This window comes from Pseudoscardovia suis, assembly GCF_002797875.1.
GTDB lineage: Bacteria > Actinomycetota > Actinomycetes > Actinomycetales > Bifidobacteriaceae > Pseudoscardovia > Pseudoscardovia suis.
In genome coordinates this window covers 1-94,372 of sequence record NZ_PGFC01000006.1, presented here as the reverse complement: position 1 = coordinate 94,372, position 94,372 = coordinate 1, and the positions used below count along the sequence as shown (strand labels likewise).

Below are 94,372 nucleotides of genomic sequence, written 5' to 3'. Positions count from 1 at the left end.
GTGGAGCCGCGGGGGATTGAACGCCGAGGCGTTGACCGTCGGAAGCGTTGCGAACACTGGGATTCACGTCCTCGTGCCGTCCGCCGTGCCCACATCGTGCCCACAATCCCGCGCGATGCGATCGCCGAGCCGCCCCATGAGCGCGTCGAGGTCGTCGTCGAACAGGTCGGCGTACGTGTCGAGCGTCATCGCCGCGCTCGCGTGCCCGAGCTGCCTTTGCACCGCCTTGACGCTCGCGCCGCTCGCCACCATGATGCTCGCGGCCGTGTGCCTCAGGTCATGGATGGTGAGCGGCGAATCTATGCCCGCCCGTTTCTTCGCCCAGTGGAACCAGGACGACGTGCTGTTGGGGCCGTGCGTGCGACGCAGGCGCGTGCCATCCGCGTTCGAGAACAGCGGGGCGCCCGGCGCCTTCCCCTCGCACGCCCCGCGCATCACGGCGTCCAACACCTGCGGGTAGGCGACCTGCCGGTGTTCCCATGTCTTCGGTTCGGACTCCACGAGCTCGCCTTCCACCTCGGTCATGCTCCTCGACACCGACAGCCGCCGCCTGGCGGTGTCGAGGTCACGCACGTCGAGGGCGACGAGCTCGCCCCACCGCAGGCCGGTCAGGCCCAGCGTGAGCACGATGCCGCGCCGCCAGCCCGACGCATCCGCCAGCGCGAACAACTGCACGGCGTCGAGGTAATGGTGCTGCTTCCTCGTGCGCCTGGGCAGTTCCACGCCATCGCATGGGTCGCGTGGCACGAGTCCGTCGCGCACCGCCTGCCGGCAGATCCCGGCGAGGATGCCGTACGCGCGGAGCGTGACGCTCGCGCTCCGCGTCTTGGCGAGGCGGCTGACCCATTCCTGCACCGCCTGCCGCCGCACGCCGCGCACGGCGACGCCGCCCCATTCCTTTTCCACGTGCGCCGCCCATGCCGTGTGCAGCGTCGCCACGTAGCTGGGTTTGCACCGCGTCTCCTTCGCGGCGATCCACATGGGCCACAGGCTTCCTATTGTGTGCCGCCCGGCTTGTGGGTCGACGTATGTGCCGTGCGCGATGCTCATGGTGTTCTCGGCGGCCCAGCGTTCCGCGTCGACCTTGCGGGGGAAGCCTCGCTTGTCGGTCTGCGACCCGTCGGGCTTGCGGTAGCGGACGCGCCACCTGCGCCCGTGTTTGGTGTCGTATGGCGTTATCGTCGTCATGCGGTATCCTTTGCCTTGATGATGCCGGGCTTCGCCTGGTAGGGAGCCCCCGTGGCCGTGATGGCCGCGGGGGCTTTTCTTATTCCTTGGGGTTCTTGCGTGGCCTTCCGCCAACGCCTCGTCCGGGGCACGCCACGCCGAAGACGACAGGCTCAATACAGCCGCATCTCCACACCACCGCCTAATATCGGCACCATGCTGCTCATGGTCGACTCGACAAGGCTGCGCGAGATGCTCACGCGCCACGCACCGGACATCGGACACGGCACCATAAGGAACGCGGCGCTCGCGGCCATCGAGGGCGCCTTCCTCATACCCTCGGCGGCAGCCATCGGCAACAAGCCCGCCAGATTGCTGTTCCTTGCGCTCGCCATAGCCGCCACCGCAAACGGAATCATCGAGACGGCCAGGGCGGTGCGTCGCCGCACGACGGCCGAAACGCTCTACAAGGAGATAACCGACATGGACAGGACAAGCAAGCGAAGCTCCCTCGTGGCCGTCACCGACGGCACGGGACGCTACCTCGCATACCGCGACGACGGCTGGGGTTGCTGGTTCCTGCCGAACCACGCGACGGCAGACGACGAGGACACCAACGTCGCCCTCATCCGCCGCCACTTGCACGACACGTTCGGCATCGGGCCGGACGGGTACGACCTGAGGCGCGTCACGAGCCGCTCCAGCGAGAAGCGCAGCACGGAGCACGGCGGGGAGCCGCGCCACTACGAGTACACCCTCTACGAGGCGCGCATGCGCCGGGGCGCCGCAATCCCGCAGGGGTCCCTCCCGTCCGGCGTGGTGTGCCGGTGGATGACCATGCGCGACATGCGCTCCGACAAGCGGACGGGGGAGACGAACAAGGACGTCCTCGACCTCCTGCGCGACAGCCTCTGATCTCACGCCCGCACCGTCCTATCACGGTCGTGCAGGATGCGCCGGAAGTCGTCCAACACCTGGAGGGTGACGCCGAGCTCGCACGCGATCCGCCAGGCGCACCCGTCCCAGACCTGCTCCGCCGCCGCGTAGTCGATGGGGCTGATGAGCGCGAGCGCGGTCCTGCGCCTGGCGCGCGCCTCGCCCCTGCCGCCGCACGTGGTGTCCCCTTGTTCGGCGTGGCATAGTTCGTGGCATAGCGTGCAGCGGCGCTGCACGTCGTTGAGGCCGCTGTGGAGTATCACGCGGTTGTGCTTCCAGTCCCACACGCCGCAGTACCCGCACGGCAATGGCTGCTCCATCACATGCACGCCCAGGCGCCCGGCCCACGCGTCAAGGTCCGGCCCTGGCACGGGGCGCGGATCGGACGTGGGGCCAGTCAAGCCGCGAGCTCCTGCGGCGCGCGGTCGGCGAGCTGGGACCATGGGATGACGTCGACGCCGTACGCGTCGAACGCCGACAACGCCGCGGCGGGAAGCGTGCCATCACGGTCGTCGCCGATGACGACGAGCCTCGACTCCTCCCGTTCCGGCGCCCTGCTCGTGTCGTCCCATCCGAACATGATCCGCTCGACCGTCGCCTTGGTGAGCGAATTCGGAGCCTGGCAGAACCGCGTGGGGTGCCTCGCGCTCCGTTGGAACACGAAGTCGAAGCTGTGCTCGTAGCTGGAAAGCCCGCGGACGCCGACGTTCTGCGTGTAGAAGACGTTGCATTCGTCGAGCCTCGCCGCGACGTCCTCCGCGAAGTACTCGCTCACCCGGCGCTGCGCGGATTCGGCCACGCCGCCGATCGCGGCGAGTGCCTGCACGTACCGGTTCATGGCGTCGCCGCGGTCGCCGTCCGAGTCCAGGACTATCTGCCCACCGTCGATGCGCGCGCCGTAGCGGCGGGCGATGGCCGCGGCCCGCATGCTGCGCGCGGGGGTCATGGTCACGCCGCGCAGGTCGAACAGTTCGAGCGTGTACCCGTCGTCGGTGAAGGTGGTCGTGCCGTCGGCGGCGCGTTTCGCATAGAAGCGGATCCCGTCGTTGGATTCGTCGAGGACCGGCACGGTTATCTCCGTCCAGTCGCCCAGGCGTACGGCGGATGACTGGCGGCGGAGCCAGTCGGCCCATTCGTCGGCGAGGCGGTCGCAGTCGTTTCGTGTGGTTGTCATAACAGGCTCTCCTGCATGTCGGGCTTCTTGATGACGTGGAATCTGTCGAGCAGTCTGATTGTATTCTCGGCGAATGATGGCGACGTGATGTCGCCGGCGGGCGTGGCGTAGGAGTCGCCGTATCCTTCGGTGTAGATGTGCCAGTGGGTGCCGGGGATGACGGTGCCGTCGGGGTTGGTGTGCGGTGTGCCGTTGACGCATAGGCGGAGCAGTGGGATGCCGCCGCGGTCGACGGCTATCGCCGCGACGTGCTGTTTCGCTGGGTTGCGTGCGCCGCGGTAGAGGGCTATGGAGAATCCCTCGCCGTCTTCCGCCTGGACGGTGAAGCGTGTCCTTTGCTGTCCTCCGGAGGGTAGCGTGACGCGGTCGTCGACCGCGTTCTTGATCTCCGTGACCAGCGCGTCGGCCTCCGCTTGCGTGAGCCCGTACTGTCGTGCCGTCATCGTCGGCTCCTTCCTTCTAGTCTCGTGGTGTTTCGGCTTCCGTGTCGCGGTTGGGGTCGGTGTTGGCGGCGAGCGTCATGATCTCGTCGGCGGTCAACGGCGCATCATCAGACGCCTGCTCATCGTCGAGCAGAGGCGTGTCAGCGAGAATACTGCGAAGAGTGTTCACGGGGTCAAGGCGGAACCCGTCGCAGATAGCCAGATACTCGGCAAGCGTCGGCGTTCCGTGCTGTGCGAGGCAGATGTCGCGCACGCGGACGTAGTTGATGCCTGTCCTGGCCTCTATGTCGCGGTAGGACAGGCCGCTCTCCTCTTTGCATTGCGTGAGGATGGCGGAGACGTCGTAGTCGACTTTTGTCCATGTTCTTGCTTTGACTGCCATAGGCCTATTTTGCATGTTAGAAAGTTGCGACACGCCGACGCCTCGTGCTAACTTGACGTTAGAAAGTTCTAACGTATACTGGAGCCATGACGTTAGAAAGACCTAACGGAGTGGCGGCACGTGCGGTCGCCGCTCTTGCACGAAGCGCACGCGCCGAGTCCGTTCCATTTTGGGAACAGGGCAAGGCGATCGGACGCGGGCGGCAGGCAGTCGGAGCGCGCTATCAGCGCGGAGACATGCAGCTGTCCGAATTCCTCACACTGGCCGAACGGCTGGGAGAGGACCCATCCCGCATCATCGCCCAGGCGATCGACGCGGAGAAAAACAAAAGCCCGCAGGATCCATCTGCGGGCAAAGAAACCAGAAAGGATAAAGAGAATGGTTTCCAACATCAATGATACCAGCCCGGTCGAAGCGCCGGTCGAAACATTCACGAGCACGGAGTTCGGCAGCATCCGCGCGCTCAGCGACGAGCAGGGGGAGCCGTTGTTCGTCGCGAGCGACATCGCCAAGACGCTCGGTTACGGTGACGCGACGCACATGACCCGCCGTCTTGATGACGACGAGAAGGGTCTCCGCCAAGTGGAGACCCTTGGCGGAGTCCAGCAGATGACCGTCATCACCGAAGCCGGCCTCTACTCCGCGATCCTCGGCAGCAAGGTCGAGGGCGCGCAACGCTTCAAGCGTTGGGTGACGCACGAGGTGCTTCCGTCGATTCGCAAGCATGGCGGTTACATGCTCGGCCAGGAGCGGATGACTCCGGAGCAGATGCTGGCCGCGTCGATGCGCTGGCTGGAGAGCAGGATCCGCGAGCAGGAGGAGACCATCGCGTCCCAGTCGGCCCAGTTGGAGGAGCAGAAGCCGAAGGTGCTGTTCGCCGACGCGGTGAGTGCGAGCGATGGCACGTGCCTGGTGGGCGAGCTGGCGAAGATGCTGCGGCAGAACGGCGTGCAGGTCGGGCAGAACCGTTTGTTCGCCCGCCTGCGGGAGGACGGGTACCTCGGCAAGTCGGGGCAGAACCGGAACGTTCCGACGCAGAAGGCGATGGAACGCGGCCTGTTCCGCATCAAGGAGACGGCTGTCACCCACAGCGACGGTCACGTCACCATCAGCAGGACGGCGAAGGTGACCGGCGCGGGGCAACGGTTCTTCATCGACCTTTACGGCGCGAAGCCGTTGGACGGATTGGAGGCGCGTGATGAGGCGCGTTGAGAAGGTGCCGGCCGATCTGGTCGACACGCGTGAGGCGGCGGAGCTGACCGGGTTTTCGGTGCGGACTTTGTGCAAATGGCGGTGCGTGCGGACGGATGGCCCGCGGTTCTGGAAGCTTGGCAGGCGCGTGCGGTACTCGCGTCGCGAGCTTTCGGAATGGATGGATTCGCATGCGGTGCATGCGGTGAGCGGCGGGATTCACGTCGGGAAGGAGTCGAGATGAGTCTCAAGGCGAAGGTGATGGTGCACGTCGTGCTGCTTGTCATGGCGTTGGCCATGCAGGTGCTGGGCGTGACGTTGCTCGCGACAGGCTACACGGGCGGGCATGACACGGTCGCGTTCTGCACGTGGTTCGTGCTGACGATGATCGAGCCGATCGTGTTCGTCCTGGCGTTGGAAGTGCCTGACGCCGGGGGCGGCGGTGCCGGCCGTGGGATGCACGTGATGGAAGGGGGCGGCAGGTGATGCGTAATCAGGATCTGGACGCGGTGTGCGCCGCGGTGAGGGCGATGGGCCAGTGGGGCGAGGTCGTCGGCTGGGAGCTCGCCCGCAGGTGGCTGCTCGAACATGGGTTCGATGCGGCTGGGCACGAACTCCCGGCGGCGGGCGACCCGCATGCGACGGGGCACACCCCGTGGCTGGCGCATCACATGGCCCACGCCGCGATCCACGGCATCGGCTGTGTGGGTGGTCTCGTCGCCCGTGACGTGCGCGCCGACGTCCCGGCGGCCTACCAAGGGCTCTTGCCCATCTGCCGGCAGGCGTTGACGTGCGCTGCGATCGTCACGCCGGCCGACGACATCATCACGAGCGAGGCGACCAACCTCGCCGGCATGTGGCCGAGGCTCGCATGGACGGGAGGCGACGACGATGACGACGATTCAGAGGAGTGACGAGACGCGGATGCTGGCGCTGACGGTCGCCTGCCTGGCCGGCACGGTCGCGGACATCGCCCGCACGACCTCATGCATTCCGGGAAACCCGGACACCATCGCCGCCCTTGGCAGGGCCGAGCGCGCATGCCTGGCTTTGGAAGAGCAGGTCAGGGCGATGGACCTGATGTCACTGGATGACGCATCGGGGAAGGAGCTGGCATGAAGCCCAGGCGTTGCAAGTATTGCGGCGTGCTGCTCTACCGGTGGTCGCCGAACTGCGGCGGCATCTGCGGCAGCCCCGAATGCCGCCGGAAGTGGGACGCCGACGACCAGGGACGCTCATGGATGCGCCACGCGTTGGAGTCAATCCGTGACGAAAAGCGCGACCGCATGGAGCGGGGGCGCCAGGCGCAGGAGACGATTGACGCGTTCCGCGCCGACATCGAAGCCATGCGCGCAGGGCAGGGGCATGGCGGAGGCGGCGTGCCCGGCGGCATCGCGGGAGACGACCGGCGCCAGGAGTGGGCGCGGCGCCTCCGCGAATGGCGCGAGAAGAGACCAGCGCCGACGCCATGGCACTGCCCGGTCTGCGGAATGAAGACGAAGCCCGGTCGGACATGGTGCTCGGACCCATGCGCGAACGAAGCCGCCCATTGGGAGGCGGTCGCCGCATGGCTCGCCGGCACAGGGCCCGACCCGACAAAACAAACCAAACAGGAAGGAGCCAGATGATGGCGGGAGAAGACGACGGCATGCAGGACAGGCTCGACATGACGCCTGACTGGCAGCTCAAGCGCGAGATCGGCTTGCTCAAGCTGCTCGCCAAGCGCATCGACATGGAGCTCAAGCCGCGCATCCACGCGTGGGAGGCGCGCCCCGACCACGGGCAGGGCATGACGGAGGACATCAGCGGAGCCGGTGGCGGGACGGTCGGCACGATCGCCATCGGACGCGACCAGCCCGACAGGCTCGAGGTGACCGACCCCGTGGCTTTCGGCGGGTGGCTCGCCGCGCACCAGGTGACGATGCTCGGCGGCATGCCTGCCGCGGTCAAGCGGTGGGTGCCCGAAAGCGAGGCAATGTCGCAGGACTTCCTCGCGCGTCTCGTGCGCAACGCGGGCGGCGAGCTGCCGCCCGGCGTGGAAGTGCGGCGCGGACGTGCGGCGACAGTCACCGTGAGACTCGAACGCGGCGTGGTGACCCGGGCATGGACGGCGCAGGGCATCCGCGACGCGGTGCGGCTCATCATGCCGCCTGCCGACCCCGCCGGCACGGCACACGACAACGACCATGACACCAACGAAGGAGATGTTGAGCAATGACGCAGGAAATCGAGAAGCGCCCCGACGGGCGTGAGATGAGCAAGCAGGAGCTCGACGAGATCGAGCTGCGAACCGACATGCAGATGGCGAAGGCGCTGAGCCACAGCGCGATGTTCGCGAAGCGATTCAACGGCAACCCGGCCGACGTGCTCGGCGCGGTCATGCTCGGCAAGAGCATGGGCATCGAGCCTATCAGCGCGCTCACGAGCATCAACGTCATCAACGGCACGCCGACCGCCAGCGCGATGCTCATCGCGGCGCTCATCCGCCGCGCAGGCCATCGCATCGACTACCAGCGCGACGAGAAGCGCCTGGTCGTGTCGTGCACGATCACGCGCGCGGACGACGGGAGCAGCGTGACGGAGACGTGGAGCATGGACCGTGCCAAGCGCATGGGGCTCGCCGGGCGCGGCATGTGGGCTAAGGATCCGATGACGATGCTCAGCTGGCGTGCGTTGACGAGCGCGGCGCGCCTGGCGGTGCCGGACGTGGTGCTCGGCTTGGCTTACACGCCGGAGGAAATCCAATCATCGGCGCAGCATGTCACGGCGCGCGTCGTGCCGGACGCTCCGCCCACGCATGCCCCTCAGAGCGACTTGAACGCCCCTCTGGGCGTCGAACCCGACGACCCCGGGCAAGTGGACGGGTTCGGCATGGACGACGCGCAGGACGCCGCCATGGACCCTATGGAAGCCAGGGCGTGGGTTCACGGGAGCATGGCGCGCGCCGGCGTGAGGAGCGCCGCACAGGCGATGCTCGTCTTGAAGGACCTCACCGGTCGTGACGGGCTCGCCGACACTGACGGGCTCACCGACGGGGAGGCGCTCAGCCTCGCCGCCGACGGAGCGCACACCGAGCAGGCAATCGCCAATGCCGTGCGCAGCCTGCACAGGCAGGAGCCCCGGGACGCGACCCCGCAGGCTGACGCGACCGACGCGACGCCCACAGACACGAAGGAGGGGACCGATGAGTGACGGACCGCGTCTGACGGTCACGGGAAGGCTCGCACGCGACCCCGAGCTCAAGCGGGCAGGGCAGGCGACCGTCTGCAATTTCACCGTCGCGTACACGCCGCGCCGATATGACAGGCAGCGGGGCGAATGGGTCGACGGCACGACCCTGTGGCTCGAATGCCAGGCATGGGACCGTGGCAAGCGCACGCTCGCCACGAACGTCGCCGGGAGCCTGCGGAAGGGACAGCCTGTCATCGCGACGGGAACCATCGCCGAGAACGACTGGACGGACCGTGACGGCAACAACCGGCATAGCCTGCGCCTCGAGGTTGACGCCATCGGACTCGACCTGTCCTGGCGTCCGGCGTCCCCTTCCCAGGGCAACTGGTCGGCTCAGGCTCAGGCTCAGGGATTCGCTGATGGCGCCACGTCGCAGGGAGCGCGGGTGTTCGGCGGCTTCGGAGGCGACAAGGCGACGGGAGGCGACCCATGGGGCGACGCGGAATTCTGACGCTCCGCCCGTGGGAGGCGTCGCATGGATGCGAATGGTGCGGGTTGTGCGGCGCGTGGATGCCACGCCACACGCACAGCCCGCAGGACACGCCGCCGCTCATGCGCGCGGCATGGAGACGGAGGCACTGATGAGCAGGCAGAAGCAGAAGGGCACGGCATTCGAGACGGCCGTCACCCGATGGCTGCAATGGGCTCTCGACGACAAGACGATCCACCGTGAATCGCTCCACGGGTCCAGGGACCGGGGTGACATCGGCGGCGTCATCATCGACGGCGAGCCCGTCACCATCGAGGCGAAGTCGCATCGGCGCATGGAGCTCGCCGAATGGATGCGCGAGGCGGAGACCGAGGCAGGCAATGCCGACGGCATCCTCCCCGTCGTCGTCCACAAGCGCAGCGGCGTCGGCATCCAGTCACGCGAGGGCGTCGGCTCGCAGTGGGTGACCATGACCCTCGAGACGTTCGCCCGCATCCTCAACCACTGCGTCGAGCTCGGGCCGGAAGACGGTGGGTGCGATGACGGTGTGTGACGCGCGCTGCCATTGGTGCGGCCGCCAGCTCACCGCCGCCACGGCTGGCAAGGTGCGCGGCGCATGCAGCCAGGGCGCATGCCAGGCGCGGCAGCGTGACCGCGACCGCAGGTGGCTCGCCTCGCACGCCGAGGAGCGTGCCGCATGGGACCGTCACATCCGCGAGATCCTCCAGGTGCGACCGGGGGAGCCACGCGGATGGACGCGGAGCGACCCATACATCCCGGCGATCACTCCCAGCGAGGCGATCATCGCGATCGCCACCAGCTGGAGGGAGATCCGACAATGGCGAGCCATGTGAGGGTCTGCCGTTATTGCGGCAGGCGGTTCGTGTCGCCTGGGACGACGGGCTGCTGCTGCGGGCGGCGCGCATGCCTGCGCGCCCGCAGGGAGGAGCGCACCGCCGCGCAACGTGAAAAGAGGCACATGGCGGGCGACACCGCGTGCGCCGATGGCGTGAGCACCATCGAGTCACGGTGGTGCGCCGAATGGGCGTGCAATGGCGATGGCATGCCCATCGTGAGGCGCATGCGCGCCGCATGACCAGGGAAGGAGAAGGCGATGGGAACGAGGGTCTGCGAGTTCTGCGGGAGATCGTACATGTTCCACGCGAACGGTGATTCCCCGGTGTGCTGCGGCCGCGGGGAATGCGTGGGCTTGCAGCGCGACCGCGACCGGGAGAAGGCGCGGTTGAAGAAAAGGCGGCAGCGTGAGAAGGCGCGCGCCAAGACGGCGCAGGCCGATGGGCTGACGCCTGCCGACGTCGCGTGGATCATGCGCAGCATGCGCCGCCAGATCACGCGCATGCGCGCCGAATGACAAGCGAATGAAAGGTGGTGGGGACGATGAGCACGAGGGCTGCACTGTGGGCGATCCGGTTCAGCGGATGCGCGAACCCTGGCATGCGGTGCGTGCTGATCTATCTCGCGCTTCGTGCCGATTCGGACGGCCTGTCATGGCCGAGCGTCTCGACCGTGGCGGCGGAGCTCGGCATGAGCGAGCGGAACGTGCAGCGCCTGCTGCGCAGGCTCGAAGACGGTGGGTTCATCGCCTATGTCGGGTCCGCCGCTGATTTTGGCAAGGCGAGGCCTGACAGGGCGCCGGCTGTCTGGAGGCTCGACGTGCCGGATGAGTTCCTCCGCGGGGACCTCAAGAAGACCGTCCGTGAGTATGAGTGCGCCCGCAAAGCGTTGCGGATGCTTGCGCCGGCGGGTGAGCGGGGTGACAAATCGGGCACCCCGCTTCCACGGGGTGACAAATCGGGTACTCACGGGGTGACAAATCGGGCGCCACGGGGTGACAAATCGGGTACTCACGGGGTGACAACCATGTCACCCAATAGAAACAAGGAAAAAGACAAGGAAAAAGACAAGGAAAAAGACAACCCCCTAAAGCCCCCCACGGGGGGAGGCGCATCAAAGCCAGGGAAGGAAGGAGACCGGATGTACACCATGAACGGCAGCGAACAGGTCGTGACCATGCCAGACGGGAGCAGCTACAGCCTGCGCCCAGGCAAATGCACGCGCGACCAGGTCACCGCGCACCTCGACGGCACCATCACGGCGCAGGCGTGCCCCGTCTGCCACGCATCCGTGGCAAACCGGCTCACCCACGCAGCACACAAGGAGACACGATGACCACCACCACACACTGCCCCGCATGCCTCACACCAACCAACCACCCAGGACTCTGCCGGCACTGCCAAGGCGAATGGAGGAACGCACTCCACGCCATCCCACTCGCCATACAAGCCCTCCAACTCAAAGCCTGGCGGCAGACACACACCAGCCACGATGCCGGCAGGAGCACGCACGCGACCACACCCCAGCCAATCGACTGGACCGCCCAAGACCAAATGCAGGAGATCACCAGCCTGCTCAACTGGATCGCCACCCTCCACGACCAGAAGCTCGCCACCGAAACACACTGGCCACGCCTCCTCAACACGATCCTCGCCAACCTGCCCCACATCAGCCAGACCGACCAAGCAGCAACAGCCATGCGCACCACCATCAACACAATCGCCAGGACATGGCGCATGACCGACCCCACGGAAGACACCCACGCCATCGGCGAATGCCCCCAATGCCACCAACCCCTCTTCGCACAAGACAGCGAGACGGTCATCACATGCCCCACATGCCACAGCCAATGGGACACGCAATGGCTCAAAACACGGCGCGCCACCCGCATCGCCCAGACCCTCCAAGCAAACACCATCCAAGGCACGCCCAGCCAGATAGCCCGATGGACCACCGCCACCACAGGCATCCGCACCACCGGTCACCAGGTCAGCGACTGGATCCGACGCGGCAAACTCACCGCACAACGCACACCCGACGGCACCCAATGGCAGACCAGCATGCAAGCCATCCTCGACGCCATCCAAGACCGGAGGACAACACATGACACCGTCGGAGACCTGCCCAAGCACCACGCCACACGCGACACGCAAACCACTTGACACAAACCGATTGCGCCTCTAAGCTGACTAACATAAGCCAGTACCGTAAGGGCTGGCTTTTCGCATACCCTAGGCAGCCAACAACGCCAGGGGAGCGCGGGGCCCGCACAAGGAAGCGACGCCACCGCCGGCGGCACCACCCTGGACACGCCACCGCCAGCGGGCATGACAACCACCCCCACCACCATGCACGGCGAACCCGGCCCGACACCGGAGGCCCCACCATGACACGACAATCCAAGAGCAACCCCCGCCGTCGCAACGGCAGCCGCCGCACACGCCTGCGCAAACGAGTCCTCGCAGCCTACGACACCTGCTGGCTCTGCGGACGGCCAGTCGACAAGACGCTTCCGCCCGGCCACCCATGGAGCGGCGAAGTCGACGAGGTCATCCCCGTCAGCCGCGGCGGCGACCCACTCGACTGGTCCAACGTCCGGCTCGCACACAGGATCTGCAACGAACGCAGAGGAAACAAGACACCACAAGCAATGCAAGGCATGCAAGGCAACCGCACGGCTTGGCGCGCAAGCGAGAGAGCCAACAAGCCGAGCGCCTGGTAGCCCAGGCAGGGGGTGGGCGGGTGACCCCCGGGCGGGCGGCACAGCCCCCCCGGGCAAAGGGCCGATACCCCTCCCAAAGGAACGGGACGGAACCACGGAAGGACCGAACGGAACGGAGCTAGTGATGAAATGCGTAATATGCGGATCCGGATTCCGCCCGCGCGGCGGCGGCAAGCCGCAGAAGTACTGCTCGGTGAAATGCCGCAACAAAGCGAAGGTCAAGGCACGCAAGGCCAGGAAGAACGGCACGATGCCTCAGCCCGCTGAGGCTCCGAAGCCCGCGAACATAACCAGGCGCGCGCCAGAAGCCGCGAAGCCCGAGACCGCGAAGCCAGCGCCGAAGAAGGCGAAGGAACGCCCGGATCTGAGCCGTGACGAATTCAGACGCATGATGGACGAGAGCCTCGAGGACGTGCTGCGCCGCAACCGCGACCGCCTCTCCAAGGCTTTGGATGACCCTGATACGCCGGCGAATGCACTGGCGGCTATCAGCCGTCAGCTGATCGCGGTCGTGGAACGTCTCGACCGGCTCGAGGGCGGCGACCCGCTCCTCGACGCGGGAGACGGTCTGGACTCGCGAGACTTGACACAGGAGGCGGACGATGGAGCGGGAAAGGCGGTTGTCTGAGGTCGCCGCGGTCTTGGAATGGCCGGAGGCCGAGGCCGTCAGAAGCGACTTCGACCGCATCAGGATAGTCGCCTCCCGCATGGGCATCGACTACGACCTCTGGCAGCAAGGCCTCCTCTGGATTCTTTTCAGCCGTGACAGCGGAGGCCGCTACTGCTGCGGGCAGGGCGGCCTCACCGTCAGCTCATGTCGTCAGATCGGGAAGACGTTCACCCTCGGCACCGCGTTCTTCGTCAAGTGCATGCTCTCGCCAGGGCTGAAGGTCATCTGGACCGCGCACCACACACGCACGAGCGACGAGACCTTCGCCGACATGTGCTCCCTGGCGCAGATGCCTGCGGTCGCCCGCCACATCGACCACATCAGGCGCGCGAACGGCCAGCAGGAGCTGGTGTTCGCGAACGGCTCGCGCATCATGTTCGGCGCCCGCGAGAACGGCTTCGGACGCGGCCTCCATGGCGCTGACGTGGAGGTGTTCGATGAAAGCCAGATCCTCACGGACAGGGCTTTGTCGAACATGATTCCGGTCATGAACACCGCGAGCGACCCGCTGGCCGTGTTCCTGGGGAACCCGCCCAAGCCGGGCGACCCGTCTGACGTGTTCGCGATGAAACGTCGGCAGGCGCTCGCAGGCAACGTGACAGGCATGGCCTACATCGAGCTTGCCGCGCCTCGTGATTGCGACAGCGACGACCGCGACGCATGGGCGAAAGCGAACCCAAGCTACCCAGCCAGGACTGGCGAGGACAGCATCATCCGCATGAGGCAGCTGCTGCCGGAGGATGATTTCCGCCGCGAGGCTCTCGGCATCTGGGATGAGACCGGGGCGGCCGGCGTCATCGGCCGGGACACGTGGGATGCGACCAGCGTCCCCGCACGGCGTGACGGCGGCACCGTCAGCTTCGGCATCGACATGCCTCCCGACCGCAGCGAGATCAGCATCGGCGCATGCATGCGCTACCCCGACGGGACGGCGCACGTGGAACTCGCCGAATGCCGCTCGACGCACGAGCATGGCAGCATGTGGGCGGTCGACTGGCTGGCCGAACGCTGGCCGCGCACGGCCGCGGTCGTCATCGACACGCAAAGCCCGGCGCTCAGCCTCCTGCCGGACCTGCGCGCAAGGCACGTCAAGGTCACCGTGACCGGCGCGCGCGAACTCGGGCAGGCGACAGGCCGCATGCTCGACATGCTCGCCGCCCGCACCGTCACCCACCTGCCGGACACCGAGCAGCCGGCGCTCGCCGATGCGGCGCTCGCCGTGACATTGCGTCCGGTCGGGCATGGCGGCATGACCGCATGGCAACGGTCGGGGATTGACGTGGACATCAGCCCGCTCGTCGCGGTGACGCTTGCGTTGCACGGGGCTTTCACTTCGACACGTCACCCTGGGCGCCGGCAGTCCGTCGGCTGATCGTTGGCCGCCAGGCTTACAGGAGGAGCATTTTGGTTTATTCGCTTGAATGGAAGGCCGACGAGGGGCGTGACTGGCTTGCCGCGCCGCTGACGGTCGGCAACGTGCACGCCGCGGACCGTGCCGACGCGTTCGGCGATGAGGAGCTCCACTGGCTGCAGGTCCTCTCCCGCGTCTGGCATGAGCATTACGCGCGCAACGCATTGCGCACGATGTATTACGACGGGAAGGAGATGCTGCACGACATCGCGGGGTCCATCCCCGAGTCGATGCGCGCCAACGCTTCCTGTCCGGTGGACTGGCCGCGCAAGGCGGTCAGCAGCCTCGCAGACAAGAGCGTGCTCGCAGGATTCAACATCGACCCCAACGTCGACGACCCCGGCGTCGTCGAACTGGCGGACCGTGTCGGTCTCGTCCCCATGATGGGGCAGGCCATCACCTCCGCCTACAAGCATTCGTGCGCTTTCCTGACGGTGTATCCGGATGCGGAGACGCGTGACGTGCAGGTCGTCGCCCGCGCCGCGGATTGGAGCGCGGCGGTCTGGGACAGGCGCCGCAACCGCATACGCTGCGCGCTGACGGTCACCGAGAACGACAGGCTCGGCAGGGCGACCGCGATGACCTTGTGGCTTCCAGGCCGCGCCTGGGAGCTGACGGCAGACGGGACGGGGTGGAGCGCCGCATGCACGTGGCGCGACCCCGCATGCCCGGTCACGCCTGTCGTCCCGATCGCATTCGACAGGCAATTGGACCGTCCGTTCGGACGGTCGAGAATCAGCCGCACCCTCATGGCGCTCACGGACATGGGGTTCAGGACGATGACCGAGATGGACACCTCTGCCGCCTTCTACGCGTCGCCGCGCGTGTGGTTCCTTGGCCTGGACCCGGACGCGTTCCAGGGCAGCAAGTGGAGCCGCCTGATGACGAGCATCAACGCCGTATCGCGTGACGAGGACGGGCTTGTGCCGACTGTCCAGCAGCTCCAGCAGGCGAGCATGACGCCGTACAGTTCGATGCTCGAGACGATCGCGATGATGGTGTCCAGCGCGACGGATATCCCCGCCGAGGCGCTCGGCATCCGCCTGTCGAACCCGACGAGCGTGGAGGCCATCAACGCGGCGGAGCAGCGGTTGAGTCGCATCGCCGAACGGCAGAACCGCGAGTTCACCGGCCAGCTGATGCAATTGATGCGCGTCGCAATCTACATGCAAGGCGGCTACAAGCAGCTCGCGGACGTTGACCTGTCCGGAATCACCCCCGTGTGGGATCCGGTGAACGTCAGTTCGGATGCCGCGAAGGCGGACTGGCTGACGAAGGTCGGCAGCGTCGACGAGGCGGTCGCAAAGAGCGACGTGGGACGCCGCCACCTCGGACTTAGCGAGGCTGAGATCAAGAGCGTCAAGGCATGGGAGTCCAGGCAGCGCGCCCAGGACACGCTCGACGCGCTCCGCCAGTCGGTCAACCAGCCGGAACAAGGCCAGACGGGCACGGCGACGGCAGACGCCGGTACCGGCGGCACACAACAGTCTTCCGCCAAGCCCTCTGAAAACTGGGGGGCGTCTGAGTTGAAGACGGCGTTCGACGCGCTTGGTGTGGCGATCAGATCCGGAGTCAGCCCGCAGAGTGCGGCGGCAAAGCTCGGGCTTGACGGCATCGACTTCACCGGCATGATCCCCGTCAGCCTACGCGACGATAGCAAGTAAACGGAATGGTGGTGCGCGATGACGGACTGGTCGAATCTGAGCCTGTCCGCCAAGGAACGCAAGAGCCTCGAGACCATGCTCGACGCCTCGCGCAAGGACCACCAGCGGACGATGGACGCCCTCGACGAGTACGCCGACCTTGCCGTCAGCGACCTGTTCGACTTCGACGATCCCGACAAGTCGCTCGCGTTGACCGACCCGGACACCATCGTCGAAGCGGCCCGCAACATCGTCCAGGTCGCGCAGGAGGCTGCGGATGCCAGGTATGGCGCGCAGCGCCAGGCATGGCAGCAGGCGGCCGGCCGTGAATTCCCGGAGTACGCGCTGCCTGACCTGGAGGACTGGACGCGCGTCATGTGGGACGTGCAGAAAGGCTTCTCCAACACCGACTACAACGGCCTGACATATGGGCAGGTGATGGCCGGGAAGGCGCGCAGCGGCGTCACCATCATGGACCTGCTGCCGAAGACCGCCGGCATGGGCATCGACGACATGCAGCAGGCTTACGCGGATTTCTTCCGCAGCCTCGCCGCGCATGCGGCGCAGCGCCGGCAGATGGCGGACATCGCGGGAGACCCGACCAAGCCCCGTTGGGCGCGCGTGCCCCGCGGCCGCGTGACCTGTGCGTTCTGCACGATGCTCGCCGGCCGCGGGTTCGTCTACACAAGCGAGGATGCCGCCGGCGGCGGACTCGGCAACACGTACCACAACCATTGCGATTGCGAGCCGGTGCCCACATGGGGCGAGGCGAAGCTCTCCGGGTATGATCCCGACAAGCTGAACGCGATCTACCTGCAGGCGAAGGCAGGGCTTCCAGCCGGCGCATCGTACAGGGACGCGCTCTCGCGCATGCGAGAGGCTGGCGGCGTGTCCGACTCCTTGGTCGGCAGTGCGATTGCGCGTGACACGCACGGCGTGTTCCGCAGTCAGTTGGGCGATGCGTCGCTGAAGTCATGCCTGGATGGTACGAACCCGCGTTTCGACGAAGGACCCGAGTGGCGGAACAACTGCCAGCGGTGCGTCGTCGCGTACCGCATGCGCCGCCTCGGCTACGCAGTCCATGCGACGGCATGCGAAGTGACGGCAAACGGCGCTCTTTCATCGACCGACTGGGGAGTGAGGCATTGGCGCGAGGCGTTCAAGGGCGTGCGGGAGATACCGTGCGCCGGACGCGACGAGGCGGAGGCTACGGCGAAGTCATGGGGCGATGGCGGGTGCGGCGTCGTCTACGTCGACTGGGGCAATGGGCGTGGCCATGCGTTCATCGCTGAGAACATCAAGGGCGTGGTGCATTTCATGGACCCGCAGACCGGCGACTACAACGTGGGATGGTACTTCGCTGATGCCATGCCGGGGAGAACGACTATCATGAGGATAGACGGCAAGGAGCCGGACATCCCAATTATCCGCAGGCTGTGCGAGGAGGCGACATAAATGATCACATACGAGCAGGCGTGCGACATCGTCGCGGCTGCATTCCCAGGCGCGGTGTTCTCCGCCGCCTACGAATATCCAGGTGGATGGTTTTTCAACGTCGAGCCCAGCGGGTGGACGGAAGACCAACCGGTGAACCCGTTCGGCGTGTCAGCAATCATTCACAAGGACGACGGCGAGTGGAAGTATTTCGATGTCGGCAATCCCGAGTTTCATGAAGCGCTCAGTACTCGCAAGCCGGTTGCGCTCCCGGAGAAGTACGCGGCCCTGATTCGCCCGAAGGGCGATGCCGGCCGGACAGTCTAGCCGTCTCATATTCTTCTTATGTATTCCAGCCGCCTTCTGGCGGCTTTTCTATTACCTGCCCCGCAGATTCTGCGGGGTTTTTGCATATCCGAAGGAGGACACCGATGGGTGTTGTCGATGTTGTGGACGGGGCCGTGCGCTGGTATGCGCGCTCCGCGCTGGGAGTGGAGTATGGCGATGGGGTCGCCGTGCTGGTGAAGTCGTACACGTACCTTCTGGGCGCGTGGTCGTGCTTCGCCATCACGGACGACCCGGCGGACGACCGCCTGTACGAGGTCACGAGAGCCGCGTCCGGCGGCGTGCACGTCAGGCATTACGATGCGGCCCCCGACCGCGTGTACGAGCCGGATGGAGGAAAGACGTCTGAAAGGAAGGTGGGGGTCATGTCGGATGACATTCCCGGGTATCTGAAGCGCATGGTCGACGAGTACAGGGAGCTCACGGGCAGGATGGAGCGTCTCGCGAAGTACAGGGAGTCGCATTACAGCGAACTGGAAAAGTCCGGAGAGGGTGGCCTCCTGTCCGACCAGGCGTATGCGATGCGCGAGTACGCGGATGTGCTGAGGAAGCGCCTCCGCTTCCATTTGGGCGACCGTGCCGCGGAGATCGTCGCCGATAGCCGCGGGGAATCCTGAAGCACCGTGCCACGCCCGTGTGGCGGGGTGTCTTGGCTGTCGTGGAGTGCGCGCGTGGTTGCCCATGGCCCCGCGTCCCGGTGCAAATCCGGGGACGGCCCGATGGCGTGCGGCGGCTGAGCGTGCGGCGGCGCATGTATGGGAGTTGTCGGACAGGGAGCGGCAGCTCGTCGCCAGCATGCCACAGCACGTTACGGCGGCAGAGCTCGGATATAGTTGATGCATTCATTGACAATCGGGGGCGTTAGATGAGTAACGAGAATCTTCCTCCATACGGCGAGCGTATTGATGCATTCACTGGTGATGACCCGGCGCCGGCTTCTTGGCTTGAGCTTGACGATAGGGATGAATTCGCTTGGGGGGAGTCTGGAGGTCACTGCGCTCTCGTATGGCGTGCGACCGGTCGCCCGGTGATATTCCCCGGTGGTCTGCTCTCCTATCAGATTCCGATGGCATCGATACCTTACCCGACGGATCGCAGGTTCGACTCTGCTGAGCCGCTGACCGTGGCTGAGCACTATCGTTGCATCCTCAATCATGGGAATTTTGACAAAACATTCACCAAGATGACTCCGCCAACGGAATCCCAGAGCTGATTCCCGGTCGTGCTCCACTGCCATGATTGGCGCGCGGCTTGCTGTTTTTGTTGGTTGCTGTGTAAATTAGTGTTAAAAAAACACTAGGCAAGGAGTCGGGATGGTTTACAGTGACACGAAGATCAGGGACTTGATTCAAAGCGGTGTCATCCTGTCGGCGGACCCGGATGGGGTCGGCCCGGTTTCCTATGACCTTAGGACTCGCGGGTTCTATCGTTCCGAGGACGAGGACGGTGTGGCTTCGGTCACGCTCCAGCCGGGCGAATCTGTGTTCGTCGGCAGCGTCGAGACGCTGGCCTTGCCCGGTAACGTCTGTGCGACGGTCACGTTGAGGAATTCGCGCATCAGACAGGGTTTGCAACTCGCGGCTCCCGTGTACTTCCCCGGGCATTCCACTCGCGTCTTCTTCCGCTTGACGAACGTCAGCGCCGACGCGATAGAGCTTACGAAGGATGATTCGTTCGCACAGGTGATGTTCAGCCCGGTCGAGGGGGAGGTGGAGCACCCTTATTCCGGTTCCTTCTCCGGCGAGATGGATTACCGTGGCATGGGTGACTATGAGCGGCGGTATTCCAAGCAGATGAGGGAGCTTGATGCGAAGGTGGACGACATCAAGGCGATGGAGTCACGCATCTACGGCAACGTCATGACCATTATGGCGGTCATCGCGGCCGTGTTCACTCTGGTGAACGTGAACATCGGGTTGGCTTCCGCCGACCTGTCGAAGATCGTGCTGGTGAACGCGGTGACTGTCGCCAGTTTCTCCGCGCTCGCCGGTCTCCTCGCCTTGGTGACGAAACCCAAGGGAAGGCTGGCCTATGTGGTCCCGTGGGTTGTCTCCGCCGTGCTGTACGTGGTCGCGGTCATCCTAGCGGTCATCTGAGCCAGCGTTCTTTCGCATGCCGCCTTCGGGCGGCTTTTCTTTTACCGACCCCAGCGGATTCTGCTGGGGTCTCGTGTTTTTGGCCGGGGCCAGTGCCCTACACGCGGGATCCTTCTCCATACACCGCATCCGCGCGCCATGGTGCGATTCCATGGCCGGCCACGAAAACCGGTGCCGCACGGCTACCGGACAGACGCCCGCACGGGCCAACAAAACAACAGGAAGGGGCATCGGAATGCCTGACAACACCAGCAGCACGCCTCAGAACGAACCCACGCAGGAACCCACGCAGGGTGCCGCACAACAGCAACAGCAACAGCCATCTCAGGCACCTGCTGACCCGGTGGAACCGCACGGCGACCCGGACACGACGATCGACTGGAAGGCGCAGGCCCGCAAGTGGGAGAAACTCGCCAAAGCCAACCATGAGAAGGCCGAACAGGCCGACCAGCTGCGTGAGAAAGCCGAGAAGGCCGACCAACTGCAAGCACAGCTGGACAAGCTGAACGCCGCGCAGGCATGGGAGAAGACCATCGGCAAGGTCAGCGGCGAGACCGGCATCCCCGTCGACGTGCTCAACATCGTCAAAGCGGACAGCGAGGACAAGCTCGCCGAAGCAGCGAAGACACTCCAGGCGTTCGCACAGACGGGAGCGCGTCGCACGGGCATGGGCGACCAGTCCCGCGAGCCTGCCGCACCGCAACCGTCGGGCGCAGCCGCCTTCCTGGCGAAAGTCAACCAGCATGCCGGGCATTAAACCCCGGCGAACCAACAAGTAAGGAGCCATCATGGCAACAACCGTGACCACGGGCGCATTGTCCCTGCCCGCGAACCTCGCGCAGGGACTCATCGACAAGGTCGAGACGGGTTCCGCCGTCGCCGCCCTGTCCGCCAGCAAGCCGCTTCTCTTCGGCAACACGCAGGTCGTGACCTTCACGAAGCATCCGCGCGCCGAATTCGTCGAGGAGGGCGCCGCCAAGGCGCCGGCGGACGTGGAGTTCGGCACCGTCACCGCAGTGCCGCACAAGGCGCAGGTCACCGTCCGATTCGACGAGGAAGTCCTCTGGGCCGACGAGGACCGCAAGGTCGGCGTCTTCCAGGCGATCGCCGACGCGGGCGCGACCGCCTTGAGCCGCGCACTCGACCTCGGCGTCTTCCACCGCATCAACCCCAGCACCGGCGCGGTCATGACCGGGTGGACGAACTACCTGACCGCCACCACGAAGACCGTGACCGACACGGGTGACGCGGACGCGGACATCGAGAAGGCCATCGGCCTCGTCCTCAACGACGGCGAAGGCTACGACGTGAACGGCATCGCCCTGAGCAAGCCCGAAGCCTTCGCGCTCGCCACGACGCGAGACAAGCAAGGCCACCCGCTCTACCCGGAATTGGGCTACGGCACCGCGATCACCGCGTTCAAGGGCACCAAGGCGAGCGTCACCACGACCGTGAACGCGCCGGAGGCTGCGACGGCGACCGGCGTGGAAGCCATCGTCGGCGATTATGCGGGCGGCATCTACTGGGGCATCCAGAAGAACCTGCCGCTCGAGCTCATCTCCTACGGCGACCCCGACGGCCTGGGCGATTTGAAGCGCCACAATCAGGTCGCCTACCGACTGGAGATGCTGTACGCGTGGTACGTGGATCCGGCTCGCTTCGCCATCGTGAAGGCCGCCGACGCAGCCTCCGCCGGCAAGTGACAGGCGGCAGGCGATGAGCGACCAGACAGCGTTCGCCGCCGTCGATGACGTCGCCGCCAGATGGCGCACCCTCACCACCGAGGAGACCACGCGCGCCGCGAGCCTGCTCGCGGACGCGAGCGACATCATCCGCACCCAGCCCGGAAGCCGCTGGAAGTCATGCAGCGCACAGACCCTCACGCGCATCACGTGCGCGATGGTCATCCGCTGCATGGACGCCGGCACAGGCATGAGCGGCGTCACCCAGAGCACGCAAAGCGTCGGGCCCGTCAGCGAAAGCATGACATGGGGCTCGGCGGACGGAGGCGGAGCGGGAAGCCTGTGGCTCACACGCGCCGAGAAGCAGGCGCTCGGCATCGGCGTGCAGACGGCATTCACGATCCCGATGGGCGGCGTGGAATGATCACCGGCGAACCGATCACCATCAGCACCCGCACCACGCTCGACGCGCTCCTGCCGACAGGCGAGCACCAGACCCGCACGACCGTGGAAGCCACGACAGGCATCCTCACCGACAGCGGGCAGAGCACGCCCAGCGACGCGGAACGCCCAACAGGCACGCACCTGACACGCACGCTGTACATCAGCCGCTCATGGGAGGCGCGCAGCCTCAAAGGCGCGACAATAACCACAGGCGACGGCACCGCATGGCACGTGGTCGGCGACCCCAAGCCCACCACAGGCGGCGGCATGACACCCACCGGATTCCACCCGATGGCCGTCACCATCACACGCGAGGAGGACTGACATGGGCAAAAGCCACGTGAAACTCAACTACGCCGGATTCCAAGCGATCCGCCAGAGCGGGGAGACCCGCCAGGCGGTCACCGAAGCCGCCGAGCAGATCGCGGACCGCGCCAACCGTCTCAAGAAACGCGAAGCCGCGCACTACGCGGGCGTGCCCGCCATGCAGACCAAGCAGGGCGTCGTCGCTCTCGCCACGACCGGCCACTACGAGCCGGGGAGCGTGGACGCGATGTTCGACAACCAGGAGAACGACACGCTCCTCAAGGCCGCCGTCGGGGGCACGCAGTGAAGCTCATCGAAGTGGAATGCTGCGAATGGCTCAACGCCGACAAGGCCATCGCCTGGACATGCCCAGCCGCGTGCGTCGAACCGCATGCCGGCACGGCCGACGGTTTCACCACCGTGAGCCGTGCCGGTGGTTCGCTCGAACCCTGGCGTGACACGGCGACCCTCACCGTGAAGGTGACAGCGCCCACGCTGCAGGACGCGGGCAACTGGATGATGGGGCTCGTGCTGCCGCGTCTCGAGGAGATGTGGGGCGAGCCTGACATCGCGCGCGTGGAAGTCCTCAGCGTCTACCCGAACCCTGACCCGGGGCCGCCTCAACGACCCCGGTACCAGGCGAACATGCAGGTCGTGCGCGCCCGCGCATGACCCGCAGGAATTCTCAGAATCTGAAGCGACCAAGGAGGAAACATGGCTGACACTTCAGGAAAGACCGTCAACAAGGCGAACGTGTCGCTAGGACGCAGCAAGGCCACCGGCCTGCTGTGGTGGGCGCCGTCCGGCACCGAGCTGCCGACAGACGCGACCACCGCGCTGCCGGACGCGTACCGCACGCCCGGCTACACGTCGGAGGACGGCGTCACGAACAGCGTCGACACGGACACGACGAGCGTGAACGACATGAACGGCACGCAGGTGCTCAACGAGATCACGAGCTACAGCGAGACGTTCCAGCTGTCGCTCCTCGAGACGAACGCCGACGCGATGAAGCTGCGCTACGGCACCGACGCGGTGACCGGCACGGATGCGCTCAAGATCCGCCACAAGATGCCCAAGGGCGAGAGCCTCGTGCTCGTTCTCGAACTGCTTCTCACCGGCAACCGAGTCAAGCGCATCGTCATCCCGGACGCCGTCCTCACCGAGATCGGCGACACCCAGTATGACAGCGGCGACGCGATCGTCTACGACCTGACGTTCACCGCGAACCCGTCGCCGCTCATCGACGGCGACACGAGCCGCGAGTACATCGCGACCGCATCCACGACATCCACGAAGCCCTCCGAGTCCTGACACAGGACGGGCGGACGCTCGCCGCGCACCCAGCCTCACGAGGGGCGCGGCACCACTTATCCAAAGGGGAAGCAATGACAGCAAGGAAGCAGACTGAAGACCACAAGCCCAAGGTGCAGCCGCCGGACAAGCCCCGGCACATGAACGTCATGGGCTTGGAGCTCGACGTGGACGTGTCACGATTCGACGACCTCGAGTTCGTCGAATCCCTGTGGAACCTCCAGCACGCGAACGAGGGCGGCGACCCGTTCGCCATCGTCCCGTTCCTGCGTGACCTGACCGGGCTCAGCGTCCATGAGATCAGCCAGGCGCTCAAGGACCCGCAGACCGGGCGCACGAGCATGGAGACCGTCGAGAAGTTCGTCGAACAGGTGCTCCAGGAGGCCGCCCCAAAATCCTGACGCTCATGGGCATGCTCGACGCATGCCCTGACGCTTTGCGCGCCGACATGCAACGCTTCTACGGGCTCGACCTCGACGAGCTCGGGCACGGGCTGCGCATCCGGCGCGCCGCCGACCTAGCCGCGAACCTGCCCGAGCAGGCGCTCGTGTGGCGGCGCATCGACCCGCGCGCAGAATGGGACGTGCAGACTCTCCTGCTCGCCCAGATAGCAGACGCGACAGGCTTCACGGCGTGGAGCAAGACCAAGGAAGCCAGCCACAGGGGAGCGAAATGGCGCGGCCGCATCCCACGCCCCTGGGAAAGGCACGAACGGGTGGACGCGGGGCGCGTCGCGATCAGCACGAGCGAGATCGACGACATCCTCAGTCGCCCGCGCACATGACCTAGGAGGCAATCATGGCAATCACAGTCGCGACCGCTTACGTGCAGGTCGTGCCATCCCTCTCCGGAGTTGGCAAGGCCATCGCCAACGCGTTCGACTCCGCAGCCGAGAACGCCGGCAAGAGCGCCGGCGGAAAAGCCGGAAGCGGCATGCTCTCCGGCCTGTCCGCCAAGGCTGGCGCGATTGCCGGAGCCGTGCAGAGCGTCGTCGGCAAGGCCGTCAGCGCCGTCAGCAGCAGCATCGGCAGCGCAATCAGCCGCGCCGACCAGATGAACAACTTCCCCAAGGTCATGAAGAACCTCGGGTACTCCGCCGAGGACGCGGGCGCAAGCATCCGCAAGATCAGCAGCGCGCTCGACGGCCTGCCAACAACGTCCAGCGCGATGGCGGGCATGGTGCAGCAGCTCGCGCCGCTCACGAAAAGCCTCGACGAGGCGACGAACATCTCGCTCGCGTTCAACGACGCGATGCTCGCGGGCGGCGCGAGCACCGCCGAGCAGGAGAACGCGCTCACACAGTACACGCAGATGCTCGCCGCCGGGAAGGTCGACATGGCCGCCTGGCGCAGCGTGCAGGCGGCCATGCCCGGCCAGCTCAACCAGATCGCCGAAGCCATGCTCGGAGCAGGGAAGAACGGCAACGACCTGTACGACGCGATGAAAGCCGGCACGGTCAGCTTCGACGACTTCAACCAGGCGGTGATGCGCCTGGACAAGCAGGGGCTCGGCCAGTACGCGAGCTTCGCCGACCAGGCGAAGGCCGCCACGCAGGGCATCGGCACTGCCGTGGAGAACGTGCGCAACCGCGTCGCGAAGGCCATGCAGAAGGTCATCGAGGCGATCGGCACGGACAGGATCGCCGGCGCCATCAACGGCATCAGCTCCAAGTTCGGGCCCATGGGCGACGCTGCGGCGAAAGCCGTGACCGTCGCACGCAAGGCGTTCGACAAAATGGGCGCCGCCGTCACGGATCTCGCCGGCAAGGTCAAACAGACGGCAGGCTTCCAGGCGTTCGCGAACGCCGTCACGAACCTGCGTGACGCGCTCGGCGACGCATGGGGCATGCTCAGGAAGACGGCATCCGGCGTCATGGACAGCGTGACCGCGATGACAGGAAGCCAGACCGTCGTCACAGCGTTCGCCAACGCTTTCCGCTTCCTCTCCGACAAGGTGGCGGACGTGGCGAACGGCATCCGCCTCGCAGTGCAGGCGATAAGCCTGAGCCTCGAGGGGCTGAGCGGCGGCACCGCCGTGGACGACCTGGCGAGCGTTTTCGACCAGCTGCGCATCACCGTCAACACCGTGAAGCAGGCCGTCATGGACTTCCTGTCCGGCGTCGCATCCTCCGGCATGTGGCAGGCTATAGGACAGGTCGCCAGGACCGTCGCACAGGCGTTCGACGACATCACGTGGAAGGTGTGGAGCGCCCTGGACGCGCTCAACACACAGCCAGGCTTCGACTGGGCTGGACTCGGCAAGCAGATCGGCGACGCGTTCGGCTCGGCGATAGACGCCGTGAACAGCGTCGCCAAGGCGTTCGCCGACATGGCGAGCCGCAACCTCCAGCCATTGGCGGACGCTATCGGCAACATCGCCAACGCCATCGCAGGCATGAGCGTGGACGCGCTCGGCAGGCTCGCCGACGCGCTCACACGCCTCTCCGACTGGGTGGACGCTCACAGCCAGGGCGTGGCGGACGCGATAACCGCCGTCGGCCTCGCGTTCATCAGCTGGAAGGGCCTCGACATGACCATCGGCGCGGTCACAACCGCGCTCAACGCATTCAGCATGGTGTGCAACGGGCTGAGCGGCGGGCTCATGGCCGTCATGGGCATGGGCAACGCGATCAAGGGCTTGGGCGACGCGATCAAGGGCGCGGGCATCGCCACCGCGCTCGGCGGCGCCATCGGCAGCGTGAAGGACCTCGGCGCGGCAATCAGCCTCATCCCCGAAGCGCTCGGCGAAGCCGGCGCCGTCATCGGGCCCAAGCTCGCGACCATCGGCGGCGCGATCGGCGGAGCGTTCAGCTCGCTCGCCCCGATCCTGTCGAACCCGGTCACATGGATCGTCGTCGCCATCGCCGCAGTCATCGCCGCCGGCGTGTGGTTCTTCACGAAGACCGAGACCGGCAGGAAAGCGTGGCAGAGCTTCTGCAACGCCGTCAGCACGGCGTGGAACGGCATGCTCACAGGCATCAAGACCCTGTGGGACAACGTGAGCGGCGCCGTGTCGTCCGCGTGGAACACGTTCACGACGACGCTCGGCACAGCGTGGAACGCGCTCTGCAATGCGGTCACGACCGCATGGAACACTGTCTGGGGAGTGCTCGAACCGATCTTCGCGGCCATCGGCCACGCCCTCTACTGGATCGGCATCGTCGTCGCAGCCGGCCTCGTCACCGCATGGCATGTCATGTGCGACGTCGTCACGACCGTCTGGGACACGATCACCAACGCGGTGAGCGCAGGCGTGCAAGCCGTTTCCGACTGGTTCCACAGCTGGTTCGACCCGCTCGTCACCTGGTGGCAAGGCGTGTGGCAGGGCATCAGCGGCTGGTTCTCCGACCGTTGGAACGACATCACGGGCATCGCACAGACAGTCACCACTAACGTGAGCAACGCCATCCACAGCGTGTTCGACGCGATATCCGGCTGGTGGTCGGGCGTGTGGGACGGGATATCCAACACGTTCTCCACCATCTGGAACGCGATCAAAAGCACGGCGGACAACGTTCTCAACGCGATCAGCAACACGTTCCACAGCATCTTCGACCCCATCGCCAACTGGTGGGGCAACGTGTGGGACGGCGTGAAGAACGCCGCCACGAACGCAGTCCAGCACGTCGCCGACACCCTCAGCGGCGTTAAGGACAAGGTGCTCGGGGCGTTCAAGGGCGCGGGCGACTGGCTGCGCGACGTCGGCGGGCAGATCATCGAAGGCCTCAAACGCGGCATCACGGACAAGTTCGACAGCCTGAAGAACACCGTCTCCGACACGTGCGGCAAGATCCAGGACTGGGCGGAGGGCGTGCTCGGCATCAACAGCCCGAGTCGTGTCATGCGCCGCGAGGTCGGCAGGTACGTCACGCTCGGCCTCGCCCTGGGCATCACCGACGAAGCCAGGAGCGTGCGCAAGGCCACGGAAAGCGTGCTCGGCCAGATCACCGCCGTGCAAGCCCCGGCGATCGGCATGCCCACGGCAGGCGGCATCGGCAGCGCCACGCCGACGCTCGCCACGGCCACCGCCGGCGCCGGCGGCATCACGCTCAACTACCAGAACTACGCCACGCCCGGACTGTCGGCGGAACAACAGCTGACAGACGCGGCGCAGCGCAGCAAGGCGATCCTGCTCGGGATCTAAGGAGGCAGCATGAGAAGAGACGGGAACGTGAGCGTCACGCTCTCCAGCCAGAGCGCCGGCGACTCGCTCGACCTCACGGCCGGCGACCATGTGGCGGGCTCCGGGGCGACGCTCATCGAAGGTTCCACGGGTTTCCTCGGCATTCCGCGCAGCGTGCGTTTCCAGGAAGGCGCGGGCGACGGCGGCAGGCTCATCAACAGCCGCGCCAAGACGCGCCCGCTCCTCCTCAAGCTCGCCATATGGGGCGACCTCGACAGGCAGCGTGAGACGCTCAGCCGTCTGCGCGCGATCGTCACGGCAGGCGACTGCGAGGTGCAGGCCGTGGTCGGCTCGTCCCGCTGGCGGCTGAACACGGTCTATGAGAGCGGGCTGGAGGGCGAGCTGTCGGCGGGCGTGGAGAACCACCGGTTCACGCTCGTGGATCTCGCGCTCACGGCACCCCAACCGTGGTGGGAGGGCGCGCGGAACGTCAGCACGCTCACCGTCAGGGACGAGCCCGTCGCGTTCCTCTCCGACCTCGCCGGACTGCATGTCGCGAGCGGCAGCGCGATCGGCGAGCACACGGTGCGCAGCCAGACGGACGCGCCCACGCCCATCGACGTGCGCATCACAGGACCTGCGGCGACGGCAAGCGTGACTGTCAACGGCAGGGGGTTCAGCCTGGGCAAGGCGCTCACGGCCGGGCAGGTGCTCACGGTCACCCAGCCCGACGGCAGGATGCCGCAGGTCACGCTCGACGGCGTGAGCTCCTGGGGTGCGCTTGCGCCCGCGCCACGCTTCCCGTCCGTCAACCCTGGCGACAACAGGATCGTGGCCACGCTGACCGGCGGAGTGAAAGGCACCGTTGCCGCGTCAGCTCTCATCCTCGCAACGAACCTGGTCACCGACCCGGCGCTCAGGAAGAGCGCGGCGGCGGTCACCGTGGACGACGCGACCGCATGGACCGTGGCGACCGGCACGAGCCACGGAACCGCGTCCTGCACCATGGCCGCCACGGACGCGCAGCACCCGCGCTGCGCATGGTGGACCGTCGCGAAACCGTCAAACGGCTGGCCGCAGCAGACGCTCACCGCCAGCATCGGCGGCATCAACACGCTCACAGACGGGACTGACTCGTGCACGCCCACAGGCGGCGCGCTCGTCGTGGAACAGCTCGACGCGGACGGAGGCCTGCTCATGACAGGGCAGGCAGACCAAGCCGGGACGCGCACGAGCCTCGCGTTCGACGTGCAGGACGGGTGCGAGACGATCCGCATCGGCTGGTACGGCTCGCAGCCGCAGAACGTCGGGTTCGCCGCGCTGCTCGCGATCACCCCGAAGCCGGCGATCGTCGACGAGGTGATCGAGGACGCCAACGACCCGCTCGGCAAGGACCCCGGCTACTTCGACGGCGGCACGCTGTACGCCTCGTGGCTAGGCACTGCGAACGCGTCGCAAAGCGTGCTGCACGGCACGGAGGAGACCGGCGGCACGAAGGTCACTCTCTCGTGGAGGCCGAGAAGGGAGCAAGTGCGATGACATGGCAGGCGGCCGACTATGCGTGCGAGATCCGCGACAGGACGCTCACGCGCGTCGGGGCTCTCGGCGTGCAGGACATGACCGGGCTCACGATCACCGAGGAAGCCTACGACGCTGGATCATGGTCATTGAAACTGCCCGCGTCGAGCGACGCGGCGAGCCTGCTCTCCCAGCCCGGCGCGGGCATCGTCGTCACCCAGCCCGACGGGCGTGTGTTCAGCGGGCCGGTCACGCAAGCCGAATGGGACGCGGGGAGCGACGACGAGCTCGGCGAACACTGGACGTTCACCGGCGCGAGCGACGCGATCCTGCTCAGCCGGTGCGTGACGCTCCCCGACCCGTCCCAGGACATCGCGAAACAGACCGTGGAGAAGACGACGTGGAGCGGGGCGCGCGACTCGCTCATGCTCAAGGCGCTGCGATCCCTCCAATGGCAGGGGTGGGGGAGCGTCACACTCCCCACGGTCAAAGGCACGGGAAGCGCGGCGACCCTCACAGCCGACTGGCAGACAGTGCTCGAATCCTTGCAAAGCCTCGCGAACCGGCAGTGGAGGTTCTCCGTCACCGACACGGGAGGCAGGCTCGCGGCGTCCATCGGGCAGGGCAGCGACCTGAGCGGAAGCCTCATGCTCGACACGCAGACGGGATCGCTAAAGAGCCTCACGGCCGCGAGCAAAGCGCCCGCATGCACGCGAGTCATCATCAAGACCACAAGCACAACAGGCAGCACGAGCACGACAAGCTGGCAGACAATAATCCCCGACCGCGGGAAGACCCTCGAACAGACGTGGGGCGCCGTCACGAAAGTCGTGCAGCTCGAGGACGGCGAGACAGCCGCAAGCCGCGCCACGCAGGAAGTCGCCCAAGCCTGGAGCGACATGACGAGCGCCAGCGGTTCAGTCGCATCCGACGCGATCATCGGCGGCGCCACGCCAGGCGACACTGTCGGAGTCATGGCGGCAGGCGAATGGACCACGGGAGTGGTCACCAGCATCAGCACGGGCTTCGCCGACGGCGTGGTGCAGACCGCATCGCTCGGCGACTGGACCGCATCTGACAGCCGTCTCATCATGGCCAGGCGGATCAAAGCCCAAAACGACAGGATAGCCAGGATCGAAAGGAGATTCTGATGGCGGAGACATCATACCCGTTCCCCGACCAAGCGATCACGCTCGCGCAGTTCCGCGCATGGGCGCGGCAGGCTTTCGGCAGCCGCGTGCACACGGGGCTGAATGTGACCGCGAGCGGCCAGACCGTGAGCATCAGCGCCGGCACCGCGACGGTTGACGGCGTGTGCTACACGCTCGACGGCACGCTCAACCTCAGAGTGAGCGCGAACACCGGCAGCGCGCGCCGCGTGTACGCCGTCCTCGAACTCACCGGCACGGCAATAACCGCGAAACTCGTCTACGGTCCCGGCGGCGGCGGAGCGAAGACCGGCTGGACGCAGGAGCAGACCGGCACATGGCAGATGCCGCTAGCATGGGTCATGCAGGCCGCAGGCGCGGCCAACGTCACCGGCAGCGTCACCAGCGTCGCCCAACGCCAGGCGGCCGGGGGATACAGTCACACGGCCATGAATGAAACCTCATGGGGAATCAAACGCGGAGGCGTCACCCCGTTCGGCGATTGGACGGAGATTCAGGCCGGCGAGCGCGGTCTCGTCCTCGTCTGGATCAACACAAACGTCTACGTTGGCACTGACAACATCGCGGCCTCAATCGGAGTGACGACCGACGGGAAGACGTTCCACAGCAACAGCGAAACGAGACACGAGATGCGGTTGTGGGGCACCACAGCATTCCGCGTCACTTCCAACCTGTCCGACCTCGCTGTCATCCAAAGCTCCCCAGGCGCGGCCGTCAGATTCAAGCCGGCCATTTTTGTCGAAGACACCAGCAACGGCGACGTGACGATTTCAGGAATCACCATGAATGCGATCGGACTCTAAGGAGGAGAGCATGGGAAGCACGACCATCATCTGGACTGGCGACAACGCCAACAAGCCCGGTACCATCAACAACCTCTTCGGGATCGACGAAACCACGGCGCAGGCGCTCGTCAGGAACCTCGAGACCGGAGGCATGGCAGGCGCCCGCGTCGACGACACGGGGCATCTGCTCATCACATTCACCGACGGAGCCACGCACGACCTGGGCAGCGTCGTCGGACCGCAAGGAGAACGCGGCGAAGGCGGACTCCAAGGCCCCAGCACCCAGGCGCCGAAGGTGACGGAAGTGAAGCTCGCCCACGGCTCGTGGGACGGCAGGAAACAGACCGTCACCAGCACGGAGCTCAAAGGGCATCTCACAGCCGTCATGCCGCCGCAGGCACCGGAGGAGGCGACCGCATGCGCGCTCGCAGGCCTGTGGTGCGACGTGGACGAGTCCACCGGCACGCTCACCGCCACATGCTCCAACGACGCGCCGACCGTGGACGTGACGGTCGGCTGCTGGCATTGGGACAACGACCCAGGCCAGATAGCGTTCACGCTCACCGCGGGCGGCTGGACGGACATGACGCAGGCCGCGCACGTCGGCGGCATCGACTGGCGCGACAACTGGGTCAGTCCCGCCGACGCGCCAAGCTCAGCCGCGTGGGCGCTCGCAGGCATCCGCTTCACCCACACGGGCTGCAACGAACTGACCGCCACATGCGCAGTCACGCCCACGCAGGACATCAACTGCGTGGCTACCGTCTGGTAACAAGGAGGAGGAATCATGACGACGATCAACATGGCATGGCCAACTGGCGCGCTCGCGGGCGGCCTGTGCACTGTGACGACGGACAAGGCGCGCGGCGACGATTTCCCCGCGAACATCGACACCGTGATGTGCGAGTACGACGGGCGCATCACCGACATCCCGTTCCGCAGGCTGTACCACCGGGTGACGCGCGTCCGCTGCCGCACGCTTGGTGCCAAAGCACTGGATTCGCTCGACTCGGAATCGCTCGACATCAAGGCGGACGTGATCGAGGACGACGTGTTCGGGTCACACGGTGTGAACGACCTGCAGGCTGTCACGCTCTCCGGGCTCAACGGAGACCTCGCATCGGTGGGCGGCTCGAACTTCCTGTACGGTTGCACGGGCTTGACGAGCCTGACGCTTCCCGCGTCGCTCGCATCGGTGGGCGGCTCGAACTTCCTGGCCGGTTGCACGGGCTTGACGAGCCTGACGCTTCCCGCGTCGCTCGCATCGGTGGGCGGCTCGAACTTCCTGGCCGGTTGCACGGGCTTGACGAGCCTGACGCTTCCCGCGTCGCTCGCATCGGTGGGCGGCTCGAACTTCCTGGCCGGTTGCACGGGCTTGACGAGCCTGACGCTTCCCGCGTCGCTCGCATCGGTGGGCGGCTCGAACTTCCTGTACGGTTGCACGGGCTTGACGAGCCTGACGCTTCCCGCGTCGCTCGCATCGGTGGGCGGCTCGGGCTTCCTGTACGGTTGCACGGGCTTGACGAGCCTGGACGTGCAGGACGGCTTCGGCAGCAAAAACCTGAACACCACATGGCTGCTCGACGATGTCAAGACGATCTCCACGCTCACGCTCCGCCTGACATCCGGCATGTGGATGGCATCCACATGGACGTCGCATCTCGCGACCGGCGCGACCGTCAACGTGCCCGCCACGCTCCTCGACGCCTACAAGGCCGACACCACGTGGGCCAAGTTCAACCTCCAGGCGATCGGCGCGTGATGCTATTCCGCGACGTTGACTACCTGACGCGCCTGCTGAGCATCGTCGGCGGCATCCTGAGCATCACGGTCGCGATGCTCACCGTGAGCCCCAATGTCAGGGGCAGGCTCGCCCGCTGGCTGCTGAGCTCGCTCGACCCCGCCGACCTTCCGCAGGCCGCTCCCATGCGCCACATCTCGGAGCGTCTCGACAGCGTCGAACAGGCTCTCAACCAACTGCAGCGGGACACCGTGAAGAACACGCTCATGCACCTGATGCGCGAGGACGACGGCGACGACCACACGCAGGAGGTCGCGTACGAGCTCGCGAAGCTCAAGGCTCTGGGTGGCGACTGCTGGGTCGTGGACGCCGCCCAGCGGTATCTCATCGACCATACGACCGGCGCGCATCCGCGCCGGGGCAAGGAGGAACAATGACACCAATCACCAAGAGCCGCATCCAGGCCGGCATCACACAGGCGGCGACAATGCTGCTCACCGTGCTCGCATGGATCGCGGCGCAGGGCTCGAACCCGATGCCGGGACTCGTGCCGGAGCGGACGTGGCAGGCGGTCACTCTCGTCGCCGCGCTCGCCATCGGAATCTGGAACGGGTGGAAGAACCAGAACTGGACTGGCGCGGCCGTGGCGGCGCAGAGCCTGCTCGACCAGATCAAGTCGGGCGACCAGACGCAGGACGAGGCGGCCGTGTCCACGCCTGGAGTGGACGCGTCGGGCGACGCGACCCCCTTGTCCACGGATGTCACTCCATCGATGACAGGGGAGACACTGCCGACAGGCGCGGCATCCACGGGAGACGTATCCACGGGGGCGACGGCATGAGCGTCATCACCGAGAGAATCGTCAACCAGGGACACGGACCGCTCACGCCGCAATACCTGGCGGTGCATTCCACCGCCAACCCTGGGGCTACGGCGCTCAACCACGTGCAACTGTGGAGCCGCGGATACGACTACGCCGTGCACATGGTCTCGGATTGGACGAGCTGTTACCACACGGTCCAATGGGACCGTCTCTGCTGGCAGGTCGGCAACGGCAACTCAACGTGCGAGGGCATCGAGATCTGCGAAGCCACGACGCGGGCGGATTTCGACAGGGGCATCGCGATTGCTGCCAGTGCGTGTGCGGAACGTCTCCGCGCCCACGGGTGGGGTGTCGACCGGATGCACCCACACCAGTGGTTCAGCGCGACGTTCGGCGGGTCCGACCACACCGACCCCTACCCGTATTTCGCACGCTGGGGTTACACGTGGGAGGCTTTCGCCGCCCGCGTACAAAATGAACTCGACGGTACAGCCGCCGTGCAGACATCCTCCGACATGGAGGGGAAGGAGCCACTCATGTGGTGCATCATCTGGATCGAAGACGACCACGCGGGATTCGCCAAGGGCACGGGCTGCCTCTGGTCGCCCGGAACGGGGGTTCTCCCGCTGCCCGCGTTGGACTGTGTCAACGCGCTGAACGCCATCAGCCAGCACTATACGGGCAAGGACCTGCCGGTGTTCCATAGCTCGAGCAAGGCGCCGTGGGTCGTGCGTTTCGAACAGCTCAGCCGCGAGAGCACTTTCGCTCGACGCGACCATGACACGGACGCCATCCTCGCCGCCATCGCCGGCAACGCCGGCAACGCCGGCAAGTAGGGTCCAGCCTTTGATGGATTGAGTGGATTTTAGCCCCCGGAGCCTTGTGCCCCGGGGGCTTTTTTCTTATGCCCTGGCGCCATGCCCGTGCCCACACCGTGCCCACATTTTTCCGAAAACATTGGGGAAAATGGGAAACATCGGGGGTAGTCGGGTAATGCCCGAAACCGTTGCAATCGCAACGAAAAAGCCCCGCAGACATGATGCCTGCGGGGCTTTGATGATAGTGGAGCCGCGGGGGATTGAACCCCGGTCCGATGACCGTACCCTCAGTCTTCTACGCGCGTAGTCCGCTGGCCAGTCGGCAGTTTTTCTGCCCCCATCATTGTCGCGGACAACCGATGGCGAGCATATCCACAGTAAAAGTCCCCTCGTCACCCTGCGGCCCGGTGGCGAAAGCAAGTCTTCTTAACGACGTCCAGCATCCTCCCGAAGACATGGAGGAGTGGGCGGAGCCGCGGCTCGCTGGTTAATTCCTGGCGCTAAGCTCAGGCAGCGAGAGCGAACTCAGTGCGATTAGATTTAGCACTTATTCTTTGCGGGAGGACGTTAACGAGTGGACCCCCGCGTTCTCGGCGCGCTTCCCTGCGACGAACAGACCACCGTCGAAACCGATCGGCCCCGGTGACCGTCCCATCGATGGAAACCGATGCAACGTTCAGTTATCAAAAGACCCGCGGACCGATGGAATCACAACGGAGTGCAATCCATAGCCGCGAGCCTTCAGTATAACGCATTGTGTGCGTTCAGCGCGCCGTCGCGCGGCGCATTGCGCTGTGGGCGGATTAGTACCGATTGGCGCCAATCAATGCCGATTGACACCGGACTGTGCAGATCCGCGGTCCATGCAAATTCGCTCAGATTCACACCGATCCGTGCCAAACCGCCCCAATCCGCGCCAAATCCGCTATGCGTTCTTCTTCGCAGCGATCTGCTTGCGCACAACGCCCACAATGAGCGCAAGCACCAGCGTGGCGACGATATCGATGAGCGTGTAGCCCACGGGGGTGTCCACGCTGGTCATGAGCACGCGATACAGGGCGAACCCGGCGACCCACACGACGATGTTCGGCCAGTCGACGGCGCCCTTTGTGCGGTCGGTGCGCATGAAGTAGTAGTCGGCAATCATCACCGCCACCATCGGGGCGAACACGGATCCGATGAAATACAGGAAGTCCGTGATGTCATCCATGTTCCAGATCATGGCGCCGACGGTGCCGATGAGCACGGCGATGAACGCCATCGTGCGTCCAGAGATCTTCGTGAAGATTGACTGCGCCGAGATGCCCGCCGACCAGGCGTCGAGGAACGTGGTGGTGACGGTCGAGAAGATGACGATGAGCAGGCCGAGGAATCCCATGCCGGCGCCCACCATGATCTGCGCGATGTCAGGCGTGGTGTTGTCGGCGCTGCTGGCGTAGATGGCGGCGCCCATGCCGATGATGAACATCCAGATGCTCACGACACCATACACGAGGGTGCTGGCGACCGTGGCGCCCAGCGGCTTATCCGCCTCGCGAGTGTAGTCGCTGACGACAGGCAGCCAGCTCAAGGGCATGGACACGGCGAGTTCCACCGCCATGCCGAATGTGAACGTGTCATCCACGGGCACGGTGGCGGTGGTGCCGGAGAAGAAGATGACCTTGCACATCACGATTGTGAGGATGAACAGCAAGATCATGGCGACGGTGTTGAGTTTGCCGAGGTTCTCGACTCCGATGAAGATCCACAGCGCGATGAGCACGCCGATCACCAGCGCCCACACCCAGCGGGCTCCGGGGAACGCCGCGGAGGCGGAGACCGAGCCGTCGTAAATCATGATGGCGGTCCAGCCGACGAGCTGGATGACATTGAGCACGGCGAACAGCAGGCCGCCGATGTGCCCGAAGCTCATCTTGACCGTTTCCATGGAGCTTCTGCGCGTGCGCGCGCCGATGAAGCCGGCGAGGAAGAACAACGCGCAGCCGATGACATGGCCGAGCACAATCGCTTCGATGCCGCGGGCGAAGCCGAGCGGGGCGAAGCTCATGCCGGTGAGGATCTCTGCGACGGATACACCTGCGCCGAACCAGATGAGAGAATTGTCAAAAATGGATGTGCGCTTGGCGCTGGCCTTGTCGCCGGTGCCGGAAGTGGCGCTGCCGGACTGGGCAGGCGTGACTGAACCTTCAGCCATGATGCTCCTTCTTCTTCTTGTTGATACTCAGCTGATGGTGATGCTGATTCCGATTCGTGACGAATCGTCGGATGATGGTCGAATGCGTGCGCCGGATGCTGGCGATAGACCTTCTTATGCCGTGTCGGCGCGCCGACACATCCTGCCCTATGCATCGGCGCGCTGGTGACGGAGGCGTATCGCTGCCATCGGCGACGCTTGACGGCTTCACTGTAACCGCGCTCGCCGCCGAAGGTCAAGGGGTGACGCCGATCGTGGTCAGCCGTTGGCTGCGACCGGCACCACCCTTGACCGCAATTGTGCTCAGCGGTTGGTGCCGATCGTGCTCAGCGGGTGGCGCCGTCGGCGGCGCACTGTGCCATCCACGCCTCCACGTCGTCGACGGTCTTGGGAATGCTCTTCGACAGCCATTCGGGCCCGTCCTCGGTCATGAGCACGTCATCCTCCACGCGGATGCCGATGCCTCGGAACTGCGGCGGCACCAGCAGGTCGTTGTCCTTGAAATACAAGCCGGGCTCGATGGTGAAAACCATGCCCGGGGCGAGCTTGGCGCCTTGGTAATGCTCGAACCGCGCCTGCGAGCAATCGTGCACGTCGAGGCCAAGGTGATGCGCCACGCCGCATGCATGCCAGCGACGGTGCTGCTGGCCTTCGGGGCTCAGGGCTTCCTCGACGCTCACCGGAAGGATGCCCCAGTCATGGAGCGCCTGCGCCAGCACGCGCATGCACGCGTCGTGGATGTCGGAATACGTGCGCCCTGGCTGGGCTGCTTCGAAGCCTGCCTGCTGTGCGTCGAGCACCACTTGGTAGAGCTCCTTTTGGAATGGCGTGAAATGCCCGCTTGTGGGGAAGGTGCGGGTGATGTCCGCCGTGTACAGGCTGTCGGTCTCCACGCCTGCGTCGATGAGCAGAAGCCCGCCTGACTCGATGGTGCCGGTGTTGCGCATCCAATGCAGCGTGGCGGCATGCCCGCCGTATGCCACGATGGTGCCGTAACCCTCGTCGTTGCCTTCCTCGCGGGCGTTCGCGTTGAATGCGCCTTCGAGGATGCGTTCGCTGCGCGGCTTGCCCAGAGCGCCGGGCAACGCAGCAAGCATGCGGTCGAATCCGTCCTTCGTCGCGGCGATGGCGTTGCGCAGCTGTCGCACTTCGTAGGCGTCCTTGATCATGCGGTGTTCGGATGTCTTCTCATAAAGGTCGGCGTCCGCCGCGTCGTTGGCCTTGCGGTCGGGGAAGCCATTGCCTTCGCGGATTTTCTCGACCGTCGCCGTCACTTGGGCGTCGGCATTGGCGACGACGCGCAACTGCACGCTGCCCGGGCCCACGTCCTTGGCGAGGTGATCCGCCAGGGTCGCCACGTCAGCGGTGGGTATGCCGGTCATCGTGTGCATCTGTTCCAGTCCAGGGCGTGCCCCCACCCAGTATTCGCCGTATGCGGCGCTCAGGTAATAGTCCTGCGTGGTCTGGTCGGCGCGCGGATGCAGGAACAGCAGCGGCGTGTGTGTGATGCCTTGCTTGGCTTCGTCGCTGGTGGGGTCGACCGGGTCGAGCACGAGCACGGCGCCCGGCTCCAGGTCCTCGCCCAGGCCGGTGTAGTAGGCGAATGCGCTGTCCGGGCGGAAGGCGTAGTCGCAATCGTCGTTGCGCACCTTGGCGGTGCCGGCGGGGATCACGAGGCGCTCCCCGGGGAACTTCGCGCCCAGCTCACGCAGGCGTCGGGGAGTGTAGGCGCTGGATTCCAAGGGTTCGACGGTGGAATCCTCGGCGCCCCAGCCGGTGAGCATGAAATCCTTGAATGCCGCGGAACGGGGGCGCAGCGTGCGGTTGTGGCGGCGCTCCGGGTCCGGCTTGCTGTCTGCGGCGTTCTGTGTGGCGGCGTCCTGTGCAGAGGTGTCTTGTTGTGACATATCAGTCCTTTCGCTGAATCGTGCGCACGGCTGTTCGCGTGCGCATGGCTGTTCGCGTGCGCATGGCTCTGGTGCCTCATGATATCCGTTGATGTTCGCATCCATGGTTGCGCGCAGGGCGCACAAACGGGTGGAAATCGCGCGAAGCGCCTAGTATGGAAAGGTCTGTGACCGCGGCAGCGGCGCATGCCTCATCCGCATGCCTAATCAAGGAGAGTGACGCCTTACATGTCTTTCGAGCATCCGAACCGTGGCAATAAGAAACTCGTCGACGTCTATCGCGACATCATGAAACGCGCGCCCGAGCATGATTTCGATCCTTCCCTCGATCGCATGCGCGCGATACTCGACCTGCTGGGCCACCCCGAGCAGTCATTCCGCGTCATCCACATCACCGGCACGAACGGCAAAGGCAGCACGGCGCGCATGGCGGAGGCGCTGTGCCGCGCCTATGGCCTGCGCACCGGCCTGTACACGTCGCCGCACCTTGAATCCGTCACCGAACGCATCGCCATCGACGGCCAGCAGCTGAGCGAGGATGATTTCATCGACATCTATGACCAAGTCAAGGATTTCATCGCATTGGTGGACGCCGACAGTGTCAAGCACGGCGGCCCTCGCATGAGCTTCTTCGAAGTGCTCACGACGATGGCGATCTGGGCGTTCGCCGACGCCCCGGTGGACGTGGCCATCGTCGAGGTCGGCATGGGCGGGCGATGGGACGCCACGAACGTGCTGGACGCCGACGCCGCCATTATCGGTCCGGTCGACATGGACCACATGCAATGGCTGGGCGACACCGTTGAGAAGATCGCAGGCGAGAAGTCGGGAATCATCAAGCAGGGCAGCACTGCCATCATCGGCCGCCAGCCCCATGAGGAGCAGGTCATGCCGATTCTGCTCGACCAAGCGAAGAACGTGGGCGCCGCTGCGGTGATCCGTGACGGCGAGGAGATGGAAGTCGTTTCCCGCACGCCGGCTGTCGGCGGTCAGGTCGCCACGCTGCGCACGCCCAACGGCACGTACGAGGATGTGCCGATCGCCATGTTCGGCGAGCACCAGGCACACAATGCGCTCGCCGCGCTTGCTGCTGCGGAAGTCGTTGTGCCGGTCGCCGGCGCGCTCAACGGTGACATTGTCGCCAAGGCGCTTTCCGGTGTGAGGGTGCCCGGGCGCATCGAGACGATCCGCACATCGCCGACGATCATCCTCGACGGCGGCCATAACGTGCAGGCGGTGACTGCCTTGCGCGCAGCCATCGAAGAAAACTACAACTTCCAGCAGCTGGTGGGTGTTGTCTCGATGATGGCCGACAAGGAGGTCGAGGATGTGCTGGGCGTCATGGAACCGGTGCTGTCGGAGATCATCGTCACCCAGAATTCCTGGGCTCCGCGAGTCATGAAGGCCGAGGACCTCGAGAAGATCGCCGACCGTGTGTTTGGCTCCGACCGTGTGACGCGCATCGATGACCTGCCGGACGCCATTCAGGCCGCCGTCGACAAGGTGGACGCCGCGGACGAAACGGGTGTCGGCTACGGGCGCGGCGTGCTCATCTTCGGCAGTTTCGTGACGGCTGGCGACGCCCGCCGCCTGCTCAAGGAGACGCCGAACAAGGATCTGCTCAAGCCCAAGTCGGAACGCGTCAAGTAGGCGCATGGACAGCACATCCAGCAAGCAAACCCAGAAGTGGGAAGAATGTACGTCAAGGAACTGACCATCCGCGGGTTCAAGTCATTCGCGAACCCCACCACGCTTCGCTTCGAACCGGGCATCACGGCAATCGTGGGGCCCAACGGCTCAGGCAAATCCAACATCGTGGATGCGCTCGCCTGGGTCATGGGCGAGCAAGGCGCCAAGAGCCTGCGCGGCACGTCGATGGAGGACGTCATCTTCGCCGGCACCAGCACCCGTCCGCCGCTCGGCCGCGCCCAAGTGAGCCTCACGATTGACAATTCCGACGGCACGCTGGGCATCGAGTATTCCGAAGTCACCATCAGCCGCACGATTTACCGCAACGGTGGCTCCGAATACGCAATAAACGGTTCGCCGGTGCGTTTGCTTGACGTTCAGGAACTGCTCAGCGACACAGGTCTGGGATCGCACATGCATGTCGTCGTGGGGCAGGGGCGGCTGGATTCCATTCTGCGTGCCACGCCGGAAGACAACCGTGCGTTCATCGAGGAAGCCGCAGGAATCCTCAAGCATCGCAAACGCAAGGAACGCGCTTTGCGCAAATTGCGCAACACACAGGACAACCTTGACCGTCTGGATGACCTCACCAAGGAAATCCACCGCCAGCTGGGTCCGCTGCGCAGGCAGGCGCGCGTATCGCGCCGCGCGGATGCGATACATGTGGCGTTGCGTGACGCCCAGAGCCGCCTGTATGCCGATGATGCCGCAAGGCTCACCGCCCAGCGCGCCGATGTGAGAGGCAAGCTGGAGGAAGCCCGCGCGCGACTTGATGCCCAGCAGAAGCAATTGTCGGATGTGCGTGTGCGCATCGAGCAGCTGGAGCAGGCGTCGAGCGCTTCCAGCCCCAAGCTGCGCGAACTGTCGCAGCGCTGGCATGATCTGGCGCAGCTGGGCGATCGTTTCGACTCATTGGAACGTTTGGCTGAGGAACGAGCGGCGGGATTCGAATCCCGCGTGCAGCAGCCCGGGGGAGAGGACCCTGACTTGCTGGAGGCTCGCGCCCGTGAGCTTGATGAGCAGCATGCGCAGCGTGAAGCGGATGTGCAGACGCTCAAGCTCCGACTGGAAAATGCCACGGAGCGGCGTGCGGACGCCGAGAAGCAACTGGCGCAAGTGCGTCAGACGCTCACGCAGCTGCGTCGCGCAGCCCAGCAGCGAGAAGCCCAGCTCGCTGCATTGCGCGAACGCGCCGCTCGTGAAGAGACCCTTGCCCAGGCATCCGCCCAGCGTGGAGCCGACGCCGAGCAGCAGCGCAATGGCTTTGCCGCGCAGCTGAAGCAGGCGCAGGAACGCGTGGATGCGTTGCAACAACAGTCCTCCGACGTGCAGACGGATGACACTGCGGCGCAGCTCGATCGCGCCCGTCAGGTGGCGCAGGATGCTCGCGCCGCCAGGGATGCCGCGGCGGCGGAGCAACGCCGGCTGGATGGCGATGTCATCGGCATGCAGGCACAGGCGGACGCTTTGGCGGATGCGTTGGCACACAGCGGTGCAGCGGACCATGCCGGCACTGGTGGTGCGGGTGCCACCGCTGGCAACAGTGGAGCGTCTCCTGCCCGTGATGATGTGCGGACGCTGGGGACGCTGGCAGACTTTGTGGTGGTCGACGATGGCTGGGAGGATGCCATCGCCCGAGCCGTCGGGGATTTTGCTAAGTCGTGCATTGTGCCCACGATGGATGATGCATCCGTGCTGCTGGGGCAGGCCATTCAAGATCAAGGCGGGCGCAATCGCCTTGGCATGGTCGCCGCACTTGTGGCTGGCGCGGCGGATCTCCCGACATCACATGCCATGAGCGACGATGCAGCCGATGTGCAGGCGTTCCAGTCGCAGCCCATTGCCGGCACCCGTCCCGCTTTCACCGCCGTGCATCCCAATGCCCATGCCGCGGATGCACGCACGGCGCAGGCGGTGGTGCAGTCCGTGCGATACTTGCTGCGCGGCACGCTCCTCGTCGAGGACGAAGCCGTCGCAATGGCGGCATGGACGGTCGCGGTGCAGGCGGCGGACGCCGCATCCGATGATGCCGGCGCGCAGAATGACGGCAATCCGTGGATTCGTCTCGTCACGCGCGATGGCAGGGTGATGACACGCGTGGGTGGCTACGCTGGTTCCTCGGCACCTTCCGACCTGGCGCTCACCGCCCGCAGGGACAAGGCGATCGCCCGCAGGGATGAGCTGATCGCCGAACGCGACGCGGCGTCGGCTCGCCTCGCGCAGGCGCAGGAACGCTACGATGCCGCGCGCCAAGCGGAGGATGCCGCCAAGGCGGCGGCGACCGAACGTCGCATCAAAGCGCAGGAGGCTGCCCGCAGCCTCGACGCAGCGCGCAATTCACGCGACAGCCTTGCCCGTCGCATCGCCGACCTTGCCCAGCGTATCGAACGCTTCGCAGAGGAATTCACGCAGCATCAGCAGACGTTGGATGCATTGAAAGCGGATATCGCGGTGATCGAAGCAGCCGGCAATGCGCACGCGGTGACGAACAATACGTCGGAAACTGGTGCGGCGAAAGACAACACGGCAGATGCCTCGGATCTGGCGGTGCGGGAAACCGAGCTCGAGAAGGCGCTCGCCGATCATCGTGACACGGAGGTCGCCGCGCGCATGGCGTGGAGCGAAGCCGACCGGCAATGCCAGTCGCTGCAACGCCAGGCGCAGATGCTTCGAGACAGCGCCGTCCAAGCGCGCACCCGACGTGAACGCATAGCCCAGCGCAACGAACGCCTGGCAGCCAATGCGCAGCAGGCGCGGGGAATCGCGGCGCTCGCTAGGCAGGCGGCGCATCGTATCGCCACCCATGCCGCCGCCGCGCAGAAGGAACGCGACGAACTGCAGGCCGCGTCCAGCAAGCATGATTCCCAGATTGCCGCGCTGCGCGCCACACGCAACAATCTGGAGCCCGAGGTGTCGCGGTTGCGCGACGCCGAGCATGACCTTGACATCATGCGGGAACGCCTCGCTTCGGAATACGGTGCGATGGAGCAAAAAATCGCCGACGACCTGGGGCTTGACATGGCGTCCGTCATCAGGGACTACGGGCCCCAAGTGCCCGTGCCCGTGCTGGACGACGACGGCCGTCCCATACCGCTCGATGACGGTGGCGAAGACAGCACTGAAAATGCTGGCAGCGCTGAAAATTCCGGCGGCGCGGGGGCACTTTCCGATGCTGAGGAGTCCGGCGATGGCTCGGCGCATCCGGATTTTTCCACCATGGCCGAGCTTGACCTTTCCGTGGTGAAAACCGTGCCATATGTGCGGCAGGAGCAGGAGAAGCGCCTTGCCAAGGCCAAGCGCGACCTGGAGGCGCTGGGCAAGGTGAATCCGCTTGCCGGTGAGGAATACGATGCGCTCGAGGCTCGCAGCGCCTACATCAACGAGCAGCGCGCCGACGTGATCCAGTCTCGCGACGACCTGCTGCACCTCATCAAGGATTTGGACACGACGATGACGGATGTGTTCGCTTCCGCTTTCGCCGATACCGCCGCCGCGTTCGAAAAAGTGTTCGCCATGCTGTTTCCCGGCGGCACTGGGCATCTGCGTTTGGAAGACCCCGATGACATGCTGTCGACGGGCGTGATCGTGGAGGCGAGCCCCTCGGGTAAGCGCGTCAAACAACTGTCGCTGCTTTCCGGCGGGGAGCGGTCGCTGACGGCGCTTGCGCTGCTGTTCGCCATCTTCACTGCCCGGCCCAGCCCGTTCTACATCATGGACGAGGTGGAGGCGGCGCTCGATGACGTGAACCTCACCCGTCTGCTCCATGCCATCGATGATTTGAGGACTCACGCGCAGCTCATCATCATCACGCACCAGCAGCGCACGATGAGCATTGCCGACGCGCTGTATGGCGTCACGATGCGCGCCGATGGCGTGACCGCCGTCGTGTCGAGCAAACTCGACCATACGAAGCCCGGCGGATTGGAACCCCACAGATTGGAATCCCACAGGTCGGAACACGGCACTTCTGCATAGGAGTGATGGCACCGCGTAGCATGAGGCGCAGGGAATCGCGGACGGGGAGCCTGCATCACACGAGCCTGCATCACACAGACATGACTGCGCCCCGCATCGGACAGCGGTGCGGGGCGCAGAAATCAGTCACTCAATCATTCGCATGGCTGTGCGCGTGCGATTTGGTCGGTCACTGTGCGAACACGCGGGCGATGACGCCGGTGTCGCTTTCATAAGGCACGTGCTTGTTGTGGTATTTGATCCACTTCTCACGGCCCTTGCCAATCGCCAAAATCACGTTGAGCCTGCCGTTCGTTTTGGCGTCCGCGCGGGCGCCCGCGATGGCGGACTCAATGGCACTGGTGCGGTCCTCGATTTCGTCGTGGATGAGATGGGTGTTCGTCACCCGTGAATCCATGTCGTCCATGATGGCTCGCATGGGTTCGGTGTCGGTGTCTTCGCTGGTGAGCACAAGGCGTGCAATGCGGTCTTGCGCTGCGGCGATGATGCCGCGACGGCGGTCGGCGGCCTTGTTGCCCGCCGAACCGGTGACAAGCGTGATGCGCGGGTTGCGCGAACCGTAACGCTCATAGATGAAGTCGAGAAGCGCGGTCACGCTGGCGAAATTATGCGCGTAATCCACATACGCGATCACATTGGGGTCCGTCGAATCCTGGAAGAGCTCCATGCGGCCGGAGATGCGCACGTCTTCCATCGCCTTGAGGGCGGGGGAATCCTTCGAAATCCCGGCAGCCTCGACAATCGCGATGGCGGCAGCGGCGTTTGCCACGTTGAAGTCACCCGGCATGCTCAGGTCGAAATGCGTGGAAGCCGTGGCGTTGTCAGTGCCGGTCGTGATGTAGTCGAATTCAGGCAAGCCCGGGTGCGTCAACGCCAGCGTCACATCCGCGTGCTGCGTGCGGGGGGTGTCGGTGTCGGCGTCAGCAGTGACTGCGAACGTGGTGCACGGTACCCCGCACGCCGCCGCATCCTGTGCCACCACGTCGCCATGGATCATGCCAGCGCCCAGCACAAGACGCCTCGCGTTGCGCACGATCTGCCGCTTGCACCAAAAATAGTCCTCGAACGTGGGATGTTCGATGGGGCTGACGTGATCGGGGGAGATGTTAAGGAACGCCGCCACGTCGAAGGTCAGGCCGAACACGCGCTTGACCTTGTATGCCTGGCTGGAAACCTCCATGACGAGGTATTCCATGCCGGCGTCCACGGCTTGCCTCATCATGCGGAACAAATCGAGGGACTCCGGCGTCGTCAGGTCGGATTCCTCATACGTGCGGCCGTCCGTGCAATTGTCAACGGACGAGAACAGTGCGCATTTCGTACCGGTGGCGGCATTGAGGATCGCCTGCGTGAAGTAAGCGGTCGTCGTCTTGCCTTTCGTACCGGTGATGCCAATGACGGTGAGGGCATCTTGCGGGCGCCCGTAATATTCCGCCGCCAGAAGAGCCATCGCCTCCTTGTCATCCGAGACGATCAGACCGATCGCCTGTGTGCGCGTGGTGTATGGCGTGGTAGACACGTAGGCGGCGAGCCCCGCCTCGTCGGCGCCCGCGAGGTACTCGGGGCGGAACCCACCTTTGCAAAACAGCAGGCCGTCGCGCGTAATGCGGCGCGAATCATATGTGATGGAACTGAACTCCACGTCCGGCACGGCTGCGGGATCGCACGTCCACAGGTCTGCGCTGTCCATCACTCGGCCTTCGACGTCCTCGGTCTGCTCCGCCGTGCGGTCCGGCACGATGACCTCGTGCAGCAGGTGCGCGGAACGTAGCACTTCAATGGCGTGCCTCAGACTCAGATGTGGTGCGGTGTTCATGAAAGACTCCTTGCTTGCTACTTGGTCTGGGATTCCTCGCCGTGGGTATTGGCATCAGCCGTGCCTTGCGGTTTGGCGTTTGCGTTGGCCTGCTGCGTTGCCTTGCCTTGCGGCTTGGCATTGTCTTGGGTCTTGGCATTGTCTTGGGTCTTGGCATTGTCTTGCGGCTTGGCGTTGCGTTCGGCCTTCGCCTCGTTCTTCTTCAAGGCTTCCTTCTCGGTTTTGCTGCCCTTGATCCTCTTGGCGAGACGAAGTAACGCGTAATACCCCTTGTGCAGCGGCACATCGCGTTCGGGGGCGACATGGGTGATTTCTTCGGTGAACTTCGTCTTGAATTCATTCAAGCCCAGCAGGCTGGGGGCGAAATCGGAGCCGATGCCCATCAGGTCATACTTGGCGAATCCTTGGCGGCCCAGCTCACATGCCTCGGAATACAGCAGTTTGTCGGTTACATGCATACGCATCGCGCCATTGCGCATGGCACCGTAATAACGCACGCAGGTGTCGCCGTTGGCGGTCACGATCGACCAGGCCTCCACCTTCTCGCCCAGACGCGCGGCGAACACACGGCAATGCTCCGGTCCGAGGATGCGAATCATGTCTTCGTAATCGCTCATCGGCGCAGGATTGAAACCGTCACGTTCCCCGGTCTCGCGCATCACGTCGTAGTATTCGGCGAACGATTTCATGGCGGATTCCGTCTCGTCCAGGCACGTGGCGGGGCATTCACGCAGCGACTTGCGCACGTCGCGCCTGCCGCGGCGCTTCATGCGGCTCAAGATCGCATCATCGCCGCCAGTGATGTCAATCACCACCGTCGAATCATAAGGAACGGTGGACAGCACGACGTTCGCCTGGGGGATCTCATGGGCGATGGCACAGCGCAGGAATTTCGCCGCACGGAAGTTGTGATGCACGTAATCCGCCAATGCGGCGATGACCTCCGTCTCTTCGCTTTCGCTGGGAGGCGTCACATACGCGGGGCCGTGTGCGGAACGCGCGAAGTGGAAGCCATGCGTGGCGAAGTCCATGAGCGAAATGAACGCGATGGGTTCGCCATCGCGGCGGATGATGAATGCGCCGATGGGCATTCTTCCGTCGATCGTCTCTTGATAGCGCGCCCACACTTCCGTTTGCTCGATGGGCAGGTTGACGCCGGCCTTGCGCGCCTCATCCTCCATCTGGGCATAGGAGGTTTTCGTGATGTCGATCATGCTGTGACTCCGATCAATCGTGTCGTGGTTCCAATGTCTCTAATCAAAGTGTTGTCATTCCGCGCGGCATGCGCAAGCCGGGTGCGGATGTTGCGCTAGGCGGCGAACCATGTGTCGTGGCGCGGACGGCGTCCATGTTCCTCCGCCCAGGAATTGTAGCCCTGCAGCCATGAGTCGAACGCCTTGTGCTGCCATGGCATGAGTTCGTCCAGCGTCAGCGCGCCTACCTGCGGATACAGCGTGGCCATGGGGCTGATCAGATCAAGGACGGCAACGGTGTCCGTCGTCGCGTCGTGGAACGACCCATGCGGATACACGCCGTAATATTCGCTGGTGAGGGTGAGGGTCCTGCGACCGGGGCGATGCGATACCTGGCGGTCGATCACCAAAGGGTCGACGACCAGCAGTTGCGGGGAATCGCCTTCCACCGTTATGCGCTGGTCGATGGACTGGAGATTCCACCGGATGAGGTCCCCGCCCAGCATATCCACATCGAACGGCGCATTGTATGCCACCAGCGGAATGCGCAGGCATTGCGCCGCCGCAATGATCGCGGCGATGCTGTCAAGCGCGGGGGCGGGCTCGGCGCCATGCTCCGCCACGAATTCATTCGTGAAGCCATTGACGGCGCTCGCGCCCGCGCTGATGGGACGGTGCGGGTTGATCAGCCATTCGTCATGCACATCGCCGTCGATCCCCGCCGATGGATCGCGAAGCACCAACGAAGCTGAAACGATGGCATCTCGACCCGCTGCAAGGCCGGTGGTCTCGGTGTCGAATCCCAGCAGCAGGGAATCGCGCAGCGGTGTGTCGGGAGCCTGGGGTTCCAACGCCTTCAGCGCATCAAGGATGGGGGAAGTCATGCCCACCATTGTGCGAAGCTTGGACGACAATGCGCGCGCGATGCAAGGGGAGCGGGACGACCTGCGCTCATGCGTCCTGATGGTCGCGGCCGAGCGCGGCGGGGAGCACGAAGTGCATGTTCTCTTCCATCGTCTGCACGGTGCGGCATGTGTCGAATCCATAGGATTGCAGCGCCGTGATCACACCTTGCACCAGTGCCTCCGGCACAGACGCGCCGGAAGACACGCCGACCGTCGCCACGCCATCGAACCATGCAGGGTCCAGCTGGCCCGCATCATCGACGCGATGGGCGGCGCCTGCGGGGCGTCCGTGCGCGGCCAACGCCTGTGCCGCAACCTCCACCAGACGCACCGAGTTCGAGGAATTCGCCGATCCTACGATGATCATCGCATCCGCCTCATCGGCCGCCAGCTTGACGGCATGCTGCCTGTTGTGCGTCGCATAGCAGATGTCGGAGCTGGGCGGTTCGCTGATGGTGGGGAAGCGGCGCTTGAGGGCGGCGATGATGTCCGCCGTCTCGTCGAGCGACAGCGTGGTTTGCGACAGGTAGGCGATGGGCTTCCCGGCAGGCAGGTCAAGGGATTCCACGTCTTCGGCATGCTCGATCAGGTGCACATGCTCGGGGCATTCGCCGACCACTCCGACGGCCTCGTCATGCCCGCGGTGGCCGATGTAGACGATTTCGTACCTTTTTTTCGCATAGCGTTGCACTTCGCGGTGCACCTTCGCGACAAGGGGACATGTGGCGTCGATGATGCGCAGTCCGCGTCGGTCAGCCTCCTCCTTGACCTGCGGCGACACGCCGTGCGCGGAGAATACGACGGGAATCTGCGCTGCCGCTGCCTCGTCGGGGATTTCGTCAAGCTCCTCCACGAAACGCGCGCCTTGTGCGGCCAGGTCGGCGACCACATGCGTGTTGTGCACAATCTGGCGGCGCACATAGACGAGAGGAAGCGCAGCATCGGGTGTTTGCCCGTCCGTCTGCAGGCGGCGGGACTGTTGTTCGAGAAGACGCTGCACCGTGAGGATCGCGCGATCCACGCCAGCGCAGAATCCGCGCGGATTGGCGAGCACGATGGTGCGTGGGGATTGCGGCAGGTGGTGCGGTTGCGGCGATTGCTGTGTCGCAGTTGTCTTGAAAGAGCTCACATGACCATGGTACGCGCTGAGGCTGCGATGACACAGGCGGTGCGATGACACAGGCGGTGCGGTGGCGAGGAAGTGCGACGACGAGGGTTCGCACGTCGCGGTCATGCGGTGACACTAGGCGGTGCTCGTTTCCGTGGCGTTCTGGGGGCGTTTGCTCATTCTTGCCGGTCGTGTCGTCTGGTGGTTGCGGTTCGTCGTCGGTGTGTGCGATAATCCCTAAGGCTTAAACGTTTAAACCTAAAGGAGTCATCATGGGAAAGCGCGGACGTATGCGTCGTGACCGTCGTAAGAAGGCTGCCAATCACGGCAAGAGGCCGAACGCCTGATATTGCTGTGATGTCACGGCTGCCCTAATACGGCTAGTTATCGGGAGCCCGCCGTGCATCGACCACCTCGCATGAGGCGATTGATGCACAGCGGGCTCCCGTGTTTGTGCCGCATGCTGCCTTACCACGGCCTTACCACGCTGCCATGGCCTTACCACATTGCCTTATGTAATGCACTGCTTGAGGTAGCGCGTAATCAGTATCTTCAAGGAGGACCTGAGGTCAGTATGACTTCTTGTCGGTGGCGATGGGTGCGACCACGGCGTCCAGCACTTTTACCAGATCGTGGGGGTTGACGCCAAGGCTCAGCCCGCGTTTGCCACCGGACACGAGCACTTCGTCAAAGGCCATCACGCTTTCGTCAATGACCGTGCGGTGCTTGGTGCGCTGCCCCAGCGGGGAGATGCCGCCCACCACATAGCCTGTCTCGCGCATGGCATCCTTCGGCTCAGCCATCTCCGCTTTCTTTTCGCCCACGGCTTGGGCGATACCTTTCATGCTCATGTGCCCGTTTACCGGCACCACGCCTGTCACAAGGCCGTGCTCAGTGCTCACCAGCAGCGTTTTGCACACCTGGCGCTCATCCTTGCCCAGTTGCTCGGCGGCCTCCTTGCCATAGCCTTCGTCCATGTGGTCGCCCGAATGATGGTATTCATACAGAGTGAACGGCACCCCAGCCTCGTCGAGTTGCACGGTTGCAGGCGTGGAAGCGCCGCCTTTCTTCGTTTTCTTCTTGGCCATGGTGCCGATAGTAGTACGCCGCGTGTCACAATCGGCGTGTGTGGCCGGCGCCGCCGTCCCCATCACCGTGGGTCGAGGGCAAGGCATAAAGAAACCGGATTATTGGCCAGAATGTGTGTCCGGGAATCGGGTGCAGGGATTGTCCTGCTGGGTGTGTCGCGGTTTCGAATTTTCATGCCGCCGTTTATGGATGCTTTGAAAGCGAGCCGAGACATGAACAAGGGGAGTTGCATATCAATGCGAGGCGGAGCGCCGATGGCACGGCGTCTCATAAGATGTCTCATGTCGATATCCATCATCACTAGCATCGTGAGTGTCCTGGTTTTTCCAGCTAATGCAGCAGAATCCACGGCTTTGCGGGCGTGGGAAGATTAACACCTGTCAACGGGGGATGAAGGCATGAAATGTTCTTTGCTCATGGCATACGAAGCATGTACTTCCAACATTATCAAACTGGATTTTGACCGTGGCTTCACCCTGGAGGAGAGGTTGCAGTCATGCTGGTCTTGGTGAACCTCCTGTGGGCGGCAGCGGCGCTCGCCTTGCTTCGCATATCTGCGAGCATCGGTAAAACGACTTGCGGGGCATATATGGAATGCCCACACTGTCATCTGTGGTATCAGGCATGCGAAGTGGCGTGTCCATCCTGTTGTATGAAAGAGCATGCCTTGAGGCGGCCGACGACAACCCTCCCGTGGGACATGCCCCCGGCCGAAGATGATCCGGCGTACGACAATGTCCTCATTGAGCGCGGCCGGGTGAACGAGTCAAAGAAAAACAGCGAGATTCTGCGCTACATCGTCATCGTCAGGTTCTTCATTGTCATGGCTTCCTTCGGAATCCTCGGACTTTGTCTCCAGAACAACTGTGAGGGTTTCGAAGCCTACACCGGAAGCAATGTGGGCGCACGGTACAACACGTTTGTCCCTGTCATCGGATGGTTCCTGTATGAGATTGCGGCCTGCTTCTACCTGTTGGGCGACGGTTCGGCCACACGGCAGGGACCGGGCGCGCTGGCATCAATCGCAATCCGCCATCGCGCATGGTCATCTGGTAGTGCGAATCCTTGGATTCCAACAGGCAGACGCCGAGCAGCAAAGGCTTCGATATCGGTCTATGCGGCAGCCGGAGTCGTGGACCTCGCCCTTGTTGCAGTCTGGCTTTACCTTGGAATCTTTCCCTCGCACCCTGCGGCTGGCGTGATAGGGCAGTCCGGTGTGGCCGTGCGCATCCTGGGACTCGTCATCGGAATGAACGCGTTGAACATTGTGACACTGCTTATCGCTTCCCGTGTCGGTTTCATCGTCGAGGATCCTCGCCCTGACGTTCCCGTGGATGGCTGGCAGGCGTCCACGACATAGTCGTTCACACGACCTCCATCACCTCCGGCGGCGTGTAACAGTCGTTCGTCGTTTTCTTTGGCTTGAACTTGCCCACGAACTGCTCGTACGACTCGCCCTGCACCATTCACACCCCCTACACATACACAAATGCGAAAGCCCGCGACAGTATCGCGGGCAACATAAAAGCCGCCAGGAGGCGGCGGCTTGAATTGATGCTCGGAATCTGGAACGTCTACTCGGCAGATCCTCGCGCGTCCTTGTCATGCGCTTTCTTCTGCGCACGCTCAAGCGTCTCGAGGACCTCATGGTTATAGCCAATGGCCCTGTCGCACTCGATGGCCTTCGGCATCGCCCGACCGCCTGGACCAATGCGTCCATGATCTCCCGGTTGTCCCATTCCGGCGGGAACTCACACGCTGCTGTGCAGCCGCTGGCTCAACGATAGCCGGCACGGCAGCGGCCGGCGCAATGAGGACAGAATCGGGCGACAACTGCCCTGTACGGCTGGCACGGAGCGGCTGCGGGGAAAACTCTGTGGCGACCGGCTCGGCGGCAGGATGCCTATCTCAATTCTGCCCCGTCATCGTGAGATAAACCAGCACTACATTCAACGCGATAATCAGCACGGCAACCAGCAAAAACACCACATGCTTGACCATGCTGTCACGATATTTCCCCATCAACTCCTGGTCACGCGTATAACGCATCAACGGGATAATCGCGAACGGAATACCAATTGACAGCACCACTTGGCCAATCACCAACGCGTACGTCGGATTCGCAGAAAACCATAACACCACCAGCGCCGGAACCAACGTCACCACACGGCATGCCCACATCGGCGCATGAATATGCAATAAGCCGCGCATAATCTCCGAACCGGCATACGTACCCACCGACGTGGAAGACAATGACGAAGCAAGCAAGCCAATCGAGAAAATCGTTCCAACCGCGGGACCAAGCACCATCTCAATCGCATGCTGTGCACCCTCAATGGTGTCCGTTCCATTCATGCCGTACAGCGAATTCGCAGCCAGCACAAGCAACGCAAGATTCACCGTCCCCGCCAATGCGAGCGCCCACACCACATCAATCTTCGATCCACGCAGCAACTGCCGGGTGTCCGGCTTCTCCTCGCCTGGAGCATAATGGTCATTCACCAGCGTGGAATGCAAATAAATCGCGTGCGGCATAACCGTCGCGCCTAGAATCGACGATGCCATCAACACAGAATCCGCGCCACGGAACCGCGGAACCAAACCGGCAAGCACATCACCGCCATTCGGTGGATCGACAAACAACCCGGCAATGAAACCGAACGTAATCACCAACAGCATCGCAATAACGATTTTCTCAAACACGCGATGCGTACGCCCACCTTGGAACCACAACAGCACTGTTGACACCGCGCCGATAACGCAGCCGCCCCAGAACAATGGCAGCCCGAACAACAGCCTCAGCGCGATCGCCCCGCCGATGACCTCGGCAAGATCCGTCGCAATTGCAATCACCTCGGCCTGCATGAAGAACATGTACCTGCCGGCATCGCCCATCCGCTCCCCAAGGATCTGCGGCAACGATTTGCCTGTCACAATACCGAGTTTTGCGCTTTGATACTGGATCAGCACGCTCATCAGATTCGCCAGCACCAGCACCCACACCAGCAGATAGCCGTATCGGGCGCCCGATGTGATGTTCGCCGCCACATTGCCGGGGTCGACGTAAGCGACCGCCGCGACGAAAGCGGGACCGAGGATTGATGCGAGTGCATGGCCGTGGTGGGTGCTGTGAGTGGGTTGGGTGGATTGAGCTGGATGAGGTTGCGCTGGATGCCGTGTGAGCGAGGGCTGCGAAGCGCTTGGAGATTGCGGCGAATTCGGTGTGCGGGCGGATTGTTCGGCAGTCACGGAACCGCCTGACATATCCGACATATCCGACATATCTGACATATCCGACATATCCGACACAGCTAGTTGCGTGTCTCCCCGGCGCTATCCAATCTCGATGTTCCATTTGACGCCGCGCGCCCGGCATTCGCTTCGGATCCGCCTCCATGCGTGTGCGTGTACGCCGACTGATGCGAATCCGACACCGCCTTGTGGACGGTTTCATTCGTATTCGTTCCCCGATATTCCGACTCGCTCATGTTCAACCATCTCTCATGTCTCGTCGTCAATGTGCATCGTCCAAACTGATCGCGCTGGCGGTGTTGCCGCCTCACGATACCGTTAGTGTTATAGGTCCGGTTTGTAACACTGTGTAACATGGCTCGGCATACGGTGCTGAGCCCTTGTGCCGTCAAGCGACACGCCGTGTGCAGTTGGGGTGTCGGCGGTGTCGGGAACATGGCCGTTTCGGGCGCGCTCCATGACGTGATGGGGAGGAAGTCAGCTGTGTCGGGAACATGGATCCTTATGCCGTGCGTATGCATGGCACAGGGGAGTACCGGGAACACAGGATACGAAGGGGCGAATCCCGTGTATGGGCTTCTCTGCACCCCCAACCGAATGCCATGGCGCCCCCGACTGCCCCACCACCGGACACACATTGTGGCCTATAACACAAGAAACCCCTCGGAATCGCTTCCGAGGGGTTGGTATAGCGGATTGTTACGTCGCGCTATGGCTTGCTAGGCGAAGCTCACTTGGAGAGCTCAGCGAAGTAGAGCAGGGTGCGGATCATGTTGGAGGTGAAGCCGTACTCGTTGTCGTAGAAGGTCACGGTGCGCACGAGCTGGGTGTCGCCGACGGTGTTGACGTCGGTCTGCGTCGGATCGAACACGCCGCCGTGGGTGTCGCCGATGATGTCGGAAGACACGATGCCGTCGCCGTTGTAGCCGAAGTAATCGGTGTCGGAGAAGGCTTCCTTGAAGGCGTTGTTGATCTCGTCAACGGTGACCTTCTTGTCGAGGACCGTGGTGAGCTCGGTGACGGAGCCGTCCACGACCTGGATGCGCTGTGCATGGCCCTGGAGCTTGCCGTTCACAGAAGGAACGACCTTGCCGATTGCCTTGGCGGCACCGGTGGAGTGCTCGATGGTGTTGACAGCGGCGGAGCGGTTGGAACGCGGGTTCTTGCCACGCGGGCCGTCGAGCAGCATCTGGGTGCCGGTGTAAGCGTGGATCGTGGTCATGAAGCCGGCCTTGATGCCGAACTTGTCGTCGAGCAGCTTGACCATTGCGGCCATGGAGTTCGTGGTGCAAGAGCCAGCGGACACGATGTTGTCGGTCGGCTTGAGAATCTGGTGGTTCACGCCGTACACCACGGTCGGGGTGACGTCATCCTTGGCCGGAGCGGAGATGAGGACCTTCTTGGCGCCAGCGTTGAGGTGAGCCTGGGACTTCTCAGCGGAGGTGTAGAAGCCGGTGCACTCGAGCACGAATTCAACGCCATCGTTCTTGACCCACGGGATGTTGTTGGCATCCTTCTCGGCATAGACCTTGTATTCCTTGCCGTCCACGATGATGGAGTCATCGGTGGAGGTGACTTCCACGTTCGTGCCGTCGAGGTGCTTGAAACGGCCGTGGGTGGAGTCGTACTTGAGAAGGTAAGCAAGCATAGACGGGGTGGTCAGATCGTTGATGGCGGCAACCTCAATGTCGCCGGCCTCGCCGCCCTGCTGCTGGAGCTCGAAGATGCGGCGGAATGCGAGACGACCGATGCGACCGAAGCCGTTGATACCAATCTTAACTGTCATTATGTGTCTTCCTTTGGTACTGGCCGAACCGGCTGACGCGTATCAGCAGTCGCGGCCTTTGTTTGCCAACAATCGTCACTTTAATGCGCGGGCTGTACAGCAATGCCGCGTATTGCGGGGTTTGCGGGGCGCTTCTCTGACGGCATAATGACCATGCGCTGGCGGCGTGTTTCGGCGGGTGCTCGGCGCTCTGCTGCCGCGGCGCGGCGCTTTAGAACGATGCGCGCAGCCTGCTCGACACGTGGGTGCTGAGCACCCCCAGCGTGTCGGCTGTCACAACGCCGTTCGTGACGACGGGCGGGGCGATGGCAGCCGGATAGGTGACGATCAAGGTGCCGTGTTCCACGCTGATCGATGCGTCAAGGCCGACCAGTTCGTTGCTCAGCTGTGCGATGGCGTTCGATACCGTGAAATCGCTGACTTCGTATTTGAGCCCGCGGATGCACACGCCGTGCGATTCGTTGTCTGCTGAGAAAACCGAGACCATCGGGAATTGCGGCACCGGCGCCGGGGAAAAACGCACGCTGCCGTTCGTCACAGCCGTCGCCGTGATGCGGCTTCCGTAGAGGAAAGCGCTGCCGCCGGCCCTGCTGATGAACGTGAGCAGCTGCACGTTGCCCAGTGTGTGGTCGAGGCGTCCGCCCAGTCCGCCAACGATATGGAATTCGCGGGCGCCTGCCGCCCACCCGGCCTTGAGGGCGCTGAGCATGTCCGCGTCGTCTTTTTGCGAGGGGAGCGTGATGACCGGCGTGCCGGCGAATGCGCCGGATGCGAGCGTGCCTGATATGAAGGGCGCAAGTGCCGCAGCCGTTGTTGCCGCTGCGGCTGCCGCGTCGGCGTTGTTGCGCGCTATGTCGAGGCGCGAACGCACGGAGTCGAAATCACCGATGACAAAATCCGGCGTGAGCCCTAGGGCGGCGGCATGGTCGAGTCCGCCGTCCGCTGCGATGACGAGCGGGCGGGTCGCGGTGTGTTTTGCAGCGCAATCCACAGCGCAATCCGCAGGCATGAGTCCGGCAAGACGCAGGGAGTTGGCCTCCGAGCCGTAATAATCGCCGGCGCCCAGCACCACACAGACATTGCGAGGCGCGCGCGGGTGCGCCGCGGATGATTCATGCGAGGAACGTGGGGAAGAGGCATCGGGATGCCAGGGAGAATGCTCGGCACGGGTTGCGCTCGCGTCAAAATCGGTCATGAATGTCATGTTAGTGGTCGCATTCGTCGCGGATGCACGGATGCCACGCCGGTGCCGTCGACGGTGGTGCTGGCGGTGGTGGTTTCTGCGCCGGCGGTGCCGGTGTCATGGCGAGGGGCGCTGATATGCTTGGGGTAGATAGATATATCGTTGTACCTATACAGGTGTTGTACCTATACGGGTGAATCGATGCCGTGTGATGCTGATGGAAGCTTCGCATCCGCATCGGATCCGTAATTTCGGTCAACCGACCATGAAGAATGGGCGTTCCGCACGCACGGTTACAAGAGGAAGAGGCATGATGACGCAAACCCACCCGCACAGCGATCCCGACCGCATTGACCCCGGCACTGCAGACGGCAGCGACATCAAGGCGGTGTTCTTCGACATCGATGGCACGCTCACGAGTTTCAAGACTCACATCGTGCCCCAGTCCACGCTCGAGGCGTTGGAACAGCTTTCGGACCATGGAATCGCAACGTTCATCTGCTCCGGGCGTCCGCCGGCGCAGCTCGACGCCGCGCGCCGCCTCATGCCGCACGAATGGACCGGCTACGTGACGATGAACGGGCAATGCTGCTACGACGACCACGGGTATCAGGAATCCGAAGCGCTCAACCCCACCGACATCGCGGCATTCGTGGAGTTCCTCTCCACCCGTCGCCCGGATGTGGCGGCCGGGTTCTGTGAGCTCGACTACGTGTATTTCAACCAGATCAACGACTATCTGCGCGCGATGTGGGATGGCTTGGGCAAGACAGCGCCGGACATCATCGTCGACGACCCTGCGCGCACCCTTACGCACACCACCTACCAAGTGTCCGCATACGTGCCGGCAGGCAGGGAAGAGGACGAGATCATGGAGGTCATGCCGCATTGCAGGGCGTTGCGCTGGCATCCGGATTTCACGGACATCTGCCCTGCGGACGGTGGCAAACCCGCGGGAATCAAGCGATTCATGCGCAAATACGGGTGGACTCGCAGCCAGGTCATGACGTTCGGCGACGGCGGCAACGACGTTGAGATGCTCGACTACGCCGGACTGGGCGTCGCCATGGGCAATGCGACCGATGACGCGAAGGCCGCCGCCGACTACGTGACCGACGACGTGGACCATGACGGCATCATGAACGCCCTGCGTCATTTCAACGTGCTGTGAGGCCAGTGGCGCTGTGACGTCGACGGTGCTGTAAGGACTGCGCTGTGATGTTGATGACGCTGTAAGGCCTGCACTGTGGGGCCTGCGTCGCGAAGCCTGGAGCTGTGAAAGCTAACGGAACCGTCGCGACGCAGCGGCATGTGTCAGCCCAGCTGCGCCAGGTCTTCGTCGGAGAGGCGAAGGTCGAGCGCCTGCACGTCATCGGCCAGCTCCATTGTGTTCTGCGCACTGGGAATGGCCATGAACACAGGGCTTTGCGCAAGCTCCCACGCAAGCGTGACACGTTGGTAGCTCACGCCAAGATCCGCGGCGACCTGCCGGAATGGCACGAAGCGCGTCATGCTCACCTGCTCAAGGTATCCGCCCAACGGGCTCCACGCCACGAAGGGGATGCCGAGTGCCTCGCAATGGCGCAACGTATCCTCTTCATCGCGATATGCGGGGTTGAACTTGTTTTGCACGGCGGCCAGACCGTCGCCCAGAATCTGCCGCGCGATGTCAATCTGCGCCACGCTGGCGCGCGAAATGCCGGCGTGCGCGATGACGCCCTCGTCGAGCAGGCGACGCAGCGCACCCATCTCATCCTCATAGGGCACAGCCGGGTCGGGACAGTGGGAATACAGCAGGTCGAGGTGGTCGACACCCAGCGCGACGCATGATTCCTTGGCGTTGCGGATCATCGTATCCGGGTCGCTGCACGCCTCCCAGCCATACTCGCCGTCGACGAGCGTGCGCCGGTATCCGGTTTTGGTCGCGACGACGACTTCATCGCGCGGTCCATCCCATGTGCGCAGGGCTTCGGCGACAAGGCGCTCGCCATACTCTTCGCAGTCGTCGGATTCGCCGGGCGTGTAATACGACCATGCCGTGTCGAGATAGCGCACCCCCGCGTCGAGCGCGGCGTGGATGACTCCGATGGCTGTGCTGCGGCGCGGATGGCCTTCGATCGACAGCGCCATGCAGCCCAATCCAATGCGCGGCACCATGGCGCCGGCGAATTCGATGGTCGGTGTGACAGTGGTGTCGGTGTTGTTGGGGGTATCGGATGATTGCGCGGCATGGGGAGTCGGCGCATCGGTGCGGGGTGTGATCGTCATGGTATGCCTTTCTGTGTCTTATCGGGCTGTGTCTTATCGGCATGTGTCGTGATCGACGGCGTATTGCTCGCCGTTGCGTTGCGTTGCGCTGCCTACGCCTGCGGGAAATCCCCCAGGTCAATGGTGGGGGTGTCCAGTCCCAGCGCCTTCATCTCGATGACGGGGTTCATGAATTCGCGCTCGCGGGCGATGAGCCCATCGCGCATTTCGAACGAATACAGGAAGTGGTTCTCGTAATGCACCGGGTCGTGGCCGGGCAGGATCACAGTGCCGCGCCCATCCGCCTCCGCCCACAGCCAGTCGGGGTCGTCGGTGGTCCAGATGTGCACGTTGAACCATTCCCAATCAGGGAAGTGCTGCGAACTCCACACATCGTACTTAGCGATGTTGTCGCGGCCTTGGGCATATGCGGGGGCGCCGGAATCCGTGGTCCACAGGCCGCTGATCGCATCGGTGCAAAACAGCTCGTGGCGGTGCAGCAGCGCGTCCCCGTGGCCGGAAGCGAGGAAGCGTTCGACGGTGCGACGGTTCACCTCGGCCTGCGATGCGTCGCCAGTCGGGTTGGTGAATGATGTCTTGTTGTCGGATGGTGATGATGGCGATGTGTTCGAGCTTGCGTTCATGCCTCCACGATAGCGCGGACGCGGGTGTGCGTCGCGGAGCGGGCGGGCAATGCATGAATGATGGGGCGCTGTGGTGATGGGGCGTCGGGACACGCCGTGCCAGACGTTGCAATGGCGGGTTTGCGCGGCGCTTGCCAAACGCCCCGTATGCGTCTTGGCGGATTGTTTGCTACAGTGAAAACACAACTCAACGGGAGCCAACCCAGGCTGAGAGGAAGCAATCGCTTCGACCGAACTTGATGCGGATAATGCCGCCGTAAGGACGCGCCGACCAGTGCAAGGCTGCTGAAGAAGCAGCATCGTTGCACAGCCGGTATGAGTTTCGCATCACGTGTATCTGTCGATGCGCTTCGCCATTCTTCACTTCCACACGTGCCACCGGCATGCGGATTCGCTGTCATGCAGCGACGAATGCCGGTACGCGCACGAGCGGGGAGAGGGAGAGCATCCTCCAACGGGGTGGATCCGGTTGCAGTAGATGCAGGGTCATCGCGGGGCGCACCACCTAGGGTACGGATTTCGCGGTGACCCTTTTTATAATGCATCCCCAGCGCATGCCACAGACATTTCAGCGACACCGCCACGCCATCGCAGGGCAGGGCATGGCGGGCGGCAGATCCTGGAATGCAGGGCACCGCAGGGGAGGCATAGCGGTGCGCTGCTGCGCGCATGCATCACAACGTGCATCAGCAGGCAGCGCACGCAAGGCACAGGAAGGAACCGCCGCATGAAAGTCAACGGCACCAGCGAGACCCTCAACGGTCCGCTCAGCGTCGCGGGACTCGTCGAATCCCGCGGACTCAACCCTGCCCGGGTGGCAGTCGAACTCAATGGAAACATCGTGCCGCGCGCCGAGCGCGCCACGACGATGCTCAAGGATTCCGACACGGTCGAAATCGTGTCGTTCGTGCAGGGGGGCTGAGCGATGGCCGAATTCATTCCCAGCGCCACCCCTGAGCAGATTGACAAGAGGGCGCGGGCGTTCGCAGGCGAACATTTCGACGCCAAGGAGCTGGTGAGCGAGAAAGAAGTGCGCGACGCGCTTCTTGAACGTCACGGCGAGCAGACGCAATCCAAGCTCGACGCCGCCCGCGTCGCCATCTGCGGCTGCGGCGGACTGGGCTCCACTGCTGCCATCGCACTGGCACGCATAGGCGTGGGCCACCTGCACCTCATCGACTTCGACGTGGTGGACATGACGAACCTCAACCGCCAGCAGTATTTCGTGTGGCATGTCGGCCAGCCCAAGGTCACGGCGCTCAAATCCATCATCTACAACATCAACCCGTACCTCGACGTGCGCGTAGACAATGTGAAGGTGACGGATGACAACGTGCGCGAGCTGCTTGCGGACGACGACATCATCGCCGAATGCTTCGATGTGCCCGAAAACAAGACGTTCCTCGTCAACGCCGTGCTCGAGAACTTCCCGGACAAGAAGCTCGTCTCCGCCTCGGGCATGGCGGGATACCGCAGCTCCAACCTCATCAGCACGCGCCGCGTGTCGAAGAACTTCTACTTCTGCGGCGACGGCGAGACCGCACCGAAGCCCGGCGCTGGCCTCATGGCGCCGCGCGTCGGAGTCGTGTCATGCCACGAATCCAACATGATCACCAGGCTGATTCTGGGGGAGGAGGACGCATGAGCGCCGAAGTGCATACCGAAGCCGACACCCGCGTAGCCGGCGCAGCCGAGCCGACACCGCTCACACCTGCCGAGCGTGCGGAGGCGGAACGCCTGTCCGGCGCCTACACCGCGCACAACCCGGTGGGCAGCGGAGCCTACGCCACGGTGGAGGACACCCCGCTCGTGCTGGGTGGCCATGAGTTCACCTCGCGCTTCATACTGGGGTCCGGTCGTTATGACCTGAACCTCATCAAGGCGACGATCGAGAACGCCGGCACGCAGATCGTCACCATGGCGCTGCGCCGCGCCCAGACGAACGAAAACAGCGTGCTCGACTACATTCCGCAGGGAATCACGCTGCTGCCCAACACGTCCGGCGCCCGCACCGCCGAGGAGGCCGTGCGCATCGCCCGGCTCGCCCGCGAAGTGTGCCAGACGGATTTCGTCAAGGTCGAAATCAAGCGCGAAGAGAAATACCTGTTGCCTGACAACGCCGAGACGATCAAGGCCACCGAGATTCTGGCAAACGAAGGGTTCGTGGTCATGCCTTACATGTTCCCCGACCCCTTGGCGGCCCACGACCTCGAGGAGGCGGGCGCGGCAGCCGTCATGCCGCTGGGCGCCATGATCGGCTCCAACAAGGGCGTGCGCATGCGTGACTTCATCGAAGTGATCATCGCCAACGCGCATGTGCCGGTGATTGTGGATGCCGGTATCGGCAGGCCGTCGCAGGCGTGCGAGGCCATGGAGATCGGCGCCGACGCAGTGATGGCCTACACGGCCGTCGCCTCCGCCGGCAACATCCCGCTGATGGCGCGCGCCTTCCGCGACGCCATCGATGCCGGGCGCGCCGCCTACCTGAGCGGTCTGGGCGCCGTGGTCGAGGGGCATGCCGTGCCCTCCAGCCCCACCACCGGCTACCTGAGGTAAGGACGGTGCGATAGAGGCTACATCAGGGCAACCCGCGTGTGCCGCGCGGCAACCTGTTGGAACAACGAGGAGGGGTCTTCCGGATGATTCGGAAGACCCCTCCTTCGCGTCAACGCGACCTTAAAGCCGGCGAATTAACGCGGGGAGTCAACTTCACGGAACGGAGATTGGTGCCGATACGAGGGTCACCTCTGAGTATTGTCGAATTCGGTTGTATTCTCTCGGATGATTTTGCCGATATATTGGCGGTCGAGCCAGAACGACTGTTTGGGAATCTCATCACCATTGGGCAAAACGATGGTGTCGTTTTTATCCTGCGCATGTGGGCGAATATGGCAGACTTTGTTAAAGGCTGGGCCAGGTAAACCTTTGTTAGTGCCGTAATAGTGAAATGACTGATGCCCGACCAATGTGTCATGGAGTTTTTGCCACACTGGATGAACGTAATTTTCGATGTCACGCTCCGGCATGTTCCAGAGGAATCCCCCTCGAATCGTCGCATTCATTTTGTCTGGATGATCTTTTGGCAAGGAATCGATGCCGAGGACAGTAATGAGGAATGTGTTTTCTTCGAAGAAATGGTAAATGAATGAATCTTCCCACTCAACACTGGGGTCGGCGATTTCATTCCACTGTTCAGCGTTGATTGCTGGGAAGGACATGTGTTCTTTGGGCAGACCGTCTGCATAGATAAGCGTTGTTTTCAGCTGAGTTACGTTTGCTTTGTCGAATTGTTCCACGTCGCTGACGTTTTTCCCTCGAATACCGAGCATTTTCAACGCAACTTGTGAGTTGAAGGCCTTCGCATGCTGTGTTGCGGCAATTCCGAGTTTGGCAGCAACATCACGAACCGGCATGCCGATGAAGGGTTTCATGTGACTTGACACATAGGAATTGAGTGTTTGCTCTGCGGTGAGCGCCAGACGCTCTGGTTGTTCGTTTTGCACTTGCGCGTTGCTCTGAGCGAGAAGACGACGGATGGTGGCGGTCATGTAACTGGATTTGAGACTGAACGCACGTTGCTTTGCCTGAATCGTCGGAGATGGCGCGCCTTCGGGTGCCGGGGCCTGTCGCAGGGTTTTGCTTGAGGCGCCTTTGGTGCAAGCCGCCAGATAACTGGTGTCGGATTCGCTCAACATGTCGGCGTGTCCGCTGGCAATCTTGTCATGGATTTTCTGCCAATCGTCGCGAATGATGCGAAGGTCTTCTTCGGAGAATTCCATGAGATTGCAATGTTCGAGATGGCAATCCGTAATGGGTTGCTTCTTCGGGTCAGTGCGGTCATCGTAGTAGTACACGACAAACATGCGTTGCGCCTTATTCCAGCAGGTTGAGGTGTCGAACTTTTCGTTGACGATTTCCATGTAGTTGATGATGTCGATGACGAGTCGCTCTTTTGCGGATACTTTCCCGTTCTTGATGTGTTTCAGCGGCGTGACTTTCAATTCATAGGGGACTCCGCCAGCGACGATATCAGGATTCTTGTCTGAATTGATTTTGTATCCAAGGACGGATTCTTCAACGATTTGCCCGAGACGGCCTTTGTTTTTCGAATTCCTGCTGCGCATCGTTTTGTCGATTTCACGGAATGTTTTGCCTTCGACCGCAGAAAATTTGTTCAATACCTCTTCGACAGAGCTGAATTTGTGATTCGTGCCAATCGTGTCGTTGCTATCGGTGTTGTCAGGCATTGTGTCCCTCCTCTTTGAAGGAGGGACACAATGCCCTCCTGGCATGTAGTGCTGTAAGGGTGTGTGGGCTGTCAATGCCCTCTCCCTTGTTGTTGAATCCACAATATACGCCGCAAGGGGCTCTCGCCATTGCGGCGCGTATTGTGCGGCGCTTTTGTCAAATGAGGAGGGTAGGCAATTCGCGCCGCTGCCGGTCGAATGAATCAGTCGGCGTGAGTTGCAGCATCGTGGGCAATTACCGTGCCGATGGCGTGCGGAATACCCACGACCAGAGCGTTGCCCATACAAAACGCCCTTTGGCTATCGCTCATTCCTGAATTTGTCCATCCTTTGGGGAACATCTGCACTTGGTCAAGCTCATCGGGGACCAAGCGACGATAACGGCCATCCGTTGTTTGTACTACGTGTTTCGTGCGGCTTGCGCCGGCCCCACCGTCGCCCGTGAGAATCGTGCGAGCAGGTTTGGCGAGGCTGTCGGGAAAATCCATCGCACCTTCTGAATAAACATAGGGGTGTCCGTTTGCAGAAATTCGGGATTCATGTTTGGCGCCCTTGAAGTAACGCCATTTATCGAGCTTATCTTCAGGAATGAAATATTCTTGGGGCACCTCATCGTCAGGCACAATGATGTCTCCAAGAACTGTTGGCTTGCCTTGCCAATGAGCGTCGCAACGGGCGGTGAAAACAGTTGCGCCTTGCATGACCCCGGCGTTGCTGAACTTGGAGGTTTTGTCTCCAAGACCGAAAGCCTGGGTTGCTTCATACGGATCAGTGGGGATGGTGAAGGTTTTCGTCTCAGAAATCGTGTCCGCCTCGATGGGGAAGGCTCGGGCCTCCACGCCGCTCGTTGCAAGACGATCCTTCAAATCCCACTCTTTGTCGGTTTGAACTGCATAGATATAGACGCGACGACGGCGCTGTGGCATACCATAATCCGCTGCGTTGATGATGCGCCATTCAACGGAGTAATTCAAGGCCGCAAAGCACGACAGAATGATGGCGAAATCCCTGCCCCGTTGCTTAACCGGGGACTTAAGCAGCCTGTCGACGTTTTCAAGCAAAACATACTTGGGCTTGCGCATCTGCAATAGTCGGTAAATCTGCCACCACAGCACGCCTTTTTTGCCTTCGATGCCGCCGGCCTTCGCGAGTGGTTTCGCCACTGAATAATCTTGGCAGGGGAAGCCACCAACGAGCATTTGGAAGTCAGGGATGGTACGTTCTCCGCTTTCATATTGGTCGAGCACGACCTTGATGTCTTCGTTGACGCAGCTTCCTTTGCCGAAGCGCTGCTCATAGCAGCGCCAAGCAAACTGTCTGCTTTCCTTGCCGTCTGGTTCCCATTGGTTCGCCCACACCGTCTTGAACGGCCCTGCCGCGGGCAGGGTGAACTCGGGGTGCTCGGGATTTGAATATCCGTCCAGTCCTAGTCGGAATCCGCCAACGCCTGCAAATAGCTCGGCAACCTTGATTTCCTCAGTCATCAGACCCCGCAATCGAACAAATGTTTGCTTGTGATAAGTATATAATAATGAAAAGCGCGACGAGGATCAAGCCCCATGAGCGAATTTTTCGGTGGTTGCCGCCGAGATGGCTGTTGCGCGACACGCCGGGGTGGTGGTGTGGTAAACTACTCAAGGCTTGAGAAATCAAGAAAGCGGATTGCAAGGCATCCTTGACGGTTGTCTGGTCCCACCTGGAAGCCCTGGAGGTTTCGGGTCATGGCAAACGCCACGTATGGATGGCAGCTTGAGGCTGTGGCGCTTCGCTTGCGGGTCACGCAAGATGGAAGAAGCGCATTCCATGGCGTTGCACGAAGCGAAAGCCGGCGCGATGAGTCGCGAAGGTCGCTGGTGCGTCATGATTCGCAAATGCTTGTGACTTCCGATGGTGGGAATGGCAGGCGAGCGGTCGGGTCAACGGCACGACACAGGGAATCCTCACAATCCGAACGCAACGAGGATTGGAGTTATCATCAGCGACGAACCACGCATAAACGAGGAGATTCGCGTTCCGCAGGTGCGCCTTATCGGCCCCAAGGGCGAGCAGGTCGGCGTCATCGCCACCTCCGTCGCCCAGAACCTTGCGCGTGAGGCAAATCTCGATCTCGTCGAGGTCGCGCCTAACGCCAAGCCGCCCGTGGCAAAGCTTATCGATTACGGCAAGTTCAAGTACAACGAGAAGATCAAGGCTCGTGAAGCTCGCCGCAACCAAAGCACCGCCGAAATCAAGGAAATCCGTTTCCGCCTGAAGATCGACGACCACGATTTCGAGGTGAAGAAGGGTCATGTGATCCGCTTCCTCTCCGGTGGCGACAAGGTCAAGGTGACCATCATGCTTCGCGGCCGCGAGCAGTCCCGCCCCATCGGCGGTGTCGAGCTTCTGCGCCGCCTTGCCGCCGAGGTGGAGGAATACGGCACGATCGAGTCCCAGCCGAAGCAGGAGGGCCGCAACATCATCATGACGCTTGCGCCCAAGGGCAAGAAGGTGCACACCCAGTCCGAGCAGAGGCGCCGTGGCGCCGAGTCCCGCGCTGAGCGCCAGGCCCGTCAGGCCGCCCGCCTCGCCGCCAAGCAGGATGCGCAGGCCAAGGCAGCAGCCGAAGCAAAGGCATCCGTCGAAAAGGTCGAGGCAGCAGCCGCACAGGCCGCCGCTTCCAAGCCTGCGGATTCCGCGCCGGCCGAAAGCGCACAGGCTGCGCCGGAGTCCAAGGCCGAGCATGACGCTCCCAAGCCTTCGGCACCCAAGCCGTCCGCTTCCCACCACCAGTCGGGTAGGGGCGCCGGCAGGTCCGGTTCGCGTTCCGGCGGCAGGTCTGGTTCCCGTTCCGGTCATTCGGAGCGCTGAACGCCCCGCACACAGCGCGGCCGCGTGGCCGGCAGCAGGGGTTGCGATGCAACGCCTTGCCCCAAGCCCAAGCCACCACAAGCTTCCTAACCGAAGAAAACAAACAAGGAGGGCAGCAATGCCGAAGATGAAGTCCAACTCCGCCGCCTCCAAGCGAATCCGCGTCACGGGTTCCGGCAAGCTCATGCACGCAGGCTGCGGCATGCGCCACAACCTGGAGCACAAGTCCGCTCGCAACCGTCGTCACCTTTCCGAGGATGGCGTGCTGGCGAACTCGCAGAGCAAGAACATGAAGAAGATGCTCGGTCTGTGATAGGCCCGGAGCACAGTAGATTTACGGATTTTAAGGAAAGCTGAGGAACTAACATGGCACGTGTCAAGCGCGCAGTCAATGCCCACAAGAAGCGTCGCGCAACGCTCGAGCGCGCGAAGGGTTACCGCGGTACCCGTTCTCGCCTGTATCGTCGCGCTAAGGAGCAGCTGCTTCACTCCTTTAACTACAACTTCCGCGACCGCAAGGCTCGCAAGGGCGACTTCCGCAAGCTGTGGATTTCTCGTATCAACGCCGCTGTGCGCAACGAGGGCCTGACTTACAACCGCTTCATCCAGGGCCTGCACCTGGCCGGCATCGAACTCGACCGCCGCGCTCTCGCTGAGCTTGCCGTGAACGACCCGGCTGCCTTCTCCGCCATCGTGGCACAGGCCAAGGCCGCTCTGCCCGAGGATGTGAACGCTCCGGTCGCCGCCTGAGCTGACTGCTGCAAGGTGCATCGGCATTGACCCCAGCAGGGTCCGTGTAACGGTGTCACTGTATGCCGGTGTCACTGCGCAACGGCATGACTTTGGGAAAGTCCCGCATCATCAAGATGCGGGACTTTTTCGTTGTGTAAGATAGGTATGGCGTTTTTACGACAGGTATCGTGATTCAGGCATACGTTCATTGTGCCTTGGGGCGTGTCGAATGCGAAGATTTCGCCAAGATTCGTAGCACTGGGCGTCCAGCGGCGACTCACGCGTGTAAGCTACCCGTGAATACTGAAAGGGGATTTTCCGATGTATCTCGAGACAATCGACGGACCGCATGACCTTCTCGCTTTGACGAGTGAGCAGCGGGTCGCCCTGGCCTCGGAGATCCGCCGTGCGCTCATTCACAAGCTTTCCAAGCGTGGGGGCCACGTGGGTTCGAACCTTGGATTCGTGGAGGCGACCATCGCTCTGCATTACGTGTTCCAAGGTCCCGATGACAAGATCGTGTTCGACGTCAGCCATCAAAGCTACACGCACAAAATGCTCACCGGCCGTAAGGACGCATTCCTCGACGAAAGCAAATACAACGACGTCTCCGGCTTCAGCGAACCGAACGAAAGCGACTACGACCTGTTCCGCACCGGGCATACCTCCACGTCCATCTCTTTGGCGAGCGGCCTGGCAAAGGCACGCGACATGCGCCACGGCAGCGGCAACGTCGTCGCCATCATCGGCGACGGTTCGCTCAGCGGCGGGGAAGCGTTGGAAGGGCTCGACTTCGTGGGCAGCGAACTGAATTCCAACATGATCATCGTCGTCAACGACAACGGCATGTCGATCGCCGAGAACCACGGTGGCTTGTATCGCAGCCTCGCCAAGCTGCGCGAATCGCAGGGCATGAGTCCCGAGAACCCGTTCACCGCGCTGGGACTGGATTACCGTTATGTCGACAAGGGCAACGACATCGACGCCCTGATCGAAGCGTTCGAATCCGTCAAGGACACCGACCATCCGGTGGTTGTGCACATCCACACGCTCAAAGGCCTGGGGTATGCGCCCGCCGAGCGTGACAAGGAGGAATGGCACTGGCATTCCGCGTTCGACGAATCGACGGGGAAGTCCCTCAAGCCGCATCAGCGCACATACCAGACGGAAGCCGGCGACCAACTGCTGCGCATGATGCAGCGGGACCCGGAGGTGACCGGCATCATCGCAGGCACGCCCACCGTCTTCGACTTCACCCCCGAGCGTCGCGCCCAGGCCGGCGCCCAGCTCGTGGATGTGGGCATCGCCGAGGAGCAGGCGATTGCCATGGCGTCAGGCATGGCCAAGGGCGGTGGCAAGCCGGTGGTGGGCATGTATTCGAGCTTTTTGCAACGCACCTATGACCAGATGATGCAAGACGTGTGCGTCAACGGCTCGCTGGCGACCTTTTGCATCGCCAGCGGCTCCATCTGGGGCGCGAACGATGTGACGCACCTGGGGCTGTTCGACATCGCGATGATTGGCAACATCCCCGGTCTCGTGTATCTGGCGCCCACCACGGTGGAGGAATTGGACGCGATGATGGAGTGGTCGGTGGCGCAGACCGACGGTCCTGTCGCGATCCGCGTGCCTGCTGGGCAGATGAGGCATTCGGGGCAGCGTGCCGTGCGTCGGGATTATTCTCAGACGAACCGTTTCGAAGTGACCCAGCGAGGCAGCGACGTGGCGGTGGTGGCGGCAGGCGACTTCTACCATTTGGGCGAGCAGGTCGTCGATGAACTGCAGCGCACGCTGGGGATCAACGCCACGCTCATCAACCCGCTGTTCATCTCCGGCGTTGACGACACGCTGCTGCGCGGGTTGCAGCGTGACCATCGCGTGGTCGTGACGCTCGAAGACGGCATTCTTTCCGGCGGATTCGGTCAGAAGGTCGCCGCCTTCTATGCGCCCACGTCCATGCGCGTGCTCACCTATGGCTTCGCCAAGGAATACATTGATCGTTTCGATCCCGCGGAGGTCATGCGACGCAACGGGCTGGATCCCGTCTCCATCACGCGTGACGTGGAGCGAGCGCTGCGTGACGCGCAAGGCAATACGCAGGGCAATGCACAGGGCACTATGCGGGGCGGTGCCCAGAGCGGCTCATTGCACGGCACGGAGGCGTCGTTCTCCCCAACCGTGGCGGCGGCATGATGCCTGGAACCACGCAGCCGCTTCGGCAGCCGGGCCGGCAGGCTGGCCGCGGCGGCGTTGCGGACGTCATTGACAGGTTCCTAGGGTATGCGACGGTCGAGAAAGGCTTGGCGCACGCCACGCGCTTGGCCTACGGCGCCGACCTTGCGAAATACCATGAGTTTCTGCAATCCCGGGGCATCGGATCATTGGATGCCGTCGGCAGGGGCGATGTGGAGGATTTCGTGGCGTCGCTGGCGGGCGAGGCGCCGCATTCCGTGGCGCGGCGGCTGTCCGCAGTGAGGGAGTTGTATCGTTTCGCGATTTCCGAAGGGCTGGTGCAGGCTGACCCCACGCTGGGCGTGCGCCCGCCCAAGGCGGCATCCGACCTGCCGGATGTATTGACGATTGATGAGGTCGAGCGGCTGCTGCAGGCGGCGTGCCCCGACGCCGCATACCGTGAGGGAGCCGAACAGGCGGCGGGGCAGCCGACGGATCCGGTGGCATTGCGTGATCGCGCGCTGCTGGAATTCATGTATGCCACTGGCTGCCGTGTGAGCGAGGCCGTGGGGCTGGATTTGACCGACATGGACTTGGAGGAACGCCTCGCCCGCGTCACCGGCAAAGGCAGCAAGCAGCGGCTCGTGCCGATGGGATCGTATGCGGTCACGGCGATGGAACGGTACTTGGAATCCGCACGTCCTGTGCTGCAGGCACGCGCCCGCAGCAAGGGGCAGGAGTTCCAAGCTGTTTTTCTCAACAAACGCGGGGCGCGCATCTCCCGGCAATCCGTGTGGGAGGTCGTGCGCACGTGTGCCCAACGGGCAGGCATCAACAAGCCGATACACCCGCATACGCTGCGCCACAGCTGCGCCACCCACTTGCTGCAGGGTGGCGCGGACGTGCGCACCGTGCAGGAGATGCTCGGCCATGCCTCCGTCACCACGACGCAAATCTATACGCACGTGACGCCGCAGACGCTCATCGAGACCTATGTGATGAGTCATCCGCGCGCACGGTGATACTGCGTGCACAGTGACATCGCGTGCACGATGATATTGCGTGCACTGTGACATCGTGTGCACGGTGACATCGCGCTGCGTTCAGCCCTGTTCCTCGAGGCGCGCCGCATCATCGGAGTTCGCCGCCGACTGGGATGGCAGGAATGGGGCGAGCGGCGGCAGCTGCTGCAGTGATTCGATGCCCATGTAGTCAAGGAATAACGCGGACGTGCCCAGCAGCGTGGCGTGAGATTCCTCGTCTTCGCCCATCGTGCGGATGAGACCACGCACGCTGAGGGAACGGATGACGCCATCCGAATTCACTCCGCGGATCGCAGCCACCTGCGCTCGCGTCACCGGCTGTTTGTAAGCGATGATCGCCAAGGCTTCGAGGGCGGCTTGCGACAGTTTCGCCGTCTGGCCGTCCGTCACGAAATGGCTGACGATGCTTTCGAATTTCCCGCGGCTCGCATACTGCCATCCGCGCGCAGTGTGGCGCAGTTCGAATCCCCGTCCCTGCGCGTCGTAGTCGTCAGCGAGCTCGGCAAGCAGCCTGGTCGCCTCGTCCAGCGGGCAGCCCAGCACCCGCGCGAAGTCCGCGGCGTGAAGGGGGTCGTCCGTCGCCATGAGGATCGCCTCCATCGCCGGTTTGACATCCTCGGCGGACAATTCCAGCTGCTCCGGGACTGGAATCGGTGCATGTGCGTCATGTTCGTCAGCCACGGTTTTCCTCTTCCTGTGCGTGTTGTGTTTTCTGCGCGGGTTCTTCGCGATCCGCGGGCGAATCGGCGGTACCGGAATCTGGTGCGCCTGGATTCCGGCTCTTTGCGGCGCCTGCGCCATCCGTTGCATTGACAGGATCGAAATCCGCCGTGTCGATGCGCGCGACCATCGCCTCGTCATCGCTTTCGTTGGCGCTCACCCACCGCACGTGCAGCGGTTCGAACGGACCGGCCTGTCTGAATTGCACGACGCCCTGCTTGAAGAACGCGAGCAGCGCCATGAACCGCGCCACGATCTCACCGCGCGTGGAGGTGTCCGCCACCAAGTCGGTGAAGGTCACGTCTGTTTTGTCTCCAGCGGCGCGCAGTTTGGCACGAACGATGGCTGCCTGCTCACGCAGGTCGGCGAGAGGCACATGCAGCTGCCGCACGCTTACATGGTCGGCGGGGGCGTTCGCGATCACGCGCGCCGCGATGCGCGCCAGGTCGGTCGGCGTCACCGTCCACACCAATTCGGGCAACAGCTGTGCCACCGCGGGGTCAATCGCCCCGGGATGCGGGAAGCGCCCGGCGTTCGCAGCCCACCTCGCGCGAAAGTCCTCGCCCGCCTGCTTGAACGCCTTGTATTGCAGCAGCCTGGCAAACAGCAGATCGCGTTCGCGCAATGCCTCCAGCGTCTGCTCGTCGGCCGCCGCCTGCTGCTCGTCATGGGGGAGCAGGGCAGCTGATTTCGCCTCGATCAGAATGGACGCGACGTCGATGAAGGCGCTGGTCTCCTCCGCGCCATGCGATTCGTCCAGCTCTCGCACATAATCGATGAACTCGCCGGTGATCTGCGACAGAGAGATCTGCGTGAGCTCGAGCTTGCGCTGCGAAATAAGCGACAGCAGCACATCGAACGGACCTTGGTAGGCGGCGAGGTTGACGGCGAACGAGGATTCCGCCTCACTGGCATCGGCGCCGTGGCCGGCGGTATCAATGCCGTAGCCTGCGACGCCTGAGATTCGGTCCGCCGGCTCGTCCGCGGCCTGGTCCGCCGTCATGAATCCGACGTCATGCGCGCCACTGGTCATGCAGGGCGCGCCTTACGCCACGATTCCGCGGGCGATGATCTCGCGCGTCGCTTCGCGGTATTCGAGCGCCGTGCGGTGCTGGGGCGCATACATCGTGATCGGGGCGGCGGCAACGGTCGCGTCCGGCAGCTTGATGGAACGGGAGATGACCGAGTGGAACACCTTGCCGCGGAACGCTTCGTAGATGCGCTGCATGACTTCCTCGGAATGCAGCGTGTGCGTATACATCGTGACGAGCACGCCATAGACCTTCAGGCCGGGGTTGATGCGTGACTTGACCTTGTCGATGGATTGCATGAGCAGGGCGACGCCGCGCAATGCGAAGTATTCGGCGGCAACAGGGATGATGACGCCGTCCGCGGCGGTCAGCGCGTTGACGGTGAGCAGGCCGAGGGACGGCTGGCAGTCGATGATGATGCAGTCGTATTCGTCGCGCAAGGGGCGCAGCGCGCTCGCCAGGCATTGCTCACGGCCCACTTCGGTGACGAGCTGGACTTCGGCGGCGGACAGGTCGATGTTGGCCGGGATGATGTCGAGGTCGGGGAAGCGCGTGTGCATCACCACGTCGTGCACGTCCATGGATGTGTCGAACAGGGCGGTGTACACGGTCTTGTCGACGTCGTTCGCATTGATGCCCAGACCCACGGTGGCGGCGCCCTGCGGATCGAAATCGACGATGAGCGTGCGACGGCCGTATTGGCTCAGCGCACCGGCGATGTTGATGGACGACGTGGTCTTGCCCACGCCGCCCTTTTGGTTGCACATGGCGATGATGGTCGCCGGCCCGTGGCTCTCGAGCTTGCGGGGGGCGGGGAAAGTCTGGTATTCGCGTCCAAGCAGATCTGTAGGCATACCGCCAAGGTTAGCAAGCAAACTAGCCAAAATCCAAGGATTTGTATTACAAAGTAATATATCTGATGGTCTTTTGGCGGGATCCCAACGAAAATACCGTTTCTGGCATGATGGTGTCTCATGTCACGTTTACAATCGCAGTGGTTTTCATTAGACCTGACATGACCCGGCAAACATCTTTCCGGGAAAGCACCGAAGCTCCCACCGTGACGTCACTGCGCCCGCAGTGCGCCAAGAGAGGGGAGTCCACATCGGGCAGTCGGCGCAGGAATCAGAAAGAGGTACAGATGGCTGTTCGCTCGGACATTCGCAATGTGGCAATCGTGGCACACGTTGATCACGGCAAGACCACGCTCGTCAACGCAATGCTCCAGCAATCCCACGTGTTCAACGAGCGTGAGGAAGTGCCTGACCGTGTCATGGACTCCGGTGACATCGAGCGCGAGAAGGGCATCACGATTCTCGCCAAGAACACCGCCGTGCGTTACACCGGCCCGCTCGCCGCCAAGATGGGCGAGCCCGACGGCATCACGATCAACGTCGTCGACACCCCCGGCCACGCCGACTTCGGCGGTGAGGTCGAGCGCGGCATCTCCATGGTCGACGGCGTCGTGCTGCTCGTCGACGCGTCCGAAGGCCCGCTGCCGCAGACCCGTTTCGTGCTGCGCAAGGCCCTCGAGGCCAAGCTCCCGGTCATCCTGTGCATCAACAAGACCGACCGCCCCGACGCTCGCATCTCCGAAGTCGTCTCCGAGACGTCCGACCTGCTGCTCGGCCTGGCGCAGGACGTCACCGAGGAAGGCGTGGACCTCGACCTCGACTCCCTGCTTGACCTGCCGGTGATCTACTGCGCGGCGAAGGCTGGCTACGCATCCGTCAACCAGCCGGCTGACGGCGCCCTGCCCGACAACGACAACCTCGAGCCGCTGTTCGAATGCATCCTCAAGAACATCCCCGCCCCCGAGTATGAGGAAGGCGCGCCGCTGCAGGCGCACGTGACCAACATCGACGCCTCTGACTACCTGGGCCGCCTCGGCCTCGTGCGCATCTACAACGGCACGCTCGAGAAGGGCAAGCAGTACGGCCTGTCCCGCGTCGACGGATCCATCGAGAACTTCAAGCTCACCGAGATTTTGCGCACCGAAGGCCTTGACCGCGTGCCCGCGCAGACCGCAGGCCCCGGCGACATCGTGGCAATCGCCGGTGTGAGCGACATCATGATCGGCGAGACGATCGTCGACCCCAACGATCCCAAGCCTCTGCCGCTCATCCACGTCGATCCGCCGGCAATCTCCATGACCTTCGGCACCAACGATTCGCCGCTGGCCGGCACCGAGGGCAAGGACCACAAGCTCACCGCCCGCATGCTCAAGGACCGCCTTGACCGCGAGCTCATCGGCAACGTGTCGATCGAAGTGCTGCCCACCGAACGCCCTGACGCATGGGAGGTGCGCGGCCGTGGCGAACTCGCCCTCGCCGTGCTCGCCGAGGAGATGCGCCGCGAAGGCTACGAGCTCACCGTCGGCCGCCCGCAGGTGGTCACCAAGCTCGTGGACGGCAAGGTGTATGAGCCTATGGAGAACACGACCATCGACTGCCCCGAGGAATACATGGGCGACATCACGCAGCTCATGGCAGCCCGCAAGGGCCGCATGGACTCCATGACGAACCACGGCTCCGGCTGGGTGCGCATGGAATTCACCGTGCCGTCCCGCGGCCTGATCGGCTTCCGCGCGCAGCTGCTGTCGAAGACCCGCGGCACGGGCATCGCCGCCTCCATCTCCGCCGGCTACGCCCCGTGGGCAGGCGACATCGTGGTGCGCCAGAACGGTTCCATGGTGTGCGACCGCCAGGGCAAGGCCAGCCCGTATGCCATGCAGCGCCTGCAGGCGCGCGGCGATTTCTTCGTGCAGCCGCAGTCGCCGGTGTACGAAGGCCAGGTCGTGGGCGTTGCCAACAAGCCCGGTGACATGGACGTGAACATCACGCTCGAGAAGCACATGACCAACATGCGTTCCTCCACTGCTGACGTGCTCGAAACCCTGACCCCGCCGATCCAGATGAGCCTGGAGGAGTCGCTTGACTTCGCCAACGACGACGAGTGCGTCGAGGTCACGCCTGAATCCGTGCGCGTGCGCAAGATTATCCTCGACCGCGAGGCATGGTACAAGTGGAACGCCAAGCAGCGCCGCGCCAACAAGGCCGCTGCCAACAACAACTGAGTCCGCTGACGGTGGATTCGCCAGCGGCGGTCGGTCGGTGACCGCACTGCTGCATATGCCGCTGCACACATCGCTGCACACACCGCCGGTCCGTGCATCCCAATCCTTACAGGGGTGCATCGGCCGGCGGTTTTGCATATGCGCCGACGATGGCGCGCATTTTCCCTGCGTGCTGATGTGTGCGCTGATGGTAATGTAATGCTGACGGCGTGCTTGCAGACACTCGATGAGGAGCCATGCTTTTGGCGACAGGGGAGAGCTGACGCCGGGGATAACTCCGAAAAAATCGGCGCTGAGAGCTAACCCCGCAGAGAGGGACGCCGGCCAGACGAACGCAAGGGAGACAACGATGGATGATTCTTACCAGTCCGCAGGTGTCGGCGGTGACGCGACCAATGTGAGTGGATCGTTCGGTGATGGAATCTCTCGGGACGGTTCGGGGAATTTCGCGTTGAATCCCGCCCAGTCATATTCATCCGCTGTCCCGGCTGATGGTGTGCAGGCTTACGGTGCGCAAGCTTACGGTGCGCAAACATATGGTGCGCAGGCTCATGGTGCGCCCGCTTATGGTGCGCCGATGCCCGGCGCTCCGGTTTATGGCGCGCAGGTCTATGGCGCTCCTGCAGATGCCGCCACCGCCCCTGCCATGCTTCAGCCCGCCTCGCCATTTCTCAGCCAGGCATATATATGGACCGACCCGCAGGCAGCCGCCAACCAACTCCCATCGTTGGGCACGCAAACATACCAGCCGGCGTATGGCCAGCCTGTCGTCACGCCCGCCTATCCCCAGTTCCACGCCCCTGAAGGCGCTTCGCGGCAGCAGCCGAAGGGCACCGGCGCGAAGAAAGCCATCATCGCACTCATCGTCATCGTTGCCGTCATCGCCGCCATGCTGGGAGTCAATGCCGTGCAATCCAGACTCGACACTCCTCAGGCGAAAATCGAGACATACATGACCGCTCTCAAAGAGGGACGTTTCGCGGATGCACGGGCGATGGAAGGCGGCAACGGGGCGTCCCTCACCGATGACCAGGCTGTGCTGCTCGCCAACGATGCTGTCACCGATCCGTCGCAGCGCATCAGTGATTTCACCATCAAGCCCGCTGACAAGGGAAACTCACGCACGCGCAAAAGCTACGATGTCACATTCACCCTCAACGGCTTGCCTTACACGAACACGATTTCGTGCATTAAAACGAATGGCGAATGGAAGTTCACGGATTCGCTGCTTTTCACCCTCAAACTGAAGGGCATTGACACCGTGGGCACGGTGAGCGTCAATGGCAAACAGGTGAGCTCGGCGAATGCATGGGACGCTTCCCGCAACTCCGCCAGCGGATCAGGGCTGTCTCGTTACCAAGACGGATACGATCTGACGGACACCGACACCATTGAACTCGCCGCATACCCCGGCGTCTATGCAGGTTCCGCGACGGCGGATTCGACATATCTCTCCGTCACGGTCGATGGCACCGCCGCGGTCACGTCATCGACCGCACCCACCATCACGTTCAGCGCAACTCCCACCGATGAGCTCGTGGCGCAGATCAAACAACAGGTGCGCAGCAAATACGAAGCGTGCTTCGCCCAACTGTCGGCAGGCAACTACAGCAGCAGCGAATGCTCCGCCATCGGTCTGGGCAGCGTCAGTGGCATCACGGCATCCGTCACCGGCGACATGGAGCTGACGGCGGATGACGTGACTCTTGTCACTTCCGATGCGGTCAACTCACTGGATTACGGCGATGCAGACCAACCAGTGCCAGCGGGCGCGGTGCGGGGCACGTTCATCGGGAAACTGCCAATCACATATGAGTATTCCGGGGACGAAAACATGCTCGGAGGGTACTTATTCGACGGGGAGTCATATAACGGGGAGTCATATGACGAACCCGTATACGGCGAGTTCACCATCAAGGACGGCGTAATCACCGTCGAGCTGTGATGCATGCGCGCGGCGCCTGCCCCATGTCACGAGCCCCATAGGTCGCGGCTGGGGGCATACTGGAACGTATGAGCAATGCCGATGAAACGCAACGCAAGAGCCCGCGCATTTTCCGCGGCGCGCAAGGCGACACGGATCCCGCACGCCTGCCGTGGAGCTACCGGCACGGTACGGCGCTCGCCATCACAGTCACCATCGTGAGCGCCGTCGTCGCCGCGGTGCTGGGCACCATGGCCCATCGCGCCGGGCTGCGCCACAACATTCCCTACGGCTTGGTGCTCGCGCTGGCCATCATGGGGGTGTCCGCATGGAGCGCTCGCGCTCGCACCGGCGAATGGGGGCTTGCCATGCACTTCATCACGTCGCTGGCGGTGCTGATGGAACTGACCAGTTTCAATGGCGGCCGCACCTACCTGATGGTGGGCGGCACGTCGCTGTTCCCCACGTGGATCGGGCAGCAGGTCTCGTACCTGTGGCTGTATGGCGCCGCGGCGGTGCAGATCGTCATCGCCTTGCTGCCCCGCGCAGCGTTCGTCATTGAACCAAGGGAGGATTCCGTCGGCGCTGATGGTGACGCCGATGCTGACGATGACATCGATACCGCCGATGCTGATGCTGCCGCCAATGAAACCGATGAAGATGGGAACGCCGTGACGACTGACCGGGTTGCCAGCGATGCGGAAGGCGTTGCGGACGGCGATGCACGAAGCGAGGCGAGCCGCTCATGAGCCTTGCACATGCACAGCTTGACGCGCACAGCCATTCCGGCACAGGCGAGAGCCCCAATGCAGGCGAACGCCCCGGCACGAGTGGGCGCCCCGACGCTCATAGCCATGATGCTGCCGCCCGACGCACCTTGTATTACCTTGGTCCGCGCGGAACATTCACCCATCAGGCCGCCATGGCGGTGATCCCCAGGCTCACGGCCATCTGCGGCACGGCGTTCGAAGCCCAACCCGCGGACACCGCCGCGCAGATTTTCGAACACGTCGAGAACGGCGATGGATTCGGCATCGTTGCATGGGAAAACAACGTGGAAGGCTATGTGGTGCCCAACCTCGACGCATTGCTGGATGCCCGCGCGGTGCTTGGCATCGAGAGGGTGGCGGTGGATGTGAGCTTCGACGCATTCGTGCGTCCCGATCATGGCGCGCTCACCGAAGCGACCGCTCATCCGCATGGATTGGCGCAATGCTCGGGGTTCATCCGACGCAGGGGTCTGGCGATTCGCCCCGCTGATTCGAATGCTGCCGGATGCCGCGACGTCACGCGCAACCAAGTGGCGTTGGGCCCCAGCCTGTGCGGACGGCTGTATGGCTTGGAAACTTTGGAACGCGGCGTGCAGGATTTCCAAGGTGCGCGCACGGAATTCCTCGTCATCGCGCCCCGTGCCGAAGGCCATGCATACCTGCGGGCGGTGCGTGCGGCGGATGGCGACGACCCGGACGATTACGAGTCGATCCTGGGGCTTGTGCCTCTGAGTACCGGTCCTGGTGTGGTCGCCGACTTGCTGGATGTGCTGCGAGACGCGGGGTTGAACATGACGAGCTTCATCTCGCGCCCCATCAAGGGACGCGACGGCACTTACAGCTTCGTCGCTACGATTGACTCGGCGCCGTGGAAGCCGGTGTTCCGCACTATTTTGCGCGACCTGACAGGGGCCTCCACATGGGCGAAGACCCTTGCGGTGTATCCCCGGCTCACCCGGCCCAATCCGCCGGTGAGCGCGTGGATGCTCCCCGAAGGGGGTGTGGGGCCCGGCGATTATGTGGCTCTGGGAGCTGCATCGCAGGGCACTTCGGCGCCGGCAGAATCAGTGTCGGACGTATCGGCATCAGGTGCATCTGTGCCGGGTGACAAGACTTACATGACTATGAGAGAGGACGCCGCAATCAAGGCGGAGGAGGAATTGCTGTGGAAGTGATCGTGGACGGGCTGAACAAGGACCTTTCCACCCTGAGCGTGGGCATCGCCGGACTGGGGCTGATCGGGGGATCTCTCGCCCGGCGTTTTGCGCAGGCGGGTGTGCGCACGCTCGCCTGGAACCATCACGACACCCCGTATGCCGATGCGCGCGCCGCGGGCATCGAATGTGTCGATTCCCTTGAGGACCTCGCCATGTCCGGCGTTGATGTGTTGTTTCTGTGCACGCCGCTGCGGGCGATGGAAGACATGCTGGACGTGATTGCCCCGCACATTCCGCCGGCGACGACGCTCAGCGACGTGGGTAGCGTGAAGACGCGCGTGCACGATGCAGTGGTGGCGGCGGGATTGGGTCGCCAGTACGTGGGCGCGCATCCGATGGCGGGCTCCGAATTCTCCGGATTCCAGTCGTCGAGCGCCGCATTGCTGGATTCGGCGCTGTGGGCGATCACCTTCGACGACACCACCGACTACCTGCGCTATCTGCTCATGGCGCGCATCATCACCGACACCTTGGGCAACACGTTCATCGGTTTGGACAATGCCACGCATGACGCGGCGGCCGCGACCATCAGCCACATGCCGCATGTCGTGGCGACGGCGATGGTGAACCTTTTGCAGGATTCGCCCGAATGCAACGTGGCGGCGGCATTGTCAGCGGGTTCATGGCGCGATATGACGCGCGTGGCGCTCACCGATCCCGACCGCACGCAGGCGATGGTGGAAGAGAACCCCGCGAACGTCGCCGCGCTGGTGCGCGAGATGGCGCAAAGGCTCACCGATGTGGCGGATTTGCTCGATGACCCTGACAACCATGGGCTTGAACTCACCGGATTCTTCCGCAAAGCCGACCCCTACCGCCGGTTCAAACAGGCGCAGCGTGATGGACGGCCGATGGATTCGGACGAACTGACGGTGACATCGCGCTCCTGGCGTCATGAACTCGTCGAATCCGCACGCCGTGGCGAGCGCATCACGCGTGTGCGGGGCATCCGCGCATTCGACGTGCAGTGGCAGCACGTGGACGACTGATTTCGTCCCGTCTTCGTCCCGTCTTCGTCCCGTCTTCGCTCCGTCTTCCCATAGCCTTGGGCTCCGTAGGCCAGGGTTTGACTCGTCCGTCAGAAGCGGTGCGCGCGCCGCTCGGGAATGGGCTTGAGTCGCACGATGGAGGAGGCGTCGATGGTGACCTGCGCGGCGGGGCGGCGTCCGTCCGCGGAGGGATCGCGGTCCAGCACGAGCGTCGTGCCGTTCCACGAGACCACGTGCCCTAGGAAGTCGCGGTAGGTGCGCCGTCCCGTGCGTTCGTCGATTCCTGCGTCCGTGCGCACGACGATGCGCGCGCCCTGCGGTATCGTCGCCGGAAGCGGGGGATGTGGTTGAGGCGTATCTTCGAAAGAAGTCATGTAGCTCACGATAGGAGGAACGCGGCATGAATGCATCCAATGTGCCCAGTGGACGCAGCGGATTCAGTGGCCCCAGTGGATCCAGTGGACGCAGCGGGCGTATCCCGCCCACGCAGCGCATTCGGGTCATGGAGCAGATGCCGCCTACGCAGCGCATTCCGGTGGCGGGGCGGTTGGCGGACACGCAGCCCCTGTCGGTTCAGCGGGGGCTGGCGGATGCCGATGCCGCGCTGGACTCGTTCCTGGCCTATCAAAGAATCAATAAGGGGCTGTCGGCCAATACGATCAAGTCGTATTCCTCGGACATCGGCGCGTGCCTTGACGCATTGGAATCCCAAGGGGTGCGTGCCTTGGGCGACGTCACGCTCGACGATCTGCGCACGTGGATCGCGTCCGAGGCTGGTGACCATGCCAAATCAAGCATGGCGCGCAAAATCGTGGCGGTGAGATCCTTCTTCGAATATTGCGCGGTGCATGGCATCATCGCATCCGATCCGGCGCAGAGCCTCACCACGCCCAAGCTGCCGCAGACGCTGCCTGCGGTGCTCACGCCGGAGCAGGCGCGCGCGATGATGGATGCCGCGGATGCGCGCGCCGCCCAAGCCGAACGAATTGCACAAGCCGAAGACACCGCGCAGGCAGGAAACCCACGGTCGGGCAGTGTCAGGCAGGCAGGCAGTGTCAGGCGGGCGGGGCATGACGCGTCTCGTTCAAAGGGTGGTACGACGGCGGTCGCCCGGACCGCTGAGCTTGAGGAAGCGATCGAAGTGCGGGACGCGGCGATCGTCGAGGTGCTCTATGCCACGGGGATTCGAGTCGCCGAACTTGTGTCACTCGACATCGCCGACATTGACTTCTCGCAACGCACGATGCGCGTGACAGGCAAAGGCAACAAGACGCGCGTCGTGCCTTTCGGAGCGCCCGCCGCCCGCGCCTTGCAGGAATGGTTGGACACGGGGCGTCCGCTCATCGCCGCGCACGCCGGCAACGCCGGCAACGGCAGCCAGAACCCCCAGAACATCCGGAGCCCCCGGAGCCCCAAGGGCGAGCGCACGGCCAAGGCGACGGATGCCCGCAATGCCGTGTTCCTAGGCGCACGGGGAGGTCGTCTCAACCAACGGCAGGCGCGAGAGGCCGTGCACAAGGCGGCGCAACAGGCGCATGTGCCTGACGTGTCGCCCCACGCGCTGCGGCATTCGGCAGCCACGCATCTGTTGAGCGGGGGAGCGGATCTGCGCGAAGTGCAGGAGTTGCTCGGCCATTCGTCGCTGCGCACCACGCAGCGCTACACGCACGTCTCCATCGACCAATTGCGTGCCACCTACCGGCAGGCATTCCCCCGCGCTTGATTTCATATCACTGCGTTCGGGTACGCCCCGTGGTAGGTTGACACAACGTTATATCTGGCGAAAATCCAGATGCCGGTGAGACCGGCTTGGCGCATGCGGCGAGACGAAAGCGGCGTGCGCACCGAGGTTTGCGGGCCAAGGCAGCGCCAAGGCATGCAAACAGAGGCTTGCAGGAGGAGAATATGCGCTTGCGTTCCAAGCTTGTCGCAGCGGCCGCTTGTGTCATGGCCATCATTTTGCCCTTGGGAGCGTGTTCCGGATCGCAATCCGCGTCGCGCGACGACGGCAAGATGATCATCAGCTACTATGCCAGCGAACCGCAGAACCCGCTCATTCCAGGCGATACGAACGAGACGGGCGGCGGTCACGTCATCACGATGCTGTATGCGGGGCTTGTGGGATACGACAAGGACGGAAATCCCGTCAACGAAGTTGCCAAGTCCATCACGCCCCAAAAAGACAACACGGTGTTCGACATCGTGCTCAACGACGACTGGACGTTCACCGACGGCACGCCTGTCACGGCGCAATCCTTCACCAAGGCGTGGAGCTACACCGCCAATGCCACGAACGCGCAGATGGAGGCGAGCTTCTTCGCGCCCATCAAGGGCTATGACAAGCTCCAGAGCGGCAATGAGCCCTCGGACGAGCAGCTGGAAGGCCTCAAGGTCATCTCGGACTACGAGTTCACGGTCACGCTCACCGCACCATCCTCCACGTTCCCGGTCATGCTGGGCGGCAACGCATTCTATCCGCTGCCCGAAAGCTTCTACGCCGACCCGGACGCCTATGGCAGCAACCCGGTGGGCAACGGCCCCTACAAGTTCGTGTCGTGGACCCACAACCAGGACATCCTCGTCGAACGCAACGATTCCTACCATGGCGCGTTCCCCGCGAAGAACGACGGCATTGACTTCGTGATCTACACGGACATCGACACCGCGTACTCCGACGTGCAGGCCGGCAACCTCGACTTGCTCGACGCGATTCCCTCGTCATCCGCGGTCACGTTCCAATACGACCCGACCGTGCAGGCGGTCAACAACCCCGGTTCCGTCATCCAGACGTTCACGTTCCCCTCCGACATGCCGCATTTCGGCAATGACGAAGAAGGGCACCTGCGCCGCCAGGCGGTGTCGATGGCGATCAACCGCGACACCCTGTGCAAGAAGATCCTCGGCGGCACAGCGACGCCCGCCACAGACTTCCTATCGCCGGTCACCCCCGGGTATTCCACCAGCCTCCAGGGGGCGGACGTGCTCTCGTACAACCCCGACAAGGCGCGCGAACTGTGGGACGAAGCGAACGCCATCAACCCGTGGGACAACGACACCGACGTGCTCAAGTTCAGCTACAACGCCGACAACAACGCCGCCAAGAGCCTGTATGAGGCGGTGGCGCACTTCATCTCCAACAACCTGGGCATCAACGCCACCACGAACCCGATCGCCACGTTCTCGGAATTCCGCAAGGAAGTCACCGACCGTCAGCTCAAGACACCGTTCCGCACCGGATGGCAGCCGGATTACCCCGCCGCCGACAACTACCTCGTGCAGCTGTATGATTCCGCCGCGGCGGACGGCAACGGTTCGAACGACGGCGATTACAAGAACCCCGACTTCGACGCGCTCATGGACAAGGCCGCGCAGGCATCGTCCGTCGACGAAGCCAACAAGTACTACCAGCAGGGCGAGGAATTGTTGCTCAAGGACCTTCCCGCCGTGCCCCTGTATTACGCCAACGCCGCGATGGTCAGCGCGATAGGCGTGAACAACGTCGAGACGAACTGGATGAACATGCCGGTTCTGCAGGACGTTACGAAAGACGTCACGAAGGAGTAGCAACGCATGGGAAAGTACATTGCACGGCGCATCCTGCAGATGATCCCGGTGGTCATCGGCACGACGCTGCTCATCTACGCGCTGGTGTTCGCGCTGCCGGGCGACCCGGTCACCGCAATGTTCGGCGAGAAGCCGGTCAATGACGCGGTGCGCGAGCAGATCCGCCAGGAATACAACCTCGACAAGCCGTTCATCGTCCAGTACGTGCTGTTCCTCAAGAACGCGCTCACGCTCAACTTCGGCATGACGTTCTCCGGCAGGCCCGTCATCGACGTGATCGGCGAGGCGTTCCCCGTCACGATCCGCCTGGCGCTCATGGCGTTCGTTTTCGAAGGCGTGTTCGGCATCATCTTCGGCATCATCGCCGGCTTGAAGAAAGGCACGTGGGGCGATTCGGTCATCCTCATCGTCTCGCTGCTGCTCATCTCCGTGCCGACGTTCGTCACCGGCTTCGTCTTCCAGTACCTGTTCGGCGTCAAGTGGGGCATCCTGCCCGTCACCGCCGGACGCAACCCCGGGTTCCTTGACCTGCTCATGCCGGCGTGCGTGCTCGGATCGGTGTCGATGGCATACATCATCCGCCTCACGCGCACGGAAGTGGCCTCCAACAAGACGGCGGACTACGTGCGCACCGCACGCGCCAAGGGCATGTCGAACCGCGCCGTCACCATGCGCCACATCCTGCGCAACTCCCTGATCCCCGTCGTCACCTATTTGGGCGCGGACCTGGGAAGCCTCATGGGCGGCGCCATGATCACCGAGCGCATCTTCAACATCCAGGGCGTGGGCAACACGCTGTGGCAGGCGATCCTGCGCGGCGAAGGCACGCTCGTCGTCTCCATCGTCACGCTGCTCGTGCTCGTGTTCGTCGTTTGCAATTTGATCGTCGACCTTCTGTACGCGGTGCTCGATCCGCGCATCCGGTACGCGTGAGAGGAGGAGTACCCATGACCGACACCACGTCATCCCAATCCGCATCCCAATCCGCCAAGGCACAGGCCCTGCGCACGCTTCCTGGCCAGGAACGCTATGTGGCACCCGCCGATGAAACGCCGCTGCAAGCGGTTGACAGCATCGACGAATCCGCGCCCGCCACCAGCATGTGGGCGGAAGCCTGGCGCACGCTGCGACGCAACCCGCTGTTCATCATCGCCGCCGTGCTCATCCTGCTCGTGCTGCTCGTGGCGCTCTTCCCCACGCTGTTCACCAAAGGCGACCCCACGTACTGCGACCTTGAGCATTCGCTCGATCCCAGCGGCCCGGGCCATCCCTTCGGCTACGACCTGCAAGGCTGCGACGTCTACACGCGCACCGTCTATGGCACGCGCGCCTCGCTGTCCGTGGGCGTGCTCACCACGCTGCTCGTCGTCGTGGCGGGCGGGCTGATCGGAGCGCTCGCCGGCTACTTCGGCGGCTGGGTCGATGCGCTGCTCAGCCGCATCACCGACATCTTCTACGCCATCCCGCTGCTGCTGGGCGCCATCGTCGTGCTCCAGATGTTCCGCACGTCGGAATCCATCTGGAAGGTCGTGCTCGTGCTCGCGCTGTTCGGATGGGTGTCGGTGGCACGCATCACGCGAAGCTCCGTCATGGAAGCCAAGAACCTCGAGTTCAACACCGCCTCCCGGGCGCTCGGCGCATCCCGCGTACGCAACCTGTTCCGCCATGTCATCCCCAACTCCCTGGCGCCGGTCATCGTCGTCGCCACCACGTCGCTGGGCACATACATCGTCTCGGAAGCCACGTTGAGCTTCCTGGGCATCGGCCTGCCCAGCACCGTCGTCAGCTGGGGCGGCGACATCTCCGCCGCACAGAACCTGCTGCGCGTCGACCCGGCCGTGCTGTTCTGGCCGTCGCTGGCGCTCGCCATCACCGTGCTGTCGTTCATCATGATGGGCGACGCGGTGAGGGATGCGCTCGACCCCAAGAGCCGCACGCTGTGAAGCCTTTTGCTGATTCATTGCAGACCATCACGTTGAGGAACGTTAAGGACGAATCATGACCGACACCACTTCGCACAATCCCGCGGATCAGCACACCCGCGAGCACGACAGCCACGGCGTGCAAGGCGTGCAAGGCGCACAGGAGCAAACCCCCGAGCCGCTGCTCGAAGTCAAGGACCTTCAGGTCCAGTTCACCACGAGCGCCGGCACGGTCACCGCCGTGCGCGACTCCAGCTTCACCGTGTATCCAGGCCAGTGGGTGGCCATCGTGGGCGAGTCCGGATCGGGCAAGTCCACGTCCGCCATGTCCGTCATCGGCCTGTTGCCCGGCACCGGCCGCGTCACCGGCGGCAGCATCCGCCTGCAGGGCGAGGACATCACGCACGCCAGCGCCAAGCAGCTCGAACAGATCCGAGGCAGGCGCATCGGACTCGTGCCGCAGGACCCGATGAGCAACCTCAACCCCGTGTGGCGCATCGGCACGCAGGTGAAGGAAGCCATCGAAGCCAACGGCATGAGCGTCAAGCGCGAGAAGCGCTCTGCGCTCGTCCAGGGCATCGCTGGTGCTGAAGGTGCGCCGGCGGGGCAGGACCAGGCGGACGACGAGCTGTTCCTTGGCTCCGTGCAGCGCCCTGCACTCATGGACGCCGCACGCGCAGCCGTGCGCGCCGCGAACCCCGATGCCACGGATGCCGACATCGACCACGTGATGGCAGGTTTCGACGCCGAATGGGACGCCGGCTCCATCACGCGCGGCGCCGTTGTGCGCGACCTTGCCAAGCATGGCGTGGCGCAGGCCGATGCCCGCGCCATCGGCGACAAGTATGTGCTGGGCGCCACGATGAACGACCGCATCGCCGGACTGCTTACCGAGGCGGGGCTTCCCGACGCTGCGGTGCGGGCACGCCAATACCCGCACGAGTTCTCCGGCGGCATGCGCCAGCGCGTGCTCATCGCCATGGGCCTTGCCGGCAGGCCGGACCTGCTCATCGCCGACGAACCGACGTCCGCGCTGGACGTGACCGTGCAAAAGCGCATCCTCGACCATCTGCATGACCTCACGGATTCGCTGGGCACCGCCGTTCTGTTCATCACGCATGATCTGGGTCTCGCCGCGGAGCGCGCCCAGCACATCGTCGTCATGTATAAGGGGCAGGTCGTCGAATCCGGCCCCAGCCTCGACGTGCTCCAGCATCCGCGCCATCCCTACACGAAGCGTCTCGTGGCGGCGGCTCCCTCGCTTGCCTCGCAGCGCATCATCTCCGCGCACAGCAGGGGAGACGACGCGGCTGCGGATGCGTCGATGGACCATGAGGCCAAGGACGCTTCCGAGCTCGCCCAGGCCCGTCCGGTCATCGAAGTGAAGAACCTGGTCAAGGAATTCCGCCTGCCGCGCCGCAAGGAGATGTTCCGCGCCGTCGACGACGTGTCGTTCACCGTGCGCCGCGGCACCACATGCGCCATCGTGGGCGAATCAGGGTCGGGCAAGTCCACCGTCGCCAACATGGTGCTCCACCTGCTCGAGCCCACGAGCGGCACCGTGCTGTATGAAGGCCGCGACATCAGCGGATTCGACAAGAAGCAGTTGCTGGAATTCCGCCGTCACGTGCAGCCGGTGTTCCAGAATCCTTATGGTTCGCTCGACCCGATGTATTCGATCTACCGTTCCATCGAGGAGCCGCTGCGCATCCACCATATCGGCGACCGCAAGTCTCGTCTGGCGCGCGTCAAGGAACTGCTCGACATGGTGCAGCTGCCGCAGGCCACGATGAGCCGTTACCCCAACGAGCTTTCCGGCGGCCAGCGCCAGCGCATCGCCATCGCACGCGCCATGGCGCTCAACCCGGACGTGATCGTGTGCGATGAAGCGGTCTCCGCCCTCGACGTGCTCGTGCAGGACCAGGTGCTGCGCTTGCTCAACGACCTGCAGGCCGAACAAGGGCTGAGCTACCTGTTCATCACGCACGACCTCGCCGTCGTGCGCCAGATCGCCGACGACGTGGTCGTCATGCAGCACGGCAAGCTCGTGGAACACGCGACCACCGACGAGGTGTTCGGCAATCCGAAGACCGCCTACACGCGCGCCTTGCTTGACGCCATCCCCGGTGGCAAGCTGAAACTTGGCCTGGACTGACACACTGACACGTTGACGAATCCGGCGGCGCAGGCCGGTAAGGAGACACCATGATCGACATCACGACGTCCAATCTCAACGGCATCCGTGCCGCGCGGCGCAAAGGCTTCGAAAACTGGGCGAGCGAGCACACCCCCGACGTGTGGTGCATGCAGGAGGTACGCGCGCCCCAGACGGAGATCGACCCGATCTTCGACGCGCTCGCGGTGGATTACGCCGACGCCGGCAAGATCGATGCGCCCGCGCGCCTCGAACGCATGGACGAGGTGTGCCGCATCAAAGGCCGCGCCGGCGTGGGACTGCTCACGACGCTTCCCGTCAAGGAACGCCGCTACGGTCTGCCAGGGCTTACCGAGGACGTGGATTCCGGCCGTTGGATCGAAGAGGACGTCACGACCCCGCAAGGCTACACGATCACCGTCGTGTGCGTGTATGTGCACGCCGGCCAAGCGGAGGACGAGACGAAGATGACGCAGAAATACCGCTTCCTCGACACCATGCTCACCCGCATGGGGCAGCTGCGCGACGAAGCGGCGCACGGCGGCAGGCAGTGCGTGCTGTGCGGCGACTTCAACATCGCCCACACCGAGCTCGACATCGCCCGTCCCAAGGCCAACATCGATCATTCCGGATTCCTGCCCGCCGAACGCGCCTATGTCGACAAGTGGCTGGACGAGCTTGAGTTCGTTGACGTGATGCGCGCGCTCGCCGGCGACATACAGGGGCCATACACCTGGTGGAGCCAGCGCGGCAAGGCGTTCGACAACAACGTGGGGTGGCGCATCGACTACCAGTTCGCCACGCCGGAGCTCGCCGAGCAGGCGCGCGGCTTCCGCATCGACAAGGCCGACAGCTACGACACGCGCTGGTCCGACCATGCGCCGCTGACAATCCGCTACGACGTGTGAAGGCGGCGATTGCCCCCGCAACGTTCAGGATTATGTGGCACAATAGCTGTGGTCGCCGCGCCACCGGGCAGCGGCGTAAGACACATCACCATGCAAAGGAATGACAATGGGACTTTTCGGTTTCGGAAAGAAGAAGCACAAGGCAAGCGACGAGGATGCCGCTGCTCAGGAATCCGACGAGACGCAGGCCAAGGACGCTGACTCCACTGAAGCCGAGGATGCCCAGGCTGCGGACGCCGCCGAAGCCCCGGCCGATGAGGCACAGGACGCCGCGGCCGATGAGGACGTCGCAGCCGAAGCCGACGCCGATGAGGCTGGTGACATCGACCTCACCCAAGGTCCGTGGGATTATGACGACGAAGGCATCGACCCCGACGACGATGACCGTTACATCTCGTTCGGCTCCATGTTCCTGCCGCTCGTGGAAGGCCTGACGATCCGCGCCAAGCGCTCGCAGGATCCGCAGTCTCCCAGCCCTCTCGAATCCATCACCGTGCAGCTGGGCGACGGCGCCATCGAGATCGTGCCGTTCGCCGCTCCCAAGACGCTGGGCCTGTGGGACGATATGTCGGATGAGCTTCTCGACGCCAACAAGAGCGCGAAGGTCCAGGAAGGTCGTTTCGGCGACGAGGTGATGCTGCCGGTTGCTGTCAAGGGAAAGACCATGATGACCCGTATCGTGGGCGTGGACGGTCCCCGGTGGCTGCTGCGCGGCATCTTCACGGGTGACGCTGCCGACGGCGAAAGCGACAACAAGAAGGCGCTCGAGGATTATTTCGCGCAGATCATCGTGCGCCGCGGCGACGCGCCGCTCGCCCCGCGCGACATCATCCCGATTCTGCCTCCCAAGACCGCTGCTCAGCGTCGTGCCGATGCTGCCGCCGCGGCGAAGGCAGCCAAGAAGAAGTCCGAGATCAAGGACGACACCGACGTGCCGCAGAGCTACGACCAGTCGCACAAGGTACAGACGACGCTGCGCCGCGGCCCGATGTTCTCCGAAATGCGCTGAACGCTCATGGCAGATGAACCTTCGCGCACCCCCATGCTGGGTGAGTGCCCTGAAGCGGTGGACGCCAGCACCACGGATTCCGCTGGTGCAGCTGGTGCCGCTGATGCTTCAGGACGCCGTTCGGGCATAGCCTCGCTCGCTTCCGAGGATTTCAGCGTCATCGATTCCATCGGTGGGGTGCGCGGCGTCATCGAATCCGTGCTGCCCAGCCTGGTGTTCCTCGTGGTGTTCCTCGCCACGCGGGACTTGGCGCTCACGGTGAAGGTGTGCGGGGCGCTGTGCGCCCTCGAAGTGCTGGCGCGCCTTGCGCAACGACAGACCATTGCAGGCGCGCTGTCAGGCGTCGTCATGATGCTCATCTGCCTGTATGCGGCATACAAAAGCAACGATGCGCGCAACTATTACCTGCCCGGATGCATCATCAACGCCGTGTGGGCGGTGGTGCTGCTCGCCAGCCAGGCGTTCCGCGCCCCGGGGATCGGTCTCATCGTCGAATTCGTGCGGCGACCCCCGGCGGACGGGCTGCGCGCCTGGTACCGCGCGTGGCATGGGGATGCTGCGTTGCTGCGCGCCTACACCATCGCCACATGGGTGTGGATCGCCATGTTCGTGGTGCGCGATGCATTCCAGGTGCCCTTGTATTTCAGCGGGAACGTGGGTGTGCTCGGCACCGTGACCCTTGTGCTTGGCGTGCCGCTCTTCGCCTTGGTGTGCTGGGTGTCGTACCTGATCATCGGCACCCCGTTGCATGAGCATCGCGAGCGGGAAAGCGAGAGGGATTCCGAAGTCAAGGGGACTGGGCACGGGGCTGAGGAATCCGGGCGCGAGTCCGAGGAATCCAAGGAGCCCGAAGATTCTGAAGGCCGCAAGGATTCGACAGATTCCAGAGGTGTGGAAGAACCCCGGGATCTGTGACGAACAGTTGCCAGCAGATTGAATAGACAGTAGGAGAGAAGGACGGAGATTCGCATGGACGTTGAAATGACGATTGAACGTTATGCCGACCAAGGCCGCTGTGTGGGGCATGTGGATGGGCGCGTCGTGTTCGTGCGCTTCGCCCTGCCGGGTGAGAAGGTGCGCGTCACCCTTGACGAACCGCATGACCGCGCCGACCGTTTCTGGACCGGCGAGGTCACCGAGGTGCTCGAGGCGAGCCCTGAGCGTGTGCAGCCCGCGTGGCCGCTCGCCGGCCCCATCGCACAGGGCGGGGGAGTCGGCGGCGCCGATCTCATCCATGTGTCGCTGCCGGGGCAGCTCGCATGGAAGAAATCCGTCATCGACGACCAGATGAAACGCCTGGGGCATGTGGACACCGACGTGCAGGTGGTGCGTGCTCCCGGCGACGAGGCGAAGGGCGGGCTTCACTGGCGCACCCGCATCGAACTCATCGCCGACGAGGAAGGCATGCCTTCCATGCGCCGTCGCGGCAGCCATGTGCGCGTGCCCATTGATGACATGCCGCTGGCCACCGAAACCCTGCTCGACGTGGCGGAGCAGACCAAACTGTGGCAGGGTGGGTTCGAACCCGGCAGCCAGATTCGCGTGGTGGCGCCCGAACCCAGGGAAGGGGCGGGTGCGACGCCGTTTGACGCTCGCGCCACGGCCGACGCACACCGCACTGATGCCGACGCGTCGGATTACGCCCTCATGGTCGATGGCAGGCAGCGGGACGGCCGCCGTCTGCTCACGGAGGATGTGGATGTGACGCTTCCGGGCGCTGAGAGCGCCGCGCGTTTCAGCTATTGCGTGGATTGCGGCGGCTTCTGGCAGGTGCATCGCCTGGCGCCGAACCTGCTGGTGCAGCACGTGCTTGACCTTGCGGCAACAGTGCTGCGCGGCACTACGACCGCGTGCATTTGGGATTTGTTCTCGGGCTCGGGATTGTTCACCCTGCCGCTTGCTCTGACTGCCGCCCCGCGCGTGCGCATGCTCAGCGTGGAGGGCGCTGCCAACGCCGTGCGCAATGCCCAGCGCAACCTCGATCGCTACCATGTGCGCACCGTGGATGCGCTGGTAGGGGATGTCGCGCGCACGCTGCGCACCGTCCCCTCGCGCTTGTCGCATCCTGACCTCGTGGTGCTTGATCCGCCGCGTGCCGGCGCCCGCGCCGAAGTGTGCCGTCGCATCGCCGCAGCCGCGCCTCGCGGCATCATCTACGTGGCGTGCGACCCCACCAGCTTGGCTCGCGACACCGCCACGCTCACCGCCGCCGGATACCGCTTGGCCGATATCCGCGCCTACGACATCTATCCCATGACCCATCACGTGGAGACCGTGGCGCTGTTCGCGAAGGACTGACCAGGGCCATCTTGGTCGCTGATCGATCAAGATACCGATCAAGGTACGACGCCGCGTCGCACCGCAATCAACGTTGCCATCGCCGCAGTGTCGCTGTTCTCTCTCCAATCGTCCATGATCTCCACGTTCGCAGCGACCCGGGGTTTCAAGCACACGATGGGCGTGTGTGTGGGCGTCGGCACGTGCGCCGTTATCTGCGTCATGTCAATCGTCATGGTCGTGCGCGGAGTGCGCAGGCTCAGTCGAATCAAGCGGGAACATGATGCATGAGCGGTAACGGCGAACCGGGTGCGCGGGCGATGGAATCGCCATGGCGTATCTTGACGCAATGGCGAGGATCGCCTGGTCATGCGCCGGCGAGAGACTATGCACTTTTGGTACTAAGCTGAAGGAATGTATACGAACATCTCCGTAGGCCGTCAACCAACTCCTGGAACTGACGAACAGCCTCCGATGTTCACTTCCGAGACCATCGTCACCGGAGATGCGGTAAGAACCATGAATCGGGAAGTGGGAAAGAAGACCGCCGTCAGGAGTGGCATCGCAATCATGACGGTTCTTCTGCTGATGTCAGATGCCGTTCTCGCTGCTGGAAATGGTATTGAAGGATATATTCTGATGGCGCTGGCGGTGCCGCTTGCTCTCCTACCATGGTTCTGGATAGCGCATCGGAACGGAAATGCTTGTGAGAGAAATGGCTTCATAGGACAGGTCCAGCATTTTACATTTCATCAAGACTGTTTTGAGGAACACAGTGCACAATCCGAGTACAGGATACGATATGACGAGCTGAATCATGCGCTTGAGGGGAAGCATGCCTTCTATTTTTCCATTTCCACTGGCGAGACATTCATTATCGGTAAAGAGAATGGCGAACTCAACGCATTCTTGCGGGAGCATGTTACGAGACGACAGAATGCTGCTTCCAAGGGGCTCCTCACGCTGCTCGTGGTTTCTATGACACTGACAACGGTGTTCACGAATATCGAATATAACAAGCCGGACGATGCTATTGCGGAGATGGGTGATTTCGATGATGCCTATGTTATCAGGAGCTGGGTGAATGCTCTGTACTGTTTTGTTGCTTTCCTATGGCTTGTCGTTGTGGTCTGCGGAGTGATTGCTATGATTCGAAAGAATAAGAGGAGCAACAGAAAACTGGCCGAGAAGATTATCCTGAATGGCGTAGCATGCGTTATCGCGATGGTTCTGGTGCTGGCCATCGGGGGTACGACATTCGTTTATTTCCTCAATGTTCCGGACCAGTTCCGGAATGAAAACGGTACCTATACGGTTAAAGTGCCTTCTGGTTCGGGGACCAAGGATTTACTTTATACAAGCGCGGGACCGTTCTATCTGCGTTATCTTCGCCCGATGACGGATTCCGAAGATACGGATCCGAACATCAGCGAGGAGGAATGGGAAGCGGCGCGGAATGCGGAGAATCAGACGATGCATAACGATTTAGAATCGGATGATTCTTCCTGATTTCGCAAGCCCGTATTAGCGAGACCACTTTCTTGAAAATCTGTTGTTGTTCAATCTCCTGCCGTCGTTGTTACCGATTTTTGTGAAATACACCAACCACCTTGCCAAGCGCAGGAATCCGCCCGTGAGGATGATTTTGAAGGAAGGCCGTCAGAGGAAGAATCTCACTTTGACATGTTCAGCAGGTAGTGTGCGAATGCCGAGCAGCAAAGGCTTCTTTCCTCAATCCTTTATGACCTTGGGCTTTGACGACGATAACGATATCGGTTGGTGCAACGGTTGTCGGAATCTGCATCGTATTTCCCCGATTGGAGCCGCTTGTTTTGGTAGTGCCCGAAAGGTTGCGCACTTTGGATCATGCCCGTCCATGGCGCGATGATCAGTTCGCTTCCTGCAGATTGTCATCGAGCCGGGACATGT

The 94,372-nt window shown here is 63.5% G+C and carries 94 protein-coding genes, 1 other RNA gene and 3 pseudogenes; 72 read left to right on the top strand and 26 right to left on the bottom strand.

Features of this window, described 5'->3' with window-relative positions:
* Positions 1-63 precede the first annotated feature (63 nt).
* Positions 64-1,188, bottom strand: coding sequence for a tyrosine-type recombinase/integrase (locus CLV65_RS07445; RefSeq protein ID WP_094690743.1), 1,125 nt, complete (start codon positions 1,186-1,188; stop codon positions 64-66).
* Positions 1,189-1,392: 204 nt separating this feature from the next.
* On the opposite strand from CLV65_RS07445, the gene CLV65_RS07440 reads away from it, so the two are divergent.
* The gene (locus CLV65_RS07440; protein WP_144441849.1) at positions 1,393-2,082 is read left to right on the top strand and encodes a DUF1206 domain-containing protein; all 690 of its coding nucleotides are present in this window, start codon (positions 1,393-1,395) and stop codon (positions 2,080-2,082) included.
* 2 nt (positions 2,083-2,084) lie between these two features.
* On the opposite strand, the gene CLV65_RS07435 is transcribed toward CLV65_RS07440, so the two are convergent.
* Genes CLV65_RS07435 through CLV65_RS07420 form a run of 4 tightly spaced genes read right to left on the bottom strand, consistent with a single transcriptional unit; the run spans position 2,085 to position 4,102 of the window.
* Positions 2,085-2,504 carry an ImmA/IrrE family metallo-endopeptidase gene (locus CLV65_RS07435; RefSeq protein WP_244569093.1) on the bottom strand — a complete coding sequence of 140 codons (420 nt, stop codon included), beginning with the start codon at positions 2,502-2,504 and terminating at the stop codon, positions 2,085-2,087.
* Positions 2,501-3,277 carry a DUF1829 domain-containing protein gene (locus tag CLV65_RS07430; RefSeq protein WP_094690741.1) on the bottom strand — a complete coding sequence of 259 codons (777 nt, stop codon included), beginning with the start codon at positions 3,275-3,277 and terminating at the stop codon, positions 2,501-2,503. The genes CLV65_RS07435 and CLV65_RS07430 overlap by 4 nt, the downstream gene beginning before the upstream one ends.
* Positions 3,274-3,720: a DUF6978 family protein gene (locus tag CLV65_RS07425; RefSeq protein WP_094690740.1), complete on the bottom strand. Its 447-nt coding sequence runs from the start codon at positions 3,718-3,720 to the stop codon at positions 3,274-3,276. Before CLV65_RS07425 ends, CLV65_RS07430 begins: the two co-directional genes overlap by 4 nt.
* 16 nt (positions 3,721-3,736) lie before the next feature.
* The gene (locus tag CLV65_RS07420) at positions 3,737-4,102 is read right to left on the bottom strand and encodes a helix-turn-helix domain-containing protein (RefSeq protein WP_094690739.1); all 366 of its coding nucleotides are present in this window, start codon (positions 4,100-4,102) and stop codon (positions 3,737-3,739) included.
* 86 nt (positions 4,103-4,188) lie between these two features.
* On the opposite strand from CLV65_RS07420, the gene CLV65_RS07415 reads away from it, so the two are divergent.
* The 12 genes from CLV65_RS07415 to CLV65_RS07360 all read left to right on the top strand — a co-directional run bounded on the left by CLV65_RS07415 (position 4,189) and on the right by CLV65_RS07360 (position 9,808).
* Positions 4,189-4,500: a hypothetical protein gene (locus CLV65_RS07415; RefSeq protein ID WP_157847254.1), complete on the top strand. Its 312-nt coding sequence runs from the start codon at positions 4,189-4,191 to the stop codon at positions 4,498-4,500.
* Entirely contained in the window at positions 4,481-5,314 is an 834-nt protein-coding gene (locus CLV65_RS07410; protein ID WP_094690737.1) for a phage antirepressor KilAC domain-containing protein, read from the top strand. Before CLV65_RS07415 ends, CLV65_RS07410 begins: the two co-directional genes overlap by 20 nt.
* Positions 5,301-5,537, top strand: a complete 237-nt coding sequence (locus CLV65_RS09225; RefSeq protein WP_094690736.1) for a helix-turn-helix transcriptional regulator — start codon at positions 5,301-5,303, stop codon at positions 5,535-5,537. The genes CLV65_RS07410 and CLV65_RS09225 overlap by 14 nt, the downstream gene beginning before the upstream one ends.
* Entirely contained in the window at positions 5,534-5,779 is a 246-nt protein-coding gene (locus tag CLV65_RS07400) for a hypothetical protein (protein WP_094690735.1), read from the top strand. Before CLV65_RS09225 ends, CLV65_RS07400 begins: the two co-directional genes overlap by 4 nt.
* Positions 5,776-6,207: a hypothetical protein gene (locus CLV65_RS07395; protein WP_144441847.1), complete on the top strand. Its 432-nt coding sequence runs from the start codon at positions 5,776-5,778 to the stop codon at positions 6,205-6,207. Before CLV65_RS07400 ends, CLV65_RS07395 begins: the two co-directional genes overlap by 4 nt.
* On the top strand, positions 6,185-6,412 hold the full coding sequence (locus CLV65_RS07390; RefSeq protein WP_144441846.1) for a hypothetical protein: 228 nt from the start codon (positions 6,185-6,187) through the stop codon (positions 6,410-6,412). The genes CLV65_RS07395 and CLV65_RS07390 overlap by 23 nt, the downstream gene beginning before the upstream one ends.
* The gene (locus CLV65_RS07385) at positions 6,409-6,921 is read left to right on the top strand and encodes a hypothetical protein (RefSeq protein WP_094690732.1); all 513 of its coding nucleotides are present in this window, start codon (positions 6,409-6,411) and stop codon (positions 6,919-6,921) included. Before CLV65_RS07390 ends, CLV65_RS07385 begins: the two co-directional genes overlap by 4 nt.
* Positions 6,918-7,511, top strand: a complete 594-nt coding sequence (locus tag CLV65_RS07380; RefSeq protein ID WP_094690731.1) for a hypothetical protein — start codon at positions 6,918-6,920, stop codon at positions 7,509-7,511. Before CLV65_RS07385 ends, CLV65_RS07380 begins: the two co-directional genes overlap by 4 nt.
* A complete protein-coding gene (locus tag CLV65_RS07375; RefSeq protein WP_094690730.1) occupies positions 7,508-8,485 on the top strand; it encodes a recombinase RecT in 978 nt (325 codons plus the stop codon). Before CLV65_RS07380 ends, CLV65_RS07375 begins: the two co-directional genes overlap by 4 nt.
* Positions 8,478-8,975: a single-stranded DNA-binding protein gene (gene ssb, locus CLV65_RS07370; protein ID WP_157847253.1), complete on the top strand. Its 498-nt coding sequence runs from the start codon at positions 8,478-8,480 to the stop codon at positions 8,973-8,975. The genes CLV65_RS07375 and ssb overlap by 8 nt, the downstream gene beginning before the upstream one ends.
* Before the next feature lie 130 nt (positions 8,976-9,105).
* Positions 9,106-9,507 (top strand): hypothetical protein, encoded by a 402-nt coding sequence (locus CLV65_RS07365; RefSeq protein WP_094690934.1) that lies wholly within the window; start codon positions 9,106-9,108, stop codon positions 9,505-9,507.
* Positions 9,494-9,808: a hypothetical protein gene (locus tag CLV65_RS07360; protein WP_094690728.1), complete on the top strand. Its 315-nt coding sequence runs from the start codon at positions 9,494-9,496 to the stop codon at positions 9,806-9,808. Before CLV65_RS07365 ends, CLV65_RS07360 begins: the two co-directional genes overlap by 14 nt.
* 10 nt (positions 9,809-9,818) lie before the next feature.
* Here CLV65_RS07360 and CLV65_RS08870 read toward each other — a convergent pair whose 3' ends face one another.
* On the bottom strand, positions 9,819-10,109 hold the full coding sequence (locus tag CLV65_RS08870) for a hypothetical protein (protein ID WP_094690727.1): 291 nt from the start codon (positions 10,107-10,109) through the stop codon (positions 9,819-9,821).
* On the opposite strand from CLV65_RS08870, the gene CLV65_RS07350 reads away from it, so the two are divergent.
* The 30 genes from CLV65_RS07350 to CLV65_RS07215 all read left to right on the top strand — a co-directional run bounded on the left by CLV65_RS07350 (position 10,108) and on the right by CLV65_RS07215 (position 34,870).
* Positions 10,108-10,326, top strand: a complete 219-nt coding sequence (locus CLV65_RS07350; protein WP_094690726.1) for a hypothetical protein — start codon at positions 10,108-10,110, stop codon at positions 10,324-10,326. The two genes, CLV65_RS08870 and CLV65_RS07350, sit on opposite strands and share 2 nt — an antisense overlap.
* A 92-nt stretch (positions 10,327-10,418) precedes the next feature.
* On the top strand, positions 10,419-11,144 hold the full coding sequence (locus CLV65_RS07345; RefSeq protein WP_169925502.1) for a helix-turn-helix domain-containing protein: 726 nt from the start codon (positions 10,419-10,421) through the stop codon (positions 11,142-11,144).
* On the top strand, positions 11,141-11,971 hold the full coding sequence (locus CLV65_RS07340) for a hypothetical protein (protein ID WP_094690724.1): 831 nt from the start codon (positions 11,141-11,143) through the stop codon (positions 11,969-11,971). Before CLV65_RS07345 ends, CLV65_RS07340 begins: the two co-directional genes overlap by 4 nt.
* A 224-nt stretch (positions 11,972-12,195) precedes the next feature.
* Positions 12,196-12,531, top strand: a complete 336-nt coding sequence (locus tag CLV65_RS07335; RefSeq protein WP_094690723.1) for an HNH endonuclease — start codon at positions 12,196-12,198, stop codon at positions 12,529-12,531.
* A gap of 124 nt (positions 12,532-12,655) precedes the next feature.
* Complete coding sequence (locus CLV65_RS07330; RefSeq protein WP_094690722.1) at positions 12,656-13,159, top strand: hypothetical protein; 504 nt, start codon at positions 12,656-12,658, stop codon at positions 13,157-13,159.
* Entirely contained in the window at positions 13,134-14,573 is a 1,440-nt protein-coding gene (locus CLV65_RS07325; RefSeq protein ID WP_094690721.1) for a terminase, read from the top strand. The genes CLV65_RS07330 and CLV65_RS07325 overlap by 26 nt, the downstream gene beginning before the upstream one ends.
* A 32-nt stretch (positions 14,574-14,605) precedes the next feature.
* Complete coding sequence (locus CLV65_RS07320; RefSeq protein WP_094690720.1) at positions 14,606-16,276, top strand: phage portal protein; 1,671 nt, start codon at positions 14,606-14,608, stop codon at positions 16,274-16,276.
* Positions 16,277-16,294: 18 nt separating this feature from the next.
* Entirely contained in the window at positions 16,295-17,710 is a 1,416-nt protein-coding gene (locus CLV65_RS07315) for a VG15 protein (RefSeq protein ID WP_094690719.1), read from the top strand.
* The gene (locus tag CLV65_RS07310) at positions 17,711-18,016 is read left to right on the top strand and encodes a hypothetical protein (protein WP_094690718.1); all 306 of its coding nucleotides are present in this window, start codon (positions 17,711-17,713) and stop codon (positions 18,014-18,016) included.
* 104 nt (positions 18,017-18,120) lie between these two features.
* The gene (locus tag CLV65_RS07305; RefSeq protein ID WP_094690717.1) at positions 18,121-18,651 is read left to right on the top strand and encodes a crAss001_48 related protein; all 531 of its coding nucleotides are present in this window, start codon (positions 18,121-18,123) and stop codon (positions 18,649-18,651) included.
* A gap of 248 nt (positions 18,652-18,899) precedes the next feature.
* Entirely contained in the window at positions 18,900-19,247 is a 348-nt protein-coding gene (locus CLV65_RS08775; protein WP_144441844.1) for a hypothetical protein, read from the top strand.
* Between the two features lie 100 nt (positions 19,248-19,347).
* Positions 19,348-20,130, top strand: a complete 783-nt coding sequence (locus tag CLV65_RS07300) for a dCTP deaminase (RefSeq protein WP_094690716.1) — start codon at positions 19,348-19,350, stop codon at positions 20,128-20,130.
* A 235-nt stretch (positions 20,131-20,365) separates the two neighbouring features.
* Entirely contained in the window at positions 20,366-20,887 is a 522-nt protein-coding gene (locus CLV65_RS07295; protein WP_094690715.1) for a hypothetical protein, read from the top strand.
* Positions 20,888-20,918: 31 nt separating this feature from the next.
* On the top strand, positions 20,919-21,833 hold the full coding sequence (locus CLV65_RS07290) for a phage major capsid protein (RefSeq protein WP_094690714.1): 915 nt from the start codon (positions 20,919-20,921) through the stop codon (positions 21,831-21,833).
* 13 nt (positions 21,834-21,846) lie between these two features.
* Positions 21,847-22,236, top strand: a complete 390-nt coding sequence (locus tag CLV65_RS07285) for a Gp19/Gp15/Gp42 family protein (RefSeq protein WP_094690713.1) — start codon at positions 21,847-21,849, stop codon at positions 22,234-22,236.
* Entirely contained in the window at positions 22,233-22,580 is a 348-nt protein-coding gene (locus CLV65_RS07280; RefSeq protein WP_094690712.1) for a hypothetical protein, read from the top strand. Before CLV65_RS07285 ends, CLV65_RS07280 begins: the two co-directional genes overlap by 4 nt.
* A gap of 1 nt (position 22,581) precedes the next feature.
* Positions 22,582-22,869, top strand: coding sequence for a hypothetical protein (locus CLV65_RS07275; RefSeq protein WP_094690711.1), 288 nt, complete (start codon positions 22,582-22,584; stop codon positions 22,867-22,869).
* Positions 22,866-23,234, top strand: a complete 369-nt coding sequence (locus tag CLV65_RS07270; RefSeq protein ID WP_094690710.1) for a hypothetical protein — start codon at positions 22,866-22,868, stop codon at positions 23,232-23,234. The genes CLV65_RS07275 and CLV65_RS07270 overlap by 4 nt, the downstream gene beginning before the upstream one ends.
* Positions 23,235-23,276: 42 nt before the next feature.
* Positions 23,277-23,876: a phage tail tube protein gene (locus CLV65_RS07265; protein ID WP_094690709.1), complete on the top strand. Its 600-nt coding sequence runs from the start codon at positions 23,277-23,279 to the stop codon at positions 23,874-23,876.
* Positions 23,877-23,950: 74 nt separating this feature from the next.
* Positions 23,951-24,277 carry a hypothetical protein gene (locus CLV65_RS07260; RefSeq protein WP_094690708.1) on the top strand — a complete coding sequence of 109 codons (327 nt, stop codon included), beginning with the start codon at positions 23,951-23,953 and terminating at the stop codon, positions 24,275-24,277.
* 5 nt (positions 24,278-24,282) lie between these two features.
* Positions 24,283-24,660, top strand: a complete 378-nt coding sequence (locus CLV65_RS07255) for a DUF5361 domain-containing protein (protein WP_094690707.1) — start codon at positions 24,283-24,285, stop codon at positions 24,658-24,660.
* Between the two features lie 14 nt (positions 24,661-24,674).
* Positions 24,675-28,019 carry a tape measure protein gene (locus tag CLV65_RS07250; protein WP_094690706.1) on the top strand — a complete coding sequence of 1,115 codons (3,345 nt, stop codon included), beginning with the start codon at positions 24,675-24,677 and terminating at the stop codon, positions 28,017-28,019.
* A 9-nt stretch (positions 28,020-28,028) separates the two neighbouring features.
* Positions 28,029-29,537: a phage tail family protein gene (locus CLV65_RS07245; RefSeq protein ID WP_094690705.1), complete on the top strand. Its 1,509-nt coding sequence runs from the start codon at positions 28,029-28,031 to the stop codon at positions 29,535-29,537.
* Entirely contained in the window at positions 29,534-30,667 is a 1,134-nt protein-coding gene (locus CLV65_RS07240; RefSeq protein ID WP_094690704.1) for a Gp37-like protein, read from the top strand. The genes CLV65_RS07245 and CLV65_RS07240 overlap by 4 nt, the downstream gene beginning before the upstream one ends.
* Positions 30,667-31,488, top strand: coding sequence for a hypothetical protein (locus tag CLV65_RS07235; protein ID WP_094690703.1), 822 nt, complete (start codon positions 30,667-30,669; stop codon positions 31,486-31,488). Before CLV65_RS07240 ends, CLV65_RS07235 begins: the two co-directional genes overlap by 1 nt.
* A gap of 10 nt (positions 31,489-31,498) precedes the next feature.
* Positions 31,499-32,242, top strand: a complete 744-nt coding sequence (locus tag CLV65_RS07230; RefSeq protein WP_094690702.1) for a hypothetical protein — start codon at positions 31,499-31,501, stop codon at positions 32,240-32,242.
* Positions 32,243-32,257: 15 nt separating this feature from the next.
* Positions 32,258-33,232, top strand: coding sequence for a leucine-rich repeat domain-containing protein (locus CLV65_RS07225; protein ID WP_100346292.1), 975 nt, complete (start codon positions 32,258-32,260; stop codon positions 33,230-33,232).
* Positions 33,229-33,648, top strand: coding sequence for a hypothetical protein (locus CLV65_RS07220; protein ID WP_144441843.1), 420 nt, complete (start codon positions 33,229-33,231; stop codon positions 33,646-33,648). The genes CLV65_RS07225 and CLV65_RS07220 overlap by 4 nt, the downstream gene beginning before the upstream one ends.
* Positions 33,645-34,052 (top strand): hypothetical protein, encoded by a 408-nt coding sequence (locus CLV65_RS08770; RefSeq protein WP_157847252.1) that lies wholly within the window; start codon positions 33,645-33,647, stop codon positions 34,050-34,052. Before CLV65_RS07220 ends, CLV65_RS08770 begins: the two co-directional genes overlap by 4 nt.
* Positions 34,049-34,870: a peptidoglycan recognition protein family protein gene (locus tag CLV65_RS07215; RefSeq protein WP_157847251.1), complete on the top strand. Its 822-nt coding sequence runs from the start codon at positions 34,049-34,051 to the stop codon at positions 34,868-34,870. The genes CLV65_RS08770 and CLV65_RS07215 overlap by 4 nt, the downstream gene beginning before the upstream one ends.
* A gap of 224 nt (positions 34,871-35,094) precedes the next feature.
* On the opposite strand, the gene ssrA is transcribed toward CLV65_RS07215, so the two are convergent.
* Together ssrA and cytX are read right to left on the bottom strand one after the other, a co-directional pair.
* Positions 35,095-35,493: a transfer-messenger RNA gene (ssrA, locus tag CLV65_RS07210) on the bottom strand.
* A gap of 284 nt (positions 35,494-35,777) precedes the next feature.
* Complete coding sequence (gene cytX / locus CLV65_RS07205) at positions 35,778-37,046, bottom strand: putative hydroxymethylpyrimidine transporter CytX (RefSeq protein ID WP_094690698.1); 1,269 nt, start codon at positions 37,044-37,046, stop codon at positions 35,778-35,780.
* Between cytX and CLV65_RS08765 the strand changes: the two genes are divergently transcribed.
* Positions 37,045-37,215 carry a hypothetical protein gene (locus CLV65_RS08765; RefSeq protein WP_157847250.1) on the top strand — a complete coding sequence of 57 codons (171 nt, stop codon included), beginning with the start codon at positions 37,045-37,047 and terminating at the stop codon, positions 37,213-37,215. The genes cytX and CLV65_RS08765 overlap by 2 nt on opposite strands.
* 157 nt (positions 37,216-37,372) lie before the next feature.
* On the opposite strand, the gene CLV65_RS07200 is transcribed toward CLV65_RS08765, so the two are convergent.
* Positions 37,373-38,953, bottom strand: a complete 1,581-nt coding sequence (locus tag CLV65_RS07200; RefSeq protein WP_094690697.1) for an aminopeptidase P family protein — start codon at positions 38,951-38,953, stop codon at positions 37,373-37,375.
* A 228-nt stretch (positions 38,954-39,181) separates the two neighbouring features.
* Here CLV65_RS07200 and CLV65_RS07195 point away from each other — a divergent pair, with 228 nt between their 5' ends.
* Together CLV65_RS07195 and CLV65_RS07190 are read left to right on the top strand one after the other, a co-directional pair.
* Complete coding sequence (locus tag CLV65_RS07195; RefSeq protein ID WP_094690696.1) at positions 39,182-40,603, top strand: bifunctional folylpolyglutamate synthase/dihydrofolate synthase; 1,422 nt, start codon at positions 39,182-39,184, stop codon at positions 40,601-40,603.
* Positions 40,604-40,648: 45 nt separating this feature from the next.
* Entirely contained in the window at positions 40,649-44,617 is a 3,969-nt protein-coding gene (locus tag CLV65_RS07190; protein ID WP_094690695.1) for an AAA family ATPase, read from the top strand.
* 169 nt (positions 44,618-44,786) lie between these two features.
* Here the strand turns inward: CLV65_RS07190 and CLV65_RS07185 are convergent, their stop codons facing one another.
* The 4 genes and pseudogenes from CLV65_RS07185 to CLV65_RS07170 all read right to left on the bottom strand — a co-directional run bounded on the left by CLV65_RS07185 (position 44,787) and on the right by CLV65_RS07170 (position 49,660).
* Positions 44,787-46,433 carry a UDP-N-acetylmuramoyl-L-alanyl-D-glutamate--2,6-diaminopimelate ligase gene (locus tag CLV65_RS07185; protein WP_094690694.1) on the bottom strand — a complete coding sequence of 549 codons (1,647 nt, stop codon included), beginning with the start codon at positions 46,431-46,433 and terminating at the stop codon, positions 44,787-44,789.
* Between the two features lie 224 nt (positions 46,434-46,657).
* Positions 46,658-47,647: pseudogene (locus CLV65_RS07180) on the bottom strand (lipid II:glycine glycyltransferase FemX); the annotation flags it as partial.
* Positions 47,648-47,742: 95 nt separating this feature from the next.
* A complete protein-coding gene (locus CLV65_RS07175) occupies positions 47,743-48,510 on the bottom strand; it encodes an exonuclease domain-containing protein (protein WP_094690692.1) in 768 nt (255 codons plus the stop codon).
* Positions 48,511-48,577: 67 nt separating this feature from the next.
* Complete coding sequence (locus CLV65_RS07170) at positions 48,578-49,660, bottom strand: 4-hydroxy-3-methylbut-2-enyl diphosphate reductase (protein WP_420848380.1); 1,083 nt, start codon at positions 49,658-49,660, stop codon at positions 48,578-48,580.
* Between the two features lie 251 nt (positions 49,661-49,911).
* On the opposite strand from CLV65_RS07170, the gene CLV65_RS09220 reads away from it, so the two are divergent.
* Entirely contained in the window at positions 49,912-49,986 is a 75-nt protein-coding gene (locus CLV65_RS09220; protein WP_412154489.1) for a 50S ribosomal protein bL37, read from the top strand.
* A gap of 222 nt (positions 49,987-50,208) precedes the next feature.
* Here CLV65_RS09220 and ybaK read toward each other — a convergent pair whose 3' ends face one another.
* The gene (gene ybaK, locus CLV65_RS07165) at positions 50,209-50,727 is read right to left on the bottom strand and encodes a Cys-tRNA(Pro) deacylase (protein ID WP_094690690.1); all 519 of its coding nucleotides are present in this window, start codon (positions 50,725-50,727) and stop codon (positions 50,209-50,211) included.
* 758 nt (positions 50,728-51,485) lie between these two features.
* Here ybaK and CLV65_RS07160 point away from each other — a divergent pair.
* Positions 51,486-52,088, top strand: coding sequence for a hypothetical protein (locus tag CLV65_RS07160; protein ID WP_144441842.1), 603 nt, complete (start codon positions 51,486-51,488; stop codon positions 52,086-52,088).
* A gap of 548 nt (positions 52,089-52,636) precedes the next feature.
* Here the strand turns inward: CLV65_RS07160 and CLV65_RS07155 are convergent.
* The 3 genes from CLV65_RS07155 to CLV65_RS09150 form a co-directional block, all read right to left on the bottom strand.
* Positions 52,637-53,977 carry an Nramp family divalent metal transporter gene (locus tag CLV65_RS07155; RefSeq protein WP_244902350.1) on the bottom strand — a complete coding sequence of 447 codons (1,341 nt, stop codon included), beginning with the start codon at positions 53,975-53,977 and terminating at the stop codon, positions 52,637-52,639.
* 733 nt (positions 53,978-54,710) lie between these two features.
* Positions 54,711-55,766, bottom strand: coding sequence for a type I glyceraldehyde-3-phosphate dehydrogenase (gene gap / locus CLV65_RS07145; RefSeq protein WP_094690688.1), 1,056 nt, complete (start codon positions 55,764-55,766; stop codon positions 54,711-54,713).
* A 211-nt stretch (positions 55,767-55,977) separates the two neighbouring features.
* Positions 55,978-56,970, bottom strand: coding sequence for a thiamine pyrophosphokinase (locus tag CLV65_RS09150; protein ID WP_144441841.1), 993 nt, complete (start codon positions 56,968-56,970; stop codon positions 55,978-55,980).
* 292 nt (positions 56,971-57,262) lie between these two features.
* On the opposite strand from CLV65_RS09150, the gene CLV65_RS07135 reads away from it, so the two are divergent.
* The gene (locus CLV65_RS07135; RefSeq protein WP_094690932.1) at positions 57,263-58,120 is read left to right on the top strand and encodes a Cof-type HAD-IIB family hydrolase; all 858 of its coding nucleotides are present in this window, start codon (positions 57,263-57,265) and stop codon (positions 58,118-58,120) included.
* A gap of 143 nt (positions 58,121-58,263) precedes the next feature.
* On the opposite strand, the gene CLV65_RS07130 is transcribed toward CLV65_RS07135, so the two are convergent.
* Together CLV65_RS07130 and CLV65_RS07125 are read right to left on the bottom strand one after the other, a co-directional pair.
* On the bottom strand, positions 58,264-59,217 hold the full coding sequence (locus CLV65_RS07130; protein ID WP_094690687.1) for an aldo/keto reductase: 954 nt from the start codon (positions 59,215-59,217) through the stop codon (positions 58,264-58,266).
* A 92-nt stretch (positions 59,218-59,309) separates the two neighbouring features.
* Positions 59,310-59,840 carry a PhzA/PhzB family protein gene (locus CLV65_RS07125; protein WP_094690686.1) on the bottom strand — a complete coding sequence of 177 codons (531 nt, stop codon included), beginning with the start codon at positions 59,838-59,840 and terminating at the stop codon, positions 59,310-59,312.
* Positions 59,841-60,567: 727 nt separating this feature from the next.
* Between CLV65_RS07125 and thiS the strand changes: the two genes are divergently transcribed.
* Genes thiS through CLV65_RS07110 form a run of 3 tightly spaced genes read left to right on the top strand, consistent with a single transcriptional unit; the run spans position 60,568 to position 62,396 of the window.
* Entirely contained in the window at positions 60,568-60,762 is a 195-nt protein-coding gene (gene thiS, locus CLV65_RS07120) for a sulfur carrier protein ThiS (RefSeq protein WP_094690685.1), read from the top strand.
* A gap of 3 nt (positions 60,763-60,765) precedes the next feature.
* Positions 60,766-61,485: a sulfur carrier protein ThiS adenylyltransferase ThiF gene (thiF, locus tag CLV65_RS07115; RefSeq protein ID WP_094690684.1), complete on the top strand. Its 720-nt coding sequence runs from the start codon at positions 60,766-60,768 to the stop codon at positions 61,483-61,485.
* Entirely contained in the window at positions 61,482-62,396 is a 915-nt protein-coding gene (locus tag CLV65_RS07110) for a thiazole synthase (RefSeq protein WP_094690683.1), read from the top strand. Before thiF ends, CLV65_RS07110 begins: the two co-directional genes overlap by 4 nt.
* 185 nt (positions 62,397-62,581) lie before the next feature.
* On the opposite strand, the gene CLV65_RS07105 is transcribed toward CLV65_RS07110, so the two are convergent.
* Positions 62,582-64,087, bottom strand: a complete 1,506-nt coding sequence (locus CLV65_RS07105; protein ID WP_094690682.1) for a Sau3AI family type II restriction endonuclease — start codon at positions 64,085-64,087, stop codon at positions 62,582-62,584.
* 203 nt (positions 64,088-64,290) lie between these two features.
* Positions 64,291-65,571 carry a DNA (cytosine-5-)-methyltransferase gene (gene dcm / locus CLV65_RS07100; protein ID WP_094690681.1) on the bottom strand — a complete coding sequence of 427 codons (1,281 nt, stop codon included), beginning with the start codon at positions 65,569-65,571 and terminating at the stop codon, positions 64,291-64,293.
* 412 nt (positions 65,572-65,983) lie between these two features.
* On the opposite strand from dcm, the pseudogene infC reads away from it, so the two are divergent.
* The 5 genes and pseudogenes from infC to xerD form a co-directional block, all read left to right on the top strand.
* Positions 65,984-66,706 (top strand): annotated as a pseudogene (gene infC, locus CLV65_RS07095) (translation initiation factor IF-3); the annotation flags it as partial.
* 346 nt (positions 66,707-67,052) lie between these two features.
* Entirely contained in the window at positions 67,053-67,247 is a 195-nt protein-coding gene (rpmI, locus tag CLV65_RS07090) for a 50S ribosomal protein L35 (protein WP_094690680.1), read from the top strand.
* A 53-nt stretch (positions 67,248-67,300) separates the two neighbouring features.
* The gene (gene rplT / locus CLV65_RS07085) at positions 67,301-67,684 is read left to right on the top strand and encodes a 50S ribosomal protein L20 (protein WP_094690679.1); all 384 of its coding nucleotides are present in this window, start codon (positions 67,301-67,303) and stop codon (positions 67,682-67,684) included.
* A 303-nt stretch (positions 67,685-67,987) separates the two neighbouring features.
* Positions 67,988-69,859 carry a 1-deoxy-D-xylulose-5-phosphate synthase gene (locus CLV65_RS07080; protein ID WP_094690678.1) on the top strand — a complete coding sequence of 624 codons (1,872 nt, stop codon included), beginning with the start codon at positions 67,988-67,990 and terminating at the stop codon, positions 69,857-69,859.
* A complete protein-coding gene (xerD, locus tag CLV65_RS07075; RefSeq protein WP_094690930.1) occupies positions 69,859-70,860 on the top strand; it encodes a site-specific tyrosine recombinase XerD in 1,002 nt (333 codons plus the stop codon). Before CLV65_RS07080 ends, xerD begins: the two co-directional genes overlap by 1 nt.
* 81 nt (positions 70,861-70,941) lie before the next feature.
* Here xerD and scpB read toward each other — a convergent pair whose 3' ends face one another.
* From scpB to CLV65_RS07060, 3 genes and pseudogenes are all read right to left on the bottom strand, one after another.
* On the bottom strand, positions 70,942-71,481 hold the full coding sequence (gene scpB / locus CLV65_RS07070; protein WP_094690929.1) for an SMC-Scp complex subunit ScpB: 540 nt from the start codon (positions 71,479-71,481) through the stop codon (positions 70,942-70,944).
* A gap of 220 nt (positions 71,482-71,701) precedes the next feature.
* Positions 71,702-72,604: pseudogene (locus CLV65_RS07065) on the bottom strand (segregation and condensation protein A); the annotation flags it as partial.
* 42 nt (positions 72,605-72,646) lie between these two features.
* Positions 72,647-73,486: a ParA family protein gene (locus tag CLV65_RS07060; RefSeq protein WP_094690677.1), complete on the bottom strand. Its 840-nt coding sequence runs from the start codon at positions 73,484-73,486 to the stop codon at positions 72,647-72,649.
* Positions 73,487-73,773: 287 nt separating this feature from the next.
* Here CLV65_RS07060 and typA point away from each other — a divergent pair, with 287 nt between their 5' ends.
* From typA to CLV65_RS07035, 5 genes are all read left to right on the top strand, one after another.
* Positions 73,774-75,708 carry a translational GTPase TypA gene (gene typA / locus CLV65_RS07055; protein ID WP_094690676.1) on the top strand — a complete coding sequence of 645 codons (1,935 nt, stop codon included), beginning with the start codon at positions 73,774-73,776 and terminating at the stop codon, positions 75,706-75,708.
* Positions 75,709-76,057: 349 nt separating this feature from the next.
* Positions 76,058-77,653 (top strand): nuclear transport factor 2 family protein, encoded by a 1,596-nt coding sequence (locus CLV65_RS07050; RefSeq protein WP_094690675.1) that lies wholly within the window; start codon positions 76,058-76,060, stop codon positions 77,651-77,653.
* A gap of 68 nt (positions 77,654-77,721) precedes the next feature.
* Entirely contained in the window at positions 77,722-78,381 is a 660-nt protein-coding gene (locus tag CLV65_RS07045; protein ID WP_094690674.1) for a hypothetical protein, read from the top strand.
* Complete coding sequence (locus tag CLV65_RS07040; protein ID WP_094690673.1) at positions 78,378-79,577, top strand: prephenate dehydratase; 1,200 nt, start codon at positions 78,378-78,380, stop codon at positions 79,575-79,577. Before CLV65_RS07045 ends, CLV65_RS07040 begins: the two co-directional genes overlap by 4 nt.
* Complete coding sequence (locus tag CLV65_RS07035; protein ID WP_244569109.1) at positions 79,574-80,608, top strand: prephenate dehydrogenase; 1,035 nt, start codon at positions 79,574-79,576, stop codon at positions 80,606-80,608. Before CLV65_RS07040 ends, CLV65_RS07035 begins: the two co-directional genes overlap by 4 nt.
* An 89-nt stretch (positions 80,609-80,697) precedes the next feature.
* On the opposite strand, the gene CLV65_RS07030 is transcribed toward CLV65_RS07035, so the two are convergent.
* Positions 80,698-80,982 (bottom strand): DUF6725 family protein, encoded by a 285-nt coding sequence (locus tag CLV65_RS07030; protein WP_094690672.1) that lies wholly within the window; start codon positions 80,980-80,982, stop codon positions 80,698-80,700.
* A 26-nt stretch (positions 80,983-81,008) separates the two neighbouring features.
* Here CLV65_RS07030 and CLV65_RS07025 point away from each other — a divergent pair, with 26 nt between their 5' ends.
* The 9 genes from CLV65_RS07025 (at position 81,009) to CLV65_RS06985 (ending at position 92,464) form a co-directional block, all read left to right on the top strand.
* Entirely contained in the window at positions 81,009-82,331 is a 1,323-nt protein-coding gene (locus tag CLV65_RS07025; protein ID WP_244569089.1) for a tyrosine recombinase XerC, read from the top strand.
* A gap of 182 nt (positions 82,332-82,513) precedes the next feature.
* Positions 82,514-84,172: a peptide ABC transporter substrate-binding protein gene (locus tag CLV65_RS07020; protein WP_094690671.1), complete on the top strand. Its 1,659-nt coding sequence runs from the start codon at positions 82,514-82,516 to the stop codon at positions 84,170-84,172.
* Between the two features lie 6 nt (positions 84,173-84,178).
* Positions 84,179-85,105: an ABC transporter permease gene (locus CLV65_RS07015; protein WP_094690670.1), complete on the top strand. Its 927-nt coding sequence runs from the start codon at positions 84,179-84,181 to the stop codon at positions 85,103-85,105.
* A 14-nt stretch (positions 85,106-85,119) separates the two neighbouring features.
* Positions 85,120-86,115, top strand: coding sequence for an ABC transporter permease (locus tag CLV65_RS07010; protein ID WP_094690669.1), 996 nt, complete (start codon positions 85,120-85,122; stop codon positions 86,113-86,115).
* A 55-nt stretch (positions 86,116-86,170) separates the two neighbouring features.
* A complete protein-coding gene (locus CLV65_RS07005; RefSeq protein WP_094690668.1) occupies positions 86,171-88,249 on the top strand; it encodes a dipeptide ABC transporter ATP-binding protein in 2,079 nt (692 codons plus the stop codon).
* Positions 88,250-88,299: 50 nt separating this feature from the next.
* Complete coding sequence (locus CLV65_RS07000) at positions 88,300-89,157, top strand: exodeoxyribonuclease III (RefSeq protein WP_094690667.1); 858 nt, start codon at positions 88,300-88,302, stop codon at positions 89,155-89,157.
* A 106-nt stretch (positions 89,158-89,263) separates the two neighbouring features.
* Positions 89,264-90,166 (top strand): DUF3710 domain-containing protein, encoded by a 903-nt coding sequence (locus CLV65_RS06995; protein ID WP_094690666.1) that lies wholly within the window; start codon positions 89,264-89,266, stop codon positions 90,164-90,166.
* 6 nt (positions 90,167-90,172) lie between these two features.
* Positions 90,173-91,081, top strand: coding sequence for a DUF3159 domain-containing protein (locus CLV65_RS06990; protein ID WP_244569088.1), 909 nt, complete (start codon positions 90,173-90,175; stop codon positions 91,079-91,081).
* A gap of 54 nt (positions 91,082-91,135) precedes the next feature.
* The gene (locus CLV65_RS06985; RefSeq protein ID WP_094690665.1) at positions 91,136-92,464 is read left to right on the top strand and encodes a class I SAM-dependent RNA methyltransferase; all 1,329 of its coding nucleotides are present in this window, start codon (positions 91,136-91,138) and stop codon (positions 92,462-92,464) included.
* A 38-nt stretch (positions 92,465-92,502) separates the two neighbouring features.
* Here the strand turns inward: CLV65_RS06985 and CLV65_RS08760 are convergent, their stop codons facing one another.
* Positions 92,503-92,667, bottom strand: coding sequence for a hypothetical protein (locus tag CLV65_RS08760; RefSeq protein WP_157847249.1), 165 nt, complete (start codon positions 92,665-92,667; stop codon positions 92,503-92,505).
* 190 nt (positions 92,668-92,857) lie between these two features.
* Between CLV65_RS08760 and CLV65_RS06980 the strand changes: the two genes are divergently transcribed.
* Positions 92,858-93,952, top strand: a complete 1,095-nt coding sequence (locus CLV65_RS06980; RefSeq protein ID WP_144441840.1) for a YcxB family protein — start codon at positions 92,858-92,860, stop codon at positions 93,950-93,952.
* Positions 93,953-94,372 lie beyond the last annotated feature (420 nt).

What these genes read in the sequence shown, in the direction of transcription:
- CLV65_RS07445 (WP_094690743.1), bottom strand. Translation starts at nt 1,188, where the DNA reads ATGACGACGATAACGCCATACGACACCAAACACGGGCGCAGGTGGCGC.
- CLV65_RS07440 (WP_144441849.1), top strand. Translation starts at nt 1,393, where the DNA reads ATGGTCGACTCGACAAGGCTGCGCGAGATGCTCACGCGCCACGCACCG.
- CLV65_RS07430 (WP_094690741.1), bottom strand. Translation starts at nt 3,277, where the DNA reads ATGACAACCACACGAAACGACTGCGACCGCCTCGCCGACGAATGGGCC.
- CLV65_RS07425 (WP_094690740.1), bottom strand. Translation starts at nt 3,720, where the DNA reads ATGACGGCACGACAGTACGGGCTCACGCAAGCGGAGGCCGACGCGCTG.
- CLV65_RS07420 (WP_094690739.1), bottom strand. Translation starts at nt 4,102, where the DNA reads ATGGCAGTCAAAGCAAGAACATGGACAAAAGTCGACTACGACGTCTCC.
- CLV65_RS07415 (WP_157847254.1), top strand. Translation starts at nt 4,189, where the DNA reads ATGACGTTAGAAAGACCTAACGGAGTGGCGGCACGTGCGGTCGCCGCT.
- CLV65_RS07410 (WP_094690737.1), top strand. Translation starts at nt 4,481, where the DNA reads ATGGTTTCCAACATCAATGATACCAGCCCGGTCGAAGCGCCGGTCGAA.
- CLV65_RS09225 (WP_094690736.1), top strand. Translation starts at nt 5,301, where the DNA reads ATGAGGCGCGTTGAGAAGGTGCCGGCCGATCTGGTCGACACGCGTGAG.
- CLV65_RS07400 (WP_094690735.1), top strand. Translation starts at nt 5,534, where the DNA reads ATGAGTCTCAAGGCGAAGGTGATGGTGCACGTCGTGCTGCTTGTCATG.
- CLV65_RS07390 (WP_144441846.1), top strand. Translation starts at nt 6,185, where the DNA reads ATGACGACGATTCAGAGGAGTGACGAGACGCGGATGCTGGCGCTGACG.
- CLV65_RS07385 (WP_094690732.1), top strand. Translation starts at nt 6,409, where the DNA reads ATGAAGCCCAGGCGTTGCAAGTATTGCGGCGTGCTGCTCTACCGGTGG.
- CLV65_RS07380 (WP_094690731.1), top strand. Translation starts at nt 6,918, where the DNA reads ATGATGGCGGGAGAAGACGACGGCATGCAGGACAGGCTCGACATGACG.
- CLV65_RS07375 (WP_094690730.1), top strand. Translation starts at nt 7,508, where the DNA reads ATGACGCAGGAAATCGAGAAGCGCCCCGACGGGCGTGAGATGAGCAAG.
- ssb (WP_157847253.1), top strand. Translation starts at nt 8,478, where the DNA reads ATGAGTGACGGACCGCGTCTGACGGTCACGGGAAGGCTCGCACGCGAC.
- CLV65_RS07365 (WP_094690934.1), top strand. Translation starts at nt 9,106, where the DNA reads ATGAGCAGGCAGAAGCAGAAGGGCACGGCATTCGAGACGGCCGTCACC.
- CLV65_RS07360 (WP_094690728.1), top strand. Translation starts at nt 9,494, where the DNA reads ATGACGGTGTGTGACGCGCGCTGCCATTGGTGCGGCCGCCAGCTCACC.
- CLV65_RS07350 (WP_094690726.1), top strand. Translation starts at nt 10,108, where the DNA reads ATGTTCCACGCGAACGGTGATTCCCCGGTGTGCTGCGGCCGCGGGGAA.
- CLV65_RS08870 (WP_094690727.1), bottom strand. Translation starts at nt 10,109, where the DNA reads ATGTACGATCTCCCGCAGAACTCGCAGACCCTCGTTCCCATCGCCTTC.
- CLV65_RS07340 (WP_094690724.1), top strand. Translation starts at nt 11,141, where the DNA reads ATGACCACCACCACACACTGCCCCGCATGCCTCACACCAACCAACCAC.
- CLV65_RS07335 (WP_094690723.1), top strand. Translation starts at nt 12,196, where the DNA reads ATGACACGACAATCCAAGAGCAACCCCCGCCGTCGCAACGGCAGCCGC.
- CLV65_RS07330 (WP_094690722.1), top strand. Translation starts at nt 12,656, where the DNA reads ATGAAATGCGTAATATGCGGATCCGGATTCCGCCCGCGCGGCGGCGGC.
- CLV65_RS07325 (WP_094690721.1), top strand. Translation starts at nt 13,134, where the DNA reads ATGGAGCGGGAAAGGCGGTTGTCTGAGGTCGCCGCGGTCTTGGAATGG.
- CLV65_RS07315 (WP_094690719.1), top strand. Translation starts at nt 16,295, where the DNA reads ATGACGGACTGGTCGAATCTGAGCCTGTCCGCCAAGGAACGCAAGAGC.
- CLV65_RS07310 (WP_094690718.1), top strand. Translation starts at nt 17,711, where the DNA reads ATGATCACATACGAGCAGGCGTGCGACATCGTCGCGGCTGCATTCCCA.
- CLV65_RS07305 (WP_094690717.1), top strand. Translation starts at nt 18,121, where the DNA reads ATGGGTGTTGTCGATGTTGTGGACGGGGCCGTGCGCTGGTATGCGCGC.
- CLV65_RS08775 (WP_144441844.1), top strand. Translation starts at nt 18,900, where the DNA reads ATGAGTAACGAGAATCTTCCTCCATACGGCGAGCGTATTGATGCATTC.
- CLV65_RS07300 (WP_094690716.1), top strand. Translation starts at nt 19,348, where the DNA reads ATGGTTTACAGTGACACGAAGATCAGGGACTTGATTCAAAGCGGTGTC.
- CLV65_RS07295 (WP_094690715.1), top strand. Translation starts at nt 20,366, where the DNA reads ATGCCTGACAACACCAGCAGCACGCCTCAGAACGAACCCACGCAGGAA.
- CLV65_RS07290 (WP_094690714.1), top strand. Translation starts at nt 20,919, where the DNA reads ATGGCAACAACCGTGACCACGGGCGCATTGTCCCTGCCCGCGAACCTC.
- CLV65_RS07285 (WP_094690713.1), top strand. Translation starts at nt 21,847, where the DNA reads ATGAGCGACCAGACAGCGTTCGCCGCCGTCGATGACGTCGCCGCCAGA.
- CLV65_RS07280 (WP_094690712.1), top strand. Translation starts at nt 22,233, where the DNA reads ATGATCACCGGCGAACCGATCACCATCAGCACCCGCACCACGCTCGAC.
- CLV65_RS07275 (WP_094690711.1), top strand. Translation starts at nt 22,582, where the DNA reads ATGGGCAAAAGCCACGTGAAACTCAACTACGCCGGATTCCAAGCGATC.
- CLV65_RS07265 (WP_094690709.1), top strand. Translation starts at nt 23,277, where the DNA reads ATGGCTGACACTTCAGGAAAGACCGTCAACAAGGCGAACGTGTCGCTA.
- CLV65_RS07260 (WP_094690708.1), top strand. Translation starts at nt 23,951, where the DNA reads ATGACAGCAAGGAAGCAGACTGAAGACCACAAGCCCAAGGTGCAGCCG.
- CLV65_RS07255 (WP_094690707.1), top strand. Translation starts at nt 24,283, where the DNA reads ATGGGCATGCTCGACGCATGCCCTGACGCTTTGCGCGCCGACATGCAA.
- CLV65_RS07250 (WP_094690706.1), top strand. Translation starts at nt 24,675, where the DNA reads ATGGCAATCACAGTCGCGACCGCTTACGTGCAGGTCGTGCCATCCCTC.
- CLV65_RS07245 (WP_094690705.1), top strand. Translation starts at nt 28,029, where the DNA reads ATGAGAAGAGACGGGAACGTGAGCGTCACGCTCTCCAGCCAGAGCGCC.
- CLV65_RS07240 (WP_094690704.1), top strand. Translation starts at nt 29,534, where the DNA reads ATGACATGGCAGGCGGCCGACTATGCGTGCGAGATCCGCGACAGGACG.
- CLV65_RS07235 (WP_094690703.1), top strand. Translation starts at nt 30,667, where the DNA reads ATGGCGGAGACATCATACCCGTTCCCCGACCAAGCGATCACGCTCGCG.
- CLV65_RS07230 (WP_094690702.1), top strand. Translation starts at nt 31,499, where the DNA reads ATGGGAAGCACGACCATCATCTGGACTGGCGACAACGCCAACAAGCCC.
- CLV65_RS07225 (WP_100346292.1), top strand. Translation starts at nt 32,258, where the DNA reads ATGACGACGATCAACATGGCATGGCCAACTGGCGCGCTCGCGGGCGGC.
- CLV65_RS08770 (WP_157847252.1), top strand. Translation starts at nt 33,645, where the DNA reads ATGACACCAATCACCAAGAGCCGCATCCAGGCCGGCATCACACAGGCG.
- CLV65_RS07215 (WP_157847251.1), top strand. Translation starts at nt 34,049, where the DNA reads ATGAGCGTCATCACCGAGAGAATCGTCAACCAGGGACACGGACCGCTC.
- CLV65_RS08765 (WP_157847250.1), top strand. Translation starts at nt 37,045, where the DNA reads ATGATGCTCCTTCTTCTTCTTGTTGATACTCAGCTGATGGTGATGCTG.
- cytX (WP_094690698.1), bottom strand. Translation starts at nt 37,046, where the DNA reads ATGGCTGAAGGTTCAGTCACGCCTGCCCAGTCCGGCAGCGCCACTTCC.
- CLV65_RS07200 (WP_094690697.1), bottom strand. Translation starts at nt 38,953, where the DNA reads ATGTCACAACAAGACACCTCTGCACAGGACGCCGCCACACAGAACGCC.
- CLV65_RS07195 (WP_094690696.1), top strand. Translation starts at nt 39,182, where the DNA reads ATGTCTTTCGAGCATCCGAACCGTGGCAATAAGAAACTCGTCGACGTC.
- CLV65_RS07190 (WP_094690695.1), top strand. Translation starts at nt 40,649, where the DNA reads ATGTACGTCAAGGAACTGACCATCCGCGGGTTCAAGTCATTCGCGAAC.
- CLV65_RS07185 (WP_094690694.1), bottom strand. Translation starts at nt 46,433, where the DNA reads ATGAACACCGCACCACATCTGAGTCTGAGGCACGCCATTGAAGTGCTA.
- CLV65_RS07175 (WP_094690692.1), bottom strand. Translation starts at nt 48,510, where the DNA reads ATGACTTCCCCCATCCTTGATGCGCTGAAGGCGTTGGAACCCCAGGCT.
- ybaK (WP_094690690.1), bottom strand. Translation starts at nt 50,727, where the DNA reads ATGGCCAAGAAGAAAACGAAGAAAGGCGGCGCTTCCACGCCTGCAACC.
- gap (WP_094690688.1), bottom strand. Translation starts at nt 55,766, where the DNA reads ATGACAGTTAAGATTGGTATCAACGGCTTCGGTCGCATCGGTCGTCTC.
- CLV65_RS09150 (WP_144441841.1), bottom strand. Translation starts at nt 56,970, where the DNA reads ATGACATTCATGACCGATTTTGACGCGAGCGCAACCCGTGCCGAGCAT.
- CLV65_RS07135 (WP_094690932.1), top strand. Translation starts at nt 57,263, where the DNA reads ATGACGCAAACCCACCCGCACAGCGATCCCGACCGCATTGACCCCGGC.
- CLV65_RS07130 (WP_094690687.1), bottom strand. Translation starts at nt 59,217, where the DNA reads ATGACGATCACACCCCGCACCGATGCGCCGACTCCCCATGCCGCGCAA.
- CLV65_RS07125 (WP_094690686.1), bottom strand. Translation starts at nt 59,840, where the DNA reads ATGAACGCAAGCTCGAACACATCGCCATCATCACCATCCGACAACAAG.
- thiS (WP_094690685.1), top strand. Translation starts at nt 60,568, where the DNA reads ATGAAAGTCAACGGCACCAGCGAGACCCTCAACGGTCCGCTCAGCGTC.
- thiF (WP_094690684.1), top strand. Translation starts at nt 60,766, where the DNA reads ATGGCCGAATTCATTCCCAGCGCCACCCCTGAGCAGATTGACAAGAGG.
- CLV65_RS07110 (WP_094690683.1), top strand. Translation starts at nt 61,482, where the DNA reads ATGAGCGCCGAAGTGCATACCGAAGCCGACACCCGCGTAGCCGGCGCA.
- CLV65_RS07105 (WP_094690682.1), bottom strand. Translation starts at nt 64,087, where the DNA reads ATGCCTGACAACACCGATAGCAACGACACGATTGGCACGAATCACAAA.
- dcm (WP_094690681.1), bottom strand. Translation starts at nt 65,571, where the DNA reads ATGACTGAGGAAATCAAGGTTGCCGAGCTATTTGCAGGCGTTGGCGGA.
- rpmI (WP_094690680.1), top strand. Translation starts at nt 67,053, where the DNA reads ATGCCGAAGATGAAGTCCAACTCCGCCGCCTCCAAGCGAATCCGCGTC.
- rplT (WP_094690679.1), top strand. Translation starts at nt 67,301, where the DNA reads ATGGCACGTGTCAAGCGCGCAGTCAATGCCCACAAGAAGCGTCGCGCA.
- CLV65_RS07080 (WP_094690678.1), top strand. Translation starts at nt 67,988, where the DNA reads ATGTATCTCGAGACAATCGACGGACCGCATGACCTTCTCGCTTTGACG.
- xerD (WP_094690930.1), top strand. Translation starts at nt 69,859, where the DNA reads ATGCCTGGAACCACGCAGCCGCTTCGGCAGCCGGGCCGGCAGGCTGGC.
- scpB (WP_094690929.1), bottom strand. Translation starts at nt 71,481, where the DNA reads ATGGAGGCGATCCTCATGGCGACGGACGACCCCCTTCACGCCGCGGAC.
- CLV65_RS07060 (WP_094690677.1), bottom strand. Translation starts at nt 73,486, where the DNA reads ATGCCTACAGATCTGCTTGGACGCGAATACCAGACTTTCCCCGCCCCC.
- typA (WP_094690676.1), top strand. Translation starts at nt 73,774, where the DNA reads ATGGCTGTTCGCTCGGACATTCGCAATGTGGCAATCGTGGCACACGTT.
- CLV65_RS07050 (WP_094690675.1), top strand. Translation starts at nt 76,058, where the DNA reads ATGGATGATTCTTACCAGTCCGCAGGTGTCGGCGGTGACGCGACCAAT.
- CLV65_RS07045 (WP_094690674.1), top strand. Translation starts at nt 77,722, where the DNA reads ATGAGCAATGCCGATGAAACGCAACGCAAGAGCCCGCGCATTTTCCGC.
- CLV65_RS07040 (WP_094690673.1), top strand. Translation starts at nt 78,378, where the DNA reads ATGAGCCTTGCACATGCACAGCTTGACGCGCACAGCCATTCCGGCACA.
- CLV65_RS07030 (WP_094690672.1), bottom strand. Translation starts at nt 80,982, where the DNA reads ATGACTTCTTTCGAAGATACGCCTCAACCACATCCCCCGCTTCCGGCG.
- CLV65_RS07025 (WP_244569089.1), top strand. Translation starts at nt 81,009, where the DNA reads ATGAATGCATCCAATGTGCCCAGTGGACGCAGCGGATTCAGTGGCCCC.
- CLV65_RS07020 (WP_094690671.1), top strand. Translation starts at nt 82,514, where the DNA reads ATGCGCTTGCGTTCCAAGCTTGTCGCAGCGGCCGCTTGTGTCATGGCC.
- CLV65_RS07015 (WP_094690670.1), top strand. Translation starts at nt 84,179, where the DNA reads ATGGGAAAGTACATTGCACGGCGCATCCTGCAGATGATCCCGGTGGTC.
- CLV65_RS07010 (WP_094690669.1), top strand. Translation starts at nt 85,120, where the DNA reads ATGACCGACACCACGTCATCCCAATCCGCATCCCAATCCGCCAAGGCA.
- CLV65_RS07005 (WP_094690668.1), top strand. Translation starts at nt 86,171, where the DNA reads ATGACCGACACCACTTCGCACAATCCCGCGGATCAGCACACCCGCGAG.
- CLV65_RS07000 (WP_094690667.1), top strand. Translation starts at nt 88,300, where the DNA reads ATGATCGACATCACGACGTCCAATCTCAACGGCATCCGTGCCGCGCGG.
- CLV65_RS06995 (WP_094690666.1), top strand. Translation starts at nt 89,264, where the DNA reads ATGGGACTTTTCGGTTTCGGAAAGAAGAAGCACAAGGCAAGCGACGAG.
- CLV65_RS06990 (WP_244569088.1), top strand. Translation starts at nt 90,173, where the DNA reads ATGGCAGATGAACCTTCGCGCACCCCCATGCTGGGTGAGTGCCCTGAA.
- CLV65_RS06985 (WP_094690665.1), top strand. Translation starts at nt 91,136, where the DNA reads ATGGACGTTGAAATGACGATTGAACGTTATGCCGACCAAGGCCGCTGT.
- CLV65_RS08760 (WP_157847249.1), bottom strand. Translation starts at nt 92,667, where the DNA reads ATGACGCAGATAACGGCGCACGTGCCGACGCCCACACACACGCCCATC.
- CLV65_RS06980 (WP_144441840.1), top strand. Translation starts at nt 92,858, where the DNA reads ATGTATACGAACATCTCCGTAGGCCGTCAACCAACTCCTGGAACTGAC.